The following is a 112118-nucleotide window of genomic DNA, read 5'->3' as shown; positions in this document are numbered from 1 at the left end:
GATCCTGGCCCGCCAGGCAGTGCAGCTGCTCGAGCTCCAGCGGCGCACGCTGCAGCTGAACGGTGCCCTCGAAGAGGTGCGCGAAAGCAATGCGAAGCTGGCGGAGTTTGCCGGACGCGTCAGCCATGACCTGCGCGGGCCGCTCACCACCATGCTGGGCTATGTGGAGCTGGCAGAGGATGAAGTGGACGGGGACCACCCGGCGGCCGAGTACCTGCAGATCATCGGCGCCAGCGGCCGCCGCATGCTGGCCATGCTTGAGGACGTCCTGACCTACTCACGGATGGGCGGAGTCCTCCAGCGGCAGCACGTATCCCTCCAGGAAGTGGCGGCCGAGGTGGCGAGGGATTTGGGCCTGTCCTTCGGGCCCGGAGCCGTCCTGGACAGCGAGGAACTGAAGCTCCACGTGGACCCGGGGCAGTTGCGCACCCTGCTGCAGAACCTCGTGGCCAATGCCATGAACTACCGGAGCCCGGACCGGGACCTCAACGTGCGCATCAGCGGCATTTCGAACTACCACGGGATCACCGTGCTGGTGGCGGACAACGGCAAGGGCATTGCGCCGGCGGACCGGCAGCGCGTGCTCGAACCCCTGGTCCGGCTGCACCGCCAGGGGGATGGCCAAGGCTCGGGCCTGGGCCTGTCCATCTGCCGGCGCATTGTGGAAGCACACGGCGGGGAACTGAGCCTGAAAGAGACTCCAGGCGGTGGAACCACAGCCGTCATCAGCTTCCCGACCGATCAGTAGGCCAATCCTAAACAGGTCCGGGCCGGCTGCTTGATGCAGCCGGCCCGGACCCCCGATCAGGTCACCCCGGTCAGTTCAGGTCGAAGCGGTCCAGTTCCATGACCTTTGCCCAGGCGGCCACGAAGTCGTGCACGAACTTCTCCTTGGCGTCCTCGCTGGCGTAGACCTCGGACAGTGCCCGCAGCTGCGAGTTGGAGCCGAAGACCAGGTCCACCGGGGTGGCCGTCCACTTGAGTTCGCCGGTGGCAACATCGGTGATCTCGTAGGAGTTCTCCTCGGACTCCGACGCCTTCCATTTGGTGCCGGGCGAGAGCAGGTTGACGAAGAAGTCGTTCGTCAGGACCTGTGGCTTGTCCGTCAGCACACCGTGGCCGGAACCGCCCACGTTGGTGCCCAGGGCCCGCATGCCGCCCACCAGCGCCGTCATCTCCGGCGCGGAGAGGGCCAGCATGTACGCCTTGTCCAGCAGGAGGGTCTCAGGCTGGACCTTCGCGCCGGGGCGCAGGTAGTTGCGGAAGCCGTCGGCCCGCGGCTCCAGGTACTGGAAGGATTCGACGTCGGTCTGCTCCTGCGTGGCGTCCGTCCGGCCCGGACGGAACGGCACCGTGACGGGGAACCCGGCGTCGGCTGCTGCCTTTTCCACCGCGGCGGCGCCCCCCAGGACGATCAGGTCAGCCAGCGAAACCTTCTTGCCGCCGGCCTGTGCCGAGTTGAACTCCTCCTGCACCCGCTCGAGTACGGGAAGCACGGCAGCCAGCTGCTCCGGCTCGTGGGCCTCCCAGCTGCGCTGCGGCTCCAGCCGGATCCGGGCGCCGTTGGCGCCGCCGCGGCGGTCCGTCTTTCGGTAGGTTGCAGCCGATGCCCAGGCGGTGCTGGCCAGCTGCGGGATGGTCAGTCCGGAGTCAAGGAGCTTGGCCTTGAGCCCGGCAATGTCCTGTTCGCCGATCAGTTCGTGGTCGACGGCGGGGACCGGATCCTGCCACAGCTGCGCCTCCGGAACCCAGGGCCCCAGCATGTGCGGGCCCACCGGTCCCATATCGCGGTGCAGCAGCTTGTACCAGGCCTTGGCGAAGGCCAGGGCGAACTGGTCCGGGTTCTCCAGGAAACGCCGGCCGATCTTCTCGTACTCCGGGTCGAAACGCAGCGACAGGTCCGTGGTCAGCATGGTGGGCCGGTGCTTCTTGTTGGGGTCGTGCGCATCCGGGATGATCTCGGGAGCGTCCTTGGCGACCCACTGGTGGGCGCCGCCGGGGCTCTTGACCAGTTCCCATTCGTACTCGAAAAGGATCTCCAGGAAGCGGTTGCTCCACTGCGTGGGCTTGTCCGTCCAGGTGACCTCCAGGCCGGAGGTGATGGTGTCGCCGCCCTTGCCGCTGCCGTAGGTGCTGAGCCAGCCCAGGCCCTGCGCCTCCAGGTCCGCGCCCTCGGGTTCCGGTCCCACGTGTGCGTCGGCGGGGCCGGCACCGTGCGTCTTGCCGAACGTGTGGCCGCCGGCGATCAGAGCGAAAGTCTCTTCATCGTTCATCGCCATGCGCTTGAACGTCTCACGGATGAACGCGGCAGCAGCCACGGGGTCCGGGTTGCCCATGGGGCCTTCGGGGTTGACATAAATGAGGCCCATCTCGGTGGAGCCGACCTTGTCAGCCATGGTGCCCTCACCGGTGTACCGCTCATCGCCGAGCCAGGCGTCCTCGGGGCCCCAGAAGATCTGCTCGGGCTCCCACACATCCTCCCGGCCGAATGCGAAGCCGAACGTCTTGAAGCCCATGGACTCAAGGGCAACGTTGCCGGCGAGTACCAGGAGGTCCGCCCAGGAAAGCTTCTGGCCGTACTTCTGTTTGACCGGCCACAACAGGCGCCGGGCCTTGTCCAGGTTGGCGTTGTCCGGCCAGCTGTTCAGCGGCGCGAAGCGCTGGCTGCCGTCGCCTGCGCCACCGCGGCCGTCAAAGACGCGGTAAGTGCCCGCAGCGTGCCAGCTCAGGCGGATCATCAGGCCGCCGTAATGGCCGAAGTCCGCCGGCCACCAATCCTGGGAAGTGGTCAGGACCTGGCTGATGTCCTGCTTGAGGGCATCGACGTCGAGCTTCTGGAATTCCTCGCGGTAGCTGAAGGACGGGCCAAGCGGGTTGCTTGCCTGGCCCTGCGTGTGCAGCACGGACAGGTCCAGCTGGTTGGGCCACCAGTCCTGGTTGGTCCGCGGGCGGGTTCCCTTGGGTTGCGGGGAATCGATCGCCGGGTTTTCGCTTTCACTGCCCTGGGCGGTGGCGCTGCCATGGGCCACCGGGCACCCGCCCTCAACCTTCTGGTCCAGGCCCTGTGCGCTCCCGGGAGTGGGGACCGGGGGATGGTCTTGGGGATCGGTCATGTGCTTTTTCCTTCCGTTGGGCCGAGGCCGCGGTTGGACTCGGGCAGCCGGTGCAACCCTCCTATTTGACCATGGACGGGTGACAGGGGGAGACCCTCCTACGCCAGGGGTGAAACCCGGCCTGTCTCGCCCTGATCGGACGCGCGGGGCCGGACGCTTTCATGCAATTTCCGTCCACCGGAATATCTGCCCGGGCCGCCGGCTTGTCGCCTAAGGGCCCTTGCCGGCCCGACGTCCCGGCGTGACGCAGCGCGGCCGCCTCCGCCCACGCGTGAGGCCGCGGCCGCGCGCGGACGCAACCAGGCACCTACCAAGAGGAGCGCCATGACCAACGGATCAGGAACAGCAACGGGCAACCAACGGACTGCGCTGGTAGTCGGAGCCACCGGCATCGCGGGGTCTGCCCTCGTGGATACCCTCGCGGGCGATGGCTGGGAGGTCCTCGCCTTGTCCCGCCGGCCAGGCCCTGGGCGTTCCGGCGTCAGGTGGCTATCTGCGGACCTGACCTCCGCTGAGTCGCTGGCCGCCGTCCTTGGTCCGGAAAATCCCTCCCGCGTGTTCTTTACCGCTTGGTCGCGCCGGGACACCGAGGAAGAGAACATCGCCGTCAACGCGGGCATGCTGCGGGACCTGCTCGCGGCGCTGCGGGGCAAGGAGGTGGCACACGTTGCCCTGATGACCGGGCTCAAGCATTACCTGGGACCGTTCGAGGCCTACGCGGCGGGAGAGATGCCGGACACGCCCTTCCACGAAGAAGAGCCGCGACTGCCGGTACGGAACTTCTATTACGCCCAGGAGGACGAACTGTGGGCCGCGGCAGGGGAGCAGGGTTTCACTTGGTCCGTGCACCTCGCCCACACCGTTATAGGGCATGCGGTAGGCAACGCCATGAACATGGGACTCACGCTTGCCGCGCAGGCCACCCTATGCCGGGACAGCGGGGAGCCCTTTGTCTTCCCCGGTTCCGAAACGCAGTGGGACGGCCTGACCGACATGACGGACGCCGGCCTGTTGGCCGAGCACATGCTCTGGGCTTCAACTACCCCTGCGGCCGCCAACGAGGCCTTCAACATCGTCAACGGCGACGTGTTCCGCTGGCGCTGGATGTGGCCGAAGCTTTCCGCCTACTTCGGTGTGGAGTGGGAGGGGTACCAGGGCGGCCCGCGTCCGCTGGAGCAGTCGATGGCAGGGCGGGAGGACCAGTGGCGGCAGATCGCCGCGGAGAACAACCTCAGCGAACCCGACCTGAACCGCGTGGCGAGCTGGTGGCACACGGACGGAGACCTGGGGCGCGGCATCGAGGTGGTGACGGACATGGGCAAGAGCCGGGACGCGGGCTTTACCGGGTATCGCCGGACGCTGGATGCCTTTACCTCGCTGTTTGACCGATACCGGGCCGACCGGCTGATTCCCTGATGACGCGGTCGCGTCCGGCGAACAGACCCACCACTGCCAGGACGGCCATGGCTCCGGCGGTGCCGAGCAGTGGAAGTGTCCAGTCCCCGCTGGCATCCCGGAGCGCACCAAAGGCCACCGGGCCCACCGCGGCCAGGCCGTAGCCCACGGACTGGGCCATGCCGGACAGTGATGCGGCCTGCGGATGGTTCACTGTCCGGAGGCTGAACAGCGACAGGGCGATGACAATGAGGCTTCCGCATCCGACGGCGCCCAGCAGGACCCACAGGAGGATGAGGTCAGGCGCGAGCGCAAGGCCCAGGAAGGTTGCGAACACCAACGCCCCGCTGGTGAAGGACACCAGCCGCTGGTCCCGTCCCCGGTGCAGGACCGCGCCCGCCCCCAGGCTGGCGAACACGCTGGTCAACAGGAAGACCGACAGATGGACGCCGGCAGTGGTGGCGGGAATCCCGCGGCTCTGCTCAATGGTGGGCAGCCAAGCCATCAGGACGTAAAAGGCGATCGATTGCAGCCCCATGAACGCAGTCACCTGCCAGCCCAGGGCTGAGACCCAGGGCGACCGGTGCGAGGTTTCGGTCCTGGCGGAATGGCTGCTGGCTGTCCCGTGCCGGCGCAGCCAGGGCAGGAGCACGGCCATGGCGATGAGGGCCAGCCCCACCCAGGCGCCCAGGGCCAGCCGCCACCCTGCCGGGGAGGTTTGCGCCACGGGAACGACGACGGCGGCCCCCACCGCGGCGAACGCGGCCTGGGCAGCGGTGTAGCTGCCGGTGACCTGGCTGACCCGCAACGGAAAGTCCCGTTTCACGAGGGAGGGAACCAGGACGTTGAGGAACGCTATGGCCACGCCGATCAGGACCGTCCCGGCCCAGATGAAGCCGGGCACAGGCAGGGAGCGGAGCACGATGCCCGAGGCGAGGATCAGCAGTGACATCCACAGTGCCCTGTCCAGGCCCAGGCGGGCGGCAAAGCCGGGCGCCAAGGGTGAGAAGACAGCGAAGGCTATGAGCGGGAGGCCGGTGAGGAATCCGGCTGCGGCACTGGACAAGCCCAGGTCGGTGCTGATGTTCACCAAGACGGGTCCGACGCTGACGAAGGACACCCGAAGGTTGACTGCGACGAGCAGGACGCCGATGAAGGCGGCTCCGAACCTGGCAGTGCGCTGAGGGGGGTTCCGTGTGCCGGCAAACATCGTTGTTTCTTCCATCCTTCGGTGGGGTGGGGCGCGGTTGGCGCCACCCATCCAGTTCTCTCACACGAAAGTACCCACCGGTGCCGCTGTATCCCGGCGGGTCCGCCAAATACGCCGTGGGAGAACCTGCCATTTTTCCCAGCCAACTGTAAGGATCATCCGCTCCTCCCGGACGTACACTGACCTTCGCACCACGTTTTGTGGACACTCCGTCAGGTGAGGGCCTTTTTCGTATGCTCTGGAAGTTGCTCGTCGAATACCTGCGGCCGCACCGGCCGCTGCTGGCCGCCGTCGTGGTTTTCCAGCTGGCGCAGTCCATCGCGTCCCTGTACCTGCCCACGCTGAACGCGGACATCATTGACCAGGGCGTGGCGCGGGGCGATACCGGCTACATCCTGTCTACCGGCAGCGTCATGCTGCTGATCACCCTGGCCCAGATCGCGTGCTCGGTGGTGGCCGTGTACTTCGGGGCCAAGGCCGCGATGGGCCTGGGCCGGGACCTGCGCGGCGCCATCTTCGAGCGGGTGGGGCAGTTCTCTGAACAGGAAGTCACCAAGTTTGGTGCGCCCAGCCTCATCACCCGCTCCACCAACGATGTCCAGCAGGTGCAGCAGCTGGTGCTGATGTCCGCCACGCTCATGGTGGCCGCGCCCATGCTCAGCATTGGCGGGGTGATCATGGCCATCCGGCAGGACGCCCAGCTGTCCTGGCTGATTGCCGTGTGCGTCCCGGTGCTGCTGATCGCCGTCGGGCTGATCGTCACGCGGATGGTGCCGCTGTTCCGCAAGATGCAGGCGCGGATCGATACCGTGAACCGGGTGCTCCGCGAGCAGCTCACCGGCATCCGGGTGGTGCGGGCGTTCGTGCGCGAGGACATGGAAACCGAACGGTTCGCGGGCGCCAACGCGGACGTTACCGACGTCGCCCTCCGCGCAGGCCGGCTGATGGCCCTGATGTTCCCCACCGTCATGCTGGTCCTGAACGTCTCAAGCGTGGCGGTGATCTGGTTCGGCGCGTTCCGAATCGAGGACGGGTCCATGCAGGTGGGCACGCTGATCGCGTTCCTGAGCTACCTGATGCAGATCCTGATGTCCGTCATGATGGCCACCTTCATGGCCGTGATGATTCCGCGTGCGTCGGTGTCCGCGGACCGGATCGGCGAGGTGCTGGGCACCAGCTCCAGCGTCATGCCGCCGGAGCAGCCGGTCACCAGCGCGGTCCGGCGTGGTGAGCTGGAAATGCGCGACGTCGGATTCGCCTACCCGGGTGCCGACCAGCCTGTCCTTTCCGGGATCAGCTTCACCGCCCGGGCGGGACAGGTGACCGCGATCATCGGCAGCACCGGCTCGGGCAAGACCACCCTGGTGAACCTGATGCCGCGGCTGTTCGACGCCACCTCCGGGGCGGTGCTGATGGACGGCGTGGACGTGCGGGACCTGGACCCGGACCTGTTGTGGGGGCACATCGGGCTGGTCCCGCAGAAGCCGTACCTCTTCTCCGGCACCGTGCGCAGCAACCTGCTGTACGGCAACCCGGACGCCACCGAAGACGAGCTGTGGAGCGCGCTGGAGATCGCCCAGGCCCGGGACTTCGTGGAGCAGATGGACGAAAAACTGGACGCGCCCATCTCGCAGGGCGGCACCAATGTCTCCGGCGGGCAGCGGCAGCGGCTGGCGATCGCCCGGGCACTGGTGAAGCGGCCCGAACTGTACATTTTCGACGATTCGTTCTCCTCCCTCGATACCGGCACGGATGCCCGGCTGCGCCAGGCGCTGAAGCGCAACATTGCAGGCGCCACCATGGTGATCATCGCCCAACGCGTCTCCAGCATTGTCGATGCGGACCAGATCCTGGTGCTCGACGACGGCAGGATCGTCGCACAGGGCACGCACCACGAGTTGCTGGAGGCTTCGGAGACGTACCGCGAAATCGTCTCGTCCCAGCTGGCAGCGGAGGAGACGGTATGAGCCACGGACCCGCTCCCGCACGCGGCGCCAAAGGTGCGCCCGCTTCCGGACCCGGCCAGGCCGACGTCGTACGCATTCCCCGTCCTGCCGGCGGACCCGGACGGGGCGGCCCATTTGCCGGGATGAACGTGCCGGCGGAAAAGGCGATGAACTTCGGCGGCTCCGCCAAACGCCTGCTGGGAACCCTCCGGCCGGAGCGGTTCTGGCTGGTGCTGGTGCTGGCCATGGCGGTGTCGGGCGTGGTGCTGCAGGTGATCGGGCCGCGGCTGCTGGGCGAGGGCACCAACCTGATCTTCTCCGGCGTCGTGTCCAAGCAACTGCCGCCCGGAATGACGCAGGCGCAGCTGATTGCGATGCTGCGGGCGTCCGGGGACAACCAGAAGGCGGACATGCTCAGCGCGATGACGCTGACGCCGGGCGCGGGGATCGACTTTTCTGCGCTGGCCAGCGTGCTGACGTGGGCCCTCGTGCTGTACGTGCTGGGATCGGCGTTCATGTGGGGGCAGGCATATGTGCTCAACGGCGTGGTGCAGCGGACGGTGTTCGGGCTGCGCGAGCAGATTGAGGCCAAGATCAACCGGCTGCCGCTGCGGTACTTCGACTCGATCCAGCGCGGTGAGCTGCTCAGCCGGGTGACCAACGATGTGGACAACATTTCGCAGAGCCTGCAGCAGTCCATCAGCCAGGCCGTGACGTCCGTACTGACCGTGCTGGGCGTACTGGTGATGATGTTCATCCTCTCGCCCACACTGGCACTGATCGCGCTGGTGACCATCCCGCTGACGCTGGGGATCACCACGCTGATCGCCAAGCGCTCGCAGAAGCTTTTCGTGCAGCAGTGGAAGAACACCGGCGAGCTGAACGGCCAGATCGAGGAGACCTACACCGGGCATGCGCTGGTGAAGGTGTTCGGCCGGCAGCGTGAGGTGGGGGAGCGGTTCCGGCAGAAGAACGCCGAGCTGTATGAGGCGAGCTTCGGGGCGCAGTTCATTTCGGGGCTGATCATGCCGGCCATGACGTTCATTGGGAACCTGGTGTACGTGGGGATCGCCGTGGTGGGTGGCCTGCAGGTGGCCTCCGGTGCGATGCAGCTGGGCGATGTGCAGGCGTTCATCCAGTACTCACGGCAGTTCACCCAGCCGCTCGCGCAGCTGGGCTCAATGGCGAACCTTTTGCAGTCCGGCGTTGCTTCTGCCGAGCGGGTGTTTGAGCTGCTGGATACGGAGGAGCAGTCCGCCGATCCTGTGGGGGCTGCCTTGCAGAGCCCTGATGGTGCAGCGCGCGGGCGGCTGGTCTTTGAGGATGTCTCCTTCTCCTATTCGCCGGACAAGCCGCTGATCAGCGGGCTGTCCCTGGCGGCTGAGCCGGGGCAGACGGTGGCGATCGTGGGGCCCACCGGGGCGGGCAAGACGACGCTGGTGAACCTGATGATGCGGTTCTACGAACTCGACGGTGGCCGGATCACTTTGGACGGGGTGGACATCACCACCATGAGCCGGCACGACCTGCGCTCGCGGATGGGGATGGTGCTGCAGGATACGTGGCTGTTCGGCGGGCCCATCCGGGACAACATCGCTTACGGGCGGCCTGCTGCGTCTTCTGCTGAAGTTTTGGAGGCGGCGCGGGCAACGTACGTGGACCGGTTCGTGCACTCGCTGCCCGAGGGGTACGACACCGTTCTCGACGATGAAGGGTCCAACGTGTCCGCCGGCGAGAAGCAGTTGCTGACCATTGCCCGGGCATTCCTGGCTTCGCCCTCTGTGCTGATCCTCGACGAGGCGACGTCTTCGGTGGATACCCGGACCGAGGTGCTGGTGCAGAAGGCCATGAGCGCTTTGCGGTCCGACCGGACGTCCTTTGTGATTGCGCACCGCCTGTCCACGATCCGCGACGCCGACCTCATCCTGGTGATGGAGGCCGGCCAGATCGTGGAACAGGGGAACCACGCTTCACTGCTGGCCGCCGGCGGGGCCTACGCACGGCTGTACGAGGCCCAGTTCGCGGCACCGGTGGCGGAGGTGTAGGGACTGCCGGATGTTAGGGACCGACGGATTTAGGATTGCGCAATTCACGCAATCCGCCCGCTAATCCGGCTGCGGGGCGTCCGTTGCAGCCAGCCGCGCAAGGTCCACCCGGTTGGCAGCACCTGTCTTCCGCAACAGGTTCGAGACATGGGAGCTCACCGTCTTCTCGCTGATCATCAGGGCCCTGGCAATTTCGCCATAGGTCCGGCCGGCCACGATGTGGTTCAGGATGTCCAGTTCCCGTGGTGTAAGCCCTGGAAGCCGCGCGGGAAGGGACAGGGATGTGCGCTTGACGGGCGTCAAAGGGATCCGCGCCTGGGCGGCCAGGAGCTCCAGGGCCGACTGGACCGGTGCTGCTTCAAGTTGGGCCGCCAGCGCGAGGCCCCGGTGAAGGAATTCAGCTGCACGTGGCCCGCGGTGGTGCCCGTGCAGCAGCAGGGCCTCCACGGCCCTCCTGCAGGCGTAGGCCTCCTCCCATGGCAACGACGCGTCCCTGAGCGCGTCGGCGGTAGCTCCCCATTGCGCTGCATTGCCCGCATCGTTCCTCGCCCGCCCGAGCTCGGCAGCGTACAGGGCATTGAAGGCCGCTACTTGGCGTTTGTACAGTTCCGAGTGCCCCATCCGTTCATGGAGTATCTCCGGGAACCTTTCCTGGAGCTGGGTGGCTTCTTCCAGGAGTTCGGAACCGGTGAGGCCGTGGTCCCTTTCCTGCCGGACCTGGTCCGCCAGGGCACGGGCCGCGATGGGCAGCAGCCATTCGCACATCGTGGGAGGTGGGCCGGGGCTGGTGGCGCCGGTCATGGCTGCCGAGAAGGCAAGCCGCGAACGTCCGGCTGCCACATGGACTTCGGCGCGGACCGCATCAAACGTGAGGTTGAGGTAGCCCGAGTTGTCCTTGTACAACTCCTCTGCGCGCTCAAGATAGATCGCAGCCTCATCATGGCGCCCTTGTAAATGGGCCAGCCGGGCGGCCGTCAGCCTGGCATCCACATCCCCCATCGGGCCGGGATCGAGTCCCACGGCTATCCTCAGCGCCGCCCGGCATTTCGGCCACGCGCCGATGGCCAAGTAGCTGGCCGCCTCGGTTGCCGCAATTTTGGCCGTATACGAGTGCGGGGCTCCCTGCTGTACCAGCTCCTGCCTGGCGCACCCCAGAAGGTCTGCGTATTCCTCGCTGGTCCAGGGGCCCTGCGCATTGCCTGTCCAGTACGTCGCATGGACGAATGCCCAAAAATCGCGTGCCCGGAGCGCCTCGCGCGCGCCTTCGGCTGCCAGGTTCCGGGCTGCCTCAAACCGATCTGCGGCGAGCTCAGCAATTGCGGCCGCAGTCAGGGCATAGGCCAACGCCCGGTGATCGCCCGCCTCCCGCGCCAGGGCGAGCGATTGTGCCGCCGCAGCATCCGCGCCCGGCTCGCCGTGCCACATGCTCGCGTGCGCGAATTCGGCCAGCGACATTGCATGTTGCCGGCTCTCCGGTGCTGCGGCGGACAGGCGGACAGCCTCCTGGATGTCCGCCATGGGAAGGAAGGCCTGCCCGGTAGAGAACTGAAGGTGCATCCGGCGCACCAAAAGTTCGGAGGCTTGCAGCGGCTCCCTCACCGGGTCCACGTGTGCCAGTAGTTCTTCTGTTGCTTCGAGTTCAAGTGCCAGTGCGCCCGCTTCCCCGGCTGCGGCCCGGAGCTTGTCCCAGAGATCCCGTGGCCATTCCCCAAAGTCCGGAACGGCTGGCTGCAGCCGGATCGCCCGCCGCAGGAGCCGGATCGCATCCCCAAAGGCGCCTTGTGCCGCTGCCATGTCCGCTGCGGCGATCGCCCACCGGAGGGCCTCCCCGGGCCGATCAGCCGCGGAGTAGTGATCGGCGAGAGCCACGGCATCGTCCGCGGGCGGTGGGGGCCCGGTGCCCAGCCTTTGGTAATGGGCGGCAGCGAACGCCGCATGCCATCGCCGCCGCTCGCCCGCATCCAGTCCCTGTTCCAGTGCTTCGGCAATGATGGGATGGTGGAACCAATACTTACCGTCCTGGGTCACGTCCAGGAGGCCTTCCTCCACAGCTGACTGAAGGAGCGGCAGGACACCGGCGGGTCCTATGGCGGACCCAGCGACGTCGAGCAGTTCCGTACTGCTGGCCGGCCGTCCCCCGAGCGCCATGATCTGGGTCAACTCACGGGCTCCGAACGACAAGCCCTGCCAGGATCGCAGGACCGCGGATTTCAGGTCGGGCGGAAAGCCGGCGGGAAGACGCCGTGATTCTGCGGTGAGCCCCGCAACGAGGAGACGGTTGAGGTAGGGGTTCCCGGCCGAACGGGCGAAGACATCAGTGACGAGCGACTGGTATGGAGGAGCTTCCAGAAGGCCTGCGAGCTGCGCTTCGGTGTCGGGGCGGTCCAAGGGTTCGAGCCGATGTATATCCACCCGCGGCATGCGCCGGACGTCGGTCATCCAGCGATGGAAGGTACCTCCGTCGGTCCGCACGGTGCCTATGACGCCGAGGGCCCTGTCGCTGGGTCCCGCCACCAGGTACATGAGGACATCGAGGGTACTTTGGTCAGCCCAGTGGAGGTCATCGATCGTCAGGATCACTGGCGACCGCCGGCACAGCGCTGTCAGCCACTCGTCTATCTGGACGAGTACATCGGGGCGGGAGTCACCCGAGAGCACCGGTGGCGGGGGGACTGGTCCGTTGGTGCCGGCTTCCGCCGCGCGGAACGCAGCCCGCAGTGCGAGGAACGGCACGTCCATGGATGACAGGGGGAGCGCACCCCCGCTCAGGACGAGGACGTTCCGCGGGACTGACGCGATGGCTCGTGTGACAAGCGCTGTCTTGCCGATGCCGGCGTCGCCGGTGACGATGTACGTCCTCGCTGTTCCGGAGCAAACGCTGTTGATGATGCCGGTCAGTTCGGAAAGGTCGGCTTCCCGTCCCACCAGTTCAGAATCGCCGGCGCTCCGCGCATTCGCCACAAATCCAGCTTGCCACCGCCGAACCCCACCGGTACAGATCTAAGGCTACCCCGCCTGTTTTTAAGGGTGACCGCCGGATGTGGATGAGGTGCCGCCAGACGGAAAGTGGACGTGTCCAAACAAACTGCTTTCCGAAAGGACAGGCCATGTCCGGGTCCGTCAACTCATTACACCGCTTGGTAGTTATCCTTCCCCTGCTTCTTCTCGCGCTGGCCGCCCCCGCTGCCAATGCAGACACCGGCAGCGACACGCTCGTCCCGTACGATGGGCCCAGTTTCGAGAACTGCGCGCTGACCAGGATAGGAACCCAACTGGTTCGCTGTGACAACCTCACCGGCGCAGGGGTGCCGGCACCATTTTGGATCCCCGAACAGCCGTGACATCACGTTCCTGACAGCTGCTGCAAAGTTCTTGCAGCAGCTATGCACACCCCCACCCAACCAGGGCGGACGACGCCGGGTTTCCACCGCCGTCGTCCGTTCCGCCCCAGCCGCCCAATGGCAGGGGCTGCTCCGGCCGACGATGTGGCGCTGCATTGGACCGTGCCGTCGAAGGCGCCCAACTAAGAATGTCAGACCCCCGTGACAGTCTTTGGTTATGGGAACCGGAGCGGTTGTGGATGCGAAAGGCACGGCCGGAATCGCCGGTGCCGTCGCATCCCTGACCGGGTTCGTGGACCAGTTGGCGGGAGCCTTGAACCTACCTTCGGACCCTTGGGACGGTGTCGGCCGCTCGGATGGTTACGACCCGCTGCATGAACTTTCCGAGTCCTGCCTAAACGGCCTGGGCATCGTGGCCCGCGTCGAAGCTGCTACTGCAGCGGTGAAAGTCCGGCTGCTCGCAGAATATTCGGAGGCCGCCGCCGCCATGGAAGCGCCGGCGGAAAATACCCATGAATCATCGGCGCGGGACATGAGTGTCGTCGCCGAAGTCGCCTGCACGCTCACCGTCGGCGAGGGAGCCGCATCCGCGCTGTTGCAGGACGCCCATGCGCTCACCACGTCTCTTCCGGCTACGCTCAACGCCATGGAGGCTGGCGCCGTTTCCTGGCGGCATGCCCAGATCATGGTTGACGAAGCCAATGGCCTGGACTCTGCAGCTACAGCGGCATTGGAAGCCCACTTCCTGGACCCGGAGGCGCCCAACGCGGCTCGGGGTGCATCTGCCGGAGAGCTGGTGCCGGGCCGTTTCCGTCGGAAGTTACGTGCCTGGCGGGAACGCCATCACCCCGAGTCCCTCGAAAGCAGGCACGTGAAGTCGTGGGCGGACCGGCGGATGGAGTACTCGCCGGACCGGGAAGGAATGGCTTGGGTTTCGCTCTATCTGGCTGCAGACTCGGCCTGTGCGGTGTGGAACAAGACGTCCGCCCTGGCCCGTGGGCTGCAGGGACCGGACGAGCCAAGGACCCTCACCCAGCTCAGGGCAGACGTGGCCGCCAAATTGCTGCTCGGTGGTACCGCGGACCTCGCCGGACCCGGGCCGTCCCTCAAATCCGATGTGCTGGTCACGGTACCAATCCTTTCCCTCCTTGGCGTCACGGACGAGCCAGCAGACCTGGACAACTATGGGCCCATCCCTGCGTCCATGGCACGCAGACTCGTCACGGAAGGTGCCGGCTCGTTCTACCGCGTGTTGGTGGACCCCCGCGACGGAGCCCCGCTGGAACTTGGCCGCACGAACTACCGGCTCACGGAGGCGCTAAAACGATGGTTGCGGATGCGGGATGGCAAATGCACCTTCCCGGGGTGCAGCAGCCCCAGCCCCGACAATGAGGCGGACCATCTCAGGGCCTGGGAGCGCGGAGGCACCACCGGAATCGGCAATCTGGGACAGCTGTGCCCAAAGCACCACCGGCTCAAGCATCGGACCGGGTGGAGTCCGGGTGCCGCTTCCAGGAATGAGCCACCGGCGTGGACATCGCCCAGCGGTCGCAAATACAAGGCCGAACAACCCGACCGGGAACCGACCCACTGGCCGCCGGGCTGCCTGCCCGGAGAGACCAGCGTGCTGGAGGCATCGGCAGTGGACTATCTCGCTGCCTTGTAGCAAGCGTCAGCCGAGCGCACCGATGCAGGCGCGCCCGCACCACGTCAGCCGCCTGCACCTACCGCTGCTGTTTCGACCGAGAGGAGCCTGGCGTAGTTCAGGCACATGCTCACGCCTTCATTGGCAGGCACCCGGTTTCCATCAAGGGCCACCGGATCACCCTGGGCCAGTGACGTGCCGCCGGGCAGGACCACGGCTTCGCCGCGGAAGGTGGTGCCCGCAGGAAAGAGCAGGGTCCAGTCGTCGCCGTCATCCGCCAGGACCGTGACGCAACCAGCACCGTCACGGGACACCTTTCCCACCACTTTGGCTTCCACTTGGGGCGTGGCAGATGCATCATCCACCGTGACCGCCTTGGTGCCCCCAGCGGAGATGATCAGCTTGGTGGTGATCTCCTGTTGGATGACCGGATCCGGACTTTCGGACGGCGATTGAGCGGGTTCCTGGGCAGAACACGCTGCCAGGAAAAGGACCGTGGCCGCGTACGCGGCAGAAGTGATGCCGGGTTTCATATCTCCCCCCACAGAAAGCTGATTCCCCAGCATAACGGCAGGCACCCAGACACCTCGCGCCCAGAAAACCAGGCACCCGGCACCCGCGAAGCGTCCTGTCCCTGCGCGTTCACCGTGCGGCCATCGTGAAGCCCACCACCGTTATCCCTGGTCAAGCATTCTTGCCGGGCACCCTCTGTCCAGCCTCTCCCAATGAGCCGGGCGGAACATCCCCGTTCAAGGAGTAGACCGTGTACGTGAAATCCGCCCTTGCCACTCTGGCCGTTCTTGCCACCCTGGCCGGAGCAGCAGCTCCCGCCCAGGCCGCGGACAACACCACGGACAGCAACCAGGCCTTCACCTTCGCCGCCATCGGCGACATCCCCTATGGCGCCGCCGAGATCGCCAAGTTCCCGTCCCGCATCCAGGATCTCAACGCGGACAAGGAACTGAAGTTTGTAGCACACGTGGGCGATATCAAGAACGGTTCCTCCGTTTGCTCGGACCAGTACTTCTCCTACATCCGCACCCAGTTCGACACCTTCACCCACCCACTGGTCTACACGCCCGGCGACAACGAGTGGGTGGACTGCCACCGCACCAACAACGGGGCCTACAACCCCCTGGAGCGCCTGGACAAGATCCGGGAAGTCTTCTTCAACCAGCCCGGCAAGACCCTGGGCACCACCATGCCGGTGAAGTCGCAGGAGAACCTGGGCCTCCCGGAGGACGTCCGCTTCGAGAAGAACCGGGTGGCCTTCTCCGTCCTGAACGTCCAGGGCAGCAACAACTCCCTCCTGCCGTGGACCGGGCTGGGCAAGACTGAACCCACGCCGGAGCAGCTCGCCGAGGTGGAACACCGCACGGACGCCGTGATCGCCCAGATCCACCAGACCTTCGCCGACGCCAGGCGCAGCAACGACCGCGCCGTGGTGCTCATGCAGCAGGCCGACATGTTCGACCCGTCGCTGCTGGCCGACGCCACCGCAAACCCGGCAACCGTCTCCGGCTTCCGCGGGATCGTCCAGGCCATGGTCGAGGAAACCAACAACTTCGACGCCCCGGTCTACCTGGTCAACGGCGACAGCCACGTCTTCACCGAGAACCAGCCCCTCGCCGCGGGCTCACCCTGGCTGGGCATCTACGGCTCACCGGCCGCAGACAACCTGCAGCGGATCACCGTGGACGGCGCGAACAACGCCGTGGACTACGTCCGCTTCACCGTGGCCGGCAACAGCGCCAAAGGCGCCGACGTGCTGAGCTGGGAAAAGGTCCCCTTCAGCCAGTAGCAGCCCAGAGGAAGCGGACGACGGCGGGCACCCACCCGCCGTCGTCCGCATAGGGTTTCCCTACACCCGCTCGCGGCTGAAAGCGGTCAGCGAGGTCAGCTTCGTTTCCCCCACCGGCTCTTCGGGCAGCAGGGGAATCAGGGCAATCCTTTGCGCCATGGACCGCACCTCGGCGATCTGTTCGATTTCGTGTCCGGCGCGGGCCTGAAGCAAAGCCGTGTGGGGGTGGGCAGCCGCGATCGAGTTGTTGATGACCCAGGCCCACGGCTCAATTCCGGCCCGTTCCAGATCATTCTTTAGCTCCTTGGCCTCCAGCACAGGCGTCGTCTCAGCCAAAGTAACCAGAATGACTTTCGTCGTCAGCGGGTCCTGCAGACGCATGAGCGGCGTCACGAATCCGACGGAGTCTCCCACCTGGCGGAATATCTCCCGATGGTAGGAGCCGGTGGCGTCCAGGAGCAGCAGTGTGTGGCCGGTGGGGGCAGTGTCCATCACCACGAAGTTCCGCCGCGATTCCTGGACCACCCGGGAAAACTGCCGGAACACCGCCACCTCATCGGTACAGGGAGACATCAGATCCTCAGCCAAAGCTGCGCGTCCTTCAGCATCCATGTTCCGGCCCTTGGTTTCCATCACGTGGGCCCGGTACTCATCGATGGCCGCTATTGGGTCAATCCGGGACACTTTCAGCCCCGCAACAGACCCATGGAGTGTCTCGACCAGGTGCGCTGCCGGATCGGTGGTGGTGAGGTGGACGGCATGTCCCCTTTTGGCCAGGGAGACCGCGATTGCAGCGGCGACCGTGGTCTTTCCCACGCCGCCCTTGCCCATGCACATCACCAGCCCGTGGCCGTCGCGCTCGATGCCGTCCACCAAGGCAGCTAGTGGAGCATCCTCGATCTCCGGGACCGACGCCGGGTGCTCCACAGCCTCGGGAGCGGTCCTGAACAGGGATTCCAGCGCTGCCACACCAACCATGTTGGCGGGTTTCAGGTCCAGTATGTCGCGGGGGAGACCAGCGACTGACTCGGGAATCGCCGCCAGGGCCGCCGCTTCCCGGGCACGAACGGCCTTTGCGAGCTCCTCCTCACCGCCGGCTTGGGGAAAGACGCCGTTAACCACCAGGTACCCGCCGGAGATTCCAATCCGTTGGAGCTCCACGTAAGTCCGTTCAACCTCTTTCAGTGACGACTGCTGCGCACGGGTCACCAGGACAAGCCGGGTGCGCAGGGGATCCGCGAGCGCCTGGACCGCCTTTGCATACACCTCTTTGTGCTTGTCCAGTCCGGACAGCGGTCCCAGGCAGGACGGTTCGCCCGCGCCGGTAGCGAGGAAATCGGTCCATGACCCGGGAAGCTGCAACAGGCGGATGGTGTGGCCGGTAGGCGCGGTATCAAAGACGATGCGGTGGTACTGCGCAAATGCGGTGTCGTCTCCAAGCAGGCTGGTGAACTCATCGAAGGACGCCACCTCTGTGGTGCAGGAACCGGACAGGCTCTCCGCGATGCCGGCCAGCTCCTGCTCGGGCAGCACTCCCCGGACAGGGGCCAGGATCCGCTCCCGGTATGCGTCGGCCGCCTGTTCCGGGTCAATCTCCAGTGCAAAGAGGCCCGGCACTTGAGGAATGGCGGTGATGGTATTTCCAATGGCCATGCCGAAGACCTGGCCGATATTCGAGGCGGGGTCCGTGCTGACCAGCAGTACCTTCCGGCCCTCCCTGGCCAGGGAGAGTGAGGCGGCGCAGGCCACCGAGGTCTTGCCCACCCCGCCCTTGCCGGTGAAAAACAGGAACCGCGGCGGATTATCGAGAAACTTCACGGCCGAATGACCTGCTTGGCGGGACGGAAATGATCGGCCATGATGATGTTCCTTGCGCTCTGCGTGCAGACTGTTGCGGCCAGTCTTTCAGGCCCCCGGGAAGGGCCCCAGAGCCGAACGTCCCGGTCGACGGCGGGCGCCCACCCGCCGTCGTCCGCCTTCCTTATGGTGGAGCTAGAGGCGGAGCACCATGAAGACGCTGTTGGGGTCCAGCACGTAGTCGGCAAACGGCGGGCACTCCATGAACCCGTGCCGGGCGTACAGCCGGCGCGCGGGCGCAAAGTAGTCCTCGGTTCCGGTCTCCAGATAAACGCTCCCGAGGTTCCGCGCACGGGCGTCATCAAGAATATGCCCCAGCATGAGGGTGGCCACGCCCCGGCCCCGGGCCGTTGCTGCGGTGCGCATGGACTTGATCTCGCCATGCCTTCCCGGACTGGCGGGGGAGTCCAGCAGCTTGAGCGCGCCGCACCCCAAAAGGTGGCCGTTCTCGCGGGCCGTCCAAAACGTGATGGACGGGGCGGACAGCGCCAAGTGGTCCAGTGCATGGACGCTCTCGGCCGGCGAAGTGGCGAACATGTCCGCGAGGTGTTAGTCCAGGAGCAGGCGGACATCATCACGCGCGGGGCTGCCCGGTCAATCGAAATCATCGCTACAAACTTACCCGTTGCGCACATCAGCACCCGTGTGCCAAAATTCCCCTGATCGTGAACCGACTCCAGGAGGTGAGACCCATGAACGCTATATCCGTAATGGGTGCTCCCCCGCAGTCCACGATCCGCGGCTGACCCAGCCGCCCACCGGGAGCGCCGCACAGGCAAATTCGCGAAAGGCGACTCCCATGAACACAACACCTTCTCCCGTCCCGGACGCCGTTCCGTCGGTTCCTTCCGGGCGCGCCCTGGTCCTCGGCGGCGGCGGCTCCACAGGAAACGCGTGGCTGATCGGCGTTCTCGCCGGCCTCGCAGACGCCGGGCTGGACGTAACGGCGGCCGACCGGGTCGTCGGAACATCGGCCGGATCCACGGCCGCTGCGCAGATCGCGGGCGCCAGTCCGGCGGAGCTCTATGCCGCCGTCATGGACGCACCGCTTCCGCAGCGGCCGAAGCCCGCCGGAACTCCGTCAGCCGGCAGTCCGGTCCCCAACCATCTGGAGCGGACCGGCAGGATCATCGCCGGTTCCGCAACCGCGGCGGACATGCGCCGGAAGATGGGCGCCGCCGCCATCGACCTGGCGGCGGACTATGACCATTCCGGGCGGTGGCGGGCCACCGTTGCGGCCCGACTGACGACACAGGAATGGCCGGAGCATGAACTGCTGATCACAGCCGTGGATGCCAATACCGGCGAACCGGAAGTGTTCGAGCGGTCCGGCGGCATCGACCTGGTTGACGCGGTCGCCGCCAGTTGTTCCAGCAGCTCCGCCTACCGGGTTGGGGACAGGAGCTACATCGACGGCGGCTACCGGCGAAATGAGAACGCCGACCTGGCCGCAGGGTGTGGCAGGGTCCTGGTCCTGTCACCCTTTGGCGGCAGGACGCGGATGCCTCTTGAGTGGGGCATGCAGCTCGCCGCACAGGTGGAGGAGCTCCATGCACATGGCAGCAGAGTCGAAGTGATCTCCCCGGACAGCACGGCCGAGCACATGTTCGGCGCCAACGCCATGGACTTCTCACTCCGGCCGGCCGCGGCTCAGGCCGGATACAACCAGGGCAAAGCCATCGCCGCGGAACTAACTAAATTCTGGCAGTAGTGAAATATGCGAATTAAAGTTCGTTTTCTCTGCGGCGGCTGAGTTTCCGGCGGTTATTGCGGGATAAAACAAAGATAGGAAAAATCCTCGCGGCACAAAAAGATTTGCAGAAATACGCCAGTGAACCGGCCGCGCCCATTCCGTGCTGCGCTGGCGGCATCAAGCCGCCTCCCGATGCGCCACCGCAGGACTGGATAAAAAAATAAAAGTAGGTATGGTAGCCGGTAACGCAAAGCAAAGAAAGGCGTGATTCCGATGTCCGGAAAATCCCCCAAAAGCGGCGCCGCGAAAAAGGCCGGCAAGTCAATCCTGGAGAAACGTGCCGAGAAAAGAGCTAAAAGCGAAAACAGCGAGCTCAGTTTTGTAAAACCGCGCAAAAACCAGCGCTGACCAGGCCAGCGGGCGGCCGCCCGGGACTCCTAGCCCGCGGCCGCCCGCACCACCCCGGCAAGCCTTACCGCGCCCGAAGCCGGGGGTTCAGCCAAAGGACACCACCATGATGACCTCCCACAACGCCCTCGTCGTTCCCACCCGGCTTACCCAGCCGGTGCATATCCGGCCGATCGACCTTGACGAGACGGCCTTCCAGAAAATCGCGTCAGGCGGCATCGGTGTCCTCGCCGGCACTGATTGGCATGTCTATTTGGACAGCCAAGCCAACAGCCCGACCATGAATCCGCGCGCCGAAGTGCTCATCCGCGAGGCCGGCGTCGACCTTGACGGGACCATCCAGGGCACTGCCCTGTTCCTGGGGCGCGACAGGCTGGACGGCGAGTGTGACGCTCCCCGCCACCTCATCAGGCTTGCCGAGCAGCTGTTCGACCTGCCGCTCGCAGCGTAGCCGGCCCGGCGCTCAACGGTGCGTGCCGGGCCACACTGTTGGGGGGAGTGGACGGCGGCGGATGAGCAGCCGCCGTCGTCCACTGTGCTCACTTTTCCAGCAACCCGCCGCTCGCCCACCGGCGGACCGCCAGCTTTTCTGAAGCATCGAACTCCAGCAGCGCCACCCGGCAAAGTTCCTCCACATTGGCCGTCCACGCGGCAGCAATCTCGGCCGCGGTAGCATCATCCCGCAGCTGAAAATCGGCGTACGCCAAGCCCTGAAGCACAAAGTTCACGGCATTGCGGGAGACCGGTTCCCCGGCACTGACACAGTCGTCCCGCACCTGCCGGGCCAGCTCATTCCGGTTGAGCTGCTGTTCCCTGAGCCGGGCCTCCATGGCGGTGAAGATCTGCCGAAACTGGGCCGCCGACAAGGCCGGCACATCCGTCACCCGGGTGACCCGCTCCTCGACGCCGGGCTGAACTTCGGCGGGGGCGGGAAGGTCCTCAGCGGAGAACCGCTTGCTGTCCCACACCCAGCCGCCCTTGGCCGGTGAGTACTCGATGTCCTTGCCGATCTGGGCCACCCATGCTCCGAACCGGCCAAGGCCAGCCCAGTCCGTCTTCAACGACGGCTCCGCACTGAGGGCCCGGTGCGCCACCAAGGCTCCTTTCACCGGGCCGGACGCGGACCGGACAAACTTCAGCACCTCAGCCACCGCGGGCGAACCAGTTTTCGGCTTCGACTTTGCCGTTGCGGGGCCGGGCGGTTGCTTCGCCGAAGCCACGGCATGGATGGGTTCGGCGGTGGTGCCGTTGAGAATGGCGACGAAGTCATGCGACTCCACCACATGGTCCGCCATTTCCCGGTAAGCGAAAGCAACTGCGCCGGCGGCAATCACAGTGGTCATCCGGTCAGCTGCGCGGAACCGCTGGATCAGCGAGGTGAAATCGGCGTCGGCCGAGGCGATGAAGAACTCCTCGATGGCCACGCTTCCGGAAAGCGCATCCATGGCATCCAGCACCAGGTTGATGTCCGTGCTGCTCTTTCCGCGCTGCGTCAGCGACGGGCAGTCGATCACGCGAAACCCGGCCCGCGTCCAGTAGGGGCGGTACTTGGAGTACACCATGGGGTTCAAGTAGCAGTTGCGGATCAGGAACCTCCGCGAGTCGTCAGCGGCTCCGCCATCGGACAGGGCATCGGCCCACTGCTTGGGATCCTCGGCAAACCGCCTCGCCGCGGCCGGGTCCAGGGCCTGGAGGCCGGTAAAAACATTGTCGAAATCGACAAACATCGCTGCACGGATGCCAGGCCGGCGCGCGGGTTCGGGTGCCTTGTTCATTGGCTCAGTGTGCCAGCCGCGCCGGGATCCGCGGTGGCGTTGCTGCTGCGACACGCGAGCGGACGACGGCGGGTGCGCACCCGCCGTCGTCCGCCTGACGCAGGAGCTGCCTCCGCCGCGGCGGTACGCGCGGCGGTTCCGTCCCGGGCGGTCCTACCGGGGGCTTTTGTCGATGACGCAGAACAGGTTTCCGTCCGGATCCTCCAGCACCACGAAGTCCGGATCCTCCGGGTACGAGTCCCAGTCCACGCGCCGGGCGCCGAGCGAGACCAGCCGCTCCACCTCCGCGGACTGGTCCTCCGCGTACAGGTCCAGGTGGATCCGCGGGTGGTCCTGCACCGGGGTTTCGCTGAGCATGAGGGACAGTTCCGCGCCAGGGCCCGACGACGGCACCAGGGTCACCCACGTATCGTCACCGGCCTCCCGGGGAACATAGCCGAGGGCATCGTTCCAGAACTTGGTAGCGGCGGCGACGTCGTTGACGCCGAGGACAATGGTGCCAATGGTCAACATCCGCCTAGCCTAAACCCGAAGTGCCGGGCCGGGTAGGTGGCCTGCGGCCCGGCGGTGTCCGGGCTAGACTCGCCGGCATGGGGGAAGACAACACATCTAAAGAAAATGAACCATCCAGGCGCGCCGTTCCGGCCGCCGCAGTGCCTTTGCTGGGCTTAGTTGCCGTACTGGCAGGTGTCCTGATCGCCTACCTGAACCGCGACTTCACCGGATGGTTCGCGTACGCGCCGCTCAGCAACCAGCCTTTCACTGCCAACGGGGCGGCCTTCATCACCCAGGGCACCCAGGTCGGGTTGGCGGTCATGGTGGCCGGGCTGCTGGTGCTCGCCTTCTGGGCCGGCTACAGGCTGGGCCGGCGGCCCCGTCCCGCCGGCAGTGAAGGAAGAAGCCGGAGGTAAGGCGCTGCCCGGACCAGCGTCGGAGGTCAGGGACTGGGTTTGTTGATGGGCTTGTCGAGCGCCAGGCTGATGGTCTGGCCCGGTAACAATTCGCCGCTGGGCAGGTCGGCGAAGTCATACCAAGCCCCGGCCGTGCCCGTGCTCGGACGGTTGGCCGAGCGCAGCTGGTCGACGCCGAAGCGGAAGGCAACTTGCCGCTCGATGTCGCCCGGCGCCGTGGTGTAGGTCAGCGGGATGCCGTTGGCGTCGGTGGTGAAGGTTCCCTGGGCACCTTCGATCTTCAGCTCGCCCGGAATCAGGCGAACCTTCGTACCGGCAGGAATGGGCTGGTCCGCCACCAAGGACGGGTTGTACAGCAGGATCTGTGCGGTGGTTGAGCGGAACTTGTAGCCAAGGCTGTCGAACGAGTCGCCGTCCACCGTGGTGTAGAAGACCGTCTGGCCGAACGAGTTGTTGACCTCTGTGCCGGACCCCGAGCGGCTGTCCACCGGGTTTTTTTGCAGGCGGATGGCCCTTCCGGCCTGGATGAAGAAGACGTTCCCCTTTTCGTAGGCGAACGGAACCTTATTCGCTTCCGCCAACTGCTCCTCGGTCAGGTTGAACCGGTAGGTGATGCCGGCCAGGCTGTCGTCGGGTTCCACTGTGTAATCCATTGGGATGCCGTCTACGCCGCCCGTGGCAGCGCCCATTGCGCCCCGCGTTGGACCGGACGGCAGCAGCCGGAGCTTCGTGCCCGCAGGGATGACGGCTCCGGGCTGGAGTCCGTTGAACCCGGCCACCTTCGCCTCGGAAAGCTTGTTTGCCTTGGCTACTGCTGCCAGCGTGTCGCCCGCCGCCGTGGTGTAGAAGTCCACGTTGCCAAACGAGTCCCGCACGGTCTCCCCGCTGAGGGCGGGCTTCGCGGTGGAGGACACTGTAGGGGCGGGGGTGGAGGACTGGACGGCGGCCGCCGGCACTGCCGGGTGATCGGAATAGGTGCATCCCGCCAACCCGGCCAGCAGCAGAACCATTACCGTGGCGTGCGGCCACGCCAAGCGACTGGACGGCGTCTCTGATGTACAGCCGGTTCCCACCATGGATATGTCCCCCCCAATAAGTCCGGCGCAGCCGGGTCAAGGCCCACAGCGGACCAAAAGCGAGCCTAATGGATGAACCGCGGGCACGCCGAAGCAGCCGTCAAAAAAGCAAGCGGACGACGACGGGACATGCCCGCCGTCGTCCGCTCAGCAAAGTGCGTGGCTGATTTAGTCCTCGTAGACCGCGATGAAGCGGCCCACCACGCCGCCCTTGCGCAGCTTGTCGATGGCGCCGGGGATATCTGCCTGCTTGATGAGGTTCATCGGCGGGTTCAACTCGCCGGACTTCATCAGGGCATACAGGTTCTCCAGGTCTTCCTTGGTGCCCGACTTGGAGCCCTTTATGGACAGCTGGTTGATGATCAGCGGGTAGGTGTTGATGGTCGCTTCGAGGCGCCCCATGCCCACCTGGACCAGCGTGCCGAACTCGGCGAGGGTTTCAAGCGCCGCGGACGTGGTGGTGCCGAACCCGGCGTAGTCCACGATGAGGTCCAGGTTCTTGTCCTTGAACGCGGTAATGGAGTCGGCCACTCCGGCGAGGCCGATCTCATCGGCGAGCTTTTGCGTCTCGGGGTTCACCTCGGCGCCATAGACCTCCGCACCTGACAGTGCTGCCACGCGGGCGCCGATGTAGCCCAGGCCGCCCAGGCCAATCACGCCAACCTTCATGCCCGCCTTGGCGCCGCCCACAGCCATGATTGCGTGGTACGCGGTGAGCCCGGCGTCGGTGGCCATCGCGCCCAGCTCGAACGAGACCTCGTCCGGCAGCTTCACCAGGTTGTCGTCGGTGGAGAGGAGTTTTGGTCCGAAGCCGCCGTCCCATTTGCCATATCCCAACGCGTCGCCGTCCTTCATGACGGGGGAGAGGCCAACCCGGTCGCCAACCTTCCAGTGCTCCATGCCGGCGCCCACCTCGGTGATGACGCCCGCATTTTCGTGACCCATGGTGCGCGGGAGTTCGGGGAACAGCGGCATCCAGCCGGCATCGTCGATGGCGGTGACGTCGGAGTGGCACACCCCGGCGGCCTTGACGCTGACCACCACCTGGCCCGGACCTGCGCTGGGTTCAGCCACTTCGTTCAGCGTAAGGGGGTTGTTGGTGCCGGTGAACTGCCATGCCTTCATGGGGCATTCTCCTTCGGTCCGTTGGTTAAGTTCATGCATTTGCATGTAATTACAGCGTACGCCTGTTTCGGCCCAGCGTAGCCCCGATGTGATAAGAGGAACATGCCGCACATCTTGCTTCCCCGGGCGCTATGCGTCGGAAATTTCCGACATATAATGGAGCGGTGCTTCCCGATGTCTTCGCCGCCGTGTCCAACCCGGCGCGGCGCGTCATCCTGGACGAACTGCGCCAGGGGCCCAGGACGGCCGGCGAACTGACCGGTCTGCTGGACCTCAGCCGTCCGGCCGCATCCGAACACCTGGCCGTGCTCCGGGGCGCAGGGCTGGTCCGCGAGGAACGGCAGGGGCGGAACAGGGTCTACCACCTGCAGCCTGCCGGCCTCGCCGAGATCGGCGGCTGGGTGAAGCACTTCGAGCACTACTGGAACCGGCGGTTGGACGCGCTGGCAGACCTTCTGGACGAGGAGAATCCCAAATGACTGAAAATGCCATCAGGCTTGAACGCCATTACCCGCATCCCGCCGCGGCCGTGTGGGCCGCGCTGACCACGCCGGAACTCCTGGCCCGCTGGTGGGCCCCGGGCAACATTGCCCCCGTGGTGGGCCACCGTTTCACCATGGACATGGACGCCTGGGGCCAGCAGCAGTGCGAAATCCTCACCGTTGACCCCGGCACGTCCATCAGCTTCCTCTTCTCCGAAGGCCAGCTGGACACCACCATCACCTGGCGCCTTGAGCCAGTGGACGGCGGCACCATCCTCCACTTCGAGCACGCCGGCTTCCAGCTCGACACCCCTATGGGACGCCACGCCATCGAAGGCATGGGCAACGGCTGGCCCGGACTGCTGGCCCGCATTGATGGGATCCTTGCCGGGGTGTCCTGACCTGCCTGCCTCCTGCTACGCTCCACGTACCCGGCCCTCCGTTCCCTTGGGTCCGGCCATCAGCTTCGGTTGTGAGCGAAGGAAGCATCCATGACGGTTGCCCAGATCCAAGTGGACCAGCGCGTGATCGGGATCGATTCCCGGCGCTTCGCCTCCGTTGAGAAGGCGCTCGTGGAGCTCATCACCAACAGCGATGACAGTTACGCGCGGGTGGAAGAAGCGGGCGGCAACGTAACCGGCAGGATCCTGGTCGGTTACCAGCGGCACCACTCCGGAGCGGTGCTGACGGTCAGTGACCAGGCAGAGGGCATGTCCTTCGGGCAAGCCGGCCGAATCCTCAGCTACGGCGGCGCCCACAGCCCGCTGGCGCGCGGCGAGGGCGCAGGCCGCGGATACTTCGGCCGCGGGCTCAAGCAAGCCATCTTCGGCCTGGGCCACGGCTGGATCGAAACTATCCACGCCGGGCGCTTCACCCGGATCGACATCTTCCGCGGCAGCAATGGCGGCTACCTGTATGACGACGACGGTGCTGACCGGCAGGCGTTCCCCGCGGACTACGCCCGGCTCGGCATCCCTGGGGGCGGCAACGGCACCAAGGTCACCATCGTCGTCGACAACCCGCATGCCACCATCACCCAGCAGGCAACCCTGCTTCAACTCCTCGCGGACAACATCTACCTGCGGGACGTCCTGGACCGGCGCACCGTGGAACTGCTGCACGGACACCCCGGAAACGGGGATTACGGCAGCGACAGCATCCGCTTCCGGGAACCTCCGGCCACAACACTGGTGGGCCCGGATGCACCCGGCAGCTTCAGCGTCGATGGAACCCAGTATGCATTTACCATCACGCTGAAGCGGGCCGAGGGCGTCGAGCTGACGTTGAAGGGCGACGAGCGCACCGCCGGCCTGGTGGTGGAGTCGGGCATGGCCGTGCTCGACTGCCAGATGTTCGAGTTCGAGAACCAGGTGGGCACCGAATACCTCTTTGGCATGGTCCGGTGCCCGGCGCTGACGGACATGCTGGGCAGGGGCGTAGCCATCATCAGCGACGAGCGGGAGGGCCTGAATACCAAGGACCCGTTCGTTGCGGCGTTCTCCCGCGCGGTAAGCCGGATGATCGCGGCGCCCGTACAGGCGGAGAAGGAAAAACTTACCCATTTGGAACGTGCCACCACCTCGGGGCGGACGGCCGAGATGATCGAGCACCTGCTGCAGCATATGAGCGAGGCCGCCGTCCGGGACCTGGGCCTGGAAACAGCATCTGTGGCCCGCAACGGGAACGGCGAACAGCCACCGGAGGCACCATCGCCGGCGGCACTGCGGTTTACGACACCGTTCTACTACCGGCCACCAGTGCATCCATTCCACGTTGCCCTGCTGCTGGATCCGCACCAGCTGCCCCAAGGGGACATGCTGGAGTTTGACCTGGATCTTCCGGCCTCGATCCGGTTGGACCCGCTGCCTGCACCTGTTCCCGTCGGCGCACTCGCGGAGACCCTCCGGCTCGAATGGACTGCGGTGGGGGAGCAGGCCGGTGACCAGGGACAGATTACCGCCCGGGCCGGGGACTACTGGGCGCTCTGCGAGGTGGTCATCGCCGACCACGCCTCGCGCCGTACCGCAGACCAGCCGCCGCACCATGGTGCCGCCGGAGCTTTGCCGGCCATGCGCCGGGAAGCCCACCGCCCGAGCCGGGACCACGGCGTGGACCTCTTTACCGGCTACGACTTTAGGAACCTCCACAACACTACGGACCGCGCCGTCTACTCCGAGGATGAGCGGAAGGTCATCATCAACACCGCGGCTCCCACCGTCCAGCTCTATGTCGACGGCCGGGGGCGGTTCCGCGACTCCGCCCGGCTCCTGCTCGCCGAACTCTTCCTGGACGTGATCTCGGACGAACTGGCACGGCGCCGCGTGGAACAGCATGGCCAGGCCGGCGACCTCGCCGCCTTCCGAAACGCCAAACGGGCCATCATTGGCCGCTACGGCAGCGAAGTACACCGCACCTTCCTGGGCTGAGGCCCGGCAGGCAGGCCCCTCGAGGCCGGGCGTTTACCAGCGGCACCGGAAGGGTAACCCAGGAGTATGACTGATTCCGGAGCGGGCGGCGCCAACGATCCCTTCGACGGCAACGACGGGATTGTAGCCGGGCCCGGGCACGCCGAGACACCCGAGAGCATTGCGGAGGATGTCCGCCATGACATCCAGCTTGGCCAGGTCCAGGACGACGTAGCGCATGTCCTGGCGGAGCGGTTCGAGGACGCAGGCATCGACGCCCGCCCCGAAGAAGTGGACGACCTGGCCGAAGAAATCGAACGGGACGCGTCCAGCTAGCAGGGCGCCCGGGAGGCCGGCCGGCTCTAGGGCCAGTCTGCGCGGGTGAATCGGACGGGACTGCGGAGGGTCAGAAGGCAGTCCGACGTCCATTCCGCAACCCGCTGCTGTACGTCCAGTGAATCCACCGCTGGGACCTGCTGCGGATCCCGGTCGGTGGCGTCTTGAAGACCTTCAACTGAGCTGTTCACTTATCCCCCTAGTAACGCGTGTGTGCCCACACTAGGCACCGCTGAATGCCAAGGGAAGAGAGTTAATCCAGCAGCCGGATAAACTGCGCAAATCTTGAGGAAGGCTGCCAGCGGAGATGGATCGGCGGCACATTTACTTTCCTGCACGGGAGAAAACAGCGTCGAAGAACGATGCCAGTGCGTCGGCTCTAGACTGTGCCTCGGCCTGGGAAGCCGTGACGCTGCCCGCCTCGATCGACAGTGTTCCCCGGCGCGCCCCGCACCTCACATGCCATTGGCCTGTGCCGTCGCTGAGCTGATAGGCAACGGCGTAGCTCGAATCAGCGGTGATCGCGGTGGCCAATGCGGCAACAGGGGACCACGTCCGGCTCGTGCCCTCGAACAGGATTTCCTGCACAGAGGAACATTTCGGAAGCCGTTCCGCCCTGGCGTCGAACGGGTAGGGCGACTGCATTGTCGAAGGCATGTTGACGACGGTGAGCTCGGTGTAGTCCATCTTGGCGGCCCCCTGGATCTGCCCCTGCCCGACGACAGAACCAGCCAGGGCCGCGGTGTACGCCTGGTCATCGAAGGTGCAGGGGGAGTCGGCCGGTGGCGTCGGGACTGTGGGCGTGGAGCCTTGGGGAGGCCCAATGATCCCCGCCTGCGGCAGGCTCACCGTTTCCCCGCCGGGGGCGGTCATGCCCTTGAACAGCGCCACCATCTGTTCAGGCGACATTGAGTTTGGAGCGCTTGGTGCCGCTGGTGCTTGGGGCTTGCCCGCTTCGCTGATGAGCTCCTTCGCCAGTTCCGCCATCGAGTCCAGGGCCGGTTTGGCGTCGGCTTCAGAGTTCAGGGTGGCGGCAGAGAGCGTCAGCGTGATGGACAGGGTGCCGTCCAGGACACGCAATCCGGCCATGCCGAAGTCTCCCTGCCCCTTTGGCTTGGTGACCTGCATGAATGCATGCTGCTTGTCGGCGATGGGGGGAGCAGCCAGCAACTGGAGGGCATAGGTGGAGGTCCTGCCCGCCTCCGTAGCGGCCAGGTCGAACTGCCCGCAGCGGGCCAATAGGTCGTCCGTATAACCAAAATCGGCCTTTGCGATGGACTCCCTTTCCGCGCTCCGGAGGATGACCCAGATGGTGGTCGTAGGTCCTGATTCCGCGCCGGCCGGCGGCATGATGCCCTCGGCGAAGTTGATGTTCTTGTCGGCCCAGCGGGTGAACGGGTCCTGGGGAAGCAGGGCAGCGCAGTCACCCGGGGTGGTTTCCGTCCGGGTTTGCGGGAGGGACCCGCTTGCCGCACCCGAGCGCAGGCGGGTTGAGTCCTGGGCCGTAGGATACGGCAGGTTGCGCGACCGTCCCACGCCGTTGATGATCGCTGCAAGCTCAGCGTCAGAGAAAGGCCCGGACGGTGACTCTGTTGCGGTAGCTGTTGCAGGTGTCTGGGAACTGTTGGCCGGCGGCGCAGGCGCCGGGCTGCTTGGCGGGCTGCTGGCCGGCGGCGTGCCAGCAGGCGAACACCCCGCCAATGCGAGCAGGACTGCCGCGAGGGCACCTGCCCGGCCCCCGCTCCTCCTTGCCGCTGCAACGCTGCTACGCGTCGCGCGTCCCCATGAAGCCATCGCCGGCCTCCCTTCCACTATCGCCGGGCGTCTGCCTCGCCGCACATCAGGGCCGGAGGACCCGGTCAGTCGCAGGGCTGCCAAGGACGGGAGCGCCGCCGACGGCCGCGAGGGGGATCACTTCCAGCCGGTCGTCCGGCCCGGCAACCACCAGGACATGCTGGGCCGTGACGCCTTCCAAAGCTGCCGCCACCAGCCGTACGGCCTCCTCTGCCCCCGGAGCAAGAACGGTCGACGGCGGAACTCCCGCGCCGCCGTCGTCCGCCATCAGCCAGGTGGCCACCTTGGCACCTCCCGTGGCATCAGCGATGCCGCGCGCCAATGCCTGGGGATCCATGGAACCGGGCGGATAGCCGCTGACCAGGGTGATCCGCTCGGTCATGTGCTTGTGCACGGGTGCCGCGGCGGCGAACAGGACCCGGTCATGCCGCCACAGCGCGAAGTGGTAGCCCGCCACCAGCCCGGCTGCCACCAGGAGGCCCAGGGGTGCGCGGATGCGGTCCAGGAGCCCTCCGCCGGTGACGTCGCCCAGCAGGAATTCGAAAAGCCGGTAGCCAATCACCAGCAGCGTAATGAGGGCCACCACGGCACTGACGCCGAAGAACGCCACCAAATAGACCCGCCGGCCGGGCGGAATGTCTGCGGCGGACCGTGGCTGGTGCCTCGGTTTCCATGCCAGCCACCAGACAGGTGCTCCCACCACCAGGGAACTCAAGCCGCCCAGGAGCAGCGTGCGGGTGGCACCGCCGGCCAGCGGAGACACGGCTGTGGCAAGGAGTGCGTTGACCACGACGCCGATGCCGGATGCCGCCGCGGCAAGCGCCACGGCGGACGTCACCAGGAGGCTGGCGCGGCGCGTCCGGGTGGAACGGGTTACGGACGCGGTGCGGTGGTAGCGCCAGACCAGCGCCCCGATGACGGCGGACGCGAGGGCAGGAGCCAGCGGCTCGAGCAGGTCGTTCAAGGGATCGCTCCGGTCAAATGCCAGCCGCAGGAGGACAAACAGGATGACGCCCAGGCCACCCAGGGCCGTGATGCCGGCGACGAAGATGCCCACGGCAATGATGGTGACGTCCACCAGCCCTGTCTGGAAGCGCCGGCCGCCCTCCCGGAACCAGTGCCACCACCACACGGCCGCTCCGCCGGCCGCCCACACCACGGACCTCAGGACGGGGAACCACCACGGCTCAAAGGAAGCCGCTGCCGCGAAACCGCGGATCGCCACGTCCAGCAGGCTGCCCAGCGCTGCAATGGCGGCGCCGGCACCAAGGAGGAGTCCAAACACGGAGCCGACGACGGCCCGCACGTCTTCGAGATGCGATGACGGTTTCCGGGGGTGCCTCCACATCCACCGGTGCCACCACCAGATGGCCGACCACACGATGCCGTTGGCCAGCGGGGAAGGCCACTGGCTCTCCTGCGTGTCAATGAAGGAGGTGGCAAGGTTCAGCAGCGACGTGGTGCTGATGATCAGCGAGACCGCGTACATCCCGGTCAGGTAGAGGCCCCACCCGGGCGCCCTGCGTTCGGATTCGTCGTCCAGGCGCCTCCACGCGAACCACCACAGCAGCCCGAGCGGGCCACCGATCAGGGTGAAGGCAAGTGACAGTGCCAACCCTGCGACATCACCGGACACCAAGGTGGATGCCGTCCGGAAGAGCCGTTCCAGCAGGCCCTGGAGCCCCGAGGCTGCGATGACCACCAGTGCAAAAAGCAGGACGTACATGATGAGTCGGCGGAGGGTTGCCAGGCCGCTGGAGGGAACGGCGGCCACCGGGGCTGCCGGGGCCGTCATTGCTTCACCGGGACGTCGGTGCAGGCCATCAGGGGGTACGGCGGCTGGTCAATCTTCCATGTTCCGTTCACTTTGAGCAGCGCGAAGGAGTCCTCCATCTCGTACTCGGAAGGACCGAACGGTCCGCCCTGGGACGATCGGAAAATCGAAACCTTCACGGTGGCCGAATCGGTGCGTTCCGTCGTCGAAATCAGGACAACGCGGGCGGGGGCCGGCTCGCCGGAATAGGTGCCGCGGCACCGGCTCTTGGCAGCGTCCGTGAGGTAGGACTGGGCCGTGGTGCTGTCGCCGTCGATCACTGCCTTGCTGTAGCGCTGGACCACTCCGGCGGGGCTTGCCCCATCCAAGGGTGCAGGCTCGCCGCGCGTGAAGACCACCGCCAGCGCCACCACCACCAGGACAACCACAACGCCCACCAGGCTCAGCAGGATCCGGTCCGGTCTTCGCCCAGTGCGCTCCTTGGCAGCAGTGTCGTCCATGGCGCAAGTATGGGTCAGGGCGCCCCTTTCCGCCCGAGTCTTTAGGCCCCTCGTTGTCGAGCCCAGTATGTCCAACGGCGGCTGCTGGTGCAGCGACTCAAGGATCCATTCTTGCGGAACCGCGTCCAGCGTCCAGAAGGCCTCCACAAAAACAACGCTGTTGTTCTTAGTGCAACATGCGTCGTTGCATCCAATAGAACCTGCTTGCGGGCGCTTGTCCTGCGTCAACAGGTATAAGTCGCGACTTAATGCTGAAAAAAACCCTTGACTGTGCTGCATATCACGGCCTATGTTGAAACAACCAAGTTGCAAGGAATGCAACTCCAACATTATTGGTGGTTTTATGAGTACCCAACAGAACTCACCCCAGGCAGGAGTGGTTGCCGCTGACGCCAACGCTCCCACCGGGGCCGGCAGGGGCATGGACAACGCCGTTGCGGGTAAGGACGTTCGACGCCGGGTGGTCACCGCGAGCTTCATCGGCAACTTTGTTGAGTGGTTCGACTACGCGGTGTACGGCTACCTCGCAGCCGTCATCTCGTCTGTGTTCTTCCCCGAAGCAGACAGGCAGACCGCGCTCTTGGCTACCTTCGCCGTCTTCGCGATCTCCTTCTTCGTCCGTCCCTTGGGCGGCTTCTTCTGGGGACACATCGGCGACAAGCTGGGCAGGCGCAAGGCGCTATCACTCTCAATCGTCATCATGTCCGTTTCCACTTTCTGCATCGCACTCATCCCCGGATACGGCACGATCGGCATGCTGGCCCCTGTCCTACTGCTACTGGTTCGAGTGGTCCAGGGCTTCTCGGCAGCCGGCGAATACGCCGGGGCATCAGCCTTCCTGGTGGAATACGCTCCGGCCAACCGCCGCGGCCTTTATGCCGCCGTCGTCCCCGCCAGCACCGCCGCCGGCCTGCTCCTCGGCTCCCTCATCGCGGCGCTCCTCACCTCGGTCCTCAGCACCGACCAACTGCACCAGTGGGGCTGGCGGCTGCCGTTCCTGCTGGCCGCCCCGATGGGGCTGATTGGCCGCTACATCCGCACCAAGTTGGAGGACACCCCGGCTTTCCGCGCCCTGGCCGAGCAGGAAGAATCCACTCCCAAAGCCCCCGCGCTGGACATGTTCCGGACCTACCGCAAGCAGCTGGTAATAGCCTGTGGCGCAGTGCTGCTCAACGCCGTCGGCTTCTACGTCATCCTCAGCTACATGCCCACCTACCTGTCCGAGGAACTGGGCTTCGGCCCCACCGAATCCTTCCTGGCCACCACTATCGCGCTGGCCAGCTACATCGGCTTCATCTTCCTCACGGGACTCGCCTCGGACCGGTTCGGCCGCAGGCGCATGCTAATCACCGCGTCCGTCCTGTTCATGCTGCTGACAGTCCCCGCGTTCATGCTGCTGGATACCGGCAACTTCATGGTGATCGTCCTGGTCCAGATCCTGCTGGGCGGCATGCTCACCCTCAATGACGGAACGCTGCCCAGCTTCCTGGCAGAACTGTTCCCCACCAAAGTCCGGTACAGCGGCTTCGCCGTCAGTTTCAACCTCTCCAACGCCCTTTTCGGCGGCACGGCGCCCTTTATGGCCACCCTGCTGATCGGCATGACCCAGAGCAAGCTGGCCCCCGGCTGGTATCTCGTGGCGGCAGCTGCCGTATCCCTCATGGCCGTGCTCTTCGCCGCCGAAACCTCCCGGAAGCCCCTCAAGCACCTCTGACCAGGCCCCCAAACCCCTCCGGGCACCACAGACCAACCTCACGATGCAAACCAACACCAACTGCACCAACAGCAGTTGGCACCCACTAGAAAGGCACCACCCGTGACCATCACTGCCGACAACGCCTCCTCCATCGCCGAACTCGAGCGCCTCAAGGTCCTGCACAATGGCACCAAGGGCAAGCTCACGTTCTCCGACGCGGAATTCGAGCGCCGCCTTGGCGGCCTCCGCAAGATCATGGCCGCCAAGGAGCTGGATGCGGTCATCCTCACCAGCTACCACGGCATCAAGTACTACTCCGACTTCCTGTACACCACGTTCGGGCGCAACTACGCCCTGGTCGTCACCGCCGACGACTCGGTCACCGTTACCGCCAACATCGACGCCGGCATGCCGTGGCGCACCTCCTACGGTGAGAACATCGTCTACACCGACTGGCGCCGCGACAACTTCTTCTTCGGTCTCCAGGAAGCCCTGCGCCAGCGCGGCGTCAAGGCCACCCGGCTGGGCGTCGAGGACGACTTCCTCCCGGGCCTGACCCGCGAGAAGATCGCGGCCGCCTTCCCCGGCGCCCAGCTGCTGGACGTCTCCCAGGACGCCATGCGCCAGCGCATGATCAAGTCCGCCGAGGAAATCGAAGTCATCAAGCACGGTGCCCGCATCGGCGACCTGGGCGGCGAAGCTATCCGCAACGCCATCCGCGAAGGCATCTCCGAGTACGAAGTTGCCCTGATCGGCACCGAAGCCATGGTCCACGAGATCGCCAGGACCTTCCCGGACCGGGAAGTCCGCGACACCTGGGTATGGTTCCAGTCCGGCATCAACACCGACGGCGCCCACAACTGGGCCACCACCCGCAAGCTGCAGCAGGGCGACATCCTCTCGCTCAACTGCTTCCCGATGACCTCCGGCTACTACACCGCCCTGGAGCGCACCCTCTTCCTGGGCCAGCCGGACGAACGCTCCCTCGAGCTGTGGAACATCAACGTCGAGGTCCACAAGCGCGGCCTGGAACTCATCAAGCCCGGCGCCGTGTGCAAGGACATCGCCGCCGAACTGAACGAGATCTACATCAGCAACGGACTGCTGGCCAACCGCACCTTCGGCTACGGCCACTCCTTCGGCGTCCTCAGCCACTACTACGGCCGCGAAGCGGGCCTGGAGCTGCGCGAGGACATCGATACGGTCCTGGAACCGGGCATGGTGGTCTCCATGGAGCCCATGATCACCGTGGCTGACGGCCAGCCCGGAGCCGGTGGCTACCGCGAGCACGACATCCTGGTCATCGGCGAGGACAACTCGGTGGAGAACATCACCAAGTTCCCGTTCGGCCCCGAACACAACATCGTCAAGGGATAACCAACTGAACAGCCGAAGCGGCGCCGTGCACCACGGCGCCGCTTTCGGCGTCCATCCCCGACAATAGGGAAAGATGGTCTCCACCATGACTCCTGCAAAGACCTCCGACACCAGTGCCAACGGAGCCGGCTCCAATGGCGGGACTGATGCCAAAGGCGCCTCCGTCGTCGTCAACGCCATCGCCGTACTGCGCACCTTCACAGCCGACGAACCCCTGCTGGGCGTCACCGAAATTGCCAACCGGGTGGGCATGCACAAGAGCAGCGTCTCCCGGATCCTGGCCACGTTCGAGCAGGAAAACCTGGTGGAGCGCGACCCGGAAACCAAGCGGTTCCGGCTGGGCCTGGGGCTCATTGCCGTCGCTGGGCCACTGCTGGCCGAGATGGAGGAGCGCCGCGTGGCCTATCCCGTCCTGCGGCAGCTGACCGAGCAGACCGGAGAGACCAGCGCGCTCATGCTCTGGAACGGAGACGAGGCCATCTGCGTGGAGCAGATCGCCAGCCACCACCAGATCAAGCACACCACCCCGCTGGGTGCCCGCTACCGTGACGCCATGAGCGCTTCAGTGCAGGTCTTCCTGTCCACCCTGCCGGGCGAGCGGGTGCGGGAGCTGCTCAGGAGCGGCACCATCACCTTCCCGGGGCTGGACGACGACGGCCTGGCAGCCTACGAGGCCAGGCTCCAGGAGGTTGCGCAGCGGGGATGGGCGGGGAACTACGGCGAATCGTCCATGGACGAAGTGGGCGTGGCCGCGCCCGTCCGCGACCACCGCGGCGACGTGGTGGCGGCCGTCCTGATTCCAGCGCCGCGGTTCCGGGTGTCCAAAGAGCAGTTCGAGAGCCTCGGCGAGGCCTGCGTGGCCGCCGCGGCCAAGGTCACCACGCGGCTGGGGGGCCGCCCGGCCAGCTGACGCGGCTGGCCGGCGCAGTCCCTATCGCCAGGTGATGTAGGAGCCGGTGGGGCTCCAGTGGATAACGCCGCCCTGGTAGTTCTGGGCCACGCTGCCGTCAATGCCCGTCGCGTACTCATCGCTGGTGGGGTAGCCGAGGCGGCCTGATTCATACCCGGTGGAGGCCCAGATGGAGCGGATGCCACCCACGGAGAGATGGGCTCCGGTGGCGGGTGACCAGATGATGGCGCCGCCCTGGTAGTTCTGGTAGACGCCGCCGTCCTTGAGGCCGCCTACTTCGTCGGTGGTGGGGTAGCCGAGGCGGCCTGATTCATACCCGGTGGCTGCCCAGAGTCCCCGGATTGCGCCGACGGAGAGGTGGGCTCCTGTGGCGGGTGACCAGATGATGGCGCCGCCCTGGTAGTTCTGGTAGACGCCGCCGTCCTTGAGGCCGCCCACTTCGTCGGTGGTCGGGTAGCCGAGGCCGCCGTTTTCGAACCCGGTGGCTGCCCAAAGGGCGCGGATGGCACCGAAGGAGATGTGGGCTCCTGTGGCCGGTGACCAGAGGATGGCGCCGCCCTGGTAGTTCTGGTAGCCGCCGCCGTCCTTGAGGCCGTACACCTCGGGGGTGGTGGCTGCACCAAGGGCGCCATTGAGCGAAGCTGCTTTTATGGCGATCGGAGTCTGTGCGGTCGCAGCCGTGGTGAAAGTCCACGTCTTGTCCACGGCCAGGGCGTTGCCGGCAACATCCTTCACACCGCTGGTACCGCCCTTGATCGTGGCGGTGTACTTGGTCCCCGCTGCAAGGTCGGCGTCAGGGTTCAGGTTTGCAACTTTGCCGGCGGCGCCGTAAGACACTGTCGCGGTCACGGGAGCCGTTCCGTCGGTCAACGTGAACGTGTCCGCGGTGATTGTGGAGGCGTCCATGGCCTCCGAGAACGTGCCCGTCACATTGGCTGTCACTGCCACGTCGGAGGCACCCGCGGCGGGAGACGTGGCCGTCACGGTCGGAGCCGTGGTGTCACTGCCGCCACCGGTCGGGTCGAAGTAGTGCCAGTACTGGCTGGTGGCATTGGCATCTGCCAGCAGCAGGAGGCCGCTGTTTGCAGTGCCCCAGGCAGCGCTGTTGACGTTCTGCTTCGTCGACGTCACGTTGTGCACGAACTGGTCGGCATCGACGATCCGGGCCGTTTTGGTGGTGGTGAAGCTGATCTTGTCCAGGGGCGTGGACTTTTCGTAGATTGCGCCGCCCGAGGCGGTGCAGACGCCGGCGTCGGTGGTGCCCGACGGCTTGGGATAGGTGGCGAAGGTACGCAGCCGCTGGGTGCTCTCGTCGATCATGACGATCACCCGGTTGGGGCACTCGGCGACGGTGGCGATTGTATGCGCCGACCATGTTGTGCCGCTCAGGGCCAGCAGCTGGATCTGGGGCTGCGACGGGGACGTGTACGAGGTCTTGATCGCCGCGAAGACGCGTCCGCCGGAGGAGTCCAGCCACTTGAGGTTCATGTGGTCATCGCTGCTGCGCTGCCCGGACACCGCAGCCACGGGAGTGCTCCAGGCCGTCGTTGATGCGCCGTCCACGTGGTAGCTCCAGTACATTCCATCGGTGGAGTCCCCCATCTGCCGGCTCCACATCACCCCGATCTTTCCGTCGAAGGAAATCACCGCCGAGGTGTCATCCACGGAGACGTTGCTCATCGATCCCGGAACCTGGAACGGGGGACCCCACGTCTTGCCGTCAGTAGCCGTCACGTTCAGGTAGATCTTGTTGTCCTCCTGCCAGGTGGACCACACCCTGCCGGTGGAGTCCTTGTCGATGGTCAGGACTTCGACTTTGGAATTGTTGATCTGGCTGGAACCGAGCAGCGTGTACTTCTTGGTACCGGCGTCGTAGCTGTAGCGGCGCATCGTTGTGGGGAAGTTTGGCTCAGCCGGCAGTTCATCATTCACGAAGCGGTAGCTTGCAACGTACAGCGTCTTCCCGTCCCACAGCACGTCATGATGCGTGTTGGCCCGCGACTCCGTCGCCACGCCGGTGTCCACCCAGGAACCCGTGGCTGCGTTGAACCTGAAGATGTGGAACTTGGCGGAGGAAGTGTCCCACAAATTCCCCCACCAGGATCCGTCGTTGAACCACAACACGCTCGTGGCGCGCTTGGTGCCTGTGGGGGTCGCAGTACCGGCATGCGACGGGCCTTCAACACCGACATCGCCTGTCGCGGCGGATACCGGCACCGGTGCCACCAGCACACCCAGAGCAATCAACGCCGCTGTCAACAGACCACGGAAGAACGGATTCTTTTTCAATTTAGCCCCCAAGGTGAAAGCCGCCACCGATTCCTGATCCGATCAGTGTTGTTGCTCGGGGCACCCGAAACAATTCCGGGCACCCCCTAATTAGTGCCCCTATAGCCTGTCGGTGGGCTACCTACGGCCGCAGCCCTTCTGCGGCGCCGGTCCAAGGTCAGGGCAGCCCGGCCATCCGCGCCGCCAGATGCAGGGCCGCCAGCCGGCCGGTGCCGCGCGGATCACCACCGCACAGGTCGAAAATCCGCTGCAGCCGGTGGTGCATCGACTGCCGTTCCAGGTGCAGTTCGCGCGCCGACTGCGCGGTGTTGCAGCCGGAGTCCAGCCACACCTGCAGGGTCTCGAGCAGCTGGGACTGGCGCTGCGCATCGTGTTCCAGGACTGCCCGCAACTGCCGGTTGACGAACGCCTCCCGGGATGAGGGATCCAGGCAGGTCAGGGCGAGGCTTTCCACGGCGGTGTCCTGGGCGTCCAGCACCACCAGGCCGCGTGCCGCGTGCCGCCTGCGCGCCGATGCGTTCCGGCGCTGGATCTGCCGTACCTCCAGGGCCCGCCGGGCTTCCGCCAGTGACCAGGCCGCCTCCGCCACCCCGTCAGCCAGCGGACCCACGGCGATCACGGCATCGTGGTCACCCTCCAGGTCCCGGAGGGATTCCAGGAGCTGCCGCCGCGCACCGGCAGTTTCGGTGCACGGCAGCCCGATCATCACCACCAGTTCGGTGTCGTCCAGGTAGGCGGCGCACGGGATCCGCTGTGAGCTCAGGAAATTTTCGACGGCGCCGCGCAGCTCCTGCGGTGCCGCCGCGTGGATGGCTGCCACCACGGCGGGGGAGTCCGTGGGGAAACCCGCAGCGGGGGCCAGCTGCTCCAGGCGCCACTCCGGCGCGGAATTGAGCACGGCGCGCATCAGTTCGGCACCCGCCAGGGCATGCAGCCCCGGGGGTGTGTGCTGCAGCAGTGCCAGGCCCAGGATGTCCACGGCCCGCTCTCCGGCCACCTGCGCAAGGGCCGTGTCCGCGACATCGGGCACATGCACCTCCAGCCGCCCCATCAGGACCCCGCGCACGGGGATGTCGACGGTGATCACCGTTCCGCCGGCCACCGCGTAGAAGCCGCCGTGCCCACCGGTCCCTGTGCCGTCGTCGTCCGCTGTTCCTTCGCCGGCAGCCGCGTCCACCCCGCCGTTCCAGCCCTCCGGAACGGCGCTGCCCATGGTGACGCCCCAGGGGGAGGTGAGTTTTACGGCTGACCCGGTGATGCCGGCCAGCACGCCAAGGATCTTGTCCAGTGCCGCACCGTGGGCGAGTTCGGCCGCCATGGCGCGCGTCGCGGCATCTGCCTGCTGCAGGTGCCCCACGGACTCGCTGACCAGCATCGAATTGATGGCCTGCATGACGCCGACAAACGGGACCACCTTCCGAAGTTCCACGACGGGAAGGCCGTATTCCTCCGCCTTCTGCAGCATGTCCGCAGGGATTTCCGGCAGTGCCCCGCCGGTCTCGATGGCCAGGGCTGCGACGCCCCGCTGCGCCAGCCCGCGGACGTAGTCTTCGCGTTTTGCCGGGGAGGCGGTGGCCAGCGTGATCCCGCCGCAGAGCAGCAGTTCGCCACCGCGCAGCAGGGGAGCGATGTCCAGCACTTCGCTGGAGTGCACCCAGCGGACCGGCTGCGCGTCGGCCATGGCCCCTTCCGGGTGGACCACTGGATCTGCGGCGGCAAGGGCGGGGTGGGCGAGTATTTCGCCAAGAAACACTGACACGACAGTCCGTAACGTAGTAGGAGGATTTGTTCGACAGATTATATCTTGTTGCTTGTGATGAGGGCCACATAGCCTTATTTGTACTTATCCACCTCACGGAGGCCCCCATGCAAGAAAAGCTTTCAACAGCCACGCACGGCCAACCTGACCAGGCCACGCAGGACCACAACGCCGTGGACCACGAAGCCTGGCTGCAGCCCATCCCCGAATCAGCACGCACACGCAAGGTATCCGGCCAGTTCTGGATCTGGGCGGGCGCCAACCTGGCACCCATCAACTGGGTGCTGGGGGCACTCGGCATCCAGCTGGGACTCGGATTGGCGGACACCATCACCGTCCTGGTGCTGGGCAACCTGATCGGCATGCTGCTCTTTGGCTGCTTCGTCCTCCTCGGACAAAAGAGCGGAGCCACCGGCATGGTCCTGGCCCGGGCGGCATTCGGCCGGCGCGGCAACTACCTGCCGGCCGCCATCCAGGCCCTGCTGGTCATCGGCTGGTGCGCGGTGAACACGTGGATCATCCTGGACCTGGTCATGGCACTCTTCGGAACCCTCGGGTGGGTTGACCCGGACGCCCCCAACTATGGCTGGAAGATCGGCGTCGCCACCTTCATCATGGCCCTCCAGGTGGCCATCGCCTGGTTTGGCTACAAGGCGATTGCCGCCTTTGAAAAATGGACCGTTCCGCCCACCATCCTCATCCTGGCCGTCATGTCCGCGGTGGCATGGTTCGGCATGGACATCGACTGGAGCTACGCAGGTCCTGCCGGCGCCGTCCTGGAAGGCTCCGAGCGCATCGCCGCCATGAGCGCCGTCATGACCGCCATCGGCATCGGCTGGGGCATCACCTGGTTCACCTACGCCGCGGACTACTCCCGGTTCGTCAGCACCAGCGTCCCCAAGAAAAAGGTCTACCTCGCTTCTGTACTCGGGCAGTTCATCCCCGTCGTGTGGCTCGGTGTCCTGGGTGCAAGCCTCGCCACCAACAGCGGCGAGATCGATCCCGGCAAGCTGATCGTCCTGAACTTCGGTGCCATGGCGCTGCCAGTGCTGCTGATGGTGCTCCACGGCCCCATTGCCACCAACATCCTGAACATCTACACCTTCTCCGTGGCCACCCAGGCCCTGGACATCTCCATCAGCCGCCGCAAGCTGAACCTGTTCGTCGGCGTCTTCTCGCTCGCCGCCGTCGTCTTCTTCATCTTCCAGGAGGACTTCGCCGCAGTACTCGACGCCTGGCTGATCGGCCTGGTGGCCTGGGTGGCCGCCTGGGGCGGAATCATGCTGGTGCACTACTTCTGGCTGGAGAAGCGCTGGCCGGGCGGAACCGATCGGCTGTTCGACGGCGTCGGCACAAAGCGGCTGCCGGTGGTCAACTTCGCCGGCGTCATCTCCCTCGTGGCCGGGATCTTCGCAACGTGGCTGTTCATGTACGGCCTGATCCCCATCATGCAGGGCCCCATCGCCGTGGCCCTGGGCGGCTGGGACCTGTCCTGGCTGGCCGGCGGCCTGACCAGCGCCGGGGTGTACGCCATCCTCGGCCCGCGCCAGCACATCCGCTACCTCGCCATCGAGCCGCGCACCACGCAGCAGGCCGCAGCCGCCCCTGATGCCGCAGGCGCTCCGGAAGCAGAGAGCAAAGGGACGGAAAGCACGCCCGCCCTGCCCGCCCTCTAAGCTCACCATCCCGTAGAACCAGGCGGGCGCCCAGCGCCCGCCGAAAGGATTTCCCGTGAACCAGCCCGCCATCGCGGACCCCCTGCACCCCATCACCTGGCCCGAAGGCTTCAAGGCCGCAGCGTCCTTCACCTTCGATGTGGACGCCGAGTCCTGCACCATCGCCCACGATCCCACCAGCCCCCGGCGCATGTCGCTGATGAGCCACCAGTCCTACGGCCCGAAGATCGCGGTTCCAAGGCTGCTCGCCATCCTGGCCCGCCAGGAAATCCAGGCCACCTTCTTCATCCCCGGTTTCACCGCCGAGTCCTACCCCGACGTGGTCCGGCAGATTGTCGACGGCGGGCACGAGGTGGCCCACCACGGCTACCTGCACGAGCCCATGCAGGGCATCGACGCCGCCACCGAGGCCAGCTACATCGACCGCGGCCTGGAGGCCCTCGCCAAAGTCGCAGGTGTCCGGCCTGTGGGCTACCGGGCACCCTGGTGGGAGCTCAACTGGCACTCTCCGGGCCTCCTGGCGGACCGCGGCTTCCTCTACGATTCGAGCCTGCTCGACGGCGATGCACCCTACCGCTTCGCTGTCGCCGCGGACGATCCCCGGGACATCGTCGAGATCCCCGTGGACTGGACCCTTGACGACTGGGAGCAGTACGCGTTCTACCCCGGAGTCACCGGCAGCGGCGTGATCGAGAGCCCGGCGAAGGTCCTGGAAATGTGGACGCTTGAAGCCGAAGCACACCACTCACAGGGCAGCTGCTTCGTCCTCACCAACCACCCCTTCATTTCCGGCCGGCCCTCCAAGGCCGTCGCGCTGGAGCAGCTCATGGAGCGGGTCAAGGCAATGGACGGCATGTGGGTGACCAGCATGGAGAACATTGCCCGGCACACCAAGGCCACGGTCACCGAGGTCCACACCCACGCGCGGATCGAGGTGCCGGTATTCCCGGGCGCGGGTGCACAGTTCAAGCCGGCCGTCGTGCGGCAGGGGGTGCTGGCCTAGCGTCCGTGGGCAAGAGCGGCCGGCGGCGGGATTTCCCGCCGCCGGCCGCTTTTGGTTGCCCATGGACACCATCCATGGGTGCTGCCTATGGTGGCCGTGAGGGCCGGCTGCCGCCGGCCGGAAGGAGCCTTCACATGGAACTGGCCAACAACGCTGCGGACGGCATCGGGCAGGAGCTGGACTGGCAGGTCCCGCTCTACGAACAGCTCCACCGGAGTCCGGAACTCGGCCTCGCCGAACACCAAACCTCCGCAGCCGTTGCCGAGAAGCTGGCCGCCTGGGGCTTCGATGTCCGGCACTTTGGCGGTACCGGTGTGGTGGGTGTGCTTGCCAACGGGGCAGGCCCCGGGGTCCTGGCCCGGGCCGACATGGATGCCCTCCCGGTCGCCGAGGCAACAGGCGCAAGCTACGCCTCCGCCAACCCGGGGGTGATGCACGCCTGCGGGCACGATATGCACGTGGTGGCCCTGCTCGGGGCGGCCAAGTACCTCGCCGGCCATCGGGATGCCTGGCGGGGAACCTACACCGCCCTCTTCCAGCCGGCGGAGGAAACAGCGGCGGGCTCGCAGGCAATGCTCGACGACGGCCTGGCCGCCGGGATCCCGCGGCCGGACGTGGCGCTGGCCCAGCACGTCATGCCCACCGAGGCGGGAACCATCGGCACCACGCCGGGTCCCATCCTCTCGGCAGGTGATTCAGTCCGGATCACCGTCCACGGCCGGGGCGCCCACGGCTCGATGCCGCACAAGGCGGTTGATCCAGTGGTGCTCGCCGCCTCGATCGTCCTCCGCCTCCAGACCGTGGTGTCCCGTGAAACCATGCCGGGGAAGTTCGCCGTCCTGACCGTTGGGTCCCTGCGGGCGGGTGCCACGGCCAACATCATCCCGGACCGGGCCGAGCTGCTGCTCAACCTCCGCACCTACGACGTTGACTTGCGGACCGCCATCATGGCGGCGATCGAGCGGATCGTCCGGGGTGAGTGCGCAGCTGCGGGCTCGCCGCAGGAACCGGAGTTCGAGTACTACGACCAGTACCCGCTGACCAGCAACGATCCGGAAGCCAACGCCCGGGTCACCGCCGCCTTCACGGAGGCTTTCGGCGCCGATGCCGTCTACCAAACTGCCCCGCAGACAGCGTCGGAGGATTTCAGCCGCATTCCCGACGCCTTCGGCATTCCGTACGTGTACTGGGTGGTGGGCTCCGTGCCGCCGGAAACCTACCGGCGGGCGGTGGCGAACGGAACGGTGGACGCCGACATCCCGGCCAACCACTCGCCTTCGTTCCTCCCCGCCGTCCACCCCACCCTCGCCGTGGCCACGCGGGCCCAGGCGGTAGCCGCGCTCGCCTACCTCGCAGCGCAGCCCGGTTAGGCCCCCGCCAGCAGGGACTTCATCTGCGCCGCGGCATCGCTGCCCGGGGCCGGCGTATAGACCACGATGTGCAGGTCCGGCCGGTCCGACGGGGACACCTGGTGGTGCTCCAGCTGGAGCACCCCCACCGCGGGGTGGTGGAACAGCCGCTCGCGGGACTCGAAACCCAGGATGTCGTACAGGTCCCAGCCCTGCCGGAACTCCGGGCTCGCCTCCTTGAGCCGTTCCACCTGGTACTGGATGTCAGGATCGCCCAGCCGCTGCCCGGTTTCGGCCCGGAACTCGGCCAGGAACCGTTTGCTGGTGGTGTCCCAGTCGGGAAGCAGGTTCCGGACGTAGGGGTCGGTGAACACCAGCCACAACAGGTTCCGGTCTGCCGCCGGCACAGTGGCGATATTGGGGTACAGCGCCGCGTAGGCCGTATTCCATCCCGCCACGCCCCAGTCCGGAAACAACGCGAAGGACGGATTGGGATCGAGGGCGTCCAGGAGGCGCTGGATGTGGGGCGGGGCAGTATCTGCTGCCGGCCCGGCAGGGGCCGCGGACGCGTAGCCACCCAGCGACAGGACGTAGCCCAGGCCGGTGCTCGACAAATGCAGCGCACGGCTGATGGCCTCCAGGACCTGCCGGGAGGGGCTGATGTCCCGGCCCTGCTCCAGCCACGTGTACCAGGTGACGCTGACGCCGGAAAGGAACGCCACCTCCTCGCGGCGGAGCCCCCGCTCACGGGTGCGGCCCACGGGCGGGAGGCCGTAGTCGGCCCGCAGCGCCTGGTCGCGCCGGGCCCGCAGGAAGAGGCCGAGTTCCTTGCGCCGTCCGGGATTGTTCACTCCTAAATACTATTACTCTGGTACTCACACTACTAGTAGCAGGGCTGTCTTCCACCCTGAACGCCGAACCAGCAGGATGGTAAGCATGCCTGCACTTCGCTCAAAAACAGTCACCCACGGCCGCAACATGGCCGGAGCCCGCGCACTGCTGCGCGCCTCCGGCGTTGCCAACTCCGACATCGGCAAGCCCATCATTGCCGTGGCCAACTCCTTCACCGAGTTCGTCCCCGGCCACACCCACCTGGCTCCGGTGGGCCGGATCGTCTCCGACGCGATCCTCGCCGCCGGCGCCGTGCCGCGCGAGTTCAACACCATCGCCGTGGACGACGGCATCGCCATGGGCCACTCCGGCATGCTTTACTCGCTGCCGTCCCGCGACCTGATCGCCGACTCCGTGGAGTACATGGTCAACGCCCACTGCGCCGACGCCCTGGTGTGCATCTCCAACTGCGACAAGATCACCCCCGGCATGCTCATGGCAGCCCTGCGGCTGAACATCCCCGTGGTCTTTGTCTCCGGCGGCCCCATGGAAGCTGGCCGGGTGACCCTGACCGACGGCTCCGTGCGCTCCCTGGACCTGGTGAACGCGATCGCCGACGCCGTGGACGAGTCCATCTCCGACGCGGACATCAACCTCATCGAAGAGAACGCCTGCCCCACCTGCGGTTCCTGCTCCGGCATGTTCACCGCCAACTCCATGAACTGCCTCACCGAGGCCATCGGACTTTCCCTGCCGGGCAACGGCTCCGTGCTGGCCACCCACACCGCCCGCAAGGCGCTGTACGAGAAAGCCGGCGCCACCGTCGTCGAGCTTGTGAAGCGCTACTACGACGGCGACGACGAGTCGGTGCTGCCCCGCTCCATCGCCACCGCCAAGGCGTTCGACAACGCCATGGCCCTGGACATCTCTATGGGCGGCTCCACCAACACCATCCTGCACCTGCTGGCCGCGGCCCAGGAGGCCGGCGTGGACTACGGCCTGGCCGAGATGGACGCCAAGTCCCGCCAGGTGCCCTGCCTGGCCAAGGTGGCCCCGAACGTGGCCAAGGACAAGACCTACTACATGGAGGACGTGCACCGCGCCGGCGGCATCCCCGCCCTGCTGGGCGAGCTGAACCGCGGCGGCCTCCTGCACAAGGACGTCCACTCCGTGCACTCCAACGACCTGGACGGCTGGCTGGACGACTGGGACATCCGCGGCGGCATAGCCACCGAAGAAGCGCAGGCCCTGTGGCACGCGGCTCCCGGCGGGGTCCGTTCCTCCACCGCGTTCTCGCAGTCGAACGAGTGGACCTCCCTGGACACAGACGCTGAAGGCGGCTGCATCCGCTCCGTGGAGCACGCCTACTCCAAGGACGGCGGCCTGGCCGTACTGCGCGGCAACGTCGCGGTGGATGGTGCCGTGGTGAAGACCGCCGGCGTGGACGAGTCCATCTGGACCTTCTCCGGCCCGGCTGTGGTCTGCGAATCCCAGGACGAAGCCGTGGAAAAGATCCTGAACAAGTCCATCAAGGAAGGCGACGTGGTGGTGATCCGCTACGAAGGCCCCAAGGGTGGTCCGGGCATGCAGGAAATGCTCTACCCCACGTCCTTCCTCAAGGGCCGCGGCCTGGGCAAGAAGTGCGCCCTCATCACGGACGGCCGCTTCTCCGGCGGCACCTCCGGCCTGTCGATCGGCCACATCTCCCCGGAGGCTGCGTCAGGGGGAACCATCGCGCTGGTGGAGGACGGCGACATCATCAGCATCAACATCAGCCAGCGCTCGCTGCAGCTGGAGGTCTCCGATGAGCTCCTGGCCGAGCGCCGCGAAAAGTTGCTGATCAACGGCGGCTACAAGCCCAAGGACCGGGACCGGCAGGTGTCCGCTGCGCTGCGCGCGTACGCCGCCATGGCCACCTCCGCGGACAAGGGCGCCGTCCGGGACGTGTCCCTGCTGGAGCGGTAACGCCCGACCCGGGCGGGGGAGGCAACAGGTCGGGTCCTCCGGCCCTCCTCCGCCCGGACATGCCGCGCCACACTGGGAAGGTGCGCAGGTTCTTCAAGGCACTTTCGGCAGCATCGCTGGCCGCCCTTGTCCTGGCCGGCTGCTCGCCGCAGCCGGGAAGTCAGCAACCGCCGTCGTCCTCTTCCGGCTCCGCCACCAGCTCCGAACGGGGCACCGCCACCGCCCCGGGACCGATGCCGACGACCACGGCCTCCGCCGGCCTGCCGGGGGAGCGCGGAGACGGTACGCCCGGAACCGCGGGGTGGAGCACGGTGCAGACGGCGGACCACACCATGGCGTTCGACCTGCCCGCCGCCTGGAGCGTCACCGATCCCGCGGGGGAACTGCCCGAGGGCGGAGGTGTCTTTGCGGAGGTTCGAAACCAGGCCGGCAAGCTCATGGCGACGCTGCGGACCAACATGGCCATCGGGTCGTCCTGCTCGCAGAAGTACCCGTATGAAGTGCTGGACACCGCAGGCATTCCGGAACTTGCCCTGGACGGTGTGGTGCCGCAGTTCGTGTTTGAGACCAGGGGAGATGCAGGGACGCCCGGGCCGCCTGGTGTCCAGGCAGCCTGTTACGGCATCACCTCCGGACCGGACCCAACCGGACCGTCCGCCTGCCCTATCCTGCACTTCTTCCGGTGGCCGCCCACCAGCGCCATGTTTGGTGCGTTCTACGATCCCCGGAACAATACAACTCCCGGTGACCCCTCGCTGCCGTATCCGGAACTGGCGAAGAAGTACCGGGAAACGGCCGAGTACGCGGACATCAGGCAAATGATTACGTCGCTGCGGCCGGTGCGGGGCGACGGATACTAAGCCATGGGCCGCAGCCGGCAGCAACGGCACGCACGACGACGGGCCGCAGCCGGCAGCAACGGCACGCACGACGACGGGCCGAAAGTCCCCGCCCCGCTGCCGCAGCACTCCGGTAGCCTTTTCCCATGGTGCAGGGAATTGCCGATTACCGGGCAGAAGGCATCCTGCTCGCCGGGGCAGGACGGGCCATCCTGCTGCAGCTGGCCAACCCTGCGATCGGCCGCGGGGTGGCAGCGCACAGCACGTTCACCCAACGCCCCGTCAACCGGCTGAAGGGCACGCTCACCTACGTGTACGGCGTGGTGTACGGAACCGAAGAGCAGGTCAAGGAGGTCCGGCGCAGGGTCAACCGTGCCCACGTCCCGGTACGCCGTCCGGAGGATGGATCGTCCGCCGGCTACAACGCCTTCGACCCGGTACTTCAGCTCTGGGTGGCAGCCACGCTGTACGACACAGCGCTGACCATCATCGAGAAGATCCACGGCCCGCTCGAGGACGCCGCCGCTGACGCGATGTACCAGGACTACTCACGGATCGGCACCGCGCTGCAGCTTCCACCGGACATGTGGCCAAAGGACCGGGCCGCCTTCGGCCGCTACTGGGAAGACCAGGTCGCCACCCTCCACGCCGAGGAAGAGGGTGTGCGCGTGGGCCGCGGCCTGCTGTTCCCCAAGCACACTGCCCTTTGGTACCGGGCCATCATGCCGTCCGCGAGGTTCCTCACCGCGGGGCTCCTCCCCGAGCAGCTGCGCAAGGACTTCGGCCTCGCCTGGAGCGACCGCCACCAGCGCCGCTACGACCGGACCTGGCGCATCCTCGCGGTGGCCTACCCCATGCTTCCGCTGCGCATCAGGCACTGGTTCAAGGACTACTGCCTGGCCGAACTGGAAAAGGACCTCCGGAGGAGCCCGCAGGCTGCGCAGCACCAAGGCATCCGTGCGTAGTTCCACCCCTTTGGAGCGGCGGATCGATGAACGCGCCCACCGCTTCCTGGCCACGGCCCCCGCCAACGGTGTCAAGGCCAAGCTCACTGAATTCACTGTTTTTGGACTCAAGCAGGGCTGGGCCTGCATTTTCGGCGCTGCGCTCCTGGCCGTGCTGCTGGCGGCCAGGCTCTGGTATCCGGACGGTGCAGGGCTGGCGCGCAACGACTTCCTGACCGTCGCCGCCGTCGTGATTCAAATCCTGATGGTGGCGTTCAAGCTGGAAACGCTGCGCGAACTGCGGGTGATCGTCCTGTTCCATCTGGTGGGCACGGTGATGGAGCTGTTCAAGACCGATATGGGTTCCTGGTCTTACGGGGCCGAAGGCGTCCTGCGCATCGGTACCGTACCGCTGTTCAGCGGTTTCATGTACGCCGCCGTGGGCTCGTACATGGTGCGCGTCTACCGACTGTTCGACCTTCGCTTCGCTGCCTACCCGCGCCGCTGGGTCACCGCGGTCCTCGCTGCCGCCGTCTACGCCAACTTCTTCACCCACCACTACATCTGGGACCTGCGCTGGGTGCTGCTCGCCGCCGTCGTGCTCATCTTTGGCCGGTGCGTGATGCACTTCCGCGTTTTCCGGCGGGAGTTCCGCATGCCGCTGGTGGTGTCCTTCCTGCTGGTGGCGCTGTTCATCTGGCTGGCCGAGAACATCGCCACATGGTCCGGCGCGTGGCTCTACCCGAGCCAGGTGGACGGCTGGCACCCGGTGGGCCTGGAAAAACTCGTGGCCTGGTTCCTGCTGATGATCATTTCCGTGGTGCTGGTGGCCTGGGTCTACAAGCCGCGGCCGCCGGAACCGGAGAACGCCCGGCCCCGGGAGGTTCGGCGCCCCGCCGGGCTGCGCTAAAGGGGGTCTGGCAAAACCCGTTTCAGCAGGGCCCTCGCTAGGGCCCCGGCGGCACGGTTTGATGGAAACCATGGCCCCCGAAACACTTCTTACCAGTACCAGCGCGCCCCAAAAACCCGGCGCGCAACACCCCGCGCACTGGGGCGGCGTCTTCGCCATGTCACTGTGCGTCTTCGGGCTCATCGCATCCGAGTTCATGCCGGTCAGCCTGCTGACCCCCATAGCCGCCGAACTCCAGGTCTCCGAGGGGATGGTAGGCCAGGGCATTGCCATCTCCGGGCTGTTTGCCGTCCTCACCAGCTTGTCCGTATCCGCGTTGGCCGGCAACATGAACCGCAAGGCGCTCCTCTTGGGCCTGACCACGTTAATGGCGGTCTCCGGGGCCCTGGTGGCGATGGCCCCGGGATACCTGCTCTTCATGGTCGGCCGGGCCCTGATTGGCGTGGTGATCGGCGGGTTCTGGTCCATGTCCGCTGCAACCGCCATGCGGCTCGTGCCGGCACACCAGGTGCCGCGTGCCTTGGCCATTTTCAACGGTGGCAACGCCCTTGCCACCGTCCTGGCCGCGCCCCTGGGCAGCTACCTGGGGTCGGTCATCGGCTGGCGTGGAGCGTTCTTCTGCCTGGTTCCCGTGGCGGTGCTCGCCCTGGTCTGGCAATGGATCAGCCTTCCTTCAATGAAGGCCGGGACGCGGGCTGCGGGCAGCGTTTTCGGGATTTTCGCCGCATTCAAGAGCCGCACCGTCGCCTGGGGCATGGCCGCCTGCGGGTCCTTCTTCATGGGGCAGTTCGTCCTGTTCACCTACATCCGTCCGTTCCTGGAGACAGTGACCCGCGTTGATGTGGCCACGGTGTCCCTGGTCCTGCTGGTGATCGGTGTGGCGGGCTTTGCCGGCACCATGCTGATTGGCCGTTTCCTGGGCAAAGGCCTGTACCGGACCTTGGTGGCCATTCCCGCACTGATGGCAGTCATCGCGGCCGCCCTCGTTCCGGCCGGCGGCTGGCTTGCCGCCGTGGTGGTGCTCCTGGGCTTCTGGGGACTGATGTCCACGTCCGCCCCGGTGGGCTGGTGGAGCTGGATCGCGGAAGCCATGCCGCACGACGCCGAGGCCGGTGGAGGCCTGATGGTGGCCGTGGTCCAGACCTCGATCGCGGTCGGCTCCACGCTGGGCGGCGTGCTCTTCGACTCCGCCGGCTATGGCGGGGCCTTCCTGACGGGAGCAGCCATCCTGGCGGTTTCGTCGGTCCTCGCAGGCCTGACGGTCAGGTTCACGGACCGGCCCGCCTGACCGTCTCCAAGTTTCAATCCATCCCAAACAACAGGAGGAGAACATGAAGTACACCAAGAGCGGCGGCCAGACCTCGGCCGGGCCGAAGGAATGGTTCACCGGCACCGTGCAGATTGACGGCATCCGCAACCCCGATGAACAGTCAGCCATCGGTTGCGCGCACGTCCGGTTCGCCCCCGGTGCCCGCACCGCCTGGCACCACCACCCCAAGGGCCAGACACTCTACGTCACCGATGGGGTGGGGCTGGTAGCGCGGCGCGGCGGGGAGATCCAGGAGATCCGTCCGGGCGACGTGGTCTACATCGAGCCGGGGGAAGAACACTGGCACGGGGCAACGCCGGAGCGCTTCATGGCGCACGTCGCCATGCATGAAGCGGATGCTGACGGGCAGGTTGTCACCTGGCTCGATCACGTCACCGACGAGGAATACGGCGCCTGACCACGCAAAGAAGGTGGGCGGACGACGGCGGGAAGGTCCGCCGTCGTCCGCCCACCTTCCTGCGTCAGCAGGTCAGTCCTCGTAGGTATTGGCGATGTACACGTCGCACGGGGCGTTGTGCGCCACGCTGTTGGCGACGCTGCCCAGGAGCCGGCCAATGCCGCGCATCCTGCGGTTGCCCACCACGATCACCCGGGCGTCCAGGCGGATGGCTTCCTTGATCAGTGAATCAGCGGGCTTGCCGCGGGCTGCGAAGTGGGTAATTTCCACTCCCGGCCGGGATGCGCCCAGGGACCTTGCCACGAGCTCGGAGCTGTCGGCGTTGGAAATCCTCACCTTATCCGAGCCAACGCCAAAGGTTTCGGCGTTCTCCATTTCGAAGGCGGTCACCACATGCAGTGAGGCCCCCAGCGACTCGGCCAGGTCCAGCGCAACTTCCGCCGCCTTCCGCGCGGACGGGCTGGCGTCCACCCCTACAACCACTACTCCACTCATAATTTCGCTCCTTCATCAGGTCCCGGCATTAACGTCCATTGGCAAGTCTAAGGACTACCCGCCTTGAGCCGGCCTAACCGTAGACTCTGAGGGCGCGTCCCGAAAGGGCCGACGGGAAACGAAGGTGAGGGGGGAACATGGCGGAGCTGAACCAGGCCGCGCAGGACCTGACGGGCCTGCCGCCCGTCTACGTTGAAGTGCCGGACAAATCCGGGATGCCGGGGGCAGGCACCAGCAGGCTCCTGAACACCGTCCTCACAGAAGCGGAAGCCCTGGTGGCTGCCGAACCGGCGCCGGCCCTGCAGCCCACCAAGGCACAGGAACGCTGGAGCACCATACTGGGGGTCACCTGGATCCTGGGGTCCATCACCGCAGGAGTGATGCTGGGACTCTACAAGCATGCGGTCCAGGACGGGGACGCCGGACAAGCCGGCTGGGTGCTGACAGCGCTGGCAGTCCTCGTCCCGTGCCTCCTCGCGCTGGGTGCCTACCCTACGTGGAAGCGGCGGAAGTTCATCAAGGAATATAAGCCGCGACACCAGGACTGGGTGGCCCGCTTCGTCGGAAACTGGCCGCTCCGGGAGCGTCTGACCGACGTGGATGCCATCCCTGATGTCTGGCAGCGGGTCAGTACCCGGACCATGGCGGACACCCTGGAAGAAGATCGGAAGGCCGTCCTGGCCCAAGGAGCCCCAGACGATCATTCCGCCACGCTGCTGGCCGGGGCGCTTGCCGCCGTGAGCGCATGGGCGCGTGCGCCCTGGTCGGACCCCGCCCTGTACCGTGCCGCCCATGAGGCAGTTGACCGGTTCGGCGAACTGGCAGGCCGACGGCGAACGGACGCTGGAACGCCCGGGCCTGCGTCGAACGCACAGTAGCTGCGGCGCCGGGCCTAGCTGCCGACCTTTGCCTGCGCCGTTTCCATAATGTTTTCGGTGACCGCCCAGGATGCCAGGAGCTTGAGGGCTTCCGCGGAGGGGCTGCCGGGCGTGGCGGGATAGACCGTGAGGGTGTGCCCCGGGTCTTCTTCGAGCCCCAGCACCTGGTAGTTCAGCTCAAGGAGCCCCACCACGGGGTGCTGGAAGAACTTGGTGCCCGCGTAGTGCCGGCGGACGTTGTGGGCTGCCCAGAGCGTGCGGAAGACGTCGCTCCGCATGGAGAGTTCGCCGATGAGTTCGGCAATGCCCTTGTCATGGGGGTTGCGGCCGGCCTCCCGGCGGAGGATGGCGACATTGGTGTGGGCAGCCCGGTCCCAGTCCGTGTAGAAGTTCTGGGCCCGCGGGTCCAGGAAAATGAAGCGCGAGTGGTTGGCCGGCCGTGACGGATTGCGGTACATGTCCGAATACAGCGCGTAGCCCAGGGTGTTGGCGGCCACGATATCCAGGCGGTTGTTACCAATGAAGGCCGGAGCTTCGGTGATCGCGTCCAGCAGGAACTGCAGCTCCGGCCGGACCTTCGACGGCGCGGAACCCCCGGCGCCCGCGGCACGCTTGCGGCCTGACGTGTTGGCCGCCCGGGCCAGGTCGTAGAGGTGGTCATGCTCGGCGCGGTCCAGTTCCAGGGCGCCGGCGATGGCATCCAGGACGCTGTCCGAAACACCGTGCAGGTTTCCCCGTTCCAGCCGGGTGTAGTAGTCGACGCTGACGCCTGCCAGCCGCGCCACTTCCTCACGGCGCAGCCCAGGCACCCGCCGGCGGCCGCCGTAGGGTTCGATCCCAGCCTGCTCCGGGGTGATCCGTCCACGGCGTGAGGAGAGGAACTGCCGTACCTCGGCTCGGTTATCCATAGGGAACACGTTACGACGAATGGCGGGACCGTAAGGAGGTTCTGCCAGAACCAGTTACGGCAGGACCCTCGCCATGGATGCCGGGGACGGGTTTGATGGAGATGTCCCGTTCAGCCGTTCCACCCTTTGGAGGACCCAGCATGCGCGCAACCATCATGCACGCGCCCGGAGACGTCCGCGTCGAGGACCGTGACAAGCCCACCATCCAGAAGCCCACGGACGCAGTCATCAAACTCGCTGCCGCCTGCGTGTGCGGGTCCGATCTGTGGCCATACCGCGGCGCCGACAAGATCTCCAGGCCAGTTCCCATGGGCCACGAGTACGTGGGAATCGTCGAGGAAGTCGGGTCCGACGTGAAGAACGTTATGCCCGGCCAGTTCGTCGTGGGGTCCTTCATTGCATCGGACAACACCTGCGAGATCTGCCGCTCCGGCTACCAGAGCGGGTGCGTCCACCGCCAGGGCGTGAGCGGTTCCCAGGCGGAGTACCTCCGCGTCCCTTTGGCGGATGGCACGCTGGTGGCCACGCCTGGCATGCCCGACGCCGACAAGGTTCCGTCGCTGCTGGCCGCCTCCGATGTCCTGGGTACAGGATGGTTTGCCGCGAAGGCGGCCCAGGTGGGCCCCGGCAAGACAGTGGCTGTGGTGGGCGACGGCGCTGTCGGGCTTTTGGGGGTCCTCGCAGCCAGGCAGATGGGTGCCGAACGGATCATCGCCATGTCGCGCCACGCGGCCCGGCAGGCACTGGCCCGCGAGTTTGGTGCCACCGACATCGTGGCGGAGCGCGGTGACGCGGGTGTGCAGAGGATCAAGGAACTTACCGGCGGCCTTGGCGCGCACTCTGTCCTGGAAGCCGTGGGCACGCAGGAGTCGATGCTGCAGGCCATCCACGCCACACGGGCCGGCGGGCATGTGGGATTCGTGGGCGTCTCCCATGACGTCTCGCTGCCCGGCCGGGACCTGTTCTCCTCGCACGTCCACCTGCACGGCGGCCCCGCCCCGGTCCGGGAGTACCTGCCGGAGCTGATCGACCTGATCCTCAGCGGCGGGATCAACCCCGGAAAAGTGTTCGACCTCGAACTGCCGCTGGAGCAGGCCGCAGACGCATACAAAGCCATGGACGAACGCCGGGCCATTAAGGTGCTCCTCCGTCCCTGACCAGGTTACGTACAGGAACATCGCCAAAGGTAGGACTCTCAAGACCAGTTACAGCAGGGCCCCGCTGGCCCGTCCTTTTCAGGGGTTCGCTCCGAACAACCCCGGTAGCATCTTAAATATCCCCCAACAGATCACAGGAGAACCATGACTACCGTCAAGGCTTATGCATCCCCGTCCGCCACGGAGGACCTGGTGGCAACCACCATCGAGCGCCGCGAAGTGGGTCCCCACGACGTCCTGATCGACATCAAGTTCGCCGGCATCTGCCACTCGGACATCCACACTGTCCGCGGTGACTGGGGCCCGCAGCAGTACCCGCTGGTTCCCGGCCACGAGATCGCCGGCATCGTCACCGAGGTAGGTTCCGCCGTCACCAAGCACGCAGTAGGCGACCGTGTTGGGGTTGGCTGCATGGTCAACTCCTGCAAGGAGTGCGTCAACTGCCAGAAGGGCGAGGAGCAGTACTGCCTCAAGGGAAACATCGGCACCTACGGCGCCGTTGACCGCGATGGCACCATCACGCAGGGCGGCTACTCCACCCACGTTGTGGTGACCGAAGACTTCGTTGTCACCATTCCCGAGGGCATCGACCTGGACGTCGCCGCACCGCTGCTGTGCGCCGGCATCACCACTTACTCACCGCTGCGGCACTGGGGCGCCGGCCCCGGCAAGAACGTTGCCGTCGTCGGTCTCGGCGGCCTGGGCCACATGGCCGTCAAGCTTGCCCACGCCATGGGCGCCGAAGTAACCGTCCTGTCCCAGTCGCTGAAGAAGCAGGAGGACGGCCTGAAGCTCGGCGCCGACCACTACTATGCCACCAGCGACGAGAACACCTTCTCCGATCTCGCCGGCTCGTTCGACCTGATCATCAACACCGTCAGCGCCTCGATCGACATCAGCGCCTACCTCGGCCTGCTGAAGCTCGACGGCGCCCTGGTCAACGTCGGCGCCCCGGCGGAACCCCTTCCCGTCAACGCCTTCGCGCTGATCGGCGGACGCCGTTCCTTCGCCGGCTCCATGATCGGTGGCATCCGCGAGACCCAGGAGATGCTCAACTTCTGCGCCGAGCACGGGCTGGGCGCCGAGATCGAGGTCATCCCGGCTGAGAAGATCAACGACGCCTACGAGCGCGTGCTGGCATCGGATGTCCGGTACCGCTTCGTGATCGACACCGCCACCCTCTAAGGCACCCCCGCTTCCATGGCGCGCACGGCGGGCCGGCTCCCTTCCGGGCCGGCCCGCCGTCGGGCTTTAACAAGCGGACGACGGCGGGCCAAGCCTTACGGCCCCAGGCTCGCCAGGATTGAAGCGGCCGGGCCCTCCACACAGTTCCGGTAGTTGATGCCCGACCACAGGTTCAACCAGTCCGGCTCTCCCGCTGCCGCCGCAGCGGCCCGCAAGGGCGTTGTGAGATGGTGGATTTCCGGGTAGCCGTAGGGGGCCTCGGCGTCGTGGCGGCGCATGAACTCGTTGTACAGTCCGCGGGCATTGCGGCCCGAAAAGGCCCGGGTGACGGCCGTGGTGGTGAAACGGTCCGGGGACGCCAACGCGGCCCGGTGCGCCGGTTTGGTTCCCGCTTCGTCGGCGCGGAGGAATGCCGTGCCGGCCTGCACGGCGACGGCACCGACGGCCAACGCGGCGCGGGTGTGATCCGCCGTGGCAATGCCGCCCGCTGCCACCAGGGGCACCTCCAGGTCGGCGAGGTCGCCAAGGATCCCGTGGAGGGGCACCAGGGGAGGAGGCGCATCCGCCTTGAACGTGCCCCGGTGGCCGCCGGCTTCGGGCCCCTGGACGCACAGGGCATCAGCGCCCCGGGTAAGCGCCTGGAGGGCCTCTTCCCGGCCGGTCACCGTGGCCATGACGTACACACCGCGATTCTTCAGGGCCTCGACAATGTCGGCGCCCGGAAAATCGAAGGTAAAGGACACCACGGCGGGTGCAAGGTCCAGCAATACTTCGAGCTTTTGGTGCCAGCCGTCGTCGTCATGCCTCGGCTCGCCCAGGGCCACCCCGAAGCGTTCCGCATCGGGGGCCAGCGACCTGGCGTATTGCTGCAGGGAGGCCTGGCTGATGACCGATTCCTGGGGCACGAACAGGTTCACGCCGAAGCGCTTGTCCGTTTGTTCCCTCACTGCCGCGATCTCTGCCCGCATGGCCGCGGCAGTCTTGTAGCCTGCCGCCACGAAACCCAGTCCGCCACCTGCGCTCACCGCTGCTGCCAGTTGCGGGGTGGAAGGTCCGCCGGCCATCGGAGCCTGGATGACGGGGAGCCCCAGCGATTCGAACGTGAACCTGGTGTGCCTCTGCTGCGTTGCCATGAGCCCTTCCCCTCGTTTGGCTATCCCTGACGAATGCTACGCCGGATCTTCATGACCAATGCTTAAGGCAGCAAAAAGGGCGTTGACGACGGCGGGKGGGGGCCGCCGTCGTCAACGCCCTGTGCGGGTGGGCGGCTTAGAGGGCCAGTGCCGGCTCGTTCCCGCGGACGCTCAAGGTGAAGGTGTTGGGTCCGCTGCAGGTGACGGCAATGCGGCAGGTGGTGGTGTTGTGGCGCGCGGAGAGGTCGGAGACCGCGGAATCGAGGGTCTCGTGGAGGGAAGCCCGGTCCCAGATCTTCAGCGTCACGGATTCGGCAGTGTTAAACGTCATTGTTCAGTACTTTCCTGTGTCAAGCCGGTTGTGTCCCCGGCAATGGCCTGTCCGCGCTCGGAGGGTCGGTGGCCTGCGCTCACCGGTGGGCCTCGTTGCGTCACCAGGATGTCAAGGGCGGATATTCCGGCCCTGCCTATCCATAGTGCCCATGGCGGACGAGCCTGCTCAACCAAATCACGCATTTGTTGCGAGTGAATCTCATCACGTGTGACCGGCGCCACAGCTACTCATCGAAGTAGGCGGTGATCCTCTCTTCCCCTGAAATCGAGGTAATGACCGTGGCGGCCACGTCACGGAGCTTGATGTTCCTGGTGCTTGAGGCGCGGGTAAGGACGCTGAAGGCCGTGTCCCGGTCGCAGCGGTTCTGGGCCATGATCGCCCCGACAGCTATGTCGATCACGGTGCGAGACTGCATGGCGGCGGCCAGGTCATTCCTGGCTTCGCGGAGCTGGGATATCCGCAGGATCAGCCGCAGCGAACTGGCGGCCTGGGCTGCAAACGACTCAACGGTGGCGATGTCTTCTCCGGAGAACCCGTTGCTCCTGCCCGAGTAGAGATTCAAGACCGCCTCGCCGTCCCCCGCCAGGTCCAGCGGGACGGCGAGGATGGAGCAGACGCCGTGCCGGGCGGCGGTACGGACATAGGGTCCCCAGCGGGTTTCGGCAGCAAGGTCCGGCACCAGGAGGGTGGTTCCCTGCTGGAGTGCCGTAAGGCAGGGGCCTTGGCCAAATCCGTTCTGCAGTTCGTCAAGGGCCTTTGCCGCAGCATCGTTTGCCGCCACGGCCTGCGGTCTTTTGTGCCTCAGCACGGTGACGCCGCTGTGGATGGAGTTGCCCGGGGTGGACAGCCGCGTACTGGCCAGAACAGCCAGTTCGGTGAGGAAGCCCCTGATGTCCTGGCTTCCCAGGACCAGCTGCTGCAGCGACTGTTCGGCATCTTCCAGGGGCTGCCCGTCGGGTTCCTGGAACGGTTGCCCTTCGCCGGTGGTCATTGGTCCCCGCCCTCGGACAATTCCCTCATGGCCGTGGCAATCAGGCCTACCTGGGCCGCTGGAAGATGGAGCGCTTCGTTGAGATAGGCGTCAAACGACATCTCGTCGGCGTCACCACCAAGGCCGTAGTAGTACGTCCACAGTTTTATCATCGGGACCTGCGTGTTTCGGAACCGCCGGGCCACATCCTTGCGCTGCTCGTCGGCCTCCAGCAGTTTGTCGGGGCCCCCGGTCCAGTCGGCGTTCATTCCCGCCCTCCAACCTGCGGCGCGGACAATTGGCCGCCGTCCAAGGTGCTGTGTCGCGTACCAGGCCGTGAAGCGGAGCCGGTGACCAGCCCGAGGAGGAACCCGTGGAATCCGGGGCTTTCCAGCCGCAGGTCCTGGTATTGGCCGGCGGCGGTCAGAGCGTTGTTCCCGGCCACATGGCCTCGATCCGTAGTTGTGCCAGGCGTTGCCCGTCCTGGCTGGCGGCCGCCGCTCTTGGCGCGGTGGGCCCTTTTATTCAACCTCCGGATCGTGACACCATCCCGAAATCTCCTACCTTTGACACTACGCCCTTGGGGATGGATCTGATATAGCGGCTCCTGCCCCCGGGAACTTGGCCGCCTACGCGCCCGCCGTCGTCGTCCCCGGTTCGCTGCCGCCGTCGTTGTCCCGCTCTGCCTCCGCCGGCCTGCCCGGGCCGGCGTCGCCGGACAGGCCGAAGTATTTCAGCCACAAAGCGGCCAAGGAGATGTCGGCTGCCTTCATTGCCGCCCGCAGCCGCCGCCGTTGTTCCGGCTCGTTCTGATCGAAGCCCACTGGGCCGTTCCTAGTCCCGGAAGGCCGGCGTCCCGGCCAATGTCGAGGCACTGATGTCCTGCCGCGGACTGCCGGTTCCACGTGGTTTCCGCACACGTTGCTGCAGCGCTTCGCCAGAGGTGACTGTACTGGGTTCGTCAAGCGGAAGCGGCTGCGCCATGCCTTCAGCATAAGCCCACCCCAAGAGCCGCTTCCGCTGCCGCGCAAGGGTCGGAAACCGTAAGATGAACCCCATGCTGAATCCTGCCAACAGTGTGACTGTCCAGCACCTCCAGGAGGTCCTGGTAGGCGCCGAGAATGCCGTTGAGTTCCTTTCCGGACTATCGGGAATGGCGGCAGCGGCTGTCTCTGAGGCAGCTGGGGACGACATCGAGTGCGCTGTCACCCTGAAGCTCCGGCGGCGCCCCACCACTGCGGCCGGCAGCAGCGCCAGGGCGCTGGAACTGGACCTTATCGAGCAGGCGCTGGGGGACGGTCCCTGCATCAGGGCGCTGCGTGAAATGGCGCCCGTGCTGATTGACGACGTCGGGCGGGACGCCCGGTGGACCACGTACAACCAGGAACTGGTGCGGCGGGGCGTGCACAGCTCCCTGGGTGTCCCACTGGAGATCAGCGGCGAGGCCAGCGCCGCACTGAACTTTTTCGCCACGCGGCCCGGAGTGTTCACGGCAGACGTTTACGACAAAGCGGCGGGCTTCGCCGCCGCTGCCCACAACACCTTGCACCTCTCGGTCCGCATCAGCACGGCGCAGAACAGGGCTGACGACCTGGAAGCGGCCCTGGAAAGCAGGACCGCCATCAACCTGGCCTGCGGCGTCATCATGGCGCAAAACCGGTGTTCGCAGGAAGAAGCGATGGAAATCCTCACCAAGGTCTCCAGCAACCGCAACCGGAAGCTGAGGGAAGTGGCCAAGGAACTGATTGAACAGCTCTCCGGAGGCAGTGTCCAGACCCACTTCGACTCCTAGCTTGCGCCTGGACTGCAAACTGCCCGGGCCCCGTCAGGCGCCGCCGCGGAGCGAGACGACGGCGCCGCCCCCTGCGTTGCGAATATCCCAGGCGTTGCCGCTCCCGATAACCCGGTACCCACTGGCGCCTGCCGGGTCCAGCACCACTGCCGTGTTCTCGTCAATGGCGACTGCCCACTCCACCCGGCCCGCCGCCACGGCCCCCACTGCGCGGCTTACCGTCCCCGCCTGCGCGGCGTGGACATCCACCGTGAACGGGACCAGTCCCAGGCCCGTCCGGATCTCCACTGCCTCCAGGCCTTCCGAGCATTCCTCCCCGCACACGTCCACCCCGTTGATCCGGTAGCCGCCGATCAGTGCCCGGTGCGGCGCCACCATGGCCCCGGCGGAAAACCCCAAGTAGGGGCTCCCCGCGGCCACCAGGCGGGAAATGGCGGCGGCCACGGGATGCAGGCCTTCCCAATAGGCCGGCGTCAACCCGCCGCCCACCACCACGCCGTCCACGCCATCGAATGCGGCAGGATCCGCCGGCTTGTCCCCGCCCAGCGGGATGGCCACGATCCCGCAGCCAAGCCTGGCTTGGAGTGGCGCCGAGCAGGGCTCCATGAGCTCCTCCAGGCTTCCTCCGCGATGGTGCACAGCCGCCGCAATCCTGGCAGCCCGGCCGGGTGCCGCATGCCGGCGGACCGCATCCGCAAACTGGTCAAAGACGCCCGGAAAGCCCAGTGGATCAGGGCCTGCCCCCACAAGGAAGATGCTCATGATCTTCAAGATACCGGCCGGGACCCGCCCGGCGTGGGAGACAGAAAATGCCATTGACCAGGGCGGGCCCGCGGGATATCGTACAACCAAATGGTTGTAGATCAGCTCCGTGAGGCCGAACTGGACCGCCTTTTCCAGGCGTTCGCCGATTCCACCCGCCGCGACATTGTCCGCCGGGTGACCGTCGAGGAGTCCTCAGTATCCGGGCTCGCCGCCCTCTATGCCATGAGCTTCGCCGCCGTCCAGAAGCATGTGGCGGTGTTGGAGCGCGCCTGCCTTGTCACCAAGGAAAAGCGCGGAAGGGAACAGATCGTGCGGGGCAACCATGAAGGACTGCAGCAAGCCCGCCGGCTGCTCGAGGACTATGAACAAGTCTGGCGGCAGCGCGCCGACCGGATGGCCCGGATTCTCACTGAAGGTTAGGAAGGCAATGCCATGACAGTCATCAGTACGGATAAGAACCCCGAGGCCCTGAGCCTCACCCTCGTTGCCGAGTTCGACGCCGGCCTGGAACGCGTCTGGCAGCTCTTCGAGGACCCGCGTCAGCTGGAGCGCTGGTGGGGTCCGCCCACCTATCCGGCGACCTTCTACAAGCACGACTTCGTTCCGGGCGGACGCGCCAGCTATTACATGACCGGCCCCGAAGGGGACAAGGCCCACGGGTGGTGGGAGTTCACCAGCATCGAATCGCCGCGCCAGCTTGAGTTCGACGATGGTTTTGCGGACAGCGACGGCAACCCCACCGGGGAGTTCGGCATCAGCCACGCCACGGTCAGCCTGGAGCCGCTGGGGGTGCGGACCCGCATGACCATCCACTCCGAGTTCGAATCCGAGGAACAGCTGGAGCAGATGATGGCGATGGGCATGGAGGAGGGACTCAAGGAGGCAGTCGGCCAGATCGACGGCATCCTTGCCGAGCACGCCAACGCCTGACAGTGCAACAACCGCCACCTTTGCCACGGCGCCGGGCGGGCGGACGACGGCGGGCTGTTCCGTCGTCGTACGCCCCCGGGCGTTGAACGAGCAGGCCCGCCGCTGAATACTGGAGGTTGGGACCCGGCGAGGGAAGGCGGTGGCAGCGATGAGCGGCGGCGCAGGGGATTTCCGCAAGCGCCTGGAGCGTGCGGCCGAGGTGCGGTCATACCGTGGCGCCGGCATCAGCGCCGAGGAGGAAGCCGCGCTGGATGCCCTCGACGCGCAGGAGCGGGAGAAGCGCAAAAAAGTCAGTGATGCCGCCCGCGCGGAATATCTGGTCCGGGATGCCATGGCGCAAGGCAAGTTCGACAACCTGAAGTACGCGGGCAAGCCAATTCCCGGCTTGGGCGAGTCATACGATCCCGACTGGTGGGTGAAGGGGCTGATCCAGCGGGAGAACATCAGCGGCCTGGGGCCGGCGGCCATCCTCCTCCGCGCTGAGGACGCCGGGCTCGACGCGAAACTGGACGCCCAGTACACGGAGCAGCAGGTCCGCGATGTCCTGGCGGATTTCAACCGGCGGGTGGTTGATGCGCGCCGCCAGCTGCAGGGCGGCCCGCCGGTGGTCACCAAGACCCGCGACGTGGAGGGAGAAGTGGAGCGTTGGCGCAGCCGGCGTGCCGTGCGGGTCGACGAGGCGCCGGCCGCGCCGGAGCCGGAACGCTCGTGGTGGAAGCGGCTGTGGAAAGGGACCGGCTAGGCGTTTTGGTTTACTTTCGCGAACAGCCCGCACCGTGCGTTGTAGTACCTGTCAGTCTGGCCCTGGTGGACCAGGCCGATCCGTGTGCATACCCGCTGCGACGCCGCGTTGGCAGGGTGCGTCACCGCGGATGCCTAGGGTTTGTAATTCGGGTTGGGTCCGATCATCGAGGCGGGCGGTGGTGCGAACGGGGCTGCGGGATACAGCGGCGCCACCTTGAGCATGTAGTTGGCCCACTGCGGCCCGGCAATCATGTACCCGTCAAGGCTGGGATAAAAGGTTCCGTTGATGGTCACGTTCTGCCCTGCCCGCTTTTGGCCTTCCAGCGCGTCGCCGAAGAAGGACGCCGTGACCAGGCCGGTGGTGTAACCCACTACCCACGTGGAACCGTTGTTGTTGGAGGTTCCGGTCTTGGCGGCGGTGGGAACTTTGTCCTGTACCTTCGGGTTGATCCAGACGCCGGAACCCTTTTTCAGCACGTCCTGCAGCACCGAGTTGACGCCCCGGGCCACATCGGGTTTGACGGCGTCGTGGCAGTCGGGGGCCTGGGCGGGCAGCTTTGCCCCTGCCGCATCGGTCACCTCGGCCAGGGCGATCGGCGCACAGTAGCGGCCCTCCGTGGCGAAGGTGGCAAAGGCGTTCGCCAAAGTAAGCGGAGCCACGCCCGTGCCGCCCAGCAGGTTGCCCAGCTGATGCATGTTGACCGGCGTGCTGTCCAAGCCACTGTGCAGGCCCACGGAGTCCACCATCTTCTGGATGCCGCAAAAATCGAGCTGGGCTGCCGAGGCGAAAGTGGCGGTGTTGATGGAGTTGTACAGGCCGTAGTTGACGGGCATCGGCCGGTAGAAGCCGTCCTCGGCGTTCTGCAGGTCATCGGCGGCGCCATGGGCCGGGTTGGCCTGCGCCGTGCTGTACGCTCCCAGCACTTTCCCGCAGCTGTCCTTCCACGGGAACCCCAGAGGATAGACCCGACGTGAGGCATCCACTTCCGCAGTAAGCGGCTTGCCCTCGTTCAACCACTCCGCGAAGGTAAAGGGCTTCATGGTCGAGCCCGGCTGGAACCCGCCGGCGCCGTTGAGGTCGTTGCCCTGCGCGTCCCTGGCGTCCACGTTGAAGTTCAGGTTGGTATCGAACTTGCCCGGCTGGGGGAGGAACACCGTGTTCTGGGCCATGGCCAGGATCTTGCCGCTGCCCGGCTGCAGGGTCAGGAGCGAGGCTGCCCACCGGTCCGGATTGGTACCCGCTGTCCCGTCCACCTGGGCCTGGGCCGCCGCCTGGAGCCTGCTGTCCAGGGTGGTGACGATGGTCAGGCCGCCGCGGTACAGCCTCCGCTCACGCTCAGCCTCCGTGGGGCCGTAGGCGGGATTGTTCAGGATCAGGTGGGAGATGTAGTCGCAGAAGTAGGGCGCCATCGCGGCATTGGCGCAGCCCTGCTGTTGCGGCGTGATCTTCAGTTCGATGGGGGTGGCCACTGCCGCGTCGTACTGGGCCTGCGTGATCCTTCGCAGGCGGAGCATCTCGGACAGGACCTGGTTCCGGCGCACAATCGACTTGTCGGGATTGGTGACCGGGTTGTACAGGGTGGGGCTGTTGACCAGTCCGGCCAGCAAGGCGGCCTGGGGCAGGGTGAGGTCCTTCGCGGTGGTGCTGAAGAAGTAGCGCGCCGCGGCCTCTATCCCGTAGGCGTTGCTGCTGAAAAACACGATGTTGAGATAGCCCTCAAGGATCTGGTCCTTGGTGTACTTCTTCTCCAGCGCGATGGCGAGCTTCATTTCACGCAGCTTGTCGCCGAAGTTCTTCTGCCCGTTGAGCACCACCGCGTCCGGCCTGTCCTGCGAGAGCTCCGCCTCGTTCAGGACGTTGGTGACGTACTGCTGCGTAATGGTGGACGCGCCCTGCTCACCGCCCTTGGTCAGGTTGGACACCAGTGCGCGCAGGATGCCCTGCGGATCCACGCCGGCGTGGGTGTAAAACCTGCTGTCCTCGATGGCGACGATGCCGTCCTTGATGAAGGGCGACATCTGGTCCAGCGGAACCTTGACGCGGTTTTCCGCATAGAAAGTGGCGATTGTCTGCCCGTCGGAGGTGAGGACTTTGGTGGCCTGCGACGGCGGCTGGACTGTCAGCTCCGCGGGCAGGCTTTCAAAGAAGCCAATGGACGAGCTGACCCCCATGCCCGCCGCTGCCACGGCCGGGACCACAAGGCTGGCGGCCAGCACGCCGCACATGGCACTCGCTGCGAGGAACCCCAGGACCCTTCCCAGGGCTGCACCAAAACCGCGCCTGCGCTTCCGCCTCTTTGCCATTCCTCAGCCCCCGCGCTCGAAGGTGGGACCAGAATACGCTCCTCCCGAGGGGTGGAACAGGTCCTTGAAGGTCAGGATTTGGTCACGCCAAACTATTGACCAGCGATAGCTACCGACATATCGTTAACTTTCGCTGAAACAGCAGCGACAAACTGACAGTGAAAGGACGATGCCACCATGAAAGGCATATTCGACGAAAAACAGCAGGGCCCTGAATTCGGCAAAGGCCGCTTTGAACGGGGGAGGGGCCGCCGGGGGCCGCATGGCCACCGCGGGCCAGGCTTCGGTCCGGGGTTTGGGCCCAATTTTGGTCCCGGGTTCGGACCCGGGTTCGGTCCCGGGTTTGGTCCGGGCTTTGGACGCGGCGGACGGCGGGCCAGCCGGGGTGATGTCCGCGCGGCCATCCTCTCGCTGCTGGGAGAGGCCCCGTCCAATGGTTACGGGCTGATCAAGACCATCGCCGCGAAGACCGGCGGCATGTGGCGGCCCAGCCCGGGATCCATCTACCCCACGCTCCAGCAGCTGGTGGATGAGGGGCTGATCGAGGCCGTCGGTGAGGGCCGTGGCACGGAGTTTGCGCTGACGGACGCCGGCAAGGCCTACGTCGCCGAACACGCTGAGGAGATGGACAACGCCTGGAACGCCGAACCGGACAGTGCCGACAGGGACTTCCACCAGAGCATTGGCAAGCTCATGGGCGCCATCCATCAGTTCCGCACCGGGGTGAGCGAGGAGCAGCGGGCCGCCGCCATGGAAAAGATGGACGAAACGCGCCGCGCGCTTTACAAGATCCTTGCGGACTAGGGCCGGACTTACGCGAAGGAGTCTTCCTTGGCGTGCCGTTCAGCGGCAGCCGGGGCCGTTGGAATGTGGGCCGCGGCCTGGCGCAGGGGGTTGAAGCCGGCTCCGATCTCACCGAAGGCATAGGCCGTCTCGGCGTGCTCAGCGAGGTCCACGCCGGCGGTCTCGGCCTCGTGGCTGACACGGAAGCCAACGGTCTTGTGGATCACCCGGGCAATGACCGCGGTTCCGACGCCGGACAGCAGGAGCGTGATGACCACCGCGGCCACCTGGGCGATGAGCTGCTGGACTCCGCCGCCGTAGAAGAGGCCGCCGCCCTGGCCGCTCACCGGGAGGGCAATGAACCCCAAAGAGAGGGTGCCGACAAGGCCTGCGCCGAGGTGGACACCCACCACGTCCAGGGAGTCATCAAGGCCAAACCGGTACTTGAGGTCCACGAACACGCAGCAGGCGGCTCCGGCCACCAGGCCCAGGCCGATAGCGGCCACCGGGCTGATGTTGGCGCAGGAAGGGGTGATGGCCACCAGCCCGGCGACCACGCCGGAGGCTGCACCCAGGGAAGTCGGGTGTCCGTGGCGGATCTTTTCGGTGACCAGCCAGCTCAGCATCGCCGCGGCAGGAGCCACCAGGGTGTTGATCCAGATGAGGCCGGCCTGTTCCACGCTGGTGGCAGCTCCGCCGTTGAAGCCGAACCAGCCAAACCACAGGATTGCAGCGCCGAGCATGATGAAGGGCAGGTTGTGGGGGCGGTGGTTGGGGTCCTTCGCGAACCCGTGGCGCTGGCCAACAATAACGGCGAGCACCAAGGCTGCTGTACCCGAGCTGATTTCCACCACGGCGCCGCCGGCGAAGTCAATGACCTGGCCGAAGATGTCCGTGACGGCCCCGCCGGCGCTCATCAGCCCGCCACCCCAGATCATGTAGGCGAGGGGGCAGTAGATCAGGGTGATCCATACGGGCACGAACAGGACCCAGGCGCTGAACTTGGCCCGGTCGGCGATGGCGCCACTGATCAGTGCGACAGTGACAATGGCGAAGGTAGCGCTGTAACCGGCTTTGAGGAGGTCCGGTGAACCCATCAGGTCCTGCAGGCCAAAGCTGGCAAAGGGGTTGCCGAACAGTCCCAGGACGCCGGTTCCGGTGGTCATCGAGTAGCCCCAGAGGACCCAGACCACGCCGACGATCCCCGCCGAGATGAAGCTCATCATGATCATGTTCAGGGCGGCCTTGGCGCGGGTCATGCCGCCGTAGAAGAGGCCAAGCCCGGGGGTCATCAGGAGGACCATTGCGGCCGAAATCATCAGCCAGACGTGTTGGGCAGTGATTTCCACCGGTGGGTCCCTTCGCAATGTGAACGTGGTGCGGGACCCGTTTGGCCCCGCGGCATTTCCCCCGGGCTCCATTTTTCGCGGCGTGTGTTTCAACCAATGCCGCCTAAAGTTGCGGCCACGTTACACAAATCGCCCGCGCGTGAAGTTCACGTATCAGCTATGTTTCGGGCATGTAAACGGCCCCTTGTCCGTTGACGTCCGCAGTATCCCGCAACCCGGCCCATTCCCTGCAGGCAAAGGCAAAAGCGGCCGACGGCGGGTGAGACCCGCCGTCAGGCGCTCTTTTGCGTGTGTTTCGAAGCTATGAACGTGGCCTCACCCTCAGAAAGTGCGGGCGTTGGCGAGGACCGGCAGTGTGGCCCGGACGTCCTCCACGGTTGACGGGTCGATGTCGACGACGGCGAGTTCAGGCTTCCCGCCCAGGACCACCACGGGCTTCCCCAGGGGTGTGACCACCGCGCTGTGCCCGATGCCGGTGGGTGCGGTGCCCGCCGGGCCGGCGCCCACCGTTTGGGGATCGCCCTGCCCGCAGGCAACCACGAACGTTGTGCTGTCCAGGGCCCGGGCGCGCACCAGCAGGTCCCACTGCTCTGCCTTGCCTTCGCCGGCGCCCCACGAGGCGCACACGATGTTCACCTGGGCGCCTGCATTGGCGTTTGCCGTGAACAGGCCCGGAAAGCGGACGTCGTAGCAGGTGGCCAGGCCAAACACGGTCCCGTCCAGCTCGAACGTCACCGGGGCTTCCCCGGCGTCCACCGTCCTGGATTCCGTGAAGCCAAAGGCGTCAAAAAGGTGGACCTTGTCGTAGGCCGCCTCCACCCCGGGCCCGGTGACCAGGAGGGTGTTACGGACCCGGCCGTCCTTGCCCGGCGTGAACATGCCGGCCACGACCGCCAGGTCCAGCTCAGCGGCCATCCTGCGGACCTCGCCGGCCCACGGTCCGTCCACGGGCTCGGCAATGTCCTTCAGGGAATGGCCAAAGGCGCGCATGGTCGCCTCGGGAAAGACCACCAGTTGGGCGCCGGCGTTCTTGGCCTGGGCGGCGTATTCCCAGACCAGTTCCAGGTTGGCTGCGGGGTCTGAACCGCTGATGACCTGCGCTACTGCAATCCGCATTACTGCCTGTAACCCTCCACTTCGCTGATCGGGCGGGCCTCGGCGTCGTTCGGGTTCTCGCCCGAATCCTTCTTGGCTCGGCGTTGGCGCAGCAGGTCCCAGCACTGGTCCAGGCTTTCTTCCACGTACTTGAGCCGTGCCTGGTCCGGCGCCTGCCCGTCGCCCGGGCCTTCGCGCAGCGAGTGCTCCTCCTCCACCAGGGCCTGGATGTGCGTCAAAATATCCTGATCGTTCATGGCTTCCCCTTACTCCGGTCCGGTCCCCTTCAGCGTACGTACCCGGTGCTGAAGGAGCCAGCCCCTGAGCTGTACCATCAACTCCATGCCCACTGCGCTCGATATGGCAGGTCCCATCCTGGAAGTGCTCACCTGGTTGTGCCTGCCCGCAGGATTGGGGCTGCTCTTCTACACCGGATTCCTCCGCCGCTTCGTGCACCCCTGGGACGTTGCCGAGGCCGTGGTGTACTCGGATTCCACCGGTGTAGGCTTCCGCTGGCTCGACCGGAAGCACCAGGTACACCACGCCCCCATGTCCCCTTATGACATCAGGGACATGGCCGCGGGGGACACCCTGCCCATCTATTACCACCCCAAGCGCCCCACGCAGTGGCAGACCACCAGGCCGGAGGAGGCCGGCAGGACGGCGTCGGTCCTGGGCCGCTGCCTGACGGCAATCGGCGCCGTGGCGCTGCTGGCCGGCTTTGTCCTGCCGATGTTCTAGCTGACCAGGACCACCACAATTCCCAGGCACCCCAGCGCGACGCCCGCAAAGGCAGTCCAAAGCACGGCGGGCAGGTCGGCTTCGATGCTTTCGCCTGCCAGGCCGTGGGACCTGGCCCGGTAACGGCGGCGCTGGGTGAGGTAGATGCCAAGGGCAGCGCCGCCGGAAATCACCGGCAGCATCAGGATGGGCGCGCCGTAGGTGGGGAGCCAGCGCAGGAAGAAAGCGCTCGCCGTGGCCAGCGCCAGCATGGTCCGCCCCCATGCGAGGGCGGTCCGCTCGGGTTGGAGGCCGGGATCGCCGTGGGGGCTGGGTGCGCGTGATGCCACAGGTCAGCGCCAGAGGATGAAGACCAGCACGACGGCGGCGGCCAGCGCGCCTGCCCCGGCCAACAGGGGCACAAAAAGCGGCAGCGGCAGCGGCGCCTTGTTGCGCATGCTCCGTTCCACCCGGAGCCAACGCAGGGCAGCACCACCGCTGAGCATCATGCCCAGCAGCAGCAACAGGATGGCCAGGCCCTTCCGGACAGGTTCGATGAAGAGGCCGGAGGTGAACGCCTCGATGGCGATGCCGCCTGCAAGCAGCGCCAGCGAAGTCCGGATCCAGGCCAGGAAGGTGCGTTCGTTGGCCAGCGTAAAACGCGGGTCCGGTTCCTCGCCGCCGGGGAGCAGCCGTTCGGCCATTCTTCCGCGCGACGGCGGGACGGTGGGCCTGGGGGGCTGCTCACTGTTGATCACCGGGCCAGTTTAGCCGCGGCAGGTGCGGGCCTGCCGGTCAGGGAGTTTGGCGGAACACGGCTTTGCCGGCCAGATGATCCCCGATGGGCAGGGCGGCAGTTGCGGCAGGGGAGGGGGCGTTCAAAACGTGGATCATCCGGTCCGTCTCTGCCAGCAGGAAATCGTGGAGGAGCGTTCCGTCCCGGCGTACAGCTTGTGCGCGGATGCCTGCCTCGTACGGCAGCAGGTCCGCTTTCGCCAGTCCCGGGGCGTATTTGCGGCATTCCTGCAGGTAGCTTCCCTTGAACAGCGAGTTGCGGACCTCGCGCACCGCGGTGGCGGCATTGGTCCGGGCCACATGCCACAGCCCCGGAAAGCGCACATAGCGGCCCACATCCCTGAGGTCCACCGAGAACTTGGGATAGCCCTCCCGGGCCAGGCCCAGCACCGCATTGGGTCCCACCGTGATGCTGCCGTGGATGGTGGGAGTGAGATGGACCCCAAGGAAGGGCAGGTCCGGGTCCGGTACCGGGTAGATGAGGTGCCTGACGTAGCCGGATTTGGCGTCCGGCAGCTCAAAATATTCTCCGCGGAAAGGAATGATCTGCACATCGATTTTCATTCCGGCCATTTCCGCCAGGCGGTCCGACTGCAGGCCCGCGCAGGCCACCAGGCGCCGGCAGGAATAGCGGGCCTGGGCTGTGCCAACGTCCACCCGGTCTGAATGCTCCACGATTGAGTCCACCCGGGCTCCGGTGATGACCCGGCCGCCGGCAGCAGAGATGAGGCCGGCCAGTTTTCGCGCCACGTCCCGGTAGTCCACGATGCCGGTGCTGGGGATGAACAGGGCGCCCAGGCCTGCAACGTTGGGTTCGCGCCGGTTGAGTTCGTCCCGGTCGATGCTCTCGCAGTCCAGCCCATGGACGGCCGCGCGTTCTTCGAGGCGGTTCAACCTGTCCAGCTCCACGGCGGACGTTGCCACCAGCAGTTTGCCCGGCTCGGCGTACCTGATGCCATGTTCCCGGCAGAACTCCTTGGTCTGCTGCGACCCCGCCTTGCTGAAGCGTGCCTTGAGGCTGTCCGGGGCGTAGTAGATCCCGGAGTGGATGACGCCGCTGTTGTGTCCGGTCTGGTGTGAAGCCAGGGACTCTGCAGACTCAAGCAGGACCAGCGAAGCTCCCGGTTGCTTCTGCAACAGCTGGTAAGCCGTTGCCAGGCCCACGATCCCGCCGCCGATAACGCAGTAGTCCACCCGGTCCACAGGTCCCGCCTTTCGTCGTGGCTAGAGTTTAGCCACCCCCGCTAACAGCGCGCCCGGCTATCCGCCGCTGCGGGGAGCAAACATGATCACGGCAACCCCCAGGAGGCAGACCAGGGACCCGGCGATGTCCCACCGGTCCGGGCGGAAGCCGTCAAAGGCCATGCCCCAGGCCAGGGAACCGGCCACGAACACGCCGCCGTAGGCCGCCAGGATCCGGCCGAAATGGGCATCGGGCTGGAGCGTGGCCACGAAACCGTAGGCGCCCAGCGCGATCACGCCAAGCCCGGCCCACCACCAGTCCTTGCCTTCGCGAACGGCCTGCCACACCAGCCAGGCCCCACCTATTTCCGCCACAGCGGCCAGCACGAACAACACGACGGTCTTGAAAATATTGACAGTCTCACCAGGGATACCCACGAAGCCATCATCCCAGCCGGGAATGCGGCGGGGCCCCGGACCTGGGATGGAGCCGACAGGACGCTGGGAACCTTTTGCGAGACCGAACCGTTACTCTTAAAGTGCGGTGTGGGGGCTTCGCGCCCCAACTACACTGTGACTGCTGACCGGTCATATGACGGAGAGAGAGAAATATGGCTCGCGCCGCCCTAGGCTTTGACGCATGATCCGGCTACGACAGCTGGCCCAGGCGGCTTCAGTACTCACCACCCCGTTATCGCCGGAGGATGTCCTCTCGCTCTTCAACCCTGTCTATTCAGCCCGGCAGCTCCGGGGCGTGGTGACCAGGGTGGTCCAGGAAACCGCCCAGTCGGCAACCATCTTCTTCCGTCCCGGCCGGGGCTGGAAGGCGCACCTTGCCGGGCAGTGGGCCCGCATCGGCGTCGAACTCGACGGGGTCCGCCACTGGCGCTCCTACTCACTCAGCGCCCCCGCGGGCAAGGACCCGGCCATCACCGTCACCGACGTCGGCGCCGTCTCCGGCACCCTGGTGCGCACCACCAAGCCCGGCGACGTCCTGTTCCTGGCCCCGCCGCAGGGGGACTTCGTCCTTCCGGAGCATCCCCGCCCACTCCTCATGGTCACCGCCGGCAGCGGCATCACTCCGGTGATGTCCATGATCCGTACCCTTGTGCCGCGGCGTCCGGATGCCGACGTCGTCCTGGTCCACTCCGCGCGCACGCCCGGGGACAGCCTGTTCCGGGAAGAGCTGGCAGAGCTCGCGGACCAGTTCCCCAATTTCCGCCTGGCGCACTGGTACACGGGCGAGCAGGGCCGGATGGACTTCTCCAGCACCCGTGAGCTGGACGAGATCTGCCCCGACTGGAAAGAGCGGGCAGCCTACGCCTGCGGCCCGGACAGCTTCCTGGACGACGCCGAGGCGCTGTGGAAGCGCGCGGCCTTGACCACGCGCGCCCCCGGGACCGACGTCGCACTGGCCGGCGATGCCGGCAACCTGATGATCGAACGCTTCAACACCACCTTCAACGCAGGCGTGGGGCACGACGGCGGCCTGGTCACCTTCGAGGCTTCCGACCGCGAGGTGGAGGCCGACGGCGACACCCCCATCCTGGACATCGGCGAGGACGCCGGGGTGCTGATGCCCAGCGGCTGCCGCATGGGAATCTGCCACAGCTGCCTTACGCCATTGCTCGCAGGGCAGGTCCGCGACCTCCGCACCGGGGAAATCCATGGCGAACCCGGCCAACTGATCCAAACGTGTGTTTCGGCAGCCGCCGGACCCGTCAACCTCGAACTCTGAGGAGCAGCACCGTATGACTGTCATCTCACCCACGAAAACCACCACCGCCGCAGGTGCCAGCGCCGGCACCTCCAGGACGCGCCCCGGAAAACTGGCCGAATCGGGAAGCCCCAGCGTCCGGCCACCCGCGGCCGCGCACCTCAGCGACGAACAGGTGGCTGAGCTGGGCCGTGAGCTCGACGCCATCCGGGACGAGATCCTGGGCAAGCGCGGCGCGGAAGACGCCGCCTACATCCGCCGCATGATCAAGATCCAGCGCGGCCTGGAACTTTCCGGCCGGGCCGCCCTGCTGGTCAGCAAGAACAAGGCTGCCTGGGTCACCGGCACCACCCTCCTGAGCCTGGCCAAGATCCTGGAAAACATGGAACTGGGCCACAACATCCTGCACGGCCAGTGGGACTGGATGCGGGACCCGGACATCCACTCCACCACCTGGGAATGGGACTTCGTCACCCCGTCGCGGTCCTGGCAGCACACCCACAACGATCTGCACCACCGCTGGACCAACGTGGTGGGCAAGGACAACGACGTCGGATACAACCTCCTGCGCATGGATGAGCAGCAGCCGTGGAAGCCCATCAACCTGGCCAACCCGCTGTTCAACGCCATCCTGGCCCCGGTCTTCGAGTGGGGCATCGCCATCTACGACCTCGAGCTGACCGAGTACAAAGAAGGCACCAAGTCCAAGGAGGCCCTGCTCAAGGACCTCAAGGCCCTGGGCAAGAAGGTGGTCACCCAGTTCACCAAGGACTACGCCGCCACCCCCGCCCTGGCCATGCTGACCGGCTCCGCGAAGCAGGCCCTCTTCGGGACCATCGCAGCCAACGCCATCCGCAACGTCTGGGCGCACGCGGTGATCTTCTGCGGGCATTTCCCGGAAGGCACCGACACCTTCACCGAAGAGATGGTGGATGGAGAGACCCGCGGGGACTGGTACGTCCGCCAGATGATCGGGTCCGCCAACATCTCCGGTTCCAAGTTCATGCACCTCATGACCGGCAACCTCTCGCACCAGATCGAGCACCACCTCTTCCCCGACCTGCCTTCCAACCGGTACGCGGAAGTGGCACCCAGGGTCCGTGAGATCTGCCAGCGCTACGGCCTGAAGTACACCACAGGTCCGCTCCTGAAGCAGGTGGGTTCATCATGGGCCAAGGTCTTCAAACTGGCGCTGCCTGGAAAGACTGCCCGGGCCTAGCCCAAAAATTCAAAAACACAGAAGTGGCCCGCCGGCTGGCAGGGCCACTTCTGTGTTTGGTGCCTGCTACCGCCGGGTGGCGGGAGCCAGGAGCATATGGTCAAGCTTGGGCAGTGCGTGCCGAAGCCTGTGCCCGGCGCGGTCGAGGATCTCTTCCGCCTGCGACAACTCCGTGTCAGCGACCTCGATCCGTGCCGATCCCTGGAGCCGGTGGCCGGACCACCGCAGCTGCAGGTTTCCTACCGCGAGCACGCCCGGCGTCTCCTCCAGCGCCACCTGTGCGCGGGAGACCAGGTCTGGTTCGATGCCGTCCATGAGCCGCCGGCCGATGCTCCGCACAGTGCCCCAGAGCAGCACCATGATGGCTGCGGAGATGGCCAGGCCGACAATGGGGTCCGCCAGCGGAAAACCGAGCATGACGCCGACGGCGCCGATCACCACAGCCAACGAGGTGAAGCCGTCGGTCCGGGCGTGCACACCGTCCGCCACCAGCGCGGCGGAACCGATCCTGCGGCCCACCCGGATGCGGTAGATGGCCACGGCTTCGTTTCCGGCAAAGCCGATCAGGCCTGCGGCCATGACCCAGCCCAGGTTCTGCAGCGGCTGGGGATGGATCAGCCGGTCAATCGACTGCCAGCCGGCCACGACGGCGGAGAGCGCCACCACGGCCACGATGAACAGGCCTGCCAGGTCTTCTGCCCGGCCATAGCCGTAGGTGTACCGGCGGTTGGCGGCCCTGCGCCCCAGGATGAAAGCAACCCATAGGGGCACTGCGGTCAGGGCATCGGAGAAGTTGTGGATGGTGTCCGCCAGCAAGGCCACCGAGCTGCTGAACAGGACCACCAGGAACTGCAGCACGGTGGTGGCCAGCAGCACGAACATGCTGATCTTCAGCGCCCGGACGCCCTCGGTGCTGGCTTCCATCGCGTCGTCTATGGAATCGGCGGCGTCGTGGGTGTGCGGGACGAACAGTTCAAACAGCCAGCCCTTGAACCCGGAATGGTGATGGTGGTCGTGGTCATGCCCTTCCCCGTGGTCGTGGCCGTGCCCGTGGTCGTGGTCATGCCCTTCCCCGTGGTCGTGGTCGTGGTCATGGGTGTGCGTGGACTCCTGGTGCGGCCGGCTCATGAGGCACTCCGTTGCGCGGGGTGGTTGGCGATCCGGTGGTGGGCCGGTTCCCCGCCGAGGGCATGCTCGGCCTGGAAAATAGCATCGGCCACCAGCTGCCGTGCATGCTCGTTTTCCAGCCGGTAGAGCACACGCGTCCCGTCCTGCCGCGTGGACACCATCCGGGCCAGGCGCATTTTGGCCAGGTGCTGGGAAACAGCGGCAGGGGACTTGCCCACCACGTCCGCAAGGGCGCCCACCGCCATCTCCCCATCACGGAGGGCAAGGACGATGCGCACCCTGGTGGCATCGGCCAGCATGGCGAACACCTCCACGGCCAGCTCCACGTACTGGCTGTCAGTGCCCAGGGAGCAAGCATTCTTATCTGCATTCATGCGCATATAGTGTCACATGCTTGGCTGCGGTGCATCATGGTCCACCGGTACCCCGTGGACGGATCATCCTGGGAAGAGCAGCCAACGCACCGCCGTCGGGCGCCGCCCTGCCGCTGAGGGGTTACGCCGGACTGCCGGCCGGCGGCTCAGCAGTGCGATGTGCCGGGTATGTGCGGCTCCTGGGAGGCGGCCGCCGCCGGGCATAGCTTCCCGGCCAGCTCTTTCAGCTCCTTCGGATGGAAGGGTTTGGTGAGGTAGCCGGCGGCCCCGGACGCCATGCCGGCAAGGACGTCGTCCTCCTCGGAGCGGGCGGTGAGGAACAGCAGCGGCGCGGTGGTGAGGGCGCGGATGGCGCGCGCCACCACGTGTCCGTCCATATCCGGAAGACCAAGGTCCAGGGTGACCAGGGCGGTGGCGGGATCGGCCGCTGCTGCGATGCCCTCCCCGCCCGTGGCCACGGCGGTGACCTTGAAACCTGCGCGGGCAAGGACCACGGAGATCAGGCCCCGGATATCGTCGTCATCCTCCACGACAAGGCAAACACGCTGCTGTTCCAAATTGAGCCCCCCGGCGAAAAGTTGGCACCATTCTACTGGGCGGGCGGGGATGCCGCAGGCCGCGGGGCCTAGCCGTCGTAATGGGTGCGCGCGGGCCCCTGGCCCAGGGCGTTCACCACGGCCGCGGCCACATCGTGGAGCTTGGTGTTGCGGGTGCTCGACGCGGTCTTCAGGATGGCGAAAGCGTCCTCCTGGCTGCACCGGTTCTGGGCCATGATGATCCCCACCGCCATGTCGATGACCGTGCGGGACTCAAGGGTGGCGCGGAGGTTCGCCGCCGCCTCGCTGTAATGTGCAAAGCGCACTGCAAGACGGAGCGCCAGCGATGTTTGGCTGACAAAATCCTCGGCGAACTTCAGCACCCGGCCCTCGAAGCGGTGGGCGCGCCGGGAGTAGAGCAGCAGTGCTGCCTTGGTTTCGCCTTCGAGCCGGAAGGGCAGGGCAGCAACCGACCGGACTCCCTTCGCCACGACGGCAGGGGAGTAGTCCGGCCAGCGCCCATCGTCCTCGAGGTCCGGCGCGTGGACAGTCTCCTGCTCGGTGTATGCGGTCAGGCTCGGAGTCTCGGCGAACCTGTGCTCAAGCCGTCCGATGGACTTTGCCTCCGGGCTGCTGCTGGCGATCGTCGCCGTCTTCCGCTGCCGGAGCAGGGTGATGGCGCACAGCATCTCGTCGCCGGGCTCTGAAAGGTTACGGGCGGACACCTGTGCCAGTTCGTTAAGGAAGTCCTCAACGTCGGAGCTGTTGAGGACCAGTTCATGCAGGTGCTCGGTGATGGATGTATCGGTTTTTGCTGTTGACTCGCCGGCCACGGTTTCTTGGTGCCATTCGTTCAGGTCAAAACGAGCCTGCAACACACACGCATGCCCCACAACTGGGCGGCGGAGCCGGTGATGGTCGCTGGATCGACGAACTTTCCAACGGCCTGCTGCTAAACCGATAACCAGAGTATATACATGTGCCGGTGGGGCGAATCCCATTTACCACCCGGCCGTAACACCGGTTGCTGGCGCCGGACAGGGGCCAACCGGCACAATGAAGCGGGATCCGGTGCTGCCTCCGACGGGCCCATAGACCGTGCCCCCGCTGCGGAAGGACAGGAACATGAGCAGGCTCCTTATCATCGGCCCACCGGGCTCCGGCAAGGGAACGCAAGCCGAGCACCTGGCGCGGCATTTCCAGGTCCCCGCCGTGTCCACCGGGGACATCTTCAGGAGCAACGTCAGGCGGAAGACGGACTTGGGAAACCAAGCCGCGCGGTACCTCGACGACGGCCACTTCGTCCCGGACCACCTCACCAACGCGCTGGTGAAGGACAGGCTCATGGAAAGCGATGCGAGGCAGGGATTCCTGCTGGACGGCTATCCGCGCACCGCCCCGCAGGCATTGGAACTGGATCACATGCTCGCGGACCACGGCCACGTGCTGGACGCTGTCATCGAACTGACGGCGCCGGACGCGGAACTCGAGGAGCGGATGCAGCGGCGTGCCCTGGAGCAGGGCCGCACCGATGACACGATCGACGTTTTTCGGCGCAGGCTGGATCTCTACCACCGGCAGACCCATGAAGTAGTCTCGGTGTACGCGGGCCGGGGCATCCTGGTGTCCGTCAACGGCAGCGGTGATCCGGACGGGATCACCGCAGCGGCAATCGCCGCCGTCGAACAGTTCCTTGCAGCCCCGCGCCCTCCGTCCTGACCGAAACACCGCACGGGTGAACGCACTCCAACAGAAGGAAACACTGATGAGAATTGCCGTTACAGGCGGAACCGGAAAGCTGGGACGGCACGTGGTGCGCCGGCTCACCGACGACGGCCACCAGGTCCTCACCCTGGACCGGGCAGGTGAACGCAGCCCGGAACTCCTGGTGGTGGACCTGCGCAACTACGGGCATGTTGTGGACGCCCTGCTGGGGGTGGATGACCGGCATGAGGGGTTCGACGCCGTGGTGCACCTGGGTGCCATTCCCGCCCCGGGCATCCTCCCGGACGCAGCAACGTTCGAGAACAATATGCTGTCCACCTACAACGTCTTCCAGGCTGCGCGGCGGGCCGGGATCAAGAAGGTGGTGTACGCCTCCAGCGAGACCGTGCTGGGGCTGCCGTTCGACATCGACCCGCCCTACATTCCCGTGGATGAGGAATACCCGCCGCGGCCGGAAAGCACCTACTCCCTGGTGAAGACCCTGGAGGAGCGGATGGCCGTGGAAATGACGCGGTGGGACCCGGAACTGAGCATCACGGGCCTGCGGTTCTCCAACGTCATGGACGAGGCCGACTACGAAAAGTTCCCCTCCTTCGATGACGACCCGACGCTGCGGAAATGGAACCTGTGGGGCTACATCGACGGCCGCGACGGCGCCCAGGCCGTGGCCCGGGCGCTGGAGAACGCCAAGCCGGGGTTCGAGGCCTTCATCATCGCCAATGCCGACACCGTGATGAGCCGGTCCAGCGCCGGCCTCGCCGCCGAGGTATTTCCGGACGTCAAGGTCACCAAGGAACTGGGCGAGCACGAAACGATGCTGTCCATCGACAAGGCGCGGCGGCTGCTGGGCTTCGAGCCCGAGCACAGCTGGCGGAACCACGCAGCAGGCGGCCCGGGCACCGGGGAGAACCAAGCCTAGTCCCAGGTAAGCAGCAACCGGTCCGCAGCACACGCCAAGGGTTGGCACAGGATCGTCCAAGGAGCCGGAAGCCGTGCGCTTCCGGCTCCTATCCTTTTGGTACCGCCAACCGCCACCGCAAGGACCCCACATGCGTACCCGATTCTTCGTGCTGCCTGCGCTCACGGCGCTGCTCTCCGCCGTCGTCCTTTCCGCTGCGTCCCTGCCCGCCGCCGCGGTGCCTGCACCCGGACCACCCGCCGCCGGCAACGCAACGGGCCGCTACCTGGTGCAGTACGCTCCCTCTGCCGACCTGGCAGCCGAGGTGTCCGGACTGCGCGGGCAGGGCCTCGCCGTCGGCCGCACTTTTGAACACGCCCTGCGCGGCGCCGTCGTCAGCGCGACCCCCGCCCAGGCCGCGGCCCTGGCCCGGTCCGGGAAAGTGTTGTCCGTGGAGCCCGACGCGCCCGTAACGCTGTCCGGGACCGAGCAGCCCGCACCCTGGGGCCTGGACCGCACCGACCAGCGGACCCTGCCGCTGTCCGGGACCTACTCGTGGACCGGGACCGGCGCCGGTGTGACCGCCTACGTGGTGGACACCGGCATCCTGGCCTCACACACCGACTTCGGCGGCCGGGTGGCAGCGGGCTGGACCGCAGTGGCCGACGGCAACGGCACCACCGACTGCAACGGCCACGGCACCCACGTGGCCGGCACTGTGGCCGGGTCAACGTACGGGGTCGCCAAGGGCGCCACCCTGGTACCTGTCAGGGTGCTCGACTGCAGCGGGTCCGGCTACAACTCGGACGTGGTGGCCGCCCTGGACTGGATCGCCGCGAACCATGTTGCCGGGACACCCGCCGTAGCCAACCTCAGCCTCGGCGGCGCGGCCAGCAGCACGGTGGACAGTGCGGTCCAGGCGGTCCTGGCTGACGGCGTGACCACCGTGGTGGCGGCAGGCAACTCCGCTGTGGACGCCTGCACAGGCTCACCGGCCCGCGTCCCCGGAGCCTTGACCGTGGCAGCCAGCGACGCCACCGACAAGCAGGCCTCTTTTTCCAACTTCGGGTCCTGCGTTGACCTGTACGCTCCCGGCGTCGGCATCACCTCCGACTACTACACCTCCACCACGGCCACGGCGTCCATGTCCGGAACGTCCATGGCGGCCCCGCACACCGCCGGTGCCGCAGCCCTGCTGCTCTCGCAGAACCCCGCCCTGGCACCGGCCGACGTGGCCGCGGCACTGGCAGCCAACGCCACACCCGGAGTGGTCACCGGTGCCACCACAGGAACCCCGAACCGCCTGCTGTTTACGGGCGCGGACGCCGTGGCTCCTGCTCCTGCTCCTGCCCCGACCATCACCTCGGTTTCGCCAACCGCCAAGGCCACCGCTGTGGCCGCGGGTACGAACGTGGCGGCCACCTTCAGCGCCCCTGTCCAGGGCGTTTCCGCCACGACCTTCGTGCTCAAAAACGCCGCAGGGGCCGCCATCGCCGCCACCGTCACGTACAACGCCACCACCAGGACCGCCACCCTCGACCCGGCCGCAAACCTCGCCGCAGACGCTACCTACACGGCCACGCTGGTGGGCGGAACCTCTGCCATCCGGGACACCGTGGGCACACCGCTGGCCACCTCAAGCTGGACTTTCACTACCGGCCCCGCGCCCACCCTCACCAGCTACACCCCGGGCAGCAACGCGCTCCTGGTCCGCCGGAACAGCAACGTCAGCGCCACCTTCAGCGAAGCCATCCAGGGCGCCGGCACCACCACTTTCACCCTCCGGAACGCCTCCACCGGCGCCGCAGTTGCAGCGTCCGTCTACCGGAACGGCACCACCAACCAGTGGATCCTCGACCCCCAGGAACCGCTGGCCGCCAAGACCCGCTACACCGTGACGCTGACGGGCGGTGCTGCCGGAATCCGGGACCTGGCCGGCAATCCGCTGGCCGGCCGCAGCTGGCAGTTCACCACCGGCTCCTACTGACCGCCGCAACGGCTGCCGGCCGTCCTTCCGCCCGGTGATGGAGCGAACGGCCTTACATGGGGATAATCTTCAGCCTAGGCATTCACACAGCACGCCCATCCGGCGTGCACATACCAGGGCGCAGGGACGGGCAGTACATTGGCACAGAAATCAGCAGGTTCCGCAGCCGCGGAGGCCAAATCCGGCAAGTGGCACACCTTCAATGAAAAGTTCGTGGTGGAGGAGCGCTATATCGACCCTGCCGACCGGCGCCGGCTTTACCGGGCTTCGGTCATCCTGGCCGTGGTGGGGCTGGCGCTCTTCATTGCCACGCTGACCAGCGTGCTGCAGTCCAACGGCCTCACTGTTGCGGACCACCCGGTGCACGACTGGCTCCTGACAACCCGCTCGGCAGCACTTACCGCCTTCATGATCTTCCTGGCCGTGTTCTTCGGCCCCATCGCCCTGCCCATCATTGTGCTGGTGGTGATCCTCGTCTGGGGATTCGCAGCCAAACATGCCTGGCGCCCCATCCTGCTGGCATCTGCGATGCTGACAGGGGTGATCATCTCCCAGATCATCCTGCACATCGTCCAGCGCTCGCGGCCCCCCGTTGACCAAATGCTGTTCGGCGCGGACCAGACCTTCTCCTACCCGTCCGGACACGTCCTGGGGGCCTGCGACTTCCTGCTGGTGGGCGCCTACCTGATCTTCTCCCGCCGCCGGAACCCCCGGTCCGCCGTCTTTGGCTTCATCGGGGCCGGGATCGGGATCATCCTTGCCATTGCCAGCCGGCTCTACCTGGGCTACCACTGGCCCACCGACACCCTTGCATCCTTCTCGCTGTCGCTGCTCATCCTGGGCGGAGTCATCGCCCTGGACACCTGGCGGACCGCGAGGATCCCGGGCGAACCGGTAACGGGAGAGCTCTCCAAGGAGGAATCCGGCCGGGAGTAGGGCCCCATCGGACGCGGAGGCACATCACTGCGGCCGGGACCTGGCGCGTTTCAGGGCCCGGTGCAGCTCCACGTTCGCTGCCTCCAGTTCCAGGACCTTGGCAACACCCGCCAGGTTGAGCCCCTCCTCAAGGAGTTCCCCGATCCGCTGCAGGACGGCGATATCGGCGTCACTGTACTGCCTGGTACCGCCGGCCGTCCTGGAGGGCGTCAACAGCCCCCTTGTTTCGTACAGCCTGATGTTCTGCTGCCCGGTGCCCGTGAGCTCAGCGGCCACCGAAATGGCGTAAAGGGCCCGCGACCCGGGCGCACGCGCGGGCCGTCCCGCCCCAGGATCTGCCATCCGTACTCCCAAAATTTGTTCCGGCCGGTACCTTGCTTCAGTTTTCCACGGGTGCTATAAAAAATCTATATCCACTGCCATAGATTTAGCTGGCATTGGACGAAGGCGCAGATCCATCACCTTGGAAGCTGAAGGAGTGGGAAATGATGTTGATGCGTACCGACCCGTTCCGTGAGCTGGACCGGCTCACGCAGCAGGTCTTTGGAACCGCCGCGCGTCCGGCCGCGATGCCCATGGACGCCTGGCAGGAGGACGGCGAATTCGTGGTGGCGTTCGACCTTCCAGGCGTGAAGGTGGACTCGCTGGACCTGAACGTTGAACGGAACGTCCTGACGGTGCGGGCCGAACGCCAGGACCCCACGCAGCCCAATGTGGAGCTCGTGGCCTCGGAACGTCCCCGCGGCGTATTCAGCCGCCAGTTGATCCTGGGTGACACCCTGGACACCGGGAAGATCAGGGCCAGCTACGACCAGGGCGTCCTCACCCTGCGGATTCCGGTTGCCGAGCAGGCCAAGCCGCGCAAGATCGAGATCCAGACCCGGCAGGGCGGGATGCAGGAGATCAATACCTAGGTTCTGCCTGCGCGCCCCTGCCGGTCCCGGCGGGGGCGCCGGTGAACAGGAGGCTGGGATGACGGATGTCCCCGACTACTACGCGGTCCTGGGCGTAGGCCGGGATGCCACCCGGCAGGAGATCTCCCATGCGTACCGGGTCCTCATGCGCAGCCACCATCCCGACATGGGCGGCAGCTCCGAGGACGTGGACGAACGGCCACTTGGAAACCCCGCGACGGCCGGCGCCCCGGCCCAGCGTGACGAACTCCTGGGAATCATGCAGGCGTTTTACGTGCTCAGTGATCCCGGACGCCGCGCGGACTACGACCGGCGGCCGGCTGCGGGGGCAGCCACCGTGGTTCCGGTCCGGACAGTCCACAGTCCCGGCCGTGCACCCGGACCTGTCATCCGCATCACCCCGGTGCGGTGGGAAAGCGGGCCGTGGGCCTGAAAGCAGGCCGTGGGCCTGAAACCGGCCCCGGCCCTGAACCGGGGAACCAATTAAACCCAGTCCCCATCATCCAAGGAGGCGGAAAGCTGCATGAGCGACTGGCGGCGCTACGATTCACACCTCATTCCCGCATTCCATGAGCGCTTCGAACAGCGCTGGGGCCCGGGAACCGCACCCTTCCTGGACCCCGAGGCGCACGAACAGCCGCTGCCGCGGGCGCAATGGATCAATCCGGCCACGGGCGCCGCACTGGCAGTGGTCCCCGTCTGGACGGCGGACGAAAACCAGCAGCGTTCCTTCGGGGTGTTCTACCTGCCGCCGGCGGGAGACATCTGGGTCCTGCGGCCCGGCTATACCGGGTACCTTGAACCGTCCGACGGCGACTCGGAGCACCTGGTGACCCTCCGCAATGACGCCTTCCGCAAGGCAGTGGCGCACGCCAAGGAGTTCCTGTTCGGGTCACAGTAGGCGCCCGTGCCCGGCGCGGAGTTGCTGCTCGTCAGCCGTCTTGCGCTGTGACATTCTGGGACGTACCAAACTTCCGTGACCAAAAGGCTGGACCCCCATGCACATCACCGCCAAGGACCTCGCAGCGCTCATCCCCCCGGGGTTCACGCTTGGCGTCGCAACCGCAGCATTCCAGATCGAGGGAGCCCTGGACGAAGACGGCCGCGGACCTTCCGGCTGGGACAGGTTCGCCGCGAAACCGGGCGCCATCGTGGAGGACCACAGCCCGGTGGTGGCCACTGACCACTACCACCGGATGCCGCAGGACGTAGCCCTGCTGAAGCAGCTCGGCGTGGACTCCTACCGGTTCTCCTTCTCCTGGCCGCGCATCCAGCCCGGCGGGACCGGCCCGGCCAACCGCGCGGGGCTCGCCTTCTACGACCGGCTCCTGGACGAGCTCCTGGCCAACGGGATCTCCCCCATGGCTACCATCTACCACTGGGATACGCCCCTGGAGCTGGACGAAACGGGCGGCTGGATGAACCGCGATACGGCCTACCGGCTGGGGGAGTACGCCGCAATCGTGGCTGAGGCTTTCGGGGACCGGGTGGCCCGCTGGGTCACCGTCAACGAACCGGCAACCGTGAGCGCGAACGGCTACGCATTTGGCGTCCACTCGCCGGGCAAGGAGCTCGCCCTGGGCGCCTTCCCCACCGTCCACCACCAGCTGCTGGGCCATGGCCTGGCGGTCCAGGCCCTCCGCGCCGCCAAGGTGCCGGGTGAAATCGGGATGACCAATGTGTACTCACCCATGGTGCCGAACTCGATCAATCCGCTGGACAAGATCAGTGCCGGGGTCATGGACCTTGGCCAGAACCGGCTGTACGCGGACCCGGTCCTGACGGGCAAATACCCGGACCTGATCCGTGCGGCCAAGTTCTTCAGTTCCTTCGATCACCCGGACGGGGACATGGAGATCATCTCCCAGCCCCTGGACTTCTATGGGCTCAACTACTACATGCCCACCAAGGTGGCGGCGGGGCCCGGCAGCGGCACCGTGCCCTCAAGCATGGCGGAAGCCATGGGCAGCGACCTCAACGCCACGGGCAGCGGTGCAACGCCGTTCCACGTGGAAGCCTGGCCGGAAGCGGACATTACCGCCTACGGGTGGCCGGTCAAACCGGAGTACATGGCCGTGGCACTGAAGGAGATGGCGGACCGGTACCCCAACCTGCCGCCCGTGATCATCACCGAAGGCGGCGCCAGCTTCGAGGACATCATTGTCCGGGACAAGTCCACCAACACCCGGTTCATCCCGGATGAACGCCGGCTGAAGTACATCTCCGACCACCTTGAAACCGCGCTGCGGGCAACGGCCCCCGGTGGGGTGGCCGAGTCCGTGGACCTGCGCGGCTACTACGTGTGGTCGTTCCTGGACAACTTCGAATGGTCCGCGGGCTACAAGCAGCCGTTCGGCCTGCTGCACGTTGACTTCGAAACACTGGAGCGCACGCCCAAGGCCTCCTACTTCTGGTTCCAGGAACTCATCGAGGAACGCGACCTGGCAGCAGCCGCCGAGGCCGCCATCGCCCAGGCGGTGGTTCCGGACCTGCTGCCCAGCGACGACCTCCCCGGCAGCGATGACCTGTTGGCCAACCCCTGAGTAGTCAGCCGCGGAGCAGGTCCAACATGGCGAGCTGCTTGGCGATGCCGGCGCCGTCGGGGGAGTAGATCCACGGCACGCGGGAAGAAGCGTGGTCCCCGTCCTCGGAGTGGCCGCCGGCGAACACCGACTCGCTGACGGACAGCTGCCTGATGGCGATCGCCGCGACCTTTTCCGGGTTTTCGGCGGCGAAAGCCGAGTAAATGGCCTCGTCATGCTGCCCGTTGTCGCCGATCAGGAGCCACCGCATGTCCGGGAACTCCTGGGCGAGCCGCTCCAGGTTGCGGTGCTTGTGGTCCTGGCCGCTGCGGAACCAGCGGTCCTGGGTGAGGCCCCAGTCCGTCAGCAGCAGCGTGCCCTTGGGGTACATGTTGCGCGTCAGGAAGCGTCCCAGCGTGGGGGCTGCGTTCCAGGGGCCGGTGGAGAGGTAGATGACCGGGGCCTCGGGATGTTCAATGGTCAGGCGGTCCAGCAGCACGGCCATCCCCGGCGTGGCCATACGTGCCCGTTCGCTGAGCACGAAGGTGTTCCACAGCGCCAGGAAGGGCCGGGGCAGGGCGGTCACCATGACGGTGTCATCGATGTCGGACACGATGCCGAATTCCACGCCGGGTGCGATTACCTGGATCAAAGCCTCCGCGGGCTCGGTCCCCTCCGCGCGCAGGACTGCGGTGTGCCAGCCCGGGGAAAGCTGCACATCAACCTCGGTGTCGATGAGTCCGCCCCGGTCCGCCGTGACGTGGGTGACGACGTCCCCGATGGTGATCTCGACGTCGATAAACTGCAGCGGCACCCCGGTGAAAGCACGCCAGCCCCGGATGTTCTGGTTTCCGTTTTTCGCCTCGTGCTCGGCTTTGCTCCCCGGGAGCGGCTTGTGGGTCAGCAGCACGCGCCCCAGCACCCTGACCCGCGTGGTGGAACCATAGCCCTGGTAGGCGATGGTCTGCGGTACGAACTTCCACCGCTTGGCCAGTGTGATACGGACATCGTTGACCGAGTCGGACACCCAATGCGCCAACCGGAAAAAGCGGCTTCCCGACAACGCGTACTGGCCTATCTTGTCCTGCCGTGGCGCGGGGGCGTTGTCCTGGGCTGGGTTCTGCGGAGCCGTGTCCATGCCCTAACTCTGCCACAGGGCGGCGGCAGCCTTCAGCCTGCGCCCAGGATCCCGCGCAGGGTCCAGGCATTCCGCACGGCGTTCCCGCCGCCGTCGTTATTGAAGTACGCGAAGACGTCGATGCCCGCGCTGTCCCACCCGCGGATGCGGTCCGCCCACCAGTGCATGTCCGCATCCGAATAGGAACCGCCATACAGGTGCTCGTGGTCCGGCCCGTGCAGCCGGACGTACGCGAAAGGCGCGGTGGTCCGGAGGATGCACGGAAGGTTGGCGCCGCTCATGATGCAGTAGGCCGCCTGGTGCCGCTCCAGCAAGGCGAACACCCCGGGGGAGTCCCAGCTGGGGTGCCGGAACTCCACGGCCACCCTGATCCAGGACGGAAGCGCGGCGAGGAAATAGTCCAGCCGGGCGTCGTCGCGCTCCAGCTGCGGCGGCAGCTGGACCAGGAGCACCGCCCGTTTGTCCCCCAGCTCATGCCAACACCGGGCAATGCGCTCAATCCAGACCTCCGGTGAATAGAGCTTGCGCGCATGGGTCAGGCCGCGGGGCGCCTTGACGGACATGGTGAAACCGGGCGGCAACCGCCGGTTCCAGCCCGCGAAGGTGGTGTCCCGGGGCCACCGGTAGAAGCTGGCATTCAACTCAACCGTGCTGAACCCGGAGACGTAGCTTTGGAGCCTGTCCCGGGCGGGCAGGCCCGGCGGGTACAGGACGTTCTCCCAGTGGTCGTAGCTCCAGCCGGAGGTGCCGATATGGATCGCCATTTCCCTCACGCTACACCTGGATATTCCCCTTCCGTTCGGAGCTCTGTGTGGCAGGGTGTTCTCATGGCGCGAATTGAAGATTATGCGGTGGTTGGCGACCTTCACACGGGGGCCCTGGTCAGCAAGGAAGGCTCGATCGACTGGCTCTGCCTCCCGCGGTTCGATTCCCCTGCCTGCTTCAATGCGCTGCTGGACACCCCTGACGCGGGACGCTGGCTGCTGGCGCCGGAGGGCGGGGGAACCTGCACGCGCCGCAGCTACCGGGACGGCAGCCTGGTGCTGGACACCGAATGGGAAACGCCTGACGGAACGGTCCGGGTCACCGACTTCATGCCGCCCAGGGATTCAGTCGCCGATATTGTCCGCATCGTGGAGGGCATCAGCGGCACCGTCAAGATGCACGGAGAGCTGGTCATGAGGTTCGACTACGGCCATATCGTCCCATGGGTGCGGAAGGATAAACGCGGACTGCACGCCATCGCCGGCCCGGATGCCGTCTACCTGGTGACCCCGGCCCCGCTGCATGGCGAGAACATGCACACGGTCAGCGACTTCACGGTCAGCGCCGGCGAGAAGGTACCGTTCGTGCTGACCTGGGCGCCAAGCCACGTGGGACGGCCGGTCAGCGTAGAGGCAGAGCACGTCCTCGACAGCACTTTCGAATTCTGGCGGGGCTGGTCCTCGCAGTGCACCGTCAAGGGGAAGTACCAGGACGCCGTGGTCCGTTCCCTGGTGACGCTCAAGGCACTGACCTACGCACCCACAGGGGGCATCGTCGCGGCTATCACCACGTCCCTCCCCGAGCAGCCCGGCGGCCAGCGGAACTGGGACTACCGGTACTGCTGGCTGCGGGATGCCGCCATGACCCTGCAGGCCCTGCTGGCTGCCGGCTACACGGCGGAGGCTGCTGCCTGGCGGGACTGGCTGCTCCGGGCCGTCGCGGGTGACCCCGCCGACCTGCAGATCATGTACGGGATCCACGGCGAGCGGCGGTTGCCGGAGATGGAACTGCCGTGGCTGAAGGGCTACGAGAACTCCACCCCGGTTCGGATCGGAAATGCGGCGGCGGAGCAGTTCCAGCTGGATGTGTGGGGCGAGGTCCTTGACTGCCTGGCCCTGACCCGGAACTCACTGCTGAAGCACACGGACGAAGCGTGGGATGTGCAGATCGCCCTGATGGAGCACCTGGAAACCATCTGGGACCAGCCGGACAACGGCCTCTGGGAGATGCGGGGACCACGCCGGCATTTCACCCACTCCAAGGTCATGGCGTGGGTTGCCGCCGACCGGATGGTGAAGGGCGTACGGGAATCCGGGCTTCCGGGCCCGGTGGAGCGGTGGGAGGCCCTCCGGGACCAGATCCACGCGGACATCATGGCCAATGGGTTCGATGCCGAGCGCAACACGTTCGTCCAGTCCTATGGCCGCCCGGAACTGGATGCCAGCCTGCTGCTGATTCCCCGTGTGGGATTCCTTCCTCCCGACGACCCCCGGGTGGTGGGGACCATCGAAGCGATCCAGCGGGAGTTGACCCAGGACGGATTCGTGCTGCGCTACAAGCCGGGGGAGAGCGACGACGGACTGCCGGGGGATGAAGGGGTCTTCCTGGCCTGCTCGTTCTGGCTGGTGGAGGCGCTGCTGGGTGCCGGGCGCCCCGAGGAATCGCGCGAACTTTTCGAGCGGTTGCTGGAACTGCGCAACGACGTTGGGCTGCTGAGCGAGGAATGGGCAGTAAAGGCCGGGCGGCAACTGGGCAATACGCCGCAGGCCTTCAGCCACTTTGCGCTTGTGACTAGCGCCCTGGAGCTCCATCAGGATACGGTTCGCCGCAGTGACACTCCCTTTCCGCAGGACAAGGCGGATTCGCACTGAGGCGGTGCGGAACGGGCTGGAACTTCTCCTTCGCAGGATAGATAAGTATACTTACTAACAACTCATGGAGTGCCCCCAAGCACAGTGCCGTGATTGACGGAGGAGTGATAGTTATGGCCGGATTTTTTGAACTCGTGGATGCCCCCGACGGTGGTTACCGGATCAGGATGATGGACGGAAGCGGGAACCTGATGGCCATCTCGGTTACCTTCCCCACCAAGCGGGCCGCTGTGGCAGGGGTCGCCATGGCCCGGGAAATCGCCGGTACGGGCCTGATCCGGGACAAGAGCCTGGATGGCGCCGGATCCGTCATCCGCGAACGCGTGCGGCCCGTCAGTTCACCCAAGGAAGAAGCGGCCAGGCTTAAAAAGTCGCCCGGCGTCCGACGGGCAGCGGTGGGCTGATGGCTGAATCCACCACACCCCCTGGCGGCTCCCGCCGGGGGGTCCTGTTTGACGTTGACGGGACGCTGATCGACTCGTCGTACATCCATACCGTCGCCTGGTGGGGTGCGTTCCGCCAGTACGGCCACGACGTCCCCATGGCAGCCATCCATCGGCTCGTCGGCATGGGAGGCGCCCGTTTGGTGGACCACCTCCTGCCGTCCGGCCGCGACCGGGACGAGGACGAGGACATCATGGCCAGCCATGGCGCACTCTACGCCTCGCACTGGCCGTCGCTGCGCGCCCTGGACGGGGCCAAGGACCTGTTGGGCCAGTGCCATGCCGGGGGCGTTGCTGTTGCGCTGGCCTCCTCTGCGCGGCAGCGGGACCTGGAGGTCATGCGCTCCGTCCTAGACGCCGACGCCTTCATCGACGCCGCCACCAGCGCCAATGATGCGAAGGAGAGCAAGCCTGCGCCGGACATCCTGGAGGCAGCCCTGGAGGCTGTGGGGGTGGACGCCGCGGACGCCGTTTGCGTGGGCGACGCGGTTTGGGACATGAAGGCGGCGGGTGCCTTGGGGATCCCGGCCATTGGACTTACCTGCGGGGGAATCCATGCGGCCGAACTTCGGGAGGCGGGGGCCGTCGAGGTCTATGACGGGCCGCGCCACCTGCTGCAGAACCTGGGTGCCAGCGCCATTGGGCGGCTGCTCGTGCTGGAGCCGCGCTCCTAAATCTTCCGGCTACAGCGGCTGTCCGCCCGGCAAGGAGTCTTCCTCGCCGGCGATAGCGGGCTTTGTCCAGGACACGATCACCTTGACCGATCCGTCGTCGTTCCGTTCGATATCGGTGGTGACTTCGGCGGTAGGCGCCCCCATCTCCTCGATTCGCATCCGGTAGGTGCTGACCAGTTCCGCCAGGCTTTCTTCGGTCCATTCGCCCGGACGCATGCGGGTGGAGATCTCGACCGGTTCCGGCTGGTAGAGCGACATGGCGTTCCTCTTTCTGTTTCCCGACCCTCCTACGCTAGGGGCACCGGGTGGCGGCCACAAGCTTTTAATCAGCATGCTTACTTTTTTCCGCCAAAACAGATAGCGTCGAAGAAAGGGGTGCCGACAGGCGCCCTGCCCCGCCCGGGGAGACCCCCGCGGGCACAGCAGAGCGAAAGGGAGACTGTGAAAGCACTGACGTGGCAAGGAAAACGATCGGTAAGCGTGGAAGAAGTGCCCGATCCCGTCATCCAGGAACCTACGGACGCGATCGTTCGGATCACCTCCACGGCAATCTGTGGCTCCGACCTCCACCTCTATGAGGTCCTCGGCCCCTACATGCACAAGGGCGACGTCATCGGACACGAACCGATGGGCATCGTGGAGGAAGTGGGCAGCGGCGTCACCAACCTCCGCAAGGGAGACCGCGTGGTGGTCCCCTTCAATATCTCCTGCGGTTCCTGCTACATGTGCAAGCAGGGCCTGCAGTCCCAGTGCGAAACCACCCAGGTCAAGGAAAAGGGCTCCGGCGCCGCCCTCTTTGGCTACTCGGAGCTCTACGGTTCCGTTCCCGGCGGCCAGGCCGAGTACCTGCGCGTGCCCCACGCCGATTACGGTCCCGTGAAGGTGGGCAGCGAGCTTCCGGACGAGCGCTACCTGTTCCTTTCCGACATCCTCCCCACCGCCTGGCAGGCCGTGGAGTACGCGGACGTCCCGCCCGGCGGCACGCTCGCTGTGTTCGGCCTGGGGCCAGTGGGCCAGTTTGCCGGACGCATCGGCGTGCACCGCGGCTTCCGGGTGATCGGGATCGACCCCGTCGCTGAACGGCGCGCCATGGCGGAACGGCACGGCGTGGAAACGCTCGATTACAGCAAAACCATCGCGGACGAACTCCGGGAGTCGACGGGCGGGCGCGGCCCCGACGCGGTGGTTGACGCCGTCGGCATGGAAGCCCATGGTTCCCCGGTGGCAGGGTTCGCCCACCAGGCGCTGGGCCTCCTGCCGGACAAGCTGGCCCAGAAGGCGATGGAGACCAGCGGCGTGGACCGGCTCGCGGCCCTGCACGCGTCCATCGACGCGGTGCGGCGCGGCGGTACGTTGTCCCTGAGCGGGGTGTACGGCGGGACGGCCAGCCCGATGCCGCTGCTCACCATGTTCGACAAGCAGCTCCAGGTGCGCATGGGGCAGTGCAACGTGCGGCGCTGGACCGATGACATCCTTCCCCTCGTGGAGGACGACGCCGATCCGCTGGGTGTCATGGACCTGGTCACCCACCGGTCCAACCTGGAGGGTGCGGCCGCCCTGTACGAGAAGTTCCAGAAGAAGGAAGACGGCTGCATCAAGGTGGTCCTGAACCCCGCCGCCTGACCAACAGCATCGACAGCAGAGGCCGTTATGGACATTCCATAACGGCCTCTGCTGTCTGCCCGGATAGGTCAGGGGCGCTTAGGTGAGCTTCACCTGGCGGTTCATGTCCTTGTAGAGCAGGTAGCGGAACTCCCCGGGGCCGCCGGCGTAGCAGGCCTGCGGGCAGAAGGCCCGCAGCCACATGAAGTCACCGGCCTCCACCTCCACCCAGTCGTTGTTCAGCAGGTACATGGCCTTGCCTTCCAGGACATAGAGGCCGTGCTCCATCACGTGGGTTTCCGGGAACGGGATGACGCCACCGGGCTGGAACGTGACGATGTTGACCTGCATGTCGTGGGCGAGGTCGTTCGAGTCCGTGAACCGGGTGGTCTTCCAGACGTCATTGGTGTCCGGCATGGACGTGGGCTCCACGTCCTTCTCATTGGTCACGAAGGACTTGGCCTCGTACCCTTCAAGGCGCTCGTAGGCCTTGCGGATCCAATGGAAGGACACGACGTCGTCAGAGACGTTTTCCAGGCCCCATTCCGACCCCGCGGCCAGATACGCGTAGCCGCCCTCCTCCAGCGGGTGCAGTTCGCCGTCCAGGGTGAGGTTGACCTTGCCGCGCGTAACGAAAATGACGCCCTCCACGCCGGCCTCGAATTCGGCCTTCGGCGCTCCTCCGCCCGGTGCGATCTCGACGATCAGCTGCGAGAAGGTGGTGGCGAAGCCGGAGATGGGGCGGGCGATGATCCAGGACCGGGTGTTCGAAAAGCCCGGCAGGTTGGATGTGACGATGTCCGTCATCACGCCCTTCGGGATCACCGTGTAGGCCTCGGTGACGATGGCCCGTTCGGTGGTGAGGTGGGTCTGCGGCGGGAGTCCGCCGGTGGGGGAGTAGTACTTGCCCATTGAAAGGAATCCTTTGGCTAGGAATTGGAGGTGGTGGCGAGCCGCGGGTGGGCCAGGGCGGTGAGCTGGGGAAGCCCGACGCCGGCAAGCGCCTGGACTTCCTCGGCGCCGACTGCCCCGCACTGGACGCCGCGCAGGACGAACGCGGCCAGGGCCCGGGCGGTGGCGGGTTCGTCCATGACGCCGCCCTCGGTCCGCTCCACGTAGTTGCGCAGGCGGCTGGCGGCAGCCGGCAGGCCTTCGCGGTAGAAGGCATAAGTGGCGGCGAACCGGCTGGGCAGTTGGGCCGGGTGCAGGTCCCAGCCCTGGTAGTAGCCGCGTTCCAGCGACCTTCGGACCAGGCGCCCGTGCAGCTGCCAGGCGTTCTCCACGTTGTCGCCCACCGGGATGATGTTGGTGGAGCCGTCGGAAAGCCGGATGCCGGTGCCTGCCACGGCCAGCTGCATGACCTCCTTGGCGAAGTCCGCCACCGGGTGCTCCATGGACTGGTACTCCGCGGAGATCTGCAGCGAAGCCGAGTAGTCGTACGTGCCGTAGTGCAGCCCGCTGATCCGCCCGGGCACGGCATGCGGCAGCTGCGCTACCGGAGACGTTCCTTCAGGACCGAGGATCAGCTGCGGCGTTTCCACCTGGACCTCGAACCGGAGTCGGCCAGCGGCCAGTCCGTGGATCTCCTCGAGCCGGGAGACCGCATAGTCCATGGCCTGTACCTGCGCCACAGTGGTGACCTTGGGCAGGGTCAGGACCAGGCCATCCGGCAATTCGCCGGCAGCGGCCAAGCCGGAGACGAAGAGGTCCAGGGTCCGCAGGCCGCGGGCCCGGGTGGGAGCCTCGAAGCATTTGAAGCGGATGCCGATGAACGGGGGAGCTGACCCGGCAGCGACTGCCGTGGCCACCGCGGACGCCGCGGCAACCGCGGCGGCATCCTCGGCGTCGTCGCCCCGGTCCCCGAAGCCGTCCTCGAAATCCAGGCGCAGGTCCTCAATGGGCTCGGTTTGGAGCTTGGCCTGGACGCGGCCTGCCACGGCTTCGGCGAGCCCGGCGTCCTGGCCAAGCAGCCGGCCCAGCTCCCCGAAGCCGCCGTGGGCTTCCGCCGTCGCGATTGCCTGGGCGCCCCAGTCGGCCGCGAGCGAGGGCGTGAACCGGTCCGCTGGCACGTACACCGTGTGCACGGGCTGGCGGGAGCCGTCGTCGCCCGGGTAGTTCTGTTCCAGCAGCCGGTCGGTGCCGGCAAGCTGCCCGTCAATGTGCGCGAGGTCCCCCGCGGAGAGCGAGGACTTGGGTGCTGCCATCTCAGCCCACCAGTTCGTAGGCAGGCGTGGTGAGGAAATCGGTGTAATCGTCCGAGAGGCAGATGTCAGCGATGAGTTCGCCGGCCGGCTGGTAGTAGCGGCGGAATGCCTCGTCACCGAATTCGGTGCGGAGCCGGTCCGTTTCCTCGCCGAGGATCCGTTCTACCAGTTCCCGGGTCACGGTGTTGCCCGTATCCGCGAGGATGGACTTGTTGCGGATCTGCTGCCACACCTGGGAACGGGAGATCTCCGCAGTGGCGGCATCCTCCATCAGGTTGTGGATGGCCACGGCGCCGTTTCCGGACAGCCACACCGCCGTGTAGGCGACGGCCACGTACAGGTTCAGGCGCAGCCCGGCCTCGGTGACCTGCCCGCCGGCGGACTGGACGTCCAGCAGCTGCTCTGCGGTGACCGAAACCTCCGGGCGCTGCTTGTCCACCTGGTTGGGCTTGTCGCCGAGCACGGAGTCGAAGACTTCGCGGCAGGTGGGCACCAGGTCCGGGTGGGCAACCCAGGAGCCGTCGAAGCCATCGTTGGCCTCGCGGGTCTTGTCCGCGCGGACCTTCTCGAACGCGGCCTCGGTGACTTCGGGGTGGCGCCGGTTCGGGATCACCGCGGCCATGCCGCCCATGGCGAAGGCGCCGCGCCGGTGGCAGGTCTTGACCAGGAGCTCGGTGTAGGCGCGCATGAAGGGGGCGGTCATTGCCACGGAGGCGCGGTCCGGCAGGACGAACTCCTCGCCGGCATCGCGGAAGTACTTGATGATGCTGAACAGGTAGTCCCAGCGGCCGGCGTTGAGGCCTGAGGCGTGGTCCCGCAGTTCGTACAGGATTTCGTCCATCTCGAAGGCGGCCGGGATGGTTTCGATCAGCACCGTGGCGCGGATGGTGCCCTGGTTCAGGCCGAGGAAGTCCTGCGCGAACACGAACACGTCGTTCCAGAGCCGTGCTTCGAGGTGGCTCTCCATCTTGGGCAGGTAGTAGTACGGGCCCTGCCCGTTGAGGACCAGCTGCTTGGCGATGTGGAAGAAGTGCAGGCCGAAGTCCACCAGGGCACCAACCGCCGGTTCACCGTTCACCAGCAGGTGCTTCTCCTGCATGTGCCAGCCGCGGGGGCGCGCCACCACGACGGCGAGCGGTGCGTCGGTGCGGAGCCGGTACTCCTTGCCTTCCTCCGAGGTGTAGCTGAGCCTGCCCTGGGCGGCGTCGCGGAGGTTCAGGATGGCGTCGATGACATTGGCCCAGGTGGGTGTGCTGGCGTCCTCCAGGTCCGCCAGCCACACCTTGGCGCCGGAGTTCAGGGCGTTGATGGCCATCTTGGCCGGCGAGGCGGGGCCGGTCATCTCCACCCGGCGGTCCTGCAGGGCGTCCGGTGCCGGCGCAACCTTCCAGTCGCCGTCGCGCACGTCCTTGGTCTCGGGCAGGAAATCGAGCTTGCCCGTTTCCGCCACCCGCTGGCGCTTGACGGCACGGGCTGCCAGGAGCTCGTTGCGGGTGCCGGCGAACCGGTTGTGGAGCTCCTCCACGAAGGCCAGCGCCTTGGGGGTGAGGATCTCCTCTGCGCGGTCGATCGGCCGGGGATCTGTGACGGTGATGGCCATTTCTGGTCCTTTCCTTAGGCTGGGAGTCGGGCGGTCAGGCGGAAGCCAGTGCTGGCTCCGCGGCGGAATCGGCCGGTTCGGCAGCCGTTGCCACGTTTGAAGCGTGTGCCGCGGCGGCAACGGCTGCCGCGACGTCGGCGGTCACGTGCGGGTCGAAAATGCTCGGGATGATGTAGCTCGCATTGAGCTCATTATCATTCACCCGGTTGGCGATTGCTTCCGCGGCGGCCACCAGCATTTCCGGGGTGATGTCGCTTGCCCCCACGTCGAGGAGCCCGCGGAAGAGGCCGGGGAAAGCCAGGACGTTGTTGATCTGGTTGGGGAAGTCGCTGCGGCCGGTGGCCACGACGGCGGCGTGCCGGGACGCGACGGCGGGGTCCACCTCGGGGGTGGGGTTGGCCATGGCGAACACGATGGCGTCCTTTGCCATGGAGGCGATGTGCTCCTCGTCCAGGATGTTGGGGGCGGAGACGCCGATGAAGACATCCGCGCCCACCAGGGCCTGGTGCAGGGTGCCGGCGAAGCCCTCCTCATTCGTGTTTTCCGCGATCCAGGTGCGGTGCGGATCGTTGTACTGCTCGCCCTTGTGGATGGCGCCGGAGCGGCCCGCGGCCACAATATGCCGGGCGCCCTGGGCCTTGAGCAGCTGGATGATGGCAGAGCCGGCGGCACCGACCCCGGACACCATGATCTTCACGTCCGCGATCTTCTTGTCCACCACGCGCAGGGCGTTGACGAGGGCTGCGAGCGTCACGATCGCCGTGCCGTGCTGGTCGTCGTGGAAGACCGGGATGTCCAGTTCCTCGCGCAGGCGGGCCTCGATCTCGAAGCAGCGGGGCGCGGCGATGTCTTCCAGGTTCACGCCGCCGAAGACCGGTGCCAGGAGCTTGACGGTGCGGATGATTTCCTCGGTGTCCTGGGTGTCCAGGCAGACGGGCCAGGCGTCGACGTTGGCGAACTGCTTGAACAGGGCGGCCTTGCCTTCCATGACCGGGAGGGCGGCGGCGGGGCCGATGTTGCCCAGTCCCAGCACCGCCGATCCGTCGGTGACCACGGCCACGGTGTTGCGCTTGACGGTGAGGTTGCGCGCGGCGGCGGGGTCCTCGGCAATGGCCAGGCACACCCGGGCGACGCCGGGGGTGTAGGCGCGGGAGAGATCGTCCCGGTTGCGCAGGGGGACCTTGGGGACGACTTCGAGCTTGCCGCCGAGGTGCATCAGGAAAGTGCGGTCCGAGACGTGCTGGACGGTCACGCCGTCGAGCGCGTTGAGGGCGTCCTTGACGCGTGCTGCGTGGGCGTCGTCGGTGGTGTTGCAGGTGACGTCGACAACCAGCGTTTCGTGGTGGGACTCGGTGACGTCGAGTGCGGTGATGGCGGCGCCGGCAGCTCCGACGGCCGCGGCGAGCTCGCTGGTGGCGCTGAAGCTCGAGGGTGCTTCCACGCGCAGGGTGATCGAATTTCCGGGGCTGGGGTTCGCCATTGAATGTCCTCCTGTTTAGGCCTTGTCCGGCTTCTGCTCTAATCCGAATGTTTTCGTATTATGGATATTATTATCTACTTTATGGAAATACAAGCCCTCCGAATGCGACTGGGGGACCGCGTCGCGGCTGGTACTGCCGTGCTGTATCTTGGGTGTTCTAAGCAACTCTTTTCACGATGCGGATAAGAGTTGTCGGATTCCGAGCCACAGGAGACAACGGAATGGCAGAAAAAGCGTCCGGTGGGGTGCAGTCGGTGGAGCGCGTCTTCGAACTGCTGGAGCTCATCACTGATGCCGGCGGCGACGTCACCCTCAGCGAGCTCTCGTCTTCCACCGACCTGCCGTTGCCCACCATCCACCGCCTGCTCCGCACCCTGGTGTCGCTGGGCTACATCCGCCAGCTGCCCAACCGGCGCTACGCCCTGGGCCCCCGGCTCATCCGTTTGGGCGAGGGTGCCAACAAGCAGCTCGGTGCCCTGGCGCAGCCCCAGCTGAAGATCCTGGTGGACCGGCTGGGAGAGACGTCCAACATGGCCGTGCTGGACTCGGACATGGTGATCTACGTCGCGCAGGTGCCCTCGCTGCACTCCATGCGCATGTTCACTGAGGTGGGCCGGCGCGCCCACACCCACGCCACCGGCGTCGGCAAGGCCATCCTGGCCCAGCTCGACGACGACACCGTGCGGGGCATCGTTGCCCGCGCCGGCATGCCCACCCCCACTGCGAAGAGCATCGGCGACGTGGAAGAACTCCTGGCCGACCTCAAGCTCATCCGTGAGCGGGGCTACTCCATTGACGAGGAAGAGCAGGAACTCGGCGTCCGCTGCTTTGCCATGGCGGTCCCCAACGCGCCGACGCCTACGGCCATTTCCGTTTCCGGCCCGGTGTCCCGGGTGGACGGGAACTTCGCGGACAAAGCCGTGCCCATCCTTCGGGAAGCGGCCGAGGCCATCTCCCGCGAGCTCAACCGCACCTAAGGCTCCCTCTTCACTGACAACCACGACGGCGGCCCGCACCTTTCGCGAAAGGKGSGGGCCGCCGTCGTCCCACCCGGGGAAGGTCAGTGCTCTGACGCCTTTTCGGATGACTGGATGGGGACTTCCTTGCCGTCGCAGTCGATGAGCTTGCCGTCCTCGAACCGGTCGCCGTGCTCAAGGCATTGCAGGTCCTCCTGCCGGACGACGCGGCCGGTGCCGGCGACGAAAACGGACTGGTTCTCTGAATTGCCCGCCTTGAGATGGTTGAACAGCAGGTTCAGCACAATGGCCATGACAGCTGCGGAGCTGATGCCGGAGTGGAAAATGGTGCTGAACCAGGAGGGGAACTTGTCGTAGAAGGTAGGGGCCACGATCGGGATCATGCCGAAGCCCAGCGAGGCGGCCACGATGATCAGGTTCATATTGTTGCGGTATTCCACCTTGGCGAGGGTTCGGATGCCACTGGCAGCAACGGTTCCGAAGAGAACGATGCCTGCGCCGCCCAGAACGGCGGTGGGCACGGCGGCGACGACGCGGCCCAGCACCGGGAGCAGGCCCAGCAGGACCAGAATCACGCCGCCGGCAGCCACAACATAGCGGCTCTTGATCTTGGTGACTGCCACCAGGCCAACATTCTGGGCGAATGCGGTTTGCGGGAAGGAACCGAAGACGGGTGCCACGAGCGTGGAGACCATGTCCGCCCGAAGCCCTGCGGCGATGCGCTTGGAGTCGACCTTCGTGCCCACAATTTCACCCACGGCAAGGATGTCGGCCATGGTTTCGGTCATGATGACCAGGATGACGATCACCATGGAGATGATCGCGGCGATTTCAAAAGTGGGTGCACCCAGGTGGAAGGGGGTGGGGAATGCTGCGATCGGACCGTCGCCGATCTTGGAGAAATCGGCCATGCCTGTTGCGGCAGCCACGATGGTTCCGCCAACCATGGCGAGCAGGATGGAGAGCCGGGAAAGGGTGGCGTTGCCTACCTTGCTCAGGACCAGGACCAGGACCAGGGTGACCGCAGCAAGGCCGATGTTGGCGGTACTGCCGTAGGTGGGCGCCTTGCTGTTGCCGCCCATGGCCCAGTTGGCAGCAACGGGCAGCAGTGTCAGCCCGATGGTGGTAATGACAGTCCCCGTGACCACTGGCGGGAAGAACCGGATGATCTTGGAGAAGACCGGGGCGATGAGCAGGCCGATGGCGGCGGAGACGATGATGGCGCCAAACACGGCGGGCAGCCCGCCTCCGCTGGTGACGATCGAGAGCATGGTGGCCACGCTGGCGAAGGAAACACCCTGGACCAGCGGCAGCTGTGAGCCGAAGAACGGGAGGCCAAGGGTTTGGATGAGGGTAGCCAAACCGCCCATGAAGAGGGCTGCGGTTACGAGGATGCCGATGTCGGCCGGGGCGAGTCCTGCTGCTTGCCCGATGATTAGCGGGACCGCGATCATGCCGCCGTACATGGTCAGCACGTGCTGGAACCCGTAGGCAAAGCTGCTGCCTATTGACAGCCTTTCGTCTTCGGGGCGTCCCGATGTGGGGCGCTTGGTCCGTTTCTTGGAGTCGCCGGCGGTCTTGTTCGTACCGGGGGACGGGGCGTTCTTGATGTTCATGGCAGACTTTCCTGGTTCATGGCAGACGTCTTCGTCTGGCTAACTTTGTCTGGCTAACGTCGAAGTTTTAGGGCTACTGCGGTTTTACGGAACTGCGTTTTTTGGTGCAGGAAATGCGGGTTGCGGGTGGCCGGGCCGCCGAAACCTCGGTCGCGGCGGGGCCGGCCACCGCGTTGGCTCAGCAGAAGCCGGCGATACCGGTCCACGCGTTCTCGGCGGGGACGGCCTCTTCGCGCAGGACCGTGGCCTCGATCAGGCCGTAGGGACGGTCCGCCGCGAAGAAGACCTCGTTGGGGTTGTCCAGGCCGAACGGCGAAAGGTCCACAAGGAAGTGGTGCTTGTTGGGCATGGAGAACTTGATTTCGTCGATCTCGGGGTGGGCCTCGAGGACCTTGGTTCCCATGTCGAACAGCGTCTGCTGCAGGGCGTGTGAGTAGTTTTCGGTGAAGCCTTCGAGCAGCAGGCTCTTCACGTCGTCGTAGTTCTTGTTGAAATCAAACGATGTGAAGTCGGTGCCGGCCTTGAACCGCCAGCGGGCGGAGACGTCGGTGGCAAGGATGCGGTCTGTGGTTTCCGCCAGGGTGGTGTACTTGTCCTTGGGGTACCCGACGAAGCCGGACTGGGTGGACTTCAGGACGGTCAGGTCCTTCAGCCCGGAGATAAGGTGCTCGGCAGCGCCGTCGCGGACCAGCACTGCCGTGCGGACTTCCTGGCCGTTGCGGACGAACGAGTGGTCGTGTTCGCTGCCATGGGCCTGGATGCGGTTCCAGCTGTAGGACTCAGCTTCCCAGCGGCCGCCATCAACCCAGCTGAAGCTCGAGGTGAAGTGCTCGCCGAGGCGAAGCAGGAAGGCTTCCGGGGAACCGATGCCCTCGCGGGCGAAGGCGTAGACGGTGTTCTTCTGGGTGTCGGTGGGCACAACGTGGCTGTTGTCGCCCTCCAGGTGGGCGGCCTCGAAGTCGCCGCGCAGCTGCGAGGTGACATTGAGGTCTTCAATCTGGTGGCGGTCCGTGTCTCGGGTGATCTTGACGACCCGGACCTCGGCCTTGCCGAACTGGTTGCTGCCGAGAATGATCTTGCTGCTCATGGTCTTTTCCCAACTTCCGGTAAGTGGAACCTAGGTTCCATCACTGAAATTAAGCGCGCGTTTCATGCGCGTTTCCGATGGAGCCGACCCAACAAAAAAAGAGCCGGCATCCGTTGATGCCAGCTCATTACGACCCTGCCTGCTGCTCCCAGGTTACGTGACCTGCGCCACGAGTTGCATAACAGCGTACCCCGACTCTGCGGTGGTGTACATCACAGAATCAAAATTCCGTTTGTGACCGGCGGGATGCCCGCGGTCCGTCCTGCACCTATTGACGGGATTGGCCGGCAGCCCTAGCATTTTCATATAGCAAAAACAAATTTCCATATTACGAAAAGAGGAGGTTCCGATGTTCCAGCAGGAAAACCAGCCCATGCCGGCAGCGCCGTCCGCAGGAGCGGGTGCGCAGGAGTTCTACCTCCCGCTCGGCGGCGGAGTCGACCCCGACCTCTATCTGCCAGAGGACCGCCTGCGTCTCACGGGCCGCCTGTCCAGGTGGGTGCAGTCATTGCGTACCCCGGCAGCGGGCGGGTCCAAAAGCCGGCCCCAAGGCTGAGGGTCCGCCGCTCAGGAACCGGTGCGGCCCGGCCATTGCTTTCCGGCCCAAGGGTCGTAGTCCGCGATGAGCTCCTCCTGCTGTGGCCGGTCGGCCTCGGGAACATGCTGCAGGTTCACCCGCACCCGGTACCAGAGCGAGCTTGATCCACGCATCCCGTCTACCAGGATGTCGGCCGGCTGCAGGGAATGGACGACGGCGGCATGCCGGGACTTCCATTCGTCGAGCGCGGCCAGCGCTTCGGGCTTGGTCCTGGTCCGGGCCACCTCGATGAGCGGCATCCGGGACTGCCGGCGGCCGGATCCGTTGCCGCTGCGCGGAGCCTTTTCCGCTGGCCCCAGTTCCTTTGCCAGCGCAAGCAGCCCGTCCAGCGACCCCACCGCCCCGTCTATGCCGGCGTGCGGGTCGCCGATCCCCGCATACCGCTCCGTGACCGTGGCAACAGTGAACTGTCCGGGGCGGGCGGTGCGCATCTCCTCCCAGGTCAGTGGAGTGGACACGCGGGCGTCCGGCAGGGGCCTGACCGAGTAGGCGGATGCGACCGTGCGGTCCTTGGCGTTCTGGTTGAAGTCCACGAACACGCTCTCGCCGCGTTCCTCCTTCCACCAGCGTGCCGTTGCCAGGCCGGGTGCTCGGTTCTCCACTTCCCTCGCAAGGGTCTCAGCCGCCAGCCGTACATCCGGGTACGACCACTCCGGGGCGATGCGGACCAGGATGTGCAGGCCGCGGGACCCGCTGGTCTTGGGCCATCCCACCAGTCCCGCATCGGCAAGGACCTCCTGCGCCACGTAGGCGACGTCGACGATTTGCGCCCAGTCCACGCCGGGCATGGGATCAAGGTCCACCCTCAGCTCGTCCGGGTGTTCAAGGTCTTCTGCCCGGACTGGGTGGGGGTTCAAATCAAGGCAGCCCAGATTGACCACCCAGGCAAGTCCTGCAGCATCCCTGATCACCGCCTCCTCGGCCGAAGTCCCTGACGCGTAATGCAGGGTGGTGGTATCGATGAAGGGAGGGTGGTTTTCCGGCACGCGCTTCTGGAAGAACGGTTCTGCGTCGATGCCCTTGGGGAACCTCTTGAGCACCATGGGGCGGCCGCCGGCGCCGCGCAGTGCCCCCTCCGAGACCGCCAGGTAGTACCGCACCAGGTCAAGCTTGGTCAGGCCCGCCTCCGGGAATACCATCTTGTCCGGGCTCGAGATCCGGACTTCATTGCCTTCGATTTCCAGGACCTCGGCCGGCGTCTTTGACGGAGTCATTCCGTCACGCTAGCAGTTGGGCTTTTGCGCGTCAGCCCTGTGGGACCCGGCGACCACGCTGGAAAGGGTGCCGGGTGAAGCCTTGGAAACATCGATTTCACATTGCGAAATAAATTTTCCAGAAAAGTATGGCGTGGCCCACAAACCGGTGCTAATCTCGATTCTGCCAAAGGCGGGCACCCAAACCCGGGAAGCTATCTACCAGGCGCAACTTAACCTTCACAGCACATGCTGAAGCCTGGTAACCGTTCGCACCTGGTTTTACTGGTCCTGCACGGCAACAGGCTTCCCGGCAAAAGGAAGTCGCATCATGAGTACCACCGTCACGGCCGAACAGTTTTTGGCCCGCTCCATCCGGCTGGCAACGGCCAACGTCCTCAACAGCGGCGGCCCCTTCGGCGCCATGATCGTCATGGCGGACGGGCAGGCGTTCGACGGCGTCAACCGCGTCACCGCGGACAACGACCCCACCGCCCACGCCGAAGTTACCGCCATCCGCACCGCCTGCCGCGAGCTGGGCACCTTCGACCTCAGCGGCGCTACCCTCTACACCAGCTGCGAGCCGTGCCCCATGTGCCTGGCCTCGGCACTGTGGGCACGGGTGGAACGCGTGGTCTTCGCCGCGAACCGGCACGACGCCGCCTCCGTCGGCTTCGACGACGCAGTCTTCTACGAATACTTCGACAACAAGGACAGGGATTCCCTGATGCCGGTCGCCAAGCTGGAGCTGGTCGATCCCCAGGCCCCGGCCCCGCTGGAACCGTTCAATACCTGGAACACGCTCGAATCCAGGATTGATTACTAGGCGGCAGGAATGACCATCCTGGACCATTCCCACGAGGAGCATTCGGCTCCAACCGCCATCTCCCGGCAGGAGCCGCGCCCATTGGCGCAGGCGTCAAAGACGCCCCGCCCGCCTGCAGCGGACTCCTTCCTTGACCGCTTCTTCCACATCACCCGACGCGGCTCCACCCTGGCCCGCGAATTCCGGGGCGGCCTGGTCACCTTCTTCACCATGGCGTACATCGTCATCCTGAACCCCCTCATCCTGGGCGGGTTCAGCGCGGACAACGCACCCACCGATGTGGCCGGCGGCTGGCTCTCCGCGTCCCAGGTGGGTGCCGTCACCGGCCTCACCGCCGGCGTCATGACCATCCTCTTCGGCCTCATCGCCAACCTGCCGTTCGGCCTCGCTGCCGGCCTCGGGATCAACTCCTTCCTGGCCGTCTCGGTGATCCATGAGGTCACCTGGGCCGAAGCCATGGGCCTGGTGGTCATCAATGGCATCCTGATCGTGCTCTTCGGCGTTACCGGCGCCCGGACGGCCATTTTCCGGGCCGTGCCCAAGGAACTGAAGGCCGCCATCACCGTCGGCATCGGCCTCTTCATCGCCTTCATCGGTTTCGTTGACTCCGGTTTCGTCAGGCCTACGGCAGGCGGCCCGCCCGTTCAACTGGGCGACGGCGGCTCCATCACTTCCGTGCCCACGCTCGTGTTCGTCGTCGGCCTCCTGGCCATGGGCATCCTCGTGGCACGCAAGGTCCAGGGCGGACTCCTGATCGGGATCGTCGGCACCACCGTGCTGGCCGCCGTCGTGGAAGCAATCATGAAGCTCGGCCCCGCCAGTGCCGCCAACCCCGGTGGCTGGCACTTGAACACCCCGGTCCTGTCCGGCCAGCTGGTGTCGGCGCCGGACCTTGGGCTGGTGGGCCACTTCGACCTCTTCGGGTCCTTCGCCAGGATCGGGGGACTCGCAGCCACCATGCTGGTGTTCACGCTGGTGTTCACCAACTTCTTCGACGCCATGGGCACCATGACCGGCCTGGCCAAAAGCGCCGGCGTCGCCCACAAGGACGGCACCTTCCCACGGCTGAAGTCCGCGTTCATCGTGGAAGGCTTCGGTGCCGTGGCGGGCGGCGCTACCTCGGGATCCTCCAACACCGTCTACATCGACTCGGCCGCAGGCATCGGTGAAGGTGCGCGCACGGGCCTGGCGTCGGTGGTCACCGGCGTGCTGTTCCTCGGCTCGATGTTCCTCACCCCGCTCACCAGCGTGGTGCCGCTCGAGGTGGCTGCCGCCGCGCTGGTGGTGGTGGGCGCCATGATGATGGCCCAGATCCGCGAGATCAAGTTCACCAAGTTCACCGTGGCCCTGCCGGCCTTCCTTACCATCGTCACCATGCCGCTGAGCTACTCGATCGCCAACGGCATCGGGGTGGGCTTCGTCAGCTGGGCGGTGATCGGGGCGGCGTCGGGCAAGGCGAAGAAGATCCATCCCTTGATGTGGGTGGTGAGCGCCGGGTTCCTGGTGTACTTCGCCCGCGGGCCCATCAACGCCCTGTTGGGCGGCTAAGCATTGACCATTCTTTCCGGGGGCCGGGGCAACCCTTGGCCCGGCCCCCGGAAGGACCGACAATTGACACCACCGCTGCGGAAGAAGGAGCGACGCCATGCTTGACCTGATCCCTTCGCTCGGCCCGTGGGCGCCCCGGCTCGCAGCCCGGGAGTTCGCCGTGGCCACGATCGTGGCGGCTTCCGGATCGGTGCCGCGGCCCGTGGGAACGTCCATGCTGGTCGCCGGTTCCGGTGACGTGCTGGGCAGCCTGTCCGGCGGCTGCGTGGAAGGCGCCGTGGTGGCGCTCGCCCGGGAGGCAATGGACGACGGCGTCCCGCGCCACGGGTCCTTTGGCTTCAGTTCCGCGGACGCCTTCGCGGCCGGACTCACCTGCGGGGGAGAACTGGGCATCCAGATCCAGCCCGTACCCGCCGCCGTGCCTGGCAAAACCACGCACCCGCTTCGGGCCGCCCTGTTGCAGCTCGCCGGCCTGGGCCCGGCCCACCCCGTGGCGCTGGTACGGCTGCTCGGTACTCCAGGAGGTGCCGCCGTCGTCCTCGCCGATCCGGGTGCCTTCCGCCTGGCGGGATCTTCGGAGCTGGCAGCGCTGCTGCATGGGGAACCGGCCCTGCAGGTGGAATCCCTGGTGCGCAGCGGCGGTGCCGGGCTGGTCCGGCTCCCGCAGCCGGGCGAATGCGCTCCGGTCAAGTCCGGCGACGCGCAACCTGCCGCGGAGCCGGCCATCCTGGTGGAGTCCAGGCTGGCGCCGCCGCGGATGCTGGTATTCGGCGCCAACGACTTCGGTGCCGCCCTGGTCCCCGCGGCCAAGCTGCTGGGCTACCACGTGACCCTCGTTGATGCCCGGCCGGCCTTCGCGTCCCAGCCACGGTTCGCGGCCGCCGACCAGGTGGTCACCGACTGGCCGCACCGCTACCTGGCAGCAGAAGCGGCGGCGGCCCGGACGGACAGCCGCACCGTGGCCGCCGTCCTCACCCATGACCCCAAGGTCGACCTCCCCCTGCTGGAAACGGCGTTGGCCCTGGACCTCGCCTACGTTGGCGCCATGGGGTCCCGGCGGAGCCACCACCTACGGGTTGAGCAGCTCCTTGACGCGGGAGTTCCACCGGAGCGGATCGCCCAGCTCCACTCACCCATCGGCCTTGACCTCGGTGCGGTCACTCCCGCCGAAGTGGCGGTATCCGTCACCGCGGAACTGATCGCCGCGCGCACCCGCGCAGCCAGCTGCCAGCCGCTGCGGGAAACCTCCGGCACCATCCATCACCACCTGGCTGCCCCGGCGCCCACAGACCTTAATACGCAGGAGATCGCATGGACATGAACACCATCGAGGCGGTGGTCCGCACCACCGACCCCGCACAATGGCGCGACGGCGACGCGTGGCTTGCCGGCGGCACGGTCCTCTTTTCCTACGGCAGCTACGCGTTTGGCCCGCGGCCGCTCAAGCGGCTGCTGGACCTCGGTGACGCCGGCTGGACGCCCATCACCGTCACCGGAGACGGGATTGAGCTGGCAGCAACCTGCACCATCGCGCAGCTGTACGCCCTGCCTGGTTCCCCGGAGGTGACCGGCCGCAGGTGGCAAGGGCTGGACCTGGTCCGTGCGTGCTGCGACTCCTTCGTGGCGTCCTTCAAGGTGTGGAACATGTCCACCGTGGGCGGCAACCTCTGCACTTCGCTGCCCGCCGGTCCCATCATTTCGCTGTGCGCCGGGCTGGACGGGACAGCCGCCATCCTCACGCCCGGCGGCGGTACGCGCACCGTCCCCGTGGCGGAGTTCGTCACGGGGGACGCGAAAAACTGCCTGGCACCCGGCGAGCTGCTCCGAAGCGTCCACCTGCCGGCGTCGGCCCTTTCCGCCCGCATAGCCTTCCGGCGCCTGTCCCTGAGCAACCTGGGCCGGTCCGGGGTGCTGCTCATCGGACGGCTCGACGGCGACGCCTCCCTAACCCTGACGGTCACCGCCGCCACCAAGCGGCCGGTCCAGCTGCGCTTCGAGGAAGTGCCGGACGCAGACCGGCTGGACGCCGCCCTGGACGACGCCATCCCCGCCGCGCTCTACCACGACGACATCCATGGGCTGCCTGCCTGGCGCCGCGACATGACGTACCGGCTGGCCGAGGAAATCCGCGCAGAACTCGCCGCTCCCGCCGCCGCGCAGGGTATCCCCGTCTCCGGCGACTTCTGGCCGCCCCGGGCCGGCGATGGGCCGGCCGCCGGGACCACCGCACTGCCGAAAGGGGCCTGAGCATGGCCATCGAGATCAACGGAACACCTGCCGGCGCGGACCCACGTCCGGGGCAATGCCTGCGGACGTTCCTGCGCGAGCAGGGCAACACGGGTGTGAAGAAGGGCTGCGACGGCGGGGACTGCGGTGCCTGCACCGTGCACGTGGACGGGACCCCGGTTCACAGCTGCATCTATCCCGCCGTCCGCGCCGAGGGGCACTCGGTCACCACCATCGAGGGGCTGGCAGCCGCCGCCGGCGGTCCCGAGGGGCAGCTGCATCCGGTCCAGCAGCAGTTCATGGAACGCCAGGGCTTCCAGTGCGGCTTCTGCACCGCAGGCATGGTGATGACTGCAGCGACGTTCGATGAGAACCAAAAGGAGAACCTGCCCCGGAACCTCAAAGGCAACCTTTGCCGCTGCACCGGCTACCGTGCCATCGCCGATGCGGTCTGCGGGAACGCCGGCCACCCCGACCCGGCCGGCCCGGGGTCCGGGATCGCGGGGGAGGGGCAGCCCGATCCGGCGCCCGGCCGGTTGGGCGACGACGTTCCGGCACCTGCCAGCCGGGCAGTGGTCACCGGCGCTGCCCGCTACACCCTGGACCTCCCAAGGGACCAGCAGCGGGCGCTGCTGCACCTGAAGATCCTTCGTTCGCCGCACGCGCACGCCCGGGTGGTCTCCATTGATAAGGAAGCAGCCCTGAAGATTCCGGGGGTGGTGGCGGTCTTCACCCACGAGGATGCGCCGGAGCAGCTGTTCTCCACCGCCCAGCACGAGCTCTTCACCGACGACCCGGACGATACGCGGGTGCTCGATGACGTGGTGCGGTTCATCGGGCAGCGGGTGGCCGCCGTCGTCGCCGAGTCGGTGGGCGCCGCGGAAGCCGGGGTGCGGGCGCTCCAGGTGGAATACCAGGAACTGCCCGCCGTCTTCTCGCCGCAGGAGGCCCTGCGTCCCGGCGCGCCGTTGGTCCACGGGGACAAGGATGCCGCCCGCTCCCGCATCTCGCGGCCGGACGGCAACGTGGTGGCGGAATTGCACTCGGAGCTGGGGAGCGTGGCTGACGGCTTCGTCGCCGCCGACTTTACCCACGAACAGACCTACCAAACCCAGCGGGTGCAGCACGTGGCGCTGGAAACCCACGCGGCCATCGCTTCGGTGGACACCGAAGGGCGGCTCCAGGTCCGCACATCCAGCCAGGTCCCGTTCTTGGTCCGCCGCACCCTGTGCCGGGTATTCGGTTTGCCGGACGACAAAGTGCATGTGGTGGCCGGCCGCGTCGGCGGCGGATTTGGCGGCAAGCAGGAGGTCCTTACCGAGGACCTCGTGGCGCTCGCGGCCCTGAAGCTGCAGCGGCCGGTCCAGCTGGAACTGACCCGCACCGAGCAGTTCAGCGCCACCACCACCCGGCATCCGTTCACCATCAAGCTGAAAGCCGGGGCCAGCAGGGAAGGGCGTCTGACCGCGCTTGAGTTGGACGTCGTGACCAACACCGGCGCCTACGGCAACCACGGACCGGGTGTCATGTTCCATGGCTGCGGCGAATCGCTGGCCGTGTACAACTGTGCCAACAAGAAAGTGGACGCGCATTCGGTGTACACCAACACCGTGCCGTCCGGCGCATTCCGCGGGTACGGGCTGAGCCAGATGATCTTCGCCATCGAGTCCGCCATGGACGAGCTCGCCGCCGGGATCGGCATGGATCCACTGGAATTCCGGCGCCGGAACATGGTCCGCGAGGGCGACCACATGCTGTCCACCCGGCCGGATCCCGAAGAGGACGTCCACTACGGCAGCTACGGACTGGACCAATGCCTTGACCTGGTCCGGGACGCCCTGGACCGCGGCAAGGCACGCTACCGGGAGGCCGGCCTGGCCGATCTTGGCCCCGACTGGATGGTGGGTGAAGGCGCCGCCCTGTCCATGATCGACACCGTCCCGCCGCGCGGCCACTTTGCCCACTCCCACGTCCGGCTCCTGCCGGACGGGACCTACCAGGCCGACGTCGGGACCGCCGAGTTCGGCAACGGCACCACCACCGTGCACGCCCAGCTCGCGGCCACGGCGCTGTCCACGGAGGCATCCAGGGTGGCGGTCCGGCAGTCCGACACCGACCTGGTGGAGCACGACACCGGTGCGTTCGGCTCCGCCGGCACCGTGGTGGCCGGCAAGGCGACCCTGGCAGCGGCGGAAGAGCTGGCTGTCCGGATCCGCGCCTTTGCCGCCGGGATCCGGCAAACCCAGGCGTCCGCGTGCGTCCTCGACGGCGACGCCTTGGTGGTCGACGGAACCCCCGTGGCACTGGCTGAACTGGCGCAGGCCGCCGCGGAAGCCGGCGTCGAACTCGCCGCCGAAGGCCGCTGGGGCGGTACGCCGCGCTCGGTAGCCTTCAATGTGCACGGCTTCCGGGTGGCGGTGAACCGCTGCACCGGCGAGCTGAAGATCCTGCAAAGCGTGCAGGCCGCCGACGCCGGGGTGGTGGTCAACCCCCGCCAGTGCCGTGGACAGATTGAAGGCGGAATCGCCCAGGCCCTGGGTGCCACGCTGTATGAGGAAGTGGTGGTGGACGACGCCGGGAAGGTCACCACGGACATCCTGCGGCAGTACCACATTCCTACCTTCGCGGACGTGCCGCGCAGCGAGGTGTACTTCGCGGACACCAATGACAAGGTAGGGCCACTGGGGGCGAAATCCATGAGCGAAAGCCCCTTTAACCCGGTAGCTCCGGCGCTTGCCAACGCCATCCGGAACGCGACAGGAGTGCGGTTCGCGTCACTGCCCATCGCGCGTGACCGGATCTACCTGGGACTGAAGGAAGCGGGGCTGGTGCGTAGGTTGGACCACGTTCCGACCTAGGCCGGCGGCAGGTCACACTTCAGCTTGTCAGGATGCATCCCGGGGTCGGATCTGACCCCGCGATGCATCGTTGCATATAGTCGGGGGATGGAACAGCGGATTTTAGGCAAGACCGGACGCAGCGTCTCCGTCGTCGGGCTCGGTACCTGGCAGCTCGGCGCGGACTGGGGCAATGTGGACCCCGCCCAGGCGCAGGCCATCCTGGCGGCCTCGGTGGAAGCGGGAGTCACCTTCTTTGACACCGCCGACGTCTACGGCGACGGCAAGAGTGAGCAGGCCATCGGGAAGTTTCTGAAGGAGAACCCGGGCCTCGGTGTCACCGTGGCCACCAAGATGGGCCGCCGGATGGAACAGCGCCCCGAGAACTACACCTTGGCCAACTTCCGCCAGTGGGTTGACCGGTCCCGGAAGAACCTGGGCACGGACACCCTGGACCTGGTCCAGCTGCACTGCCCGCCCACGCCTGTGTACAGCAACAATGAGGTGTACGACGCCCTGGACACCCTTGTAGCCGAAGGCGCCATCCGTAACTACGGCGTGTCCGTGGAGCGGAGCGACGAGGCCCTGGAAGCCATACGGCACGAGGGAACCGCGTCAGTCCAGATCATCCTGAACGCCTTTCGGCTCAAGCCGCTGGACGAAGTCCTGCCGGCCGCCAAAGCTGCAGGAGTGGGAATCATTGCCCGCGTTCCGCTTGCCTCGGGCTTGCTGTCCGGCAAGTACTCCAAGGAGACCACGTTCGCCGAAAACGACCACCGGAACTACAACCGCAAGGGTGAGGCCTTCGACGTCGGGGAGACCTTCTCCGGCGTGGACTACGAGCTGGGCCTCAAGGCGGTCAAGGAGTTCGAGCAGCTGGTGCCCGAGGGCGCCACTACCGCTCAGGCGGCCATCGCCTGGATCGCGGCGCAGGACGGTGTCAGCACCGTGATTCCCGGCGCCCGCAACGTCGAACAGGCACAGTCAAACGCTGCCGCGGCAGCCGTCAGCGTTGGCCAGGAGTTCGACGAAGGCGTCCGCTGGATCTACGACCACTACTTCCGCGAGGCCATCCACCCGCGCTGGTAGCCGGTCGCCCCGGGAGCGTGCCGGTGACGGGTTCCGTCAGCGTCTTTGTGGAACGGCTTGCGGCCGTGGAACTGGGGCCTGCCTGCACCAACTTCTTCAACCACGCAGTTCCGGAGAATGCGCTCCGGCGGCACAACCTGGAGCTCTACCTGCAGGAGATGCTGGAACGCCGGCCCAAGGTACTGCTGGTGGGTGAGGCGCCGGGTTTCAGGGGCATGCGTATCACCGGAGTGCCCTTCACCAATAGAGTCATCCTCGGAGGCACCGCCAACAGCTTCGGGCTTTTCGGTCCCGGCAAGGGTTACGTGCTGCCGCCCGAAGCCGCGGGGGTTGCCGCGGAGCCCACCGCAACCGTGCTCTGGCAAGTCCTGGAAGAAGTGGATTTCCTTCCGCTGCTGTGGAGTGCCTTTCCCTGGCACACGCATCAGCCAGGCAAGCCCTTGTCCAACCGCACGCCCAGGCCCGCCGAGACCAAGCTCGGCACGCCTTTTTGGCAGGAGCTTTCGGAACTGTTCGGCATCAGTACCATCGTGGCGGTGGGTAATGTGGCCCAGCACAGTCTGCAACGCAGCGGCCTTGACGTACCGAAGATCCGGCATCCCGCCCACGGTGGCAGGTCCGGCTTCAAACAGGGGCTGGAGCAGTTGCTGGAGCGTGGGATGCCGGCCTGAGCTGAATTCTCCGTAATGGATCCTGATTGTCGTACCCCCTTGCCATGATTGGTTTATGGGGAAGGCAGCGGTGGCAAGGGCTTTTGAGGAGATCAAGACTGCCCTTGCCGTGCTGAATGCAGAGGTTGATGCCGTGGTGGATGGGGCCGGTGCGGTGCCTTTTTCTGCAGCTGATCCGTTGGCTGGGTTGGCGGATGGTTGCCTGGAGATTCTGGCCGGGTCCCGTGAGGTGGAGGCCGGGATCGCTGCGGTGAAGGCGAAAGCTGCCGTTGGGTATGTGGAGAGCGCCGC

General features: G+C 66.3%; 104 protein-coding genes and 2 pseudogenes (1 of these 106 running past the window's edge). 59 read left to right on the top strand and 47 right to left on the bottom strand.

Annotated features, from left to right (window positions below; translation table 11 throughout):
* Positions 1-748 carry the 3' portion of a GAF domain-containing sensor histidine kinase gene (locus AC1DIP_RS04645; protein WP_477733011.1) on the top strand. 494 nt of this gene lie to the left of the window's left edge, so the window shows 748 of its 1242 coding nt (coding positions 495-1242); the start codon falls outside the window, past its left edge; the stop codon is at positions 746-748.
* Positions 749-818: 70 nt separating this feature from the next.
* On the opposite strand, the gene katG is transcribed toward AC1DIP_RS04645, so the two are convergent.
* On the bottom strand, positions 819-3113 hold the full coding sequence (gene katG / locus AC1DIP_RS04640) for a catalase/peroxidase HPI (RefSeq protein ID WP_477733010.1): 2295 nt from the start codon (positions 3111-3113) through the stop codon (positions 819-821).
* A gap of 324 nt (positions 3114-3437) precedes the next feature.
* Here katG and AC1DIP_RS04635 point away from each other — a divergent pair, with 324 nt between their 5' ends.
* Positions 3438-4529, top strand: a complete 1092-nt coding sequence (locus AC1DIP_RS04635; protein ID WP_477733009.1) for an SDR family oxidoreductase — start codon at positions 3438-3440, stop codon at positions 4527-4529.
* Here the strand turns inward: AC1DIP_RS04635 and AC1DIP_RS04630 are convergent.
* The gene (locus tag AC1DIP_RS04630) at positions 4483-5718 is read right to left on the bottom strand and encodes an MFS transporter (RefSeq protein WP_477733008.1); all 1236 of its coding nucleotides are present in this window, start codon (positions 5716-5718) and stop codon (positions 4483-4485) included. The genes AC1DIP_RS04635 and AC1DIP_RS04630 overlap by 47 nt on opposite strands.
* A gap of 233 nt (positions 5719-5951) precedes the next feature.
* Here AC1DIP_RS04630 and AC1DIP_RS04625 point away from each other — a divergent pair, with 233 nt between their 5' ends.
* Together AC1DIP_RS04625 and AC1DIP_RS04620 are read left to right on the top strand one after the other, a co-directional pair.
* Positions 5952-7685, top strand: a complete 1734-nt coding sequence (locus tag AC1DIP_RS04625) for an ABC transporter transmembrane domain-containing protein (protein ID WP_476207395.1) — start codon at positions 5952-5954, stop codon at positions 7683-7685.
* Entirely contained in the window at positions 7682-9709 is a 2028-nt protein-coding gene (locus tag AC1DIP_RS04620; RefSeq protein WP_477733007.1) for an ABC transporter ATP-binding protein, read from the top strand. Before AC1DIP_RS04625 ends, AC1DIP_RS04620 begins: the two co-directional genes overlap by 4 nt.
* Positions 9710-9769: 60 nt before the next feature.
* Here the strand turns inward: AC1DIP_RS04620 and AC1DIP_RS04615 are convergent, their stop codons facing one another.
* Positions 9770-12670 carry a helix-turn-helix transcriptional regulator gene (locus AC1DIP_RS04615; protein ID WP_477733006.1) on the bottom strand — a complete coding sequence of 967 codons (2901 nt, stop codon included), beginning with the start codon at positions 12668-12670 and terminating at the stop codon, positions 9770-9772.
* Positions 12671-13267: 597 nt separating this feature from the next.
* On the opposite strand from AC1DIP_RS04615, the gene AC1DIP_RS04610 reads away from it, so the two are divergent.
* Entirely contained in the window at positions 13268-14716 is a 1449-nt protein-coding gene (locus tag AC1DIP_RS04610) for an HNH endonuclease signature motif containing protein (RefSeq protein WP_477733005.1), read from the top strand.
* A 44-nt stretch (positions 14717-14760) separates the two neighbouring features.
* On the opposite strand, the gene AC1DIP_RS04605 is transcribed toward AC1DIP_RS04610, so the two are convergent.
* The gene (locus AC1DIP_RS04605; protein ID WP_476207389.1) at positions 14761-15228 is read right to left on the bottom strand and encodes a hypothetical protein; all 468 of its coding nucleotides are present in this window, start codon (positions 15226-15228) and stop codon (positions 14761-14763) included.
* A gap of 230 nt (positions 15229-15458) precedes the next feature.
* On the opposite strand from AC1DIP_RS04605, the gene AC1DIP_RS04600 reads away from it, so the two are divergent.
* Positions 15459-16496: a hypothetical protein gene (locus AC1DIP_RS04600; protein WP_477733004.1), complete on the top strand. Its 1038-nt coding sequence runs from the start codon at positions 15459-15461 to the stop codon at positions 16494-16496.
* Positions 16497-16556: 60 nt separating this feature from the next.
* Here the strand turns inward: AC1DIP_RS04600 and arsA are convergent, their stop codons facing one another.
* Both arsA and AC1DIP_RS04590 read right to left on the bottom strand, forming a co-directional pair.
* The gene (gene arsA, locus AC1DIP_RS04595) at positions 16557-18314 is read right to left on the bottom strand and encodes an arsenical pump-driving ATPase (protein ID WP_477733003.1); all 1758 of its coding nucleotides are present in this window, start codon (positions 18312-18314) and stop codon (positions 16557-16559) included.
* A gap of 174 nt (positions 18315-18488) precedes the next feature.
* Positions 18489-18961, bottom strand: a pseudogene (locus AC1DIP_RS04590) (GNAT family N-acetyltransferase).
* Between the two features lie 191 nt (positions 18962-19152).
* Between AC1DIP_RS04590 and AC1DIP_RS04585 the strand changes: the two are divergent.
* The 3 genes from AC1DIP_RS04585 to AC1DIP_RS04575 all read left to right on the top strand — a co-directional run bounded on the left by AC1DIP_RS04585 (position 19153) and on the right by AC1DIP_RS04575 (position 20905).
* Positions 19153-20064 (top strand): patatin-like phospholipase family protein, encoded by a 912-nt coding sequence (locus tag AC1DIP_RS04585; RefSeq protein WP_476207385.1) that lies wholly within the window; start codon positions 19153-19155, stop codon positions 20062-20064.
* 255 nt (positions 20065-20319) lie between these two features.
* On the top strand, positions 20320-20454 hold the full coding sequence (locus tag AC1DIP_RS04580) for a hypothetical protein (RefSeq protein ID WP_387560811.1): 135 nt from the start codon (positions 20320-20322) through the stop codon (positions 20452-20454).
* Positions 20455-20560: 106 nt separating this feature from the next.
* Positions 20561-20905, top strand: a complete 345-nt coding sequence (locus AC1DIP_RS04575; RefSeq protein ID WP_477733002.1) for a hypothetical protein — start codon at positions 20561-20563, stop codon at positions 20903-20905.
* A gap of 88 nt (positions 20906-20993) precedes the next feature.
* Here the strand turns inward: AC1DIP_RS04575 and AC1DIP_RS04570 are convergent, their stop codons facing one another.
* Positions 20994-22229, bottom strand: coding sequence for an NYN domain-containing protein (locus tag AC1DIP_RS04570; RefSeq protein ID WP_477733001.1), 1236 nt, complete (start codon positions 22227-22229; stop codon positions 20994-20996).
* Between the two features lie 153 nt (positions 22230-22382).
* Entirely contained in the window at positions 22383-22742 is a 360-nt protein-coding gene (locus tag AC1DIP_RS04565) for a VOC family protein (protein WP_476207377.1), read from the bottom strand.
* Positions 22743-22819: 77 nt separating this feature from the next.
* Here AC1DIP_RS04565 and AC1DIP_RS04560 point away from each other — a divergent pair, with 77 nt between their 5' ends.
* Positions 22820-23140: a hypothetical protein gene (locus AC1DIP_RS04560; RefSeq protein WP_477733000.1), complete on the top strand. Its 321-nt coding sequence runs from the start codon at positions 22820-22822 to the stop codon at positions 23138-23140.
* 26 nt (positions 23141-23166) lie between these two features.
* Here the strand turns inward: AC1DIP_RS04560 and AC1DIP_RS04555 are convergent, their stop codons facing one another.
* Both AC1DIP_RS04555 and AC1DIP_RS04550 read right to left on the bottom strand, forming a co-directional pair.
* Complete coding sequence (locus AC1DIP_RS04555; RefSeq protein ID WP_476207374.1) at positions 23167-24150, bottom strand: LysM peptidoglycan-binding domain-containing protein; 984 nt, start codon at positions 24148-24150, stop codon at positions 23167-23169.
* A 234-nt stretch (positions 24151-24384) separates the two neighbouring features.
* Positions 24385-25341, bottom strand: a complete 957-nt coding sequence (locus tag AC1DIP_RS04550; RefSeq protein ID WP_477732999.1) for a zinc-binding dehydrogenase — start codon at positions 25339-25341, stop codon at positions 24385-24387.
* 164 nt (positions 25342-25505) lie between these two features.
* On the opposite strand from AC1DIP_RS04550, the gene AC1DIP_RS04545 reads away from it, so the two are divergent.
* The 4 genes from AC1DIP_RS04545 to AC1DIP_RS04530 all read left to right on the top strand — a co-directional run bounded on the left by AC1DIP_RS04545 (position 25506) and on the right by AC1DIP_RS04530 (position 28564).
* Positions 25506-25820 (top strand): ArsR/SmtB family transcription factor, encoded by a 315-nt coding sequence (locus AC1DIP_RS04545; RefSeq protein ID WP_477732998.1) that lies wholly within the window; start codon positions 25506-25508, stop codon positions 25818-25820.
* The gene (locus tag AC1DIP_RS04540; protein ID WP_477732997.1) at positions 25817-26224 is read left to right on the top strand and encodes an SRPBCC family protein; all 408 of its coding nucleotides are present in this window, start codon (positions 25817-25819) and stop codon (positions 26222-26224) included. Before AC1DIP_RS04545 ends, AC1DIP_RS04540 begins: the two co-directional genes overlap by 4 nt.
* 90 nt (positions 26225-26314) lie before the next feature.
* Entirely contained in the window at positions 26315-28249 is a 1935-nt protein-coding gene (locus AC1DIP_RS04535; protein ID WP_477732996.1) for an ATP-binding protein, read from the top strand.
* Positions 28250-28315: 66 nt separating this feature from the next.
* On the top strand, positions 28316-28564 hold the full coding sequence (locus AC1DIP_RS04530) for a hypothetical protein (protein ID WP_476207364.1): 249 nt from the start codon (positions 28316-28318) through the stop codon (positions 28562-28564).
* A gap of 324 nt (positions 28565-28888) precedes the next feature.
* On the opposite strand, the gene AC1DIP_RS04525 is transcribed toward AC1DIP_RS04530, so the two are convergent.
* The 3 genes from AC1DIP_RS04525 to AC1DIP_RS04515 form a co-directional block, all read right to left on the bottom strand.
* Entirely contained in the window at positions 28889-30100 is a 1212-nt protein-coding gene (locus AC1DIP_RS04525; RefSeq protein WP_477732995.1) for a hypothetical protein, read from the bottom strand.
* A 304-nt stretch (positions 30101-30404) separates the two neighbouring features.
* Entirely contained in the window at positions 30405-32153 is a 1749-nt protein-coding gene (locus AC1DIP_RS04520) for a DUF5671 domain-containing protein (protein ID WP_477732994.1), read from the bottom strand.
* Positions 32150-32632, bottom strand: a complete 483-nt coding sequence (locus AC1DIP_RS04515) for an LpqB family beta-propeller domain-containing protein (protein WP_477732993.1) — start codon at positions 32630-32632, stop codon at positions 32150-32152. The genes AC1DIP_RS04520 and AC1DIP_RS04515 overlap by 4 nt, the downstream gene beginning before the upstream one ends.
* A gap of 343 nt (positions 32633-32975) precedes the next feature.
* Between AC1DIP_RS04515 and AC1DIP_RS04510 the strand changes: the two genes are divergently transcribed.
* From AC1DIP_RS04510 to AC1DIP_RS04500, 3 genes are all read left to right on the top strand, one after another.
* Positions 32976-34346, top strand: a complete 1371-nt coding sequence (locus AC1DIP_RS04510) for an MFS transporter (RefSeq protein ID WP_477732992.1) — start codon at positions 32976-32978, stop codon at positions 34344-34346.
* 102 nt (positions 34347-34448) lie between these two features.
* The gene (locus tag AC1DIP_RS04505) at positions 34449-35705 is read left to right on the top strand and encodes an aminopeptidase P family protein (protein WP_477732991.1); all 1257 of its coding nucleotides are present in this window, start codon (positions 34449-34451) and stop codon (positions 35703-35705) included.
* 73 nt (positions 35706-35778) lie between these two features.
* Positions 35779-36615, top strand: coding sequence for an IclR family transcriptional regulator (locus AC1DIP_RS04500; RefSeq protein WP_477732990.1), 837 nt, complete (start codon positions 35779-35781; stop codon positions 36613-36615).
* 21 nt (positions 36616-36636) lie between these two features.
* On the opposite strand, the gene AC1DIP_RS04495 is transcribed toward AC1DIP_RS04500, so the two are convergent.
* Positions 36637-38904 carry an Ig-like domain-containing protein gene (locus AC1DIP_RS04495; protein ID WP_477732989.1) on the bottom strand — a complete coding sequence of 756 codons (2268 nt, stop codon included), beginning with the start codon at positions 38902-38904 and terminating at the stop codon, positions 36637-36639.
* Between the two features lie 157 nt (positions 38905-39061).
* On the bottom strand, positions 39062-40663 hold the full coding sequence (locus tag AC1DIP_RS04490) for a PucR family transcriptional regulator (RefSeq protein ID WP_477732988.1): 1602 nt from the start codon (positions 40661-40663) through the stop codon (positions 39062-39064).
* 107 nt (positions 40664-40770) lie between these two features.
* Here AC1DIP_RS04490 and AC1DIP_RS04485 point away from each other — a divergent pair, with 107 nt between their 5' ends.
* The 3 genes from AC1DIP_RS04485 (at position 40771) to AC1DIP_RS04475 (ending at position 44712) form a co-directional block, all read left to right on the top strand.
* A complete protein-coding gene (locus tag AC1DIP_RS04485; protein ID WP_477732987.1) occupies positions 40771-42339 on the top strand; it encodes a purine-cytosine permease family protein in 1569 nt (522 codons plus the stop codon).
* A 55-nt stretch (positions 42340-42394) separates the two neighbouring features.
* Positions 42395-43342, top strand: coding sequence for a polysaccharide deacetylase family protein (locus AC1DIP_RS04480; protein WP_477732986.1), 948 nt, complete (start codon positions 42395-42397; stop codon positions 43340-43342).
* A 134-nt stretch (positions 43343-43476) separates the two neighbouring features.
* Positions 43477-44712 carry an amidohydrolase gene (locus tag AC1DIP_RS04475; protein WP_477732985.1) on the top strand — a complete coding sequence of 412 codons (1236 nt, stop codon included), beginning with the start codon at positions 43477-43479 and terminating at the stop codon, positions 44710-44712.
* Here AC1DIP_RS04475 and AC1DIP_RS04470 read toward each other — a convergent pair.
* Positions 44709-45542 (bottom strand): MmyB family transcriptional regulator, encoded by an 834-nt coding sequence (locus tag AC1DIP_RS04470; protein ID WP_476207339.1) that lies wholly within the window; start codon positions 45540-45542, stop codon positions 44709-44711. The two genes, AC1DIP_RS04475 and AC1DIP_RS04470, sit on opposite strands and share 4 nt — an antisense overlap.
* Before the next feature lie 85 nt (positions 45543-45627).
* Here AC1DIP_RS04470 and ilvD point away from each other — a divergent pair, with 85 nt between their 5' ends.
* From ilvD to AC1DIP_RS04440, 6 genes are all read left to right on the top strand, one after another.
* Positions 45628-47487, top strand: coding sequence for a dihydroxy-acid dehydratase (gene ilvD / locus AC1DIP_RS04465; RefSeq protein ID WP_477732984.1), 1860 nt, complete (start codon positions 45628-45630; stop codon positions 47485-47487).
* A gap of 80 nt (positions 47488-47567) precedes the next feature.
* A complete protein-coding gene (locus tag AC1DIP_RS04460) occupies positions 47568-48347 on the top strand; it encodes a hypothetical protein (protein WP_477732983.1) in 780 nt (259 codons plus the stop codon).
* 125 nt (positions 48348-48472) lie between these two features.
* Positions 48473-49291 carry an oxygenase MpaB family protein gene (locus tag AC1DIP_RS04455; protein WP_476207333.1) on the top strand — a complete coding sequence of 273 codons (819 nt, stop codon included), beginning with the start codon at positions 48473-48475 and terminating at the stop codon, positions 49289-49291.
* Entirely contained in the window at positions 49284-50180 is an 897-nt protein-coding gene (locus AC1DIP_RS04450; protein WP_477732982.1) for a DUF817 domain-containing protein, read from the top strand. Before AC1DIP_RS04455 ends, AC1DIP_RS04450 begins: the two co-directional genes overlap by 8 nt.
* 70 nt (positions 50181-50250) lie before the next feature.
* On the top strand, positions 50251-51468 hold the full coding sequence (locus AC1DIP_RS04445) for an MFS transporter (protein ID WP_477732981.1): 1218 nt from the start codon (positions 50251-50253) through the stop codon (positions 51466-51468).
* 43 nt (positions 51469-51511) lie between these two features.
* Entirely contained in the window at positions 51512-51907 is a 396-nt protein-coding gene (locus tag AC1DIP_RS04440) for a (R)-mandelonitrile lyase (RefSeq protein WP_477732980.1), read from the top strand.
* Between the two features lie 72 nt (positions 51908-51979).
* On the opposite strand, the gene AC1DIP_RS04435 is transcribed toward AC1DIP_RS04440, so the two are convergent.
* Positions 51980-52402, bottom strand: coding sequence for a universal stress protein (locus AC1DIP_RS04435; protein ID WP_476207325.1), 423 nt, complete (start codon positions 52400-52402; stop codon positions 51980-51982).
* A gap of 137 nt (positions 52403-52539) precedes the next feature.
* On the opposite strand from AC1DIP_RS04435, the gene AC1DIP_RS04430 reads away from it, so the two are divergent.
* Complete coding sequence (locus AC1DIP_RS04430; RefSeq protein WP_477732979.1) at positions 52540-53280, top strand: hypothetical protein; 741 nt, start codon at positions 52540-52542, stop codon at positions 53278-53280.
* Positions 53281-53294: 14 nt separating this feature from the next.
* Here the strand turns inward: AC1DIP_RS04430 and AC1DIP_RS04425 are convergent, their stop codons facing one another.
* Positions 53295-54188 (bottom strand): helix-turn-helix transcriptional regulator, encoded by an 894-nt coding sequence (locus AC1DIP_RS04425; RefSeq protein WP_477732978.1) that lies wholly within the window; start codon positions 54186-54188, stop codon positions 53295-53297.
* Between the two features lie 140 nt (positions 54189-54328).
* On the opposite strand from AC1DIP_RS04425, the gene AC1DIP_RS04420 reads away from it, so the two are divergent.
* Together AC1DIP_RS04420 and AC1DIP_RS04415 are read left to right on the top strand one after the other, a co-directional pair.
* Positions 54329-55345: a zinc-dependent alcohol dehydrogenase family protein gene (locus tag AC1DIP_RS04420; protein WP_477732977.1), complete on the top strand. Its 1017-nt coding sequence runs from the start codon at positions 54329-54331 to the stop codon at positions 55343-55345.
* A gap of 144 nt (positions 55346-55489) precedes the next feature.
* On the top strand, positions 55490-56530 hold the full coding sequence (locus tag AC1DIP_RS04415; protein ID WP_477732976.1) for an NAD(P)-dependent alcohol dehydrogenase: 1041 nt from the start codon (positions 55490-55492) through the stop codon (positions 56528-56530).
* A gap of 95 nt (positions 56531-56625) precedes the next feature.
* On the opposite strand, the gene AC1DIP_RS04410 is transcribed toward AC1DIP_RS04415, so the two are convergent.
* From AC1DIP_RS04410 to AC1DIP_RS04390, 5 genes are all read right to left on the bottom strand, one after another.
* Positions 56626-57663 carry a nitronate monooxygenase gene (locus AC1DIP_RS04410; RefSeq protein ID WP_477732975.1) on the bottom strand — a complete coding sequence of 346 codons (1038 nt, stop codon included), beginning with the start codon at positions 57661-57663 and terminating at the stop codon, positions 56626-56628.
* Between the two features lie 136 nt (positions 57664-57799).
* Complete coding sequence (locus tag AC1DIP_RS04405; protein WP_141159295.1) at positions 57800-57994, bottom strand: hypothetical protein; 195 nt, start codon at positions 57992-57994, stop codon at positions 57800-57802.
* 226 nt (positions 57995-58220) lie between these two features.
* Entirely contained in the window at positions 58221-58988 is a 768-nt protein-coding gene (locus AC1DIP_RS04400; protein ID WP_477732974.1) for a GAF and ANTAR domain-containing protein, read from the bottom strand.
* Positions 58985-59236 (bottom strand): hypothetical protein, encoded by a 252-nt coding sequence (locus tag AC1DIP_RS04395; protein ID WP_476207311.1) that lies wholly within the window; start codon positions 59234-59236, stop codon positions 58985-58987. The genes AC1DIP_RS04400 and AC1DIP_RS04395 overlap by 4 nt, the downstream gene beginning before the upstream one ends.
* 360 nt (positions 59237-59596) lie before the next feature.
* A complete protein-coding gene (locus AC1DIP_RS04390) occupies positions 59597-59791 on the bottom strand; it encodes a hypothetical protein (protein WP_477732973.1) in 195 nt (64 codons plus the stop codon).
* 233 nt (positions 59792-60024) lie between these two features.
* Here AC1DIP_RS04390 and AC1DIP_RS04385 point away from each other — a divergent pair, with 233 nt between their 5' ends.
* On the top strand, positions 60025-60759 hold the full coding sequence (locus tag AC1DIP_RS04385; RefSeq protein WP_477732972.1) for a GAF and ANTAR domain-containing protein: 735 nt from the start codon (positions 60025-60027) through the stop codon (positions 60757-60759).
* 33 nt (positions 60760-60792) lie between these two features.
* Here AC1DIP_RS04385 and AC1DIP_RS04380 read toward each other — a convergent pair whose 3' ends face one another.
* Complete coding sequence (locus AC1DIP_RS04380) at positions 60793-61521, bottom strand: Type 1 glutamine amidotransferase-like domain-containing protein (protein WP_477732971.1); 729 nt, start codon at positions 61519-61521, stop codon at positions 60793-60795.
* A 90-nt stretch (positions 61522-61611) separates the two neighbouring features.
* Here AC1DIP_RS04380 and AC1DIP_RS04375 point away from each other — a divergent pair, with 90 nt between their 5' ends.
* The 3 genes from AC1DIP_RS04375 (at position 61612) to AC1DIP_RS04365 (ending at position 63196) form a co-directional block, all read left to right on the top strand.
* Positions 61612-61944, top strand: coding sequence for a metalloregulator ArsR/SmtB family transcription factor (locus AC1DIP_RS04375; protein WP_476207304.1), 333 nt, complete (start codon positions 61612-61614; stop codon positions 61942-61944).
* 12 nt (positions 61945-61956) lie between these two features.
* Positions 61957-62454 (top strand): SRPBCC family protein, encoded by a 498-nt coding sequence (locus AC1DIP_RS04370; RefSeq protein ID WP_477732970.1) that lies wholly within the window; start codon positions 61957-61959, stop codon positions 62452-62454.
* 148 nt (positions 62455-62602) lie between these two features.
* Entirely contained in the window at positions 62603-63196 is a 594-nt protein-coding gene (locus tag AC1DIP_RS04365) for a DnaJ family domain-containing protein (protein ID WP_476207301.1), read from the top strand.
* Positions 63197-63330: 134 nt separating this feature from the next.
* On the opposite strand, the gene AC1DIP_RS04360 is transcribed toward AC1DIP_RS04365, so the two are convergent.
* Positions 63331-65502, bottom strand: a complete 2172-nt coding sequence (locus tag AC1DIP_RS04360) for a transglycosylase domain-containing protein (RefSeq protein ID WP_477732969.1) — start codon at positions 65500-65502, stop codon at positions 63331-63333.
* A 177-nt stretch (positions 65503-65679) separates the two neighbouring features.
* On the opposite strand from AC1DIP_RS04360, the gene AC1DIP_RS04355 reads away from it, so the two are divergent.
* The gene (locus tag AC1DIP_RS04355) at positions 65680-66306 is read left to right on the top strand and encodes a helix-turn-helix transcriptional regulator (RefSeq protein ID WP_476207298.1); all 627 of its coding nucleotides are present in this window, start codon (positions 65680-65682) and stop codon (positions 66304-66306) included.
* Positions 66307-66314: 8 nt separating this feature from the next.
* On the opposite strand, the gene AC1DIP_RS04350 is transcribed toward AC1DIP_RS04355, so the two are convergent.
* The 3 genes from AC1DIP_RS04350 to AC1DIP_RS04340 all read right to left on the bottom strand — a co-directional run bounded on the left by AC1DIP_RS04350 (position 66315) and on the right by AC1DIP_RS04340 (position 68986).
* Positions 66315-67634, bottom strand: coding sequence for an ammonium transporter (locus tag AC1DIP_RS04350; RefSeq protein WP_476207296.1), 1320 nt, complete (start codon positions 67632-67634; stop codon positions 66315-66317).
* A gap of 321 nt (positions 67635-67955) precedes the next feature.
* Positions 67956-68750 (bottom strand): carbon-nitrogen hydrolase family protein, encoded by a 795-nt coding sequence (locus AC1DIP_RS04345; protein WP_477732968.1) that lies wholly within the window; start codon positions 68748-68750, stop codon positions 67956-67958.
* A complete protein-coding gene (locus AC1DIP_RS04340) occupies positions 68750-68986 on the bottom strand; it encodes a DUF2630 family protein (protein WP_476207292.1) in 237 nt (78 codons plus the stop codon). Before AC1DIP_RS04340 ends, AC1DIP_RS04345 begins: the two co-directional genes overlap by 1 nt.
* 85 nt (positions 68987-69071) lie before the next feature.
* Between AC1DIP_RS04340 and AC1DIP_RS04335 the strand changes: the two genes are divergently transcribed.
* The gene (locus tag AC1DIP_RS04335) at positions 69072-69470 is read left to right on the top strand and encodes a hypothetical protein (protein ID WP_476207291.1); all 399 of its coding nucleotides are present in this window, start codon (positions 69072-69074) and stop codon (positions 69468-69470) included.
* Here the strand turns inward: AC1DIP_RS04335 and AC1DIP_RS04330 are convergent.
* The 4 genes from AC1DIP_RS04330 to AC1DIP_RS04315 form a co-directional block, all read right to left on the bottom strand.
* Positions 69467-69799 carry a DUF202 domain-containing protein gene (locus tag AC1DIP_RS04330; RefSeq protein WP_477732967.1) on the bottom strand — a complete coding sequence of 111 codons (333 nt, stop codon included), beginning with the start codon at positions 69797-69799 and terminating at the stop codon, positions 69467-69469. The genes AC1DIP_RS04335 and AC1DIP_RS04330 overlap by 4 nt on opposite strands.
* A 3-nt stretch (positions 69800-69802) precedes the next feature.
* Positions 69803-70153: a YidH family protein gene (locus AC1DIP_RS04325; protein ID WP_141161464.1), complete on the bottom strand. Its 351-nt coding sequence runs from the start codon at positions 70151-70153 to the stop codon at positions 69803-69805.
* 91 nt (positions 70154-70244) lie between these two features.
* Positions 70245-71447: an L-2-hydroxyglutarate oxidase gene (lhgO, locus tag AC1DIP_RS04320; protein ID WP_477732966.1), complete on the bottom strand. Its 1203-nt coding sequence runs from the start codon at positions 71445-71447 to the stop codon at positions 70245-70247.
* A 57-nt stretch (positions 71448-71504) separates the two neighbouring features.
* Complete coding sequence (locus AC1DIP_RS04315) at positions 71505-71864, bottom strand: YnfA family protein (protein WP_476207285.1); 360 nt, start codon at positions 71862-71864, stop codon at positions 71505-71507.
* A 202-nt stretch (positions 71865-72066) separates the two neighbouring features.
* Here AC1DIP_RS04315 and AC1DIP_RS04310 point away from each other — a divergent pair, with 202 nt between their 5' ends.
* Positions 72067-73164 carry a 2Fe-2S iron-sulfur cluster-binding protein gene (locus AC1DIP_RS04310; RefSeq protein ID WP_476207283.1) on the top strand — a complete coding sequence of 366 codons (1098 nt, stop codon included), beginning with the start codon at positions 72067-72069 and terminating at the stop codon, positions 73162-73164.
* Between the two features lie 13 nt (positions 73165-73177).
* Positions 73178-74362 carry a fatty acid desaturase gene (locus AC1DIP_RS04305; RefSeq protein WP_476207281.1) on the top strand — a complete coding sequence of 395 codons (1185 nt, stop codon included), beginning with the start codon at positions 73178-73180 and terminating at the stop codon, positions 74360-74362.
* Between the two features lie 66 nt (positions 74363-74428).
* Here AC1DIP_RS04305 and AC1DIP_RS04300 read toward each other — a convergent pair whose 3' ends face one another.
* The 4 genes from AC1DIP_RS04300 to AC1DIP_RS04285 form a co-directional block, all read right to left on the bottom strand.
* Positions 74429-75490, bottom strand: a complete 1062-nt coding sequence (locus tag AC1DIP_RS04300) for a cation diffusion facilitator family transporter (protein WP_476207280.1) — start codon at positions 75488-75490, stop codon at positions 74429-74431.
* Positions 75487-75864: a metalloregulator ArsR/SmtB family transcription factor gene (locus AC1DIP_RS04295; RefSeq protein ID WP_476207279.1), complete on the bottom strand. Its 378-nt coding sequence runs from the start codon at positions 75862-75864 to the stop codon at positions 75487-75489. The genes AC1DIP_RS04300 and AC1DIP_RS04295 overlap by 4 nt, the downstream gene beginning before the upstream one ends.
* 146 nt (positions 75865-76010) lie before the next feature.
* Positions 76011-76394, bottom strand: a complete 384-nt coding sequence (locus AC1DIP_RS04290) for a response regulator transcription factor (RefSeq protein ID WP_477732965.1) — start codon at positions 76392-76394, stop codon at positions 76011-76013.
* 95 nt (positions 76395-76489) lie between these two features.
* Positions 76490-77233 carry an ANTAR domain-containing protein gene (locus AC1DIP_RS04285; protein ID WP_476207276.1) on the bottom strand — a complete coding sequence of 248 codons (744 nt, stop codon included), beginning with the start codon at positions 77231-77233 and terminating at the stop codon, positions 76490-76492.
* Positions 77234-77525: 292 nt separating this feature from the next.
* On the opposite strand from AC1DIP_RS04285, the gene AC1DIP_RS04280 reads away from it, so the two are divergent.
* The 4 genes from AC1DIP_RS04280 (at position 77526) to AC1DIP_RS04265 (ending at position 81946) form a co-directional block, all read left to right on the top strand.
* A complete protein-coding gene (locus tag AC1DIP_RS04280; RefSeq protein WP_476207274.1) occupies positions 77526-78119 on the top strand; it encodes an adenylate kinase in 594 nt (197 codons plus the stop codon).
* 46 nt (positions 78120-78165) lie between these two features.
* Positions 78166-79044: an NAD-dependent epimerase/dehydratase family protein gene (locus tag AC1DIP_RS04275; protein ID WP_477732964.1), complete on the top strand. Its 879-nt coding sequence runs from the start codon at positions 78166-78168 to the stop codon at positions 79042-79044.
* Between the two features lie 130 nt (positions 79045-79174).
* Entirely contained in the window at positions 79175-81010 is a 1836-nt protein-coding gene (locus tag AC1DIP_RS04270; protein WP_477732963.1) for a S8 family serine peptidase, read from the top strand.
* Positions 81011-81148: 138 nt separating this feature from the next.
* Positions 81149-81946, top strand: coding sequence for a phosphatase PAP2 family protein (locus AC1DIP_RS04265; protein WP_477732962.1), 798 nt, complete (start codon positions 81149-81151; stop codon positions 81944-81946).
* 24 nt (positions 81947-81970) lie between these two features.
* On the opposite strand, the gene AC1DIP_RS04260 is transcribed toward AC1DIP_RS04265, so the two are convergent.
* Positions 81971-82288, bottom strand: coding sequence for a MerR family transcriptional regulator (locus AC1DIP_RS04260; RefSeq protein WP_477732961.1), 318 nt, complete (start codon positions 82286-82288; stop codon positions 81971-81973).
* Between the two features lie 146 nt (positions 82289-82434).
* Between AC1DIP_RS04260 and AC1DIP_RS04255 the strand changes: the two genes are divergently transcribed.
* The 4 genes from AC1DIP_RS04255 (at position 82435) to AC1DIP_RS04240 (ending at position 85403) form a co-directional block, all read left to right on the top strand.
* Positions 82435-82860, top strand: coding sequence for an Hsp20 family protein (locus tag AC1DIP_RS04255; RefSeq protein WP_476211800.1), 426 nt, complete (start codon positions 82435-82437; stop codon positions 82858-82860).
* Positions 82861-82918: 58 nt separating this feature from the next.
* Positions 82919-83293 carry a J domain-containing protein gene (locus AC1DIP_RS04250; RefSeq protein ID WP_477732960.1) on the top strand — a complete coding sequence of 125 codons (375 nt, stop codon included), beginning with the start codon at positions 82919-82921 and terminating at the stop codon, positions 83291-83293.
* A gap of 90 nt (positions 83294-83383) precedes the next feature.
* Entirely contained in the window at positions 83384-83761 is a 378-nt protein-coding gene (locus AC1DIP_RS04245; protein WP_476207263.1) for a hypothetical protein, read from the top strand.
* Positions 83762-83858: 97 nt separating this feature from the next.
* Positions 83859-85403 carry a family 1 glycosylhydrolase gene (locus tag AC1DIP_RS04240; protein ID WP_476207262.1) on the top strand — a complete coding sequence of 515 codons (1545 nt, stop codon included), beginning with the start codon at positions 83859-83861 and terminating at the stop codon, positions 85401-85403.
* 4 nt (positions 85404-85407) lie between these two features.
* Here the strand turns inward: AC1DIP_RS04240 and AC1DIP_RS04235 are convergent, their stop codons facing one another.
* Both AC1DIP_RS04235 and AC1DIP_RS04230 read right to left on the bottom strand, forming a co-directional pair.
* Positions 85408-86520 (bottom strand): App1 family protein, encoded by a 1113-nt coding sequence (locus AC1DIP_RS04235; protein ID WP_477732959.1) that lies wholly within the window; start codon positions 86518-86520, stop codon positions 85408-85410.
* Positions 86521-86552: 32 nt separating this feature from the next.
* Entirely contained in the window at positions 86553-87284 is a 732-nt protein-coding gene (locus AC1DIP_RS04230) for a DUF72 domain-containing protein (protein WP_476207258.1), read from the bottom strand.
* 63 nt (positions 87285-87347) lie between these two features.
* On the opposite strand from AC1DIP_RS04230, the gene AC1DIP_RS04225 reads away from it, so the two are divergent.
* From AC1DIP_RS04225 to AC1DIP_RS04215, 3 genes are all read left to right on the top strand, one after another.
* Positions 87348-89156 (top strand): glycoside hydrolase family 15 protein, encoded by a 1809-nt coding sequence (locus AC1DIP_RS04225; protein WP_476207256.1) that lies wholly within the window; start codon positions 87348-87350, stop codon positions 89154-89156.
* Between the two features lie 113 nt (positions 89157-89269).
* The gene (locus AC1DIP_RS04220; RefSeq protein ID WP_476207254.1) at positions 89270-89560 is read left to right on the top strand and encodes a hypothetical protein; all 291 of its coding nucleotides are present in this window, start codon (positions 89270-89272) and stop codon (positions 89558-89560) included.
* Positions 89560-90273: an HAD family hydrolase gene (locus AC1DIP_RS04215; protein WP_477732958.1), complete on the top strand. Its 714-nt coding sequence runs from the start codon at positions 89560-89562 to the stop codon at positions 90271-90273. Before AC1DIP_RS04220 ends, AC1DIP_RS04215 begins: the two co-directional genes overlap by 1 nt.
* A 9-nt stretch (positions 90274-90282) precedes the next feature.
* Here the strand turns inward: AC1DIP_RS04215 and AC1DIP_RS04210 are convergent, their stop codons facing one another.
* A complete protein-coding gene (locus tag AC1DIP_RS04210) occupies positions 90283-90531 on the bottom strand; it encodes a hypothetical protein (protein ID WP_476207250.1) in 249 nt (82 codons plus the stop codon).
* Positions 90532-90714: 183 nt separating this feature from the next.
* Here AC1DIP_RS04210 and AC1DIP_RS04205 point away from each other — a divergent pair, with 183 nt between their 5' ends.
* Positions 90715-91896, top strand: a complete 1182-nt coding sequence (locus tag AC1DIP_RS04205; protein ID WP_477732957.1) for a zinc-dependent alcohol dehydrogenase — start codon at positions 90715-90717, stop codon at positions 91894-91896.
* A 78-nt stretch (positions 91897-91974) separates the two neighbouring features.
* Here AC1DIP_RS04205 and AC1DIP_RS04200 read toward each other — a convergent pair whose 3' ends face one another.
* From AC1DIP_RS04200 to AC1DIP_RS04185, 4 genes are read right to left on the bottom strand one after another with little or no spacing between them, the layout of a single operon-like run.
* Positions 91975-92787: a bifunctional allantoicase/(S)-ureidoglycine aminohydrolase gene (locus AC1DIP_RS04200; protein WP_476207246.1), complete on the bottom strand. Its 813-nt coding sequence runs from the start codon at positions 92785-92787 to the stop codon at positions 91975-91977.
* Between the two features lie 17 nt (positions 92788-92804).
* On the bottom strand, positions 92805-94079 hold the full coding sequence (locus AC1DIP_RS04195; protein ID WP_477732956.1) for a DUF6986 family protein: 1275 nt from the start codon (positions 94077-94079) through the stop codon (positions 92805-92807).
* Between the two features lies 1 nt (position 94080).
* Positions 94081-95679 (bottom strand): malate synthase A, encoded by a 1599-nt coding sequence (gene aceB, locus AC1DIP_RS04190; protein WP_477732955.1) that lies wholly within the window; start codon positions 95677-95679, stop codon positions 94081-94083.
* Between the two features lie 34 nt (positions 95680-95713).
* Positions 95714-97159: a malic enzyme-like NAD(P)-binding protein gene (locus AC1DIP_RS04185; RefSeq protein WP_476207240.1), complete on the bottom strand. Its 1446-nt coding sequence runs from the start codon at positions 97157-97159 to the stop codon at positions 95714-95716.
* Positions 97160-97380: 221 nt separating this feature from the next.
* On the opposite strand from AC1DIP_RS04185, the gene AC1DIP_RS04180 reads away from it, so the two are divergent.
* Positions 97381-98136 carry an IclR family transcriptional regulator gene (locus tag AC1DIP_RS04180; protein ID WP_141159335.1) on the top strand — a complete coding sequence of 252 codons (756 nt, stop codon included), beginning with the start codon at positions 97381-97383 and terminating at the stop codon, positions 98134-98136.
* 83 nt (positions 98137-98219) lie between these two features.
* Here the strand turns inward: AC1DIP_RS04180 and AC1DIP_RS04175 are convergent, their stop codons facing one another.
* On the bottom strand, positions 98220-99752 hold the full coding sequence (locus AC1DIP_RS04175; protein ID WP_477732954.1) for a nucleobase:cation symporter-2 family protein: 1533 nt from the start codon (positions 99750-99752) through the stop codon (positions 98220-98222).
* Between the two features lie 178 nt (positions 99753-99930).
* The gene (pucL, locus tag AC1DIP_RS04170) at positions 99931-100839 is read right to left on the bottom strand and encodes a factor-independent urate hydroxylase (RefSeq protein ID WP_476207235.1); all 909 of its coding nucleotides are present in this window, start codon (positions 100837-100839) and stop codon (positions 99931-99933) included.
* Between the two features lie 349 nt (positions 100840-101188).
* On the opposite strand from pucL, the gene AC1DIP_RS04165 reads away from it, so the two are divergent.
* Positions 101189-101395: a hypothetical protein gene (locus AC1DIP_RS04165; protein ID WP_476207233.1), complete on the top strand. Its 207-nt coding sequence runs from the start codon at positions 101189-101191 to the stop codon at positions 101393-101395.
* 11 nt (positions 101396-101406) lie between these two features.
* Here the strand turns inward: AC1DIP_RS04165 and ligD are convergent, their stop codons facing one another.
* The gene (gene ligD, locus AC1DIP_RS04160; RefSeq protein ID WP_476207231.1) at positions 101407-102651 is read right to left on the bottom strand and encodes a non-homologous end-joining DNA ligase; all 1245 of its coding nucleotides are present in this window, start codon (positions 102649-102651) and stop codon (positions 101407-101409) included.
* A gap of 310 nt (positions 102652-102961) precedes the next feature.
* Here ligD and AC1DIP_RS04155 point away from each other — a divergent pair, with 310 nt between their 5' ends.
* The 8 genes and pseudogenes from AC1DIP_RS04155 to AC1DIP_RS04120 form a co-directional block, all read left to right on the top strand.
* On the top strand, positions 102962-103456 hold the full coding sequence (locus AC1DIP_RS04155; RefSeq protein WP_477732953.1) for a nucleoside deaminase: 495 nt from the start codon (positions 102962-102964) through the stop codon (positions 103454-103456).
* 9 nt (positions 103457-103465) lie between these two features.
* Entirely contained in the window at positions 103466-105004 is a 1539-nt protein-coding gene (locus AC1DIP_RS04150; protein WP_477732952.1) for an NCS2 family permease, read from the top strand.
* Positions 105005-105101: 97 nt separating this feature from the next.
* Positions 105102-106325 carry an XdhC family protein gene (locus AC1DIP_RS04145; RefSeq protein WP_477732951.1) on the top strand — a complete coding sequence of 408 codons (1224 nt, stop codon included), beginning with the start codon at positions 105102-105104 and terminating at the stop codon, positions 106323-106325.
* The gene (locus tag AC1DIP_RS04140) at positions 106316-107251 is read left to right on the top strand and encodes an FAD binding domain-containing protein (RefSeq protein WP_477732950.1); all 936 of its coding nucleotides are present in this window, start codon (positions 106316-106318) and stop codon (positions 107249-107251) included. The genes AC1DIP_RS04145 and AC1DIP_RS04140 overlap by 10 nt, the downstream gene beginning before the upstream one ends.
* Before the next feature lie 2 nt (positions 107252-107253).
* Positions 107254-110088: a molybdopterin-dependent oxidoreductase gene (locus tag AC1DIP_RS04135; protein WP_477732949.1), complete on the top strand. Its 2835-nt coding sequence runs from the start codon at positions 107254-107256 to the stop codon at positions 110086-110088.
* A gap of 87 nt (positions 110089-110175) precedes the next feature.
* On the top strand, positions 110176-111156 hold the full coding sequence (locus AC1DIP_RS04130) for an aldo/keto reductase (RefSeq protein ID WP_477732948.1): 981 nt from the start codon (positions 110176-110178) through the stop codon (positions 111154-111156).
* A 23-nt stretch (positions 111157-111179) separates the two neighbouring features.
* Positions 111180-111827, top strand: a complete 648-nt coding sequence (locus tag AC1DIP_RS04125; RefSeq protein WP_477732947.1) for a uracil-DNA glycosylase — start codon at positions 111180-111182, stop codon at positions 111825-111827.
* A gap of 55 nt (positions 111828-111882) precedes the next feature.
* Positions 111883-112118: pseudogene (locus tag AC1DIP_RS04120) on the top strand (HNH endonuclease signature motif containing protein); the annotation flags it as partial.

The organism is Pseudarthrobacter sp. 05T312 (genome assembly GCF_056396685.1).
Note: the sequence above shows the minus strand (reverse complement) of the source record. Positions and strands in the feature narration are given on the sequence as shown.

Bases quoted from the DNA above. Each gene is read 5' to 3' on its own strand.
- katG (WP_477733010.1), bottom strand. From the start codon at position 3,113: ATGACCGATCCCCAAGACCATCCCCCGGTCCCCACTCCCGGGAGCGCA.
- AC1DIP_RS04635 (WP_477733009.1), top strand. From the start codon at position 3,438: ATGACCAACGGATCAGGAACAGCAACGGGCAACCAACGGACTGCGCTG.
- AC1DIP_RS04630 (WP_477733008.1), bottom strand. From the start codon at position 5,718: ATGTTTGCCGGCACACGGAACCCCCCTCAGCGCACTGCCAGGTTCGGA.
- AC1DIP_RS04625 (WP_476207395.1), top strand. From the start codon at position 5,952: ATGCTCTGGAAGTTGCTCGTCGAATACCTGCGGCCGCACCGGCCGCTG.
- AC1DIP_RS04620 (WP_477733007.1), top strand. From the start codon at position 7,682: ATGAGCCACGGACCCGCTCCCGCACGCGGCGCCAAAGGTGCGCCCGCT.
- AC1DIP_RS04610 (WP_477733005.1), top strand. From the start codon at position 13,268: ATGGGAACCGGAGCGGTTGTGGATGCGAAAGGCACGGCCGGAATCGCC.
- AC1DIP_RS04605 (WP_476207389.1), bottom strand. From the start codon at position 15,228: ATGAAACCCGGCATCACTTCTGCCGCGTACGCGGCCACGGTCCTTTTC.
- AC1DIP_RS04585 (WP_476207385.1), top strand. From the start codon at position 19,153: ATGAACACAACACCTTCTCCCGTCCCGGACGCCGTTCCGTCGGTTCCT.
- AC1DIP_RS04580 (WP_387560811.1), top strand. From the start codon at position 20,320: ATGTCCGGAAAATCCCCCAAAAGCGGCGCCGCGAAAAAGGCCGGCAAG.
- AC1DIP_RS04575 (WP_477733002.1), top strand. From the start codon at position 20,561: ATGATGACCTCCCACAACGCCCTCGTCGTTCCCACCCGGCTTACCCAG.
- AC1DIP_RS04570 (WP_477733001.1), bottom strand. From the start codon at position 22,229: ATGAACAAGGCACCCGAACCCGCGCGCCGGCCTGGCATCCGTGCAGCG.
- AC1DIP_RS04565 (WP_476207377.1), bottom strand. From the start codon at position 22,742: ATGTTGACCATTGGCACCATTGTCCTCGGCGTCAACGACGTCGCCGCC.
- AC1DIP_RS04560 (WP_477733000.1), top strand. From the start codon at position 22,820: ATGGGGGAAGACAACACATCTAAAGAAAATGAACCATCCAGGCGCGCC.
- AC1DIP_RS04555 (WP_476207374.1), bottom strand. From the start codon at position 24,150: ATGGTTCTGCTGCTGGCCGGGTTGGCGGGATGCACCTATTCCGATCAC.
- AC1DIP_RS04550 (WP_477732999.1), bottom strand. From the start codon at position 25,341: ATGAAGGCATGGCAGTTCACCGGCACCAACAACCCCCTTACGCTGAAC.
- AC1DIP_RS04540 (WP_477732997.1), top strand. From the start codon at position 25,817: ATGACTGAAAATGCCATCAGGCTTGAACGCCATTACCCGCATCCCGCC.
- AC1DIP_RS04535 (WP_477732996.1), top strand. From the start codon at position 26,315: ATGACGGTTGCCCAGATCCAAGTGGACCAGCGCGTGATCGGGATCGAT.
- AC1DIP_RS04530 (WP_476207364.1), top strand. From the start codon at position 28,316: ATGACTGATTCCGGAGCGGGCGGCGCCAACGATCCCTTCGACGGCAAC.
- AC1DIP_RS04520 (WP_477732994.1), bottom strand. From the start codon at position 32,153: ATGACGGCCCCGGCAGCCCCGGTGGCCGCCGTTCCCTCCAGCGGCCTG.
- AC1DIP_RS04515 (WP_477732993.1), bottom strand. From the start codon at position 32,632: ATGGACGACACTGCTGCCAAGGAGCGCACTGGGCGAAGACCGGACCGG.
- AC1DIP_RS04510 (WP_477732992.1), top strand. From the start codon at position 32,976: ATGAGTACCCAACAGAACTCACCCCAGGCAGGAGTGGTTGCCGCTGAC.
- AC1DIP_RS04500 (WP_477732990.1), top strand. From the start codon at position 35,779: ATGGTCTCCACCATGACTCCTGCAAAGACCTCCGACACCAGTGCCAAC.
- AC1DIP_RS04485 (WP_477732987.1), top strand. From the start codon at position 40,771: ATGCAAGAAAAGCTTTCAACAGCCACGCACGGCCAACCTGACCAGGCC.
- AC1DIP_RS04475 (WP_477732985.1), top strand. From the start codon at position 43,477: ATGGAACTGGCCAACAACGCTGCGGACGGCATCGGGCAGGAGCTGGAC.
- ilvD (WP_477732984.1), top strand. From the start codon at position 45,628: ATGCCTGCACTTCGCTCAAAAACAGTCACCCACGGCCGCAACATGGCC.
- AC1DIP_RS04455 (WP_476207333.1), top strand. From the start codon at position 48,473: ATGGTGCAGGGAATTGCCGATTACCGGGCAGAAGGCATCCTGCTCGCC.
- AC1DIP_RS04445 (WP_477732981.1), top strand. From the start codon at position 50,251: ATGGCCCCCGAAACACTTCTTACCAGTACCAGCGCGCCCCAAAAACCC.
- AC1DIP_RS04440 (WP_477732980.1), top strand. From the start codon at position 51,512: ATGAAGTACACCAAGAGCGGCGGCCAGACCTCGGCCGGGCCGAAGGAA.
- AC1DIP_RS04435 (WP_476207325.1), bottom strand. From the start codon at position 52,402: ATGAGTGGAGTAGTGGTTGTAGGGGTGGACGCCAGCCCGTCCGCGCGG.
- AC1DIP_RS04430 (WP_477732979.1), top strand. From the start codon at position 52,540: ATGGCGGAGCTGAACCAGGCCGCGCAGGACCTGACGGGCCTGCCGCCC.
- AC1DIP_RS04425 (WP_477732978.1), bottom strand. From the start codon at position 54,188: ATGGATAACCGAGCCGAGGTACGGCAGTTCCTCTCCTCACGCCGTGGA.
- AC1DIP_RS04420 (WP_477732977.1), top strand. From the start codon at position 54,329: ATGCGCGCAACCATCATGCACGCGCCCGGAGACGTCCGCGTCGAGGAC.
- AC1DIP_RS04415 (WP_477732976.1), top strand. From the start codon at position 55,490: ATGACTACCGTCAAGGCTTATGCATCCCCGTCCGCCACGGAGGACCTG.
- AC1DIP_RS04410 (WP_477732975.1), bottom strand. From the start codon at position 57,663: ATGGCAACGCAGCAGAGGCACACCAGGTTCACGTTCGAATCGCTGGGG.
- AC1DIP_RS04405 (WP_141159295.1), bottom strand. From the start codon at position 57,994: ATGACGTTTAACACTGCCGAATCCGTGACGCTGAAGATCTGGGACCGG.
- AC1DIP_RS04400 (WP_477732974.1), bottom strand. From the start codon at position 58,988: ATGACCACCGGCGAAGGGCAACCGTTCCAGGAACCCGACGGGCAGCCC.
- AC1DIP_RS04395 (WP_476207311.1), bottom strand. From the start codon at position 59,236: ATGAACGCCGACTGGACCGGGGGCCCCGACAAACTGCTGGAGGCCGAC.
- AC1DIP_RS04385 (WP_477732972.1), top strand. From the start codon at position 60,025: ATGCTGAATCCTGCCAACAGTGTGACTGTCCAGCACCTCCAGGAGGTC.
- AC1DIP_RS04380 (WP_477732971.1), bottom strand. From the start codon at position 61,521: ATGAGCATCTTCCTTGTGGGGGCAGGCCCTGATCCACTGGGCTTTCCG.
- AC1DIP_RS04375 (WP_476207304.1), top strand. From the start codon at position 61,612: ATGGTTGTAGATCAGCTCCGTGAGGCCGAACTGGACCGCCTTTTCCAG.
- AC1DIP_RS04370 (WP_477732970.1), top strand. From the start codon at position 61,957: ATGACAGTCATCAGTACGGATAAGAACCCCGAGGCCCTGAGCCTCACC.
- AC1DIP_RS04365 (WP_476207301.1), top strand. From the start codon at position 62,603: ATGAGCGGCGGCGCAGGGGATTTCCGCAAGCGCCTGGAGCGTGCGGCC.
- AC1DIP_RS04360 (WP_477732969.1), bottom strand. From the start codon at position 65,502: ATGGCAAAGAGGCGGAAGCGCAGGCGCGGTTTTGGTGCAGCCCTGGGA.
- AC1DIP_RS04355 (WP_476207298.1), top strand. From the start codon at position 65,680: ATGAAAGGCATATTCGACGAAAAACAGCAGGGCCCTGAATTCGGCAAA.
- AC1DIP_RS04345 (WP_477732968.1), bottom strand. From the start codon at position 68,750: ATGCGGATTGCAGTAGCGCAGGTCATCAGCGGTTCAGACCCCGCAGCC.
- AC1DIP_RS04340 (WP_476207292.1), bottom strand. From the start codon at position 68,986: ATGAACGATCAGGATATTTTGACGCACATCCAGGCCCTGGTGGAGGAG.
- AC1DIP_RS04335 (WP_476207291.1), top strand. From the start codon at position 69,072: ATGCCCACTGCGCTCGATATGGCAGGTCCCATCCTGGAAGTGCTCACC.
- AC1DIP_RS04325 (WP_141161464.1), bottom strand. From the start codon at position 70,153: ATGGCCGAACGGCTGCTCCCCGGCGGCGAGGAACCGGACCCGCGTTTT.
- AC1DIP_RS04310 (WP_476207283.1), top strand. From the start codon at position 72,067: ATGATCCGGCTACGACAGCTGGCCCAGGCGGCTTCAGTACTCACCACC.
- AC1DIP_RS04305 (WP_476207281.1), top strand. From the start codon at position 73,178: ATGACTGTCATCTCACCCACGAAAACCACCACCGCCGCAGGTGCCAGC.
- AC1DIP_RS04300 (WP_476207280.1), bottom strand. From the start codon at position 75,490: ATGAGCCGGCCGCACCAGGAGTCCACGCACACCCATGACCACGACCAC.
- AC1DIP_RS04295 (WP_476207279.1), bottom strand. From the start codon at position 75,864: ATGAATGCAGATAAGAATGCTTGCTCCCTGGGCACTGACAGCCAGTAC.
- AC1DIP_RS04280 (WP_476207274.1), top strand. From the start codon at position 77,526: ATGAGCAGGCTCCTTATCATCGGCCCACCGGGCTCCGGCAAGGGAACG.
- AC1DIP_RS04275 (WP_477732964.1), top strand. From the start codon at position 78,166: ATGAGAATTGCCGTTACAGGCGGAACCGGAAAGCTGGGACGGCACGTG.
- AC1DIP_RS04270 (WP_477732963.1), top strand. From the start codon at position 79,175: ATGCGTACCCGATTCTTCGTGCTGCCTGCGCTCACGGCGCTGCTCTCC.
- AC1DIP_RS04260 (WP_477732961.1), bottom strand. From the start codon at position 82,288: ATGGCAGATCCTGGGGCGGGACGGCCCGCGCGTGCGCCCGGGTCGCGG.
- AC1DIP_RS04255 (WP_476211800.1), top strand. From the start codon at position 82,435: ATGTTGATGCGTACCGACCCGTTCCGTGAGCTGGACCGGCTCACGCAG.
- AC1DIP_RS04250 (WP_477732960.1), top strand. From the start codon at position 82,919: ATGACGGATGTCCCCGACTACTACGCGGTCCTGGGCGTAGGCCGGGAT.
- AC1DIP_RS04245 (WP_476207263.1), top strand. From the start codon at position 83,384: ATGAGCGACTGGCGGCGCTACGATTCACACCTCATTCCCGCATTCCAT.
- AC1DIP_RS04240 (WP_476207262.1), top strand. From the start codon at position 83,859: ATGCACATCACCGCCAAGGACCTCGCAGCGCTCATCCCCCCGGGGTTC.
- AC1DIP_RS04235 (WP_477732959.1), bottom strand. From the start codon at position 86,520: ATGGACACGGCTCCGCAGAACCCAGCCCAGGACAACGCCCCCGCGCCA.
- AC1DIP_RS04230 (WP_476207258.1), bottom strand. From the start codon at position 87,284: ATGGCGATCCATATCGGCACCTCCGGCTGGAGCTACGACCACTGGGAG.
- AC1DIP_RS04225 (WP_476207256.1), top strand. From the start codon at position 87,348: ATGGCGCGAATTGAAGATTATGCGGTGGTTGGCGACCTTCACACGGGG.
- AC1DIP_RS04220 (WP_476207254.1), top strand. From the start codon at position 89,270: ATGGCCGGATTTTTTGAACTCGTGGATGCCCCCGACGGTGGTTACCGG.
- AC1DIP_RS04215 (WP_477732958.1), top strand. From the start codon at position 89,560: ATGGCTGAATCCACCACACCCCCTGGCGGCTCCCGCCGGGGGGTCCTG.
- AC1DIP_RS04210 (WP_476207250.1), bottom strand. From the start codon at position 90,531: ATGTCGCTCTACCAGCCGGAACCGGTCGAGATCTCCACCCGCATGCGT.
- AC1DIP_RS04200 (WP_476207246.1), bottom strand. From the start codon at position 92,787: ATGGGCAAGTACTACTCCCCCACCGGCGGACTCCCGCCGCAGACCCAC.
- AC1DIP_RS04195 (WP_477732956.1), bottom strand. From the start codon at position 94,079: ATGGCAGCACCCAAGTCCTCGCTCTCCGCGGGGGACCTCGCGCACATT.
- aceB (WP_477732955.1), bottom strand. From the start codon at position 95,679: ATGGCCATCACCGTCACAGATCCCCGGCCGATCGACCGCGCAGAGGAG.
- AC1DIP_RS04185 (WP_476207240.1), bottom strand. From the start codon at position 97,159: ATGGCGAACCCCAGCCCCGGAAATTCGATCACCCTGCGCGTGGAAGCA.
- AC1DIP_RS04180 (WP_141159335.1), top strand. From the start codon at position 97,381: ATGGCAGAAAAAGCGTCCGGTGGGGTGCAGTCGGTGGAGCGCGTCTTC.
- AC1DIP_RS04175 (WP_477732954.1), bottom strand. From the start codon at position 99,752: ATGAACATCAAGAACGCCCCGTCCCCCGGTACGAACAAGACCGCCGGC.
- pucL (WP_476207235.1), bottom strand. From the start codon at position 100,839: ATGAGCAGCAAGATCATTCTCGGCAGCAACCAGTTCGGCAAGGCCGAG.
- AC1DIP_RS04165 (WP_476207233.1), top strand. From the start codon at position 101,189: ATGTTCCAGCAGGAAAACCAGCCCATGCCGGCAGCGCCGTCCGCAGGA.
- ligD (WP_476207231.1), bottom strand. From the start codon at position 102,651: ATGACTCCGTCAAAGACGCCGGCCGAGGTCCTGGAAATCGAAGGCAAT.
- AC1DIP_RS04155 (WP_477732953.1), top strand. From the start codon at position 102,962: ATGAGTACCACCGTCACGGCCGAACAGTTTTTGGCCCGCTCCATCCGG.
- AC1DIP_RS04150 (WP_477732952.1), top strand. From the start codon at position 103,466: ATGACCATCCTGGACCATTCCCACGAGGAGCATTCGGCTCCAACCGCC.
- AC1DIP_RS04145 (WP_477732951.1), top strand. From the start codon at position 105,102: ATGCTTGACCTGATCCCTTCGCTCGGCCCGTGGGCGCCCCGGCTCGCA.
- AC1DIP_RS04140 (WP_477732950.1), top strand. From the start codon at position 106,316: ATGGACATGAACACCATCGAGGCGGTGGTCCGCACCACCGACCCCGCA.
- AC1DIP_RS04135 (WP_477732949.1), top strand. From the start codon at position 107,254: ATGGCCATCGAGATCAACGGAACACCTGCCGGCGCGGACCCACGTCCG.
- AC1DIP_RS04130 (WP_477732948.1), top strand. From the start codon at position 110,176: ATGGAACAGCGGATTTTAGGCAAGACCGGACGCAGCGTCTCCGTCGTC.